The organism is Bacillus cereus group sp. MYBKT111-2 (genome assembly GCF_051915205.1).
Lineage (GTDB): Bacteria > Bacillota > Bacilli > Bacillales > Bacillaceae_G > Bacillus_A > Bacillus_A paranthracis.
The window spans coordinates 57,672-173,014 of the sequence record NZ_JBQAEG010000006.1 but is presented as its reverse complement, the minus strand read 5'-3'; the positions used below and the strand labels follow the sequence as shown (position 1 = coordinate 173,014).

Below are 115,343 nucleotides of genomic sequence, written 5' to 3'. Positions count from 1 at the left end.
TAAACACGTGTCTAAACCGATAAAATCAGCGAGCGTTAAAGGACCCATCGGGTGATTCATACCAAGTTTCATTACTTCATCAATCGCTTCTTTTGTCGCTACACCTTCATATAACGTATAAATTGCTTCGTTAATCATCGGTAATAAAATACGATTCGATACAAATCCTGGGAAATCATTTACTTCAACTGGTACTTTGCCAATTTTCTTCGTAATATCTTCAATTGTTTTGTATACCGCATCATCTGTAGCCAAACCACGAATAATTTCAACAAGTTTCATAACCGGAACCGGATTCATAAAGTGCATACCGATTACTTTTTCCGGACGTTTCGTTACCGCGGCAATTTCTGTAATTGGCAAAGATGACGTATTTGTCGCTAAAATTGCGTGTTCTGGAGCAATTTCATCTAAATTCGCAAAGATTTTCTTTTTAATATCCATTTTCTCGACAGCTGCTTCGATAATAAGATCCGCTTCCTTCACACAATCTAAATCAAGCGTTACTGCAAGACGGTTTAATGTCGCTTCCTTTTCTTCTTCCTTCATGCGCCCCTTTTCTACTTGGCGTGCTAAGTTTTTCGTAATAATAGCCAATCCTCTATCTAATTGCTCCTGTTTTAAATCTTGTACCTTCACATCGTATCCTGCCATTGCACATACTTGCGCAATTCCTGATCCCATTTGTCCTGCACCAATTACAACAATTTTTTGTACACCCATTTCTTCTTCCCCCTTAATTTTTAATAAACTATATATCTTCTAATCTTAATTAGTGAACTTCAATCATCACTGCATCGCCTTGACCGCCACCACTACAAATCGAAGCAATTCCAATTCCACCGCCGCGTTGCTTAAGTGCATGGATTAGTGTAACGATAATGCGCGCTCCGCTTGCTCCAATCGGATGTCCCATCGCTACTGCGCCGCCATTTACATTCAATTTTTCCGGGTCAATTCCCGCGATTTCTGTACTTGCAATTGCTACTGCTGCAAATGCTTCATTAATCTCGAATAAATCGATGTCTTCAATTGTCTTGCCTGTTTTTTCAAGCAATGCGTTAATTGCATAACCTGGCGTTCTCGGGAAATCTTTAGACTCCACTGCAATTGCTGTATGTGCCAAAATTGTCGCTAACGGCTTTCTTCCTTCTTGCTTCGCTCTGTCTTCGCTCATTAATACAAGTGCAGCACCACCATCGTTTAAGCCTGGTGCATTACCAGCTGTCACTGTCGCTGTTTTATCAAATACAGGTTTTAATTTTGCTAACTTTTCAATTGTTGTATCCGCGCGTGGCGCCTCATCCTTTGCAACGACAATAGGGTCGCCTTTTCTTTGCGGAATCGTTACTGGCACGATTTCCTCTTCAAAACGTCCTTCATTATGTGCTGAAACCGCACGCTGGTGGCTACGATATGCCCATTCATCTTGCGCTTCGCGAGAAATTCCATCTTCCTTCGCAACTTCTCCGCCATAAACACCCATGTGTATACCTGAAAATGCGCATGTTAAACCGTCAGCAACGTTTAAATCAACGACTTCGTTGTTGCCCATTCTATATCCCCATCTTGCTCCTCGTAAAATGTAAGGACTGTTACTCATCGACTCCATACCACCAGCTACAATCAATGATTGATCGCCAGTACGAATAATTTGATCCGCTAACGTAACCGCACGAAGCCCCGATGCACAAACTTTATTCACTGTTTCCGTCTGCACTTCCCAAGGGATTCCAGCAGCCCTCGCCGCTTGGCGCGATGGAATTTGCCCCTGCCCACCTTGAATAACCGTTCCGAATATAACTTCCTCAACATCACTAGCAGAAACATTTGCTCTTTCAAGCGCCGCTTTAATTGCAATCCCTCCAAGTTCTGTTGCTTTTACATCTTTTAAAGATCCTCCAAATTTCCCAACCGGTGTTCTTGCTGCACTTAAAATAACTGTTTTACTCATTCCTCTTTCCCCCATTTCCTTTTATCACTGAGCGGACGCTCAGTGTTCCTACGTTGAGAAGAGGTGCAATAATTGCACCTCTTTCTAAAGTTGTATACATTCCTACAAACTAGATTGCTTCTTTCTTCTGTCCAATCACTGAGCGTTCTAAAATCTCTGTTACATCGAGAGTTTGAACTTTCTCTTCAACTTCTTTCGCTTTCGTCCCATCACTAATCATCGTTAAGCAATACGGACATCCTGTACCGATAATGGATGGCTGTACAGCTAATGCTTGTTCTGTACGAGCAACGTTAATGCGTGAACCTGTTGTTTCCTCCATCCACATTAAGCCACCACCTGCTCCACAGCACATTCCCGTTTCACGGTTACGTGCCATTTCTACAAGATTCACACCAGGAATCGCTTTCAAAATGTCACGCGGGGCTTCGTATACTTCGTTGTATCTTCCTAAGTAGCAGGAATCATGGTACGTAACTGTTTCCTCAATAGCGTGAACCGGTTTTAAGCGTCCTTCTTTCACCCACTGAGCTAACAGTTCTGTATGATGATAGACTTCTGCTTGCAAGCCAAAGTCCGGATACTCATTTTTAAATGTGTTATAAGCATGAGGGTCAATCGTAACGATTTTCTTCACTCCTGCTTTTTCAAATTCCTCGATATTTTTTGTCGCCATCTCTTGGAAGACAAATTCATTTCCAAGGCGGCGCGGTGTATCTCCAGAGTTCTTTTCCTTATTACCGAGTATCGCAAATGAAATACCTGCTTCGTTCATCAACTTCGCAAACGATATCGCAATCTTCTGACTACGATTATCATATGATCCCATTGAACCAACCCAGAATAAATATTCGAACTCCTCGCCAGCTTTCGATTTTTCTTTTACAGTTGGAACCGTTACTTCATCATCACCTTGGCGCCAAGTTTCACGCTCTTTACGGTTTAGACCCCACGGATTCCCTTGACGCTCGATGTTTGTCATCGCACGCTGTGCTTCCGCATCCATCTTTCCTTCTGTTAAAACGAGATAGCGGCGTAAATCAATAATTTTATCAACGTGCTCATTCATAACCGGACACTGATCCTCACAGTTACGACACGTTGTACAAGCCCAAATCTCTTCTTCTGTAATAACATCTCCGATTAAACTCGGATCGTAAGCGAGTGTTGTAGCTGCAGATTCTTGTTGTCCTTTCCCAGCTGCCATCATCGCTAACTGATTTCCTTGTGTATTATTAAAAGCAACTACTGGAACCCACGGTGCTTTTGATGTCACTGCAGCTCCTTTATCAGTTAAATGATCGCGAAGTTTTAAAATTAAATCCATCGGCGATAACATTTTACCTGTTCCTGTTGCCGGACACATATTTGTACAACGACCACACTCTACGCAAGCGTATAAGTCAATAAGCTGATTTTGTCTAAAATCTTCGATTTTACCAACACCAAATGTTTCTTGTGTTTCATCTTCAAAGTCAATCTTTTCAAGTTTCCCTGGATTTGAAAGACGGCCGAAGAAAACGTTAGCTGGTCCCGCAATTAAATGCGCGTGTTTCGATTGTGGAACATAAACTAAAAATGTTAACAAAATTAGTAAATGCACCCACCAAGAGAAATAGAACACAGAAATGGCTGCGGTTTCATTTATCCCTGAGAAAACGTAAGCGATTGCAGAAGCGATTGGCTCACTCCATGAAAGCTCCTCGCCATGCCATATAATTCCCATCCCATTACCGAGTAGCACAGAAATCATTAAGCCACCGATAAAGATAAGAACAAGGCCTGATTTGAAATTACGTTTTAAACGAACTAGCTTCTCAACATAACGTCGATGAAAAGCCCAAAAGACTGCAATTAAAATAACAAGTGTGACAATTTCCTGGAAGAATGTAAATGCAGGGTATAGTGGTCCAAGTGGAAGATGTGATCCTGGTGCGAGTCCTTTCCAAACGAAGTCAATTGCTCCAAATTGGACAAGAATAAATCCGTAAAAGAACATAACGTGAATAATGCCGCTCTTTTTATCTTTCAGCAGCTTTTTCTGACCGAAAACATTGACCTTAAGGAGATCCCAACGCTCTTTAAAACGACGGTCAAATTCAATCTTTTTTCCTAACTGTATGTAGGCCATCCTCGTTCGTATAAGATACACAAACAAATATCCCGCATAAGCAATAACAGCAATGGCAGCCAGCCAATTCATGATCAGTAAGCTATTCATTTTTATGCTACCCCTCTCTTTGTAAGCCCTCTTTCTTTTTTAGAATCTTCAAAAACATATAATTTTCTGAATTTTATCCCCTACCTTCATTATATAATGAGTGAGCATTCAGTCAACAGTTTTTTGTTATACAACAACATATTTTTTAATAAAGCTGTTTATTTCGGTGAAACTATAAAGTGAAACTTTAATCATTAGAAGTTATTTACTCCCTACTAATTATTAGCCCACAAATAACCGAATAAAATGAATGTTTGATTTATAAAAAACAAATGGTGAAAAGACCGTGAAGGAGGGAATTTACTCATGTTCTTCTTATCTCTCTTATTAATAGGTATTGCTCTCTGGATTGTAATTGATCTTTCTTATGGGAGAATTGTTCATTTAAGGCGTGTACGTTCTCGTTCTTTCCCTTTACGTCAAAGTGATTTTCACCTTTATACATACGGAAAAGATTTGTATGACACTCTATTTACTGATATAAAACAGGCGAAACACCATGTGCATGTTTTGTTTTTCATTGTAAAAAACGATAAAATCAGCCGAGAATTTTTAAAGTTACTTATTGATAAGGCAAAGGAAGGAATTGAAGTAAGACTTTTACTCGATAGATTGGGAAGCCATCATTTATCAAACGAGGCCGTTCGCTCCCTGCAAAAACATGGTGTCTCTTTTTCATTTTGTCACAAAGTAAAGTTTCCTTTTCCTTTCTTTTCTGCAAATCAAAGAAACCATAGAAAAATTACAGTTATCGACGGGAAAATTGGTTACATTGGGGGATTTAATATTGGTGAAGAGTATTTGGGACATAATGAGCGGTTAGGATTATGGAGGGACTATCATTTACGTCTTACAGGCGAAGGAGTACAAGATTTACAAAAGCAATTTTTACATGACTGGTTTGATGATACAAACCAAAATTTATTGGACGCTTCTCTTTATTTTCCGAAACAGCAACCCGGTACTATCGAACATCAATTTATTCCAACTGATGGTGCCTATTTACAACATACTTTTTTACATTTAATTGAAGGTGCAAAAAAGGAACTCTTTATCGGTACACCCTATTTCATTCCTGGAAGAAAAATTATGAACGCATTATTAGAAGCACGAAAACGCGGGGTTCAAATCACGATTCTCGTTCCAGAAAAAGCGGATCACCCCCTTGTTCGAGAAGCAAAATTCCCATATTGCCGAAAGTTAATACAAGCTGGCTGTAATATTTACGCATTTCAACAAGGTTTTTTTCACGCTAAAGTTATTATAGTTGATGACTATATCTGTGATATCGGAACTGCAAACTTTGATATGAGAAGTTTATATATTAACCATGAAATCAACTGCCTTTTATATGATGAACATTTTATACAAACAGTAAAAAATAAATTCCACGAAGATCTAGAAAATGCGTCATTACTTTCCTTGAAAGATGTTAGTCCGAATTCTCTCATTAATAGAGGCAAAGAATGGATAGGAACAATACTTGCTTTCTTCCTATAGGAAAGATAATGCATAAAGGAGATGTATTCATTATGATTATGCGTTTCGGATATGTCTCACATGCAATGGCACTCTGGGACTGTTCTCCGGCTAAAACGATGACATTTACAAGCTTTCAAAAGCTTAGTAAACAAGAACGAGAAGATAAATTATACGATGTTACGCGGCAGAATCTTGAGCATACAATACGTATTCTTCATTACAATATAGCGCATGAAATTCCATTATATCGCTTATCTTCTTCCATCGTCCCACTTGCAACACATCCCGAAGTCGAGTTTGATTACATCGGATTGTTCACACCGCTTTGGTGTACAATTGGGGCATTAATTAAAGAACATAATTTACGAGTAAGTTTTCATCCGAATCAATTTACACTATTTACAAGCGACAAACCACACATTACGACTAACGCTATTACAGATATGACCTATCATTATAAAGTATTAGATGCAATAGGCATTGCAGATTCTTCTTATATTAACATCCATGTAGGTGGTGCCTACGGAAATAAAGAAAAAGCGGTTGAGCGTTTCCATGAAAACATAAAAAAACTTCCTGCACATATAAAGAGGCAAATGACACTTGAAAATGATGATAAAACATATACAACTGCTGAAACTTTATCTATTTGCCAAAAAGAAAAGATCCCATTCGTATTTGATTATCACCATCACATGGCAAATCTTTGCGAGGAACCGTTAGAAGAGTTACTTCCTGCAATTTTTGAAACTTGGTCACATACAAATATTGTTCCTAAAGTTCACATTTCCTCTCCTAAATCAAAAAAAGAATTTAGGGCTCACGCGGAATATATTGATTTAGAGTTTATTAAACCTTTCTTACACGTTGCAAAAAAAATCAATCATAATTTCGATATTATGATTGAAAGTAAACAGAAAGATTTAGCGATGCTGCAATTCATACATGAATTATCCTCTATAAGAGGGGTAAAAAGAATAAGTAGCTCAACATTACAATGGTAAATTGTAATGTTGAGCTATTTTTTTCAAAAAAAGTAATTTTTTTAGTAAAAAACACCCTATTTTATATGCTATGATTGGAATTAGCATTTTCCACCTGTGATTCAACTTTATTGAAACGGAGTCATAATATGATTAATCAAAAAAAATACGTACACTTTGTCACGATGTACATAATTATATTTTCTCTTTGGATATTTCTTATCCCTAAGGACTTAAATATAAAAGAAATTGGAATTCTCTTCTTATTTTTTTTCGCTACACTCTTTTCTTGCTATTGCCTATATAAAGCAATTAAGAAAATGAAGCGCGGTGACAAATTATTTTGGGTTTTAGTACTATGCACTTGCCTATGTGGATTGACAATGGAGATAACTCTATTTCTTCATTCACTTTCTATATATGACCAAGTCATATTCTCATATAAGGCATTGCCCTTTTTTATCGTACAATATATTTTGCTCTTTTCTGGCTTTGCTATAAAGTTCATAAAACATTACTCTATTAGAGGACTAGCTCAATTTTCATTCGATAGCATCTTTATCGTTATTATGAATATTTATTTTACCTTAACTTTTATTTTGGACATTTCAAGCTTTCGTATGTTAACAACAGATACCTGGGTTTTAATTGGATACTTTATTGCACAATCATTAGTCATTTACGCCGTTATTAGTCTATATAGACGAGAACAATATTCTGCTAGTAGAATCTCATTAATTATCGGCTTTACTATCATACTTGTATACGGATATATACATCTCTTTCAATTAAACGCAGGGATGGAAACTTCTTCTGAAGTCTCTTACTTAATACATACTGCTTCGATTTTATTAATTGGTTTGTCATCCATACTATATATTTTAGATAAACCAATACAGCATGAAACGAAAACAAAATATTATCGGTTTGATTATGTGCGCTTTATATTACCCTATTTTAGTATAATCATTACTTTTTCTTTTATTATCTTTCAACCTTGGGATGATAAGTTCATGTTGATCGGTCTAGTATTATCTCTCATCTTATTATTCTTACGACAACTTTATATGTGGAAAGATAATCAGGCACTAATCGATACATACGAGCAGTTGACTACACAACTAGAAGATAAAGTAGAAGAAGGTGCATCTGCGTTATCAAAAAGTGAACAACGTTATAAATCTTTATTCGAAGATCACCCGGATGCTGTTTTCTCTTTAAACATGTATGGTATTTTCCAACAATCTAATAAAGCTTGTGAAAGCTTATTTACAGCCTACTATTGTGAAGTAGAAAGCTATTCTCTTTTACACTTTATTGACCCAAAAGACCATGATTTACTGCAGAAAGCTTTACAACTAACGAAAGAAGGTAGACCACAAACTTTAGAAGTTCGTACAAAAGAAAAAGAAGGTTATTACTATTACCTTCACATTACACTCATCCCTACTTTCATAAACAAGGAAGTTGTTGGGATGTTCGGTATAGCACGTGATATTACAACTTTATATGAAAAACAAAAACAAGTAGAACATTTAGCCTTTCATGATGCACTTACCGGATTACCAAATCGCCGTAAGTTTGAAAAAGATTTAAAAAACATTTTAAATACCGCTCAGGCTAGCGCAAATGATGTTGCCGTCATATTTCTTGATTTAGATCGATTCAAAAAAATTAACGATAGACTCGGTCATGACGTCGGAGACTTGTTATTAATTGAAGTGGCAAAACGATTACGCAGTTGCCTACGTTCAAAAGATGTCGTTGCTCGCCAAGGCGGAGATGAGTTTACAATTCTATTACCAGATATGTACTCAGAAAAAAGTGCGGCCTTTATAGCTGAACAGATTTTAAATATTTTAAACAAACCATTCTTCATTAAAGATGAAGAACTGTCTATTACACCAAGTATCGGAATTGCAATGTACCCTGATTGTGGAACTGATGTAACAGCATTAATGAAAAATGCTGATATGGCTATGTATCGCGCGAAAGCAAATGGAAAAAACCGATTTGTTTTCTTCTCAAAAGAAATGAGTATCGCTCAAAATGAGAGTAACTTCTTAGAAGGAGAACTTTCAAAAGCATTACAACAAAATGAATTTTTCCTTGAATATCAGCCACAAGTAAGCACAAAAACAAAACAAGTTATTGGTTTTGAAGCATTAATTCGTTGGAAACATCCAAAGCTCGGTATCGTATCCCCAGCCCAATTTATCCCTCTAGCAGAGGAAACTGGATTCATTATTGAACTTGGAAATTGGATTTTACGTACTGCTTGCTTAGAAGCGAAAAGATGGCATAATCAAGGTTTCTCTCACTTAAAAGTCGGTGTAAATTTATCTGTAGTTCAATTTAATCATGCAGATTTAATCCCAACTATTTCAAAAGTTTTAGAAGAAACAGAGTTACAACCAGAAGCACTAGATATCGAAATTACAGAAAGTATCGCCATTAACCAAAATCAATCTGTAGTTGCAAAACTAGAACAACTTCAAAATCTCGGTATTCAAATTTCAATTGATGACTTTGGAACTGGTTATAGTTCTTTAGCTTATTTAACAAAATATCCAATTAATACATTAAAAATTGCTCGAGAATTTATTTGCGGAATTACAACTAGTCCTTTAGAGGAAGCGATTATTTCTTCCATTATTACACTATCAAAAGAACTAAATTTAGAAGTTATCGCAGAAGGTGTAGAAACCGAAGAACAATGGAAGTTTTTATATGAGCAAAACTGTGACCACATTCAAGGATTCTTTATTAGCAAGCCCGTTTCTAGTAAAGACGTTTGGAGGTTACTCCACAAAAAAACAACCGTCTAAGTAAGACGGTTGTTTTTTTAATATTCAAAAGGTAGGTCCGAAGCTAATTGTACCTCTTGATCATTATGAGAAATTACTTGGCTTTTCTCTAAAGCTGTATCTGTTAATGAAATACCCCATGCCATTGCTAACGTTAATAAACTACCAATAAGTAATTTTTTCATATTCCATCACCCACATTTTTTCTTTTAATATATCATGAAAGTTTATCCATGCCGTATGCAATTATGCATATCCATTTTTTAGGGTTATTCATTCATTGATTTTATTTACGATTGCCTCTTTATATGCATGCATTTCTAATATATCAAAAAAGAAACTTGCTTTCTTATATGTATCTTCAATCTCTGCCTCATCATACTCCAACCTTTCTAGACATTCACCTCTTTGATAGTACAGCTGCCCAATTAATGCCATACTATTAATTCGGCAAGATATTTCAATCGCCTTATTCACTTGATATAAGGCTTGTTCATATTGATTATCTAAGTATAGTGCTTTTGCATGATTATATCTTACCTTCACGTCGAATTCTTCATTATCATGCAATGACTCTAATTGTTTCAATATACCTTCAAATAACTCAATACTCTTCTTAAAATAGCCATTTTCAGCATAAATATTTGCGATTGCATTTTCTATATAGAGGTTTTGGTATACATCTATTCCAGCTAGTTGTTGGTTTAACAATTTTTTCAATTCTAAAATACAATATTCGTAATCAATTTTCTTCAACATGTAAGCTGCTACATGATATTGCCATTGAAGAAACTGCTGGAATTCGGGATGATATTCTTCCTTTTTCAGCTCATTCCATACTCTATTATAAATCTCTTTATATTTTTTTTGCTTACATAGCGTAATGACTTGATCTTTAAACTGCTTTTTTCTCTCAATATCTGAATAAATGAGTACCTCATAAAAATGAATAATGGGAACTTGTAACTTTGCTGCAATACCTTGCAATATATCCATACTTGGGTATACTGCGCCTGATTCAATTCGGCTCACTTCCGATTGATGACATATGTTCTCGGATAACTGTTTTTGTGTTAATCCCCGCATTACCCTAATTTTCTTAATTTCACTTCCTAATTTTTCTGCGTGCATACTTACTCACCATCCCATTATAACAATATAATTTGTTAAGTTGTCATACCACTACAATAATGTGAGTTCGACAATTTTTGACATGAAATAATGCATAATATATATAAAATTCGGCAAATTCTTCATACAATTCGTCTCACATATAATAATAGATTAGTAGTTTTATAAATAAATTATAGAAGATTCGTCCGTGCCTTCGTTACATTCGGTCCTCTTTTTCCTTTATTAGCAGTAGCAGAAGTTATTCACACCCAAGAATTAGACAGAAATGAAGTAAAATTTGAAATTACTTAGCCTAATTTAACGCTTAAAAAATTACACAACCTCAAAATGATACGAAAAAAACATACTGAAAAGGTATTTAAAAGGTGAGATAAATGAGGCGGAAGCTCCACAAAAGTGAATGACAACTGAAATGAATATAGATTCCCAACCTACAAATAAAGCAACAAAAGAAAATCAAACCGAAGCTCGCCTTGCACAAACATATAAAAACTATAAAGTATATGGCCAAGATCTCATTGTAAAAGTAGATAAAAATGGAGTAATCACAACTGTTAGTGGTAAAGTTGTCCAAAACTTAGATCAACAACCTAATCTTACTATAACAAATTTTTTGTCGAAAAATGAAGTAAAATCTACATGACACCATACACCCCTAATTAAGGGCCATGTAACTAAGACGGAATTACAAGAAAAAGAAGTTTACCATTCATAGGTAAACTTCTTTTTATATCCATCCCTTTTCTTCCGCAATTGTAATTGCCTCAATTCTATTTTTCGCATCAAGCTTCGTTAATACTTCAGAAATATAATTACGTACTGTACCTGGCGAAAGATAAAGTGCCTTGGCGATTTCATTTGCCGTCTTTCCCTCTTTCGCAAGTAGCAATACTTCTTTTTCACGATCCGATAACGGATTTTGCTCCTGCCATAAGCCGAACATTAAATCTTGAGAAATCTCTCGTTTTCCTTTCATTACATTACGAATCGATGCAGCTAAATCCTCGCTTGGGCTATCTTTTAATAAATATCCGTGCACACCAGCTTTCATTGCTCGTTCAAAATATCCCGGGCGCGCAAATGTTGTTAAAATCATTACTTTACATGCCGATTTTTCTTTCTTCAACGTTTCCGCAACATCTAATCCACTTTGAATTGGCATTTCAATATCCATAATGCTTACATCAGGCTTTAACGATTCAATTAGTTTTAGCGCCTCTTCCCCGTTTGCAGCCTGCCCAATTACTTCAATATCATCTTCTAGATCAAGCAGGGCCCCTAATGCACCACGAAGCATCCGCTGATCTTCTGCAATAATAATTCGAATCATGCCTTCACCTCATCTTTTCCTGTTCGAATAACAACTGGAACTTTTACTGTTAATAGTGTTCCTGGATTAATCGTACCTAGTTCAACAAATCCATCAATAAGAGCGATTCGCTCCTTCATACCACGAATACCATTCCCATCGTGATTTTGATCCGCTAAACCGATTCCGTTATCTTTTACTGTCAAAATCAATTCACCTTGTGATTCTAGTAAAGAAACTGTGCAATGCGTTGCCTTACTATGCTTTACAACATTCGTAACAGCTTCACGTAAACACATTCCTAAAATATTTTGTTCAATGGGTGATAGCAAACTTGCACTTGTTTCTTGTTTGATCTCTAATTCAATATTAGCAGCTTGTAAGATCGCTTTTATTTGCTCAAGCTCTTCTTCTACCGTAATCATGCGCATATCAGAAATTAATTCCCTTAGCTGCTTTAAAGCAGTGCGAGATGTTTGTGTAATTTCCTTCGCTTCCGTACTTGCACGCTCCGGATTTTTTACAATTAACTTCTCCACGAGCTGACTTTTTAAAGTAATGAGTGATAATGTATGCCCTAACGTATCATGAAGATCTCTTGCAATACGCTGCCTCTCTTCACGTTTTACTAAGTCCTTAATTTGCTCATTCGCTTCGTTTAATTGATTTCTTAACATCTTTTTCTGGTTAAAATTGCGCATACCAAATGGTGTAAGAAGCATTAAAATAAACATCGGAACGATATTTACTAAACTTGTCGGTGTTAGTTGATTCATATTTACAAATACAAATACTCCAAGCATTACAACTAACAAAAATAGTAATATCCGAAATACTTTCTTACTTGGTGCAAACCCCATTGCACTTGCTGTGAAAAAGCCAAAGAATATCATGAAGGGATTATAAAATAAAGCAAATAAAAGCGTAAGTATCATTTGAATACAAGCCCACAAAATGAACGTCTTCTGAACAAAATAAAGTTGACGGTATGTGATCATGAAAACTATCAACATACCGCTTCCTATTACAAGCTTCCATCCCGATACTTGTGTTAAATTATAAATTGGAAATAACAAATAAACGAGCCACATATACGGAAAGAATCCCATATGTTTCGGAAAAATCTCAATCCTCTTCTTCTCTGTCATTTATACCGCTTCCTGTCTTTTTCTTATATATATTGATATTACAACAAATATAAGGAAATAACCTCCTAGTACCGCGATATTTTCCCATCCAATTGATTTTCCAGCTACAATGTCCCACGCACCACTTCCGAAATGATATGTCGGTGTCCATTCACCAATCGTTCTCAATATTTTTGGAAATACTTCAATCGGCATCCATAGCCCACCAATTACAGCTAAGCTCATATTTAAAATATTTGCTAAGCCAGCAGCTGCATCCGCCTTCTTAATAGAACCAATTACTGTTCCAAGTGCTAAAAATGGTGTTACCCCTAACAATAACCATAATCCAGCACCAATCCACTGCCCTACCGTTAACTCCACATGATTAATTAATATCCCTGCAATAAAGATAACTAATATTGAAAAAGCATTTACTACTGTTTGAGCGATGATCTTTGCTGTTAAATATGCACCTTCTGGAAGCGGTGTAATTTTTAAAAGGTGTGTCCATCCCTGCCCTTTTTCTTGAGAAATTCTTACACCGAAACTAAACAACGCAGTCCCTACAATACTGAAAGTAGCCATTGAAATTAAATAATGCGCCTTCCATGCATCACCGTTTTGCGGTACTTGAATAACGTTTGTGAAAATGTAATAAAACATAACGGGCATTAATAATGAGAAAAAGATAAATAATTTATTGCGGAATGTACGTAAAATTTCTATTTTGCATTGCATCCATAGTGCTTTCATGCTATTTCCCCCTTCTGATTTGCGACAAACTGTTCAAATGCTTCATCAAGACTCCCACGTTCAACAGAAACGTCTGTGACAGGTAAATTCCTTTTATAAATTGCTTGTAAAGTTGCATCGGTATCCTCAGTTGTTAAGATGAAACGTCCTTCATTTGACTGTACTTCTGTTACATTCGGCAATTCCTTTAGTACACTCTTAGGAATTTTTTCTTTCGAATAAAATGAAATCGTTTTTCGAGAAATCGTTGCTTTCATCTCATCTGGTGTACCATCTGCGATAATCTTTCCATTCGCAAACAGTAAAATACGATCTGCCAATGCATCTGCTTCTTCTAAATAGTGCGTTGTTAAAATAATTGTTTTCCCTTCACTTGCTAATTTTCGAATTGTTTCCCAAAACGTTCTTCGAGACGTAATATCCATTCCAACTGTCGGCTCATCTAAAAATAACAAGTCTGGATTTCCTGCAAGTGCGAGTGCAAAGTTTAATCTTCTTTTTTGCCCACCTGATAATTTCTCACATCTTTGCTTTCGCTCCGATTCTAAATTTGATAACTGTAGTAACGTTTCTTTCGCTACCGGATTCGTATAATAGCTACGGAATAACTCAATTGCCTCTTCCACTGTAATGCTATCAATGACACTTACTTCTTGTAGCATCGCACCGAGGCTATTACGAACATCTCTATGCTTTGGACTCTTTCCGAATATAGAAACCGTTCCTTCCGTTGGATCCTTTAATCCAAGCATCATCGACATCGTCGTCGTTTTCCCTGCACCATTCGGTCCAAGCAATGCTACGATTTCTCCTTTATTCACATGAAATGAAACGTTATTTACTGCTTTTTTATGTTTAAATGTTTTAGAAACACTATTTACTTCAATAATCTTTTCCATCTCTCCACCCCCGCTGTTTCTTATATTTACATTGTATTCCTTGGAAAACTTAGGAAACAGTATGATGCGTCATGACATCGATATGACAATTGTCATGTATTCTTTATGAGAGGAATCAATCCACCATACTGCAAGCGAGTAGCAGGACGAAAATAAACATGATACAATCGGGTAAGATATATATTCGAGGAAGGACAGTGGTTTTCATGATTATTCGTAATGAACAAGATTTAGAAGGCTTACGAAAAATCGGCCGCATCGTTGCGCTTGCACGTGAAGAAATGAAAAAAGAAGCGAAGCCAGGTATGACAACGAAAGAGCTTGATTTGATTGGCAAAAAAGTATTAGATGAGCATGGTGCTATTTCTGCGCCTGAAAAAGAATATGATTTCCCTGGCGTAACTTGCATCAGTGTAAATGAAGAAGTTGCTCACGGTATTCCAGGTGATCGTGTATTAAAAGAAGGCGACCTTGTAAATGTCGACGTATCTGCAGCACTTGATGGTTATTATGCAGATACAGGTATTTCATTTGTACTTGGAGAAGATGAAGCAAAAGAAAAGCTTTGCCAAGCAGCTGTTGATGCCTTTTGGGCAGCAATGAAAAAGGTGAAAGCTGGTTCAAAACAAAACCAAATTGGTCGTGCCGTTTCAAACTTTGCACATACAAATGGATACAATGTTATTCAAAATTTAACTGGTCACGGTATTGGTCTTAGCTTACATGAAGCACCAAACCACATTTTAAGCTATTTTGATCCAATGGATAATGCGCTTCTAAAAGACGGTCTTGTTATCGCTGTAGAGCCATTCATTTCTATGAAAGCTGATCACATTATCGAACGTGGCGATGATGGTTGGACATTCGTTACACCTGATAAAAGCCTTGTTGCACAATGTGAACATACAGTTGTCGTAACACGTGGCGAACCGATTATTTTAACAGAAGTATAAAAAAGAACCGCTTCTTACTAAGAAGCGGTTCTTTTTACATACTTTTTTGAAAAGAAGCAATACGGTTGAACTCTTTTTCATTTACGTATATAATTTTTAACGAAGGTTTGATGATTATCTCTTATAGAAGATAATCAAGGGAGTACCTTCTTTTTTTATTTAACAGCATCGATTAAAGTAATGCGTTCTATTTATTATAAGACGCTGTCTTCACTTTAATCTACGAATTGTATACTCTTTTAGATAGTACATATTTTCTTCATTCTGACCAAATTCAAGCTACATTTTATCACTACCTCAATACGAAAGAACTTTTTACAATGAGATACATTATTTTGGTTAGTATGTATCGTAAAACTCACCTTTATAACGATTCTTTACACATTGCAAGAATACAAATCCTTATAAAATAGTTTAAGCATTTCACTGCATATTTTTTGTATGTACCTATTTTATAAAGAACCACATAACAACTCGCATTCTATAAAGGTCTGATATCATTCCTTATCAGCACTTCATTCGGCATTTTTTGTCGAAATTTGTATATTCATTCCCTATATTATTAAAATATACATTTGTTTTACGTTACAAGACATCAATATGAACACTTTTTCTATAAGAGTATACGTAGTAAAGGAGGCATCACGTAAAGCACATTGATCTATGACAAATAATCTCTTCATAAAGCATTGTTATGCAATAGAAGGATTCATAAAGGAGGCACAATGAAAAAACTTTTCAATATATGTTTAATTGTATTCGTACTATTTTCGCAACTTGCTAGTTTTCCATACAATCAAGTAAAAGCGGAAACCTTAGCAGGGAATTCATTATTTGACACTGTTGAAATGAAAGATGCAACAAATCATATTATTGACGAAGCATTAAATCCTAAAAACTTAATAAAAGTAGGATCAACCATTCACCTAGAATATGCTTGGTCAATAAAAGATCAACAAACAGACTCAGCAGTGCTCCAAATACCTAACGCATTAAAAGTAAAAAGTGACCAACAGGGAAATCTGATGGCAGAGCAACAAATTATTGGTCAATATTTTGTTAAAGCAAACGATAACAAAATGAAACTAGTATTTAACGACCAAGTAAAAGATTCCAAAGGTGCTAACGGAAAAATCAGTATTGATGTAGTATTCAATCCAGATTTAAAATCTGGTGCAAAATCTGTTCAACTCTCTTTCCCTTTAGGTGCAACAGCTAAGCCTATTTCAGTTCCTGTTCAAGTAGATAACTCGGCTTCACCTACTACGGATAAGGATACTGCTCAACAACCTGCAGAAGAGCAAAAAGATGGTGATGCTCAACAACCTGCAAAAGAGCAAAAGAATGGCGATACTCAACAACCTGCGGAAGAGCAAAAGAATGGCGATACTCAACAACCTGCGGAAGAGCAAAAGAACGGTGATGCTCAGCAACCTGCAGAAGAGCAAAAGAACAGTGATGCTCAACAACCTACGGAAGAGCAAAAAAACGGTGATGCTCAGCAACCTACGGAAGAGCAAAAAAACAGTGATGCTCAACAACCTACGGAAGAGCAAAAAAACGATGATGCTCAGCAACCTACAGAAGAGCAAAAAAATGGTGATAATACAACAGAACAGCCTGTTGATAATCCCGCCCCATCACCTAAGCAAATTACAGAAAATATTTTAACAGGTGTCACACTAACGGATAAAGACGGTAAGCCATTTAATGATACTGATAATCGTCCAAATCCAGATTCTATTACCCAAATCAATTTCACATGGGAAGTTTTTAAATCGTTGAACGTCAAAAAAGGTGATTACTTCACTTTCCAACTCCCAGAATATTTTATTGTCCACAATACTATTACAGAAGATTTAATAGATGGAGAAGGTCATACGATTGGATCGTTCGTTGTTACACCTGATGGCAAAGTAACAATGACTTTTAACGAATACGTTGAAGATCATCCCGATATATCTGGACATTTAAACATTCGTACGGAGTTTAATGAAGTAAAAATTACAGGGACTACAGAAAAACAAATTCCATTCCCTATTAAAGAAAAAGACGTTATTATTGAGCTTGATTTCAAACCTAAAGTAACAAAATCTATAGATAAAAAAGGTGTACCTGATAGACCAATTAATACGAATCAAATTAATTGGAAAGTAGAAATGAACAAGACAAAAGATAAGCTTACAAATGCCGTCTTTCAAGATGACATTCCAAATGGAGCTAGTCTCAAAGAAGATTCTATTAAGGTTTACTATTTAGAAGTAGATATTAACGGAAACACAACTCGTGGTGCAGAAGTTCCTAAAGAAGAATATGAACTTACTTCATCCTCTAATAAATTAAATATCGCTTTCAAAAAAGAAACGAATAAAGCATATGAAATTGAATATGCAACAAAGATTACAGATGAAAGTGTTACTAGTTTCAAAAACAACGCAAAAGTATCCAGTGATAACCAAGGTAGTGTAGCTGCGAATGCCACTGTAACTGTTTCACGCGGTACACATCTTAAAAAAACTAGTAAGTACAATCCAAAAACACAAACAATCGAATGGACAATTACTTATAACGGTGATCAGAGAGATATTAAAAAAGCTGATGCGCTTTTAAAAGATGTTTTGGATAAATCTCATAAAGTTGATAAAAATTCTATCGTGGTAAAAAATGCTTCTTATGATGATGCAGGAAAACTTGTTACAGGTGACAACGCCACAAACTTTACTGTAAAGGAAAACGATGATGGATTTGATTTGCAATTTACTGAAGATATCAATAGCGCCTATGTCATTACTTATACATCAAAAGCTACGAATGATGTCATAAGAGATGGCGCAATCAAAAATGAAATTATCGCAGATGGTGGCTCAAGCAAAACAAACAAAGTTACGTTAAAACAACAAAATATCATAAAGAAACACAATAAAAATGCAGGCGATACAGATTACAATGCGAAAACAACAAAATGGACCATTATTGTAAATGATAATAACTACGTGTTAAACGACGCTGTTATTACTGATACATTTGACTTTGGTGGCCTAACGTTACAGGAGAATAGTTTCAAGATTACTGACGGATCAAATGAACTTAAATTAGGACATGACTACATACTTCATGTAACCGATAAGGGATTTGAAGTAAAACTAACTGGTGATTATAAGTCCAATATGGATAAAACTTTAACTATCACATACACAACAGACTTCAATTATGAAAATTTATCCAAAGAGAAGGATAATAAATCATTCAAAAATACAGCAAATTTATCATGGATAGACATAAATGATAAAAAGAACAATAGTTCATCTGATGATACATTTGATCCTGATTACTACACAAAAGGAAACGGATTTAAATACGGTTCTTACAATGCCCAAAAGAAAGAAATTAAATGGGACATAGGGTTTAACTATAATAATAGACCGATTAAGGATCCTTCTATCGTTGATGTATTAAGAGATAACCAAAAATTAATACCAGAATCTATTGAAGTTCGACATATGAAATTAACTGGTGGTGCACATGGATTTGAAGTAGGCGATCCTGTTCCTCCTAGCGAATATACGATAGAACATCCAGCAAAAGAGAACAACAATACATTAACGGTGCATTTTAAAAACGAAATTAATTCTGCATATTATATTAGCTTTAAAACTTCACTTGTAGGTGAACAAATTAATAAACGCTACGATAATTATGCCGATTTAAAAGATGGATCGAAAACTGTTACTACTATCCATGGTGCATTTGAGATCAAAAACGGTGGTAGCGGTGTTACGAAAACAGCAAAACAAAATGACAAGTATATTGATTGGAGTGTTTCCATTAATCCGAGTCAATCAACTATCGAAAATGCTGTCGTAACAGACGAACCAACAAACAATCAAATTCTTGATGAAAAGTCCTTCCACCTATACCCAACAACAGTAGCTGTGGATGGCACTTTAACAAAAGACACAACAAATGAATTAAAAGAAGGAACAGACTATAAACTCAAAATAACAACAGACAACGATACAGGAAAACAACAATTTAAAATTGAATTCCTTCATACCATTGATCAAGCTTATATTTTAGAATACCGCTCACTCATTAATGCAGACCATAATGAACGAGTAAGTAATAAAGCGACGATTACTGGTCATCGCTTAACATTAGAGAAAGTGGAAGATGTTAATTTTGTTGAAGTTAAAGTATCTTCTGGATCTGGGGGTGGTTCTGCTAATAAAGGACGCGGAAGCCTTCAAATTATAAAGGTTGATGACAAAGATCAAACAGTAAGATTAGCTGGAGCAGAATTTACTTTATATGATCAAACAGGTACAACCGCTATTCGACCAATTACAACAGGTGATGACGGTGTCGCTAAGTTTAACAACTTACGACGTGATAAATATTTAATTAAAGAAACGAAAGCACCTAAAGGTTATGTAATTAGTAACGAATTACGAAAAGGTATACTTGTCGAGCTAGGTTCTGAAGAAATTACAAAATATACCCTTACAAATAAAAAGTTTGTTGGGAAAGTAGTACTTACAAAAACTGATGCTACGAGTAGAGAGAGACTTGAACATGCTGTTTTCTCTTTACTGGATCAAAACAAACAGGTTATTCCTGAACATAAAGAATTAATAACAAATGATAAAGGACAAATTACTGTAGATCATTTAAAACCAGGAACTTACTACTTACAAGAAACAAAGGCTCCTGAGCATTATAAATTAGATGATCGACTGATTGAGGTTAAAATCGCGGAAGATCAAACAACAGTAATAAACCGCACTGCAACAAACAGCTTGATTCCAGGTTCGGCCATTTTAACAAAAGTCGATAAAGATGGAAAAACTTTAGCAGGTGCGGAGTTCAGTGTACGGGACCGAAAAAACAAAATAATCCCCGGCTATGGAAAATTAACGACAAATGATCAGGGACAAATCGAAGCAACAAATTTACGTCCTGGAGACTATCAATTTGTTGAAGAAAAGGCTCCTAAAGATTACGACATAGATAAAACACCAATTGAGTTTACAATTGTAAAAAGTCAACAGAAGGCAGTTACTGTTACTGCGACAAATCACCTCATTAAAGGTGGCGTCACTTTAACAAAAACTGATGATATCGATGGTACAGCTCTTGCAGGTGCTATATTTAAAATTGTCGATGCTAACGATGAAAAGAAAGTCATTCGCGAAAATGTAAAAACTGGTGCCGATGGTAAAGTAACTGTTAAAGACTTAGAGCCTGGTACGTATAAATTTACTGAAACAGAAGCTCCTAAGGATTATGTGTTAAATACAAAGCCGATCGAGTTTACAATCGATAAAAGCCAACAGTCTTTTGCTACTGTTACGGCAACAAACAGTTTAAAAACAGGAGAAGTTGAATTATTAAAAGTTGATGAATTCGGTGATAAAAAACCTCTTGCAGGTGCCGTATTTAAAATTGTCGATGTAAATAATAATGATGTTCGTACTGACTTAACTACAGATGCTGATGGAAAAACAAAAGCTGATAAGCTACGTCCTGGTACGTATAAATTTATTGAAACAGCTGCTCCTGAACATTACGTTTTACGAGCAGAACCTATTGAATTTACAATCGATAGAAGTCAGAAAGAAACTCTACTTGTGAAAGCTGAAAATGCTTTAAAACCAGGAGATGTTGAATTAACGAAAGTTGATGATATCGATGGTACAGCTCTTGAAGGTGCTGTATTTAAAATTGTCGATGCTAATGATGAAAAGAAAGTCATTCGCGAAAATATAAAAACTGGTGCGGATGGTAAAGCCATCGTTACTGGCTTACGCCCTGGCGATTATAAATTTATCGAAGTAACAGCACCGAAGTATTACGATAAAAATACAAATCCAATCAAGTTCACAATTACAGAAAGTCAAACAACGTCGGCTACTGTTACTGCTAAAAACAGCTTAACAAAAGGCGGTATTGAATTAACAAAAGTGAATGCTGCAGATGAAAAGGAAACACTTGAAGGTGCGGTATTTAAAATTGTTAATAGAGATACAAATGAAGATGTTCGTGCGGAACTTGTTACGAATAGTGAAGGAAAGTTAGTTGTAGGCGACTTACGTCCTGGTAACTATAAACTTATCGAAACAAAGGCCCCAACTTATTACGATGTAAATGTAGAACCAATTGAATTTACAATCGAAAAAGGACAACAAAAACTTCTTCCACTTACATTTAAAAATAGTTTAACGAAAGGAAAAGTTAAACTTATTAAAGAAGATGATGTGGAGAGTAGTATCGCTCTTGCCGGCGCAGTGTTCACATTACAAGACGCAACAGGCAAAGAAATTGCGAAAGATTTAAAAACAGATGATTACGGAGTAATAGTTATTCCTGATTTAGCACCAGGAGATTATCAATTTATTGAAACCTCAGCTCCTGAACATTATAAATTAGATCAAACGCCTATTAAGTTCACGATTAAAAAAGGTAGCAAGGATGACCTTCCAGTCCCTGTCACTGTAACAAATAGTTTACTTACAGGTGGCGTTACTTTAACAAAGGTTGATGACATTGATGGCGTTACTCTTGAAGGCGCAGAATTTATCATTGTTGATGCTCATGATACGAAAAAGGTAGTTCGTAAAGGATTAACTACCGATGAACATGGTAAAGTTTCTGCTTCTGATTTACGTCCAGGTGACTATCAATTTATTGAAGTAAAAGCTCCAAAAGACTATGACTTAAGACAAGATCCTATCCCGTTCACTATCGGAAAAAGTCAAAAAGAAAATATTAGCGTTACCGCTACTAACAGCTTAACGAAGGGTGGCGTCATTTTAACCAAAATCGACGACATAGATCGTACAATGCTGAAAGGTGCAATCTTTAAAGTTGTTGATATGAAGGGTACTGAAGTTCGTACAAATCTTGTTACAGATAAAAATGGAAAAATTTACGTTCCTGATTTACGTCCTGGAGACTATCAGTTCATTGAAACAAAGGCTCCTGAGCACTATGTATTAGACGAAACACCGATTCCATTTACAATTGAAAGAAGTCAAACGAAAGAGATCAATGTTACAGGGAAAAATACTTTGAAAAAAGGTAGCGTTGAATTAATAAAAATTGACGATATTGATACTGATACGAAGCTCGCTAATGCTGTATTTGATTTATTAGATGCAGACGGACAGCTAGTTGAAAAAGGTTTAAAAACAAATAATGAAGGGAAAATTGTTGTTGAAAACCTACGTCCTGGCACGTATCAATTCATTGAGACAATAGCTCCTGAACATTACGATTTAAATAAAAAACCGATCAAATTTACAATTAAGAAAAGCCAAACTGAAACGCTTCATGTTACGGCTAAAAACGCTCTAACAAAAGGTGGCGTTGAACTTTCTAAAGTAGATGACATCGATGATACTAAACTTGAAGGTGCTGTATTTAACATTGTTGATATGAACGGTACTGTAATTCATAAAGGTCTTGTTACAAATAATAAAGGAAAAATCGAAATCGATGACCTACGTCCGGGTGATTATCAATTCATCGAAACGAAAGCTCCTAAGCATTACGTTTTAGATGAAACGCCAATCCATTTCACTATTGAAAAAGGACAGAAGAAAGCTATTTCTTTAACTGCTAAAAATAGCTTACAACAAGGTAGTATTGAACTACTTAAAGTAGATGATCTAAACGATCAAATGAAACTTTCTGATGCGGTATTTAATTTACTAGACCAAAACGGAAAAGTGCTTAAAACAGATTTAAAAACAAATAATGAAGGAAAGATCGTTGTTGAAAATTTACGTCCTGGTACGTATCAATTTGTCGAAACAACCGCTCCGAAACATTATGATTTAGACAAAAAACCAATTGTAGTTACAGTTGAAAAAAGCCAAAAAGATATTGCTACTGTTACTATGAAAAATAGTTTAACAAAAGGCGGAGTTGAACTTTCTAAAGTAGATGACGTCGATGGTACTACTCTTGAAGGCGCAGTATTTAACATTGTTGATATGAATGGTACGGTAATTCATAAAGACCTTGTTACAAATAGTAAAGGAAAAATTGAAATTAATGACCTACGTCCAGGTGATTATCAATTCATCGAGACAAAGGCTCCAAAACATTACGATTTAAATAAAGAACCAATTCCTTTCACTATCGAAAAAGGACAAGCTGAACCGATTTCTGTTACTGCTAAAAATAGTTTAACAAAAGGTGCTGTAGAACTTTCTAAAATGGATGATATCGACGGTACAGCTCTTGAAGGTGCGGTATTTAAAATTGTTAATAAGGATGGACACGACGTCCGTACTGATTTAACTACTGATAAAAACGGCCGTTTAGTTGTGGATGAATTACCGCCAGGAGACTATGAGTTTATCGAAACAAAAGCTCCTAACCATTATGACTTAAACGAAACACCTATTAAGTTCACAGTTAAAAAAGGACAAGAAAAAATAGCTTCTGTTACTGCTAAGAATAGCTTAACGAAGGGCGCTGTGGAATTAACGAAAGTCGATGACATCGACGGCTCTACTCTTGAAGGAGCTATCTTTAAAATCGTTGATATGAACGGCAATGACGTTCGCGCTGATTTAACTACTGATAAAGACGGAAAAATTTCTGTTTCTGATTTACGTCCGGGTGACTATCAGTTTATTGAAACGAAAGCTCCTACTGGGTACGATTTAAATGCTAAGCCAATTCCTTTCACAATTACGAAAGGACAATCTCAAGTTACTTCTGTTACAGCGTTAAATAGTTTAACAACAGGTTCAATAGAATTAACTAAAGTTGATATGGATCACAATGGAACACTTGAGGGTGCCATTTTCAATATTTTAGATCAAGATGGAAAAGTAGTACGAGAAGGCTTAAAAACAGATGGGCATGGTAAATTAATCATAAATGATTTGAAACCTGGCAATTATCAACTAGTGGAAACAAAAGCTCCTGAAGGCTATCAATTAGATGCATCACCAATAAGCTTTACAATTGAAAAAGCCCAAGCTGCACCACTACAAATTACAGTTTCAAATAAAAAGATTGAATCTTCATCAGGTGGAGATAATGAATCAATTACTCCTCCGAATAAAGAAGAGAAACCAGGTAAGGAAACTTCTGAAGAACTAGAAAAAGGAAATCCTGAAACACATGGTAAGGAAACTTCTGAAGAACGAAAAAACGGAAATCCTAAAACACAGACAAACAAACAGCAAGATGACCGAAATACAGGTAAAGAACTTCCAAATACAGGTCACAAAAAAGATCCTACTCAAACAGTAGGCATCGTACTTCTACTAGCTGGATTGTTAAGTATTTTAGCTACAAAACGAAAAAAATATTATTAATAGTTTTTCACACCCAATCAAGTGAACATTTGATTGGGTGTTTTTTTATACAAAAAAGGACGATACATAGCGTATCGTCCTTTTAACGGGGTGAGGCTGTCCAAAAGTACGGAAAACCTTTGAACAGCCTCGTATTTTCATATGGATGCCTTACATATATCACTGATGATAATTATGAAATGCGGAAACATATTTATCATCACATGATTCAAACACGAGAAAAGAAACCCTACAGTGGATTCTTTTCTCTACATAATCTAAAGTTTGGGTACACTAGATTCATGCAATGTAGGAGCTTTCCAAATAGAAAGCGAACCTTCGTTTAAAATGATAGCATACATATCTCCGTCAAAAATATGCAAATGTGCATATAGCGTTTTTTATTTCTCAATGTCAGAATATTGAAAAACAATAAAGATAAGGGTAAAATGAAGTCGTTATCCGTCTTCTTTTGTCAGTCAGAGAGAATAGAAGAATAGGAGAGGGAAAAATGAAAAAATCTTTGAAACAAAAAATAGTAAGCTCTTTGCTTGCTGTATCACTCGCTGTTAGTTTAGCTCCAATTGGACAAGCTAAAGCTGATTCCACGTCAGAAATCAAGCAGACTTCATCTATCACAAAACAAGTTGATGCAAACCGCGCTATCGAACACATCCGTTTCTTATCCGAAACAATTGGTCCTCGACCTGGTGGGACAAAATCAGAAGAATGGGCTTCTCGCTACGTCGGTATGCAGCTTAAATCAATGGGCTATGAAGTAGAATATCAACCATTCCAAGTGCCGGATCAATACGTTGGATTTATTGAATCACCATTATCCACAAAACGTAATTGGCAAGCTGGTGCTGCTCCTAACGCACTAATTTCTACAGAGGCTGTTACAGCTCCTCTTATCTTTGTTCAAGATGGGACAAAATTAGAGGATATCCCAAATGAAGTAAACGGAAAAATTGTTTTATTCGAAAGAGGAACAACAGTAGCAGACTACAATAAACAAGTTGAAAATGCTGTTAGCAAAGGTGCAAAAGGTGTTCTTTTATACAGTTTAATTGGCGGTCGTGGGAACTACGGACAAACTTTCAATCCTCGTCTAACGAAAAAGCAATCTATCCCTGTCTTCGGTCTTGCTTATGCGCAAGGAAATGCATTTAAAGAAGAAATCGCTAAAAAAGGAGCGACAATTCTTTCCCTAAAAGCAAGACATGAATCTAATTTAACATCCTTAAACGTCATCGCTAAAAAGAAACCAAAAAATAGTACAGGTAATGAAAAAGCTGTCGTTGTAAGTTCACACTACGATAGTGTCGTTGGGGCACCTGGAGCAAACGATAATGCTTCTGGTACAGGATTAGTATTAGAGTTAGCTCGTGCTTTTCAAAATGTAGAAACTGATAAAGAAATTCGCTTTATTGCTTTTGGTTCTGAGGAAACTGGCTTACTTGGCTCCGATTATTATGTTAGTAGTCTGTCTCAAAAAGAACGCGATCGGATTTTAGGTGTCTTTAATGCAGACATGGTTGCAACAAATTACGATAAAGCAAAGAATCTATATGCTATGACGCCTAACGGTTCTCCAAACCTTGTAACAGATGCGGCCTTGCAAGCAGGTAAACAGTTAAATAATGACCTTGTACTGCAAGGAAAATTCGGCTCTAGTGATCACGTACCATTTGCTGAAGTTGGCATTCCTGCCGCTCTATTTATTTGGATGGGTGTCGATAGCTGGAATCCATTAATCTATCATATCGAGAAGGTATATCACACACCTCAAGATAACGTATTTGAGAACATTTCACCTGAACGTATGAAAATGGCACTAGAAGTAATCGGAACTGGTGTTTATAACACTCTTCAAAAACCTGTTACGCAAACCGAACAGAAAGCTGCTTAATCATTTGTAAAAGACCACTGATAAAAATCAGTGGTCTTTTATTGAGAAAAAATATATATGCATAAAAGCATATTTTCTCCTACTCATTATCGTATACAATATTAACTGTAACAAAAATGATTACAACTAATAAGGAGGTTTTTTCTACTATGAAAAAAATGATTTTAGCAGGTGCGTTAACTTTAGCAGGAATTACTGGTGCTACCGCGTTTATTCCTGAAACAAAGGCCGCTGCCGCTACTCAAGAACAAAGCTTTACAAAATTTTATTCTTTGCAAACTGGAAGTAGTTCTGAACAAGAACCTGTTTTCCTTCAAAAGGGACAAGAGTTAACAATTCAACCTAACAGCAAAACCCCTAGTTACAGTGTTTATGACTCAAATCATAACCTTATTGGACGTTATTCTGATGGCTACGGCCGAATTTTCACTGCAAAAGCAGATGGGAATATGTACGTTCAATTTCATGCACCTTATGTTTACTATAGTCCTGTTAGCTTTTCGGTTACGTATACAATCCGATAAAATAAAGGGCCCTTCCCAAGGGCCTTTATTTTGTTTCCCAATTCACTTTTACAAAACCATCTTTCACCATTAAACCACTTATACTAAATACATACTTTTCATTCGCTTTCAATGTAGCTTTAAAAGTACCTTTTTTTGATTCACAGATTTCTTTTAACTCCCTTATACCTTCTCCTTCTCCTTTCCTTTCATACAAGCTAAAGCATAAATTCCCACGTTTTGCATCCGTCTCATAAGAAAATGTTACTTCTGTGTCTTTGGCATACTCAAGTTCAATACCTTTCCCAGCAATATCCCATGATGAGAATTTTGCCTCATAGCTTGTCTCTCCTTGTTGCTCACTCTCTAAATATATATCACCAGCTCTCCACATATCATCTAACGTTTGAAGAAAAGCAAAGCCGCTCAGTAATACAAACATCGCACTTGCAAATATGACAACTAATGTTATCTTTTGTTTTTTCATAGCATTCATCGTATGCTCTCCTTCTATTTTCTTGTTACTTCTTCGTATCATATATAACAAAACTCCAATAAAAAACGGCAATATAATTGCTACAACACTCCACCACTTACTTATTCCACGCGTTTTCGCATCTGTATACACCCATGATGCTACACATACTAAAAGTGCTATAAAAGCTAAAAACATTGTAATCCCAGCTATCTCAAATACTACAAATGGATTAGCGAACTCTATCATGTAATTTATACTCCTTCTTTAAAAACGACTGTATGACAACATATATAGGAATGTATAGGTGCATCATAATAACTATCGTTATAATGACAGATATTTTATGCTCCAAATGACTAACAAACTGCTCTAGGGTGACTGTTAATACAATCATCCAAATAGCATGAATGAAAACAACCCATCTCTTCTCTAATTTCCGAGCATTTCGCATGCCCTGCTTCGTATTATTTATTAGCTCTTCGCTAGGAATCATCTCTTCCGCTAAACTACTTTTTATCTTTTGATCAAATTTATCTTCCTTCATAAACGAACCCCTCCAAATGTTCTCGCATTTGCTTCTTCGCATAATTAAGGCGGTATTTCACTGTACCAATTGGTATATTTAATATTTCACTCATTTCTTTGTAAGAATATTGTTCATAGTAGTAGAGTACGAGCACTGTTTTATATTTTTCATTTAATAACTGTATAACTTCTCGTATCATTTCTGCTTCGATTTTTTGAATAAATTCTTCTGATATATTCACATCATCTGCATGCTCAATTTCTCCGCCATCTTCTTTATGAAATAAATCCAATACACGATCTTTCCATCTTTTCTTTTTACGATAAAAATCATAAAACGTACGAATACAAATCGTAGTAATCCACTTTTTATAATTTTCCACGTAAGAAAGTTGGTGCCGCGATGAAAAAACTTTTATCCATGTCTCTTGAAAAATATCTTCCGCATCTTCTTTCGTTTTCGCTAACTTATAGCATAAGGAATATATTTGCTGCTTATATATATCAATTAATTCTTCTACCTTTTCTTCCATCATAAACCTCCTGTCATTTCTATAAGACGACGCAAATTCTCCTTTTGTTTGATAAAATTTTATTTTTTTATTATTTTCATACAAAAAGGCAATCACAACATCGTGTGATTGCCTTTTACTGAAAGCGAAAAATCGGCTCCGCTTTTCTTAATTACATTTTTTCTGGTGCAGATACTCCTACGATTGCTAATGCGTTTTGAAGTGTAGTGCGTACTGCTTTCATTAACTCGTAGCGAGCTTTACTTAATTCTAAGTTATCTTGGTTTAATACTTTTTCTGCATTGTAGAAGCTGTGTAATGTTGCTGCTAATTCAAATGCATAGTTTGTAATACGGTGTGGTAAACGTTTTTGTGCCGCATCCGCAACTACTGCTGGGAATTCACCAAGTTTTTTCAGTAACTCTACTTCTTTCTCAGAAGTAACAAGTTTGTAGTTAACGTCTCCGCCTGTAGCTAATCCTAATTCTTCACCTTGACGAAGGATACTGCATACGCGAGCGTGAGCGTATTGTGCATAGTATACTGGGTTTTCATTAGATTTTGATACAGCTAAGTCCATATCGAAGTCTAAATGAGAGTCACCGCTACGCATTGCGAAGAAGTAACGCATTGCGTCCACGCCTACTTCTTCCATAAGCTCACGAAGTGTAACTGCTTTACCTGTACGTTTACTCATTTTCATTTTTTCACCATTTTGATACAGTTGTACCATTTGGATGATTTCTACTTCAAGTGTTTCTTTATCGTAACCTAACGCTTGAATAGCAGCTTTCATACGTGGAATGTAACCGTGGTGGTCAGCACCCCAAATGTTGATTAACTTATCGAAACCACGCTCTAATTTATCACGGTGATACGCGATATCTGGCGTTAAGTACGTGTAAGAACCATCGTTTTTAATTAATACACGGTTTTTATCATCGCCGTAAGTCATTGAACGGAACCAAGTTGCTCCATCTTCTTCAAAGATCTCGTCACGCTCTTTTAATACCGCAAGAGCTTGATCGATTTTTCCGTTTTTGTATAATGATGTTTCTGAGAACCATACATCGAATTTAACACGGAAGCTTTCTAAGTCTTTTTGAAGTTTTGCTAACTCATATTTTAAACCGTACTCACGGTAGAATTCATAGCTTTCTTTTTCATCAGCTTTCGCATAACGATCGCCAAACTCTTCTGCTAAACGTTTACCGATTCCAATAATGTCCGCACCATGGTATCCGTCTTCTGGCATTTCTTTCTCTAAGCCTAAAGCTTGCATGTAACGAGCTTCAACAGAAAGAGCTAAGTTATGGATTTGGTTACCAGCATCATTAATATAGTACTCACGAGATACATCATATCCTGCTTTTGCTAATAGATTACATAAAGTGTCACCTACTGCAGCACCACGTGCATGTCCTAAGTGAAGGTCACCTGTTGGATTCGCAGATACGAACTCAACTTGTACTTTTTCACCTTTACCAGTATTCGTTTCACCGTAAGCTTCACCAGCATTAACGATCGTTGGGATTAAGTCTGTTAAGTAGCTATTATCCATGTAGAAGTTAATGAAACCAGGACCTGCGATTTCAATTTTTTCAATAGAAGCTTTTGCTTTATCGAAGTTTGCAACTAATTCTTCTGCAATCATACGAGGTGCTTTTTTCGCAACACGTGCAAGTTGCATTGCCATATTTGTAGAGAAGTCACCATTTGTTTTATCTTTTGGAGATTCTAATACTACATTTGGAATCTGTTCTTCTGTCGCTAATTCTGCCTTTAATACAGCAGCTTGAATTTCTTCTTTAATTAATCCTTTTACTTGTTCTAAAGAATTCATTATTTTGCCTCCTTCAAATTAATCGTAATTGTATATCTGCCAGCTTCTTGTTCACTTAGAAGCAATGCGTACGTTAAGAAGAGTTGTCCTTTTTTCTTTTCATCCGACCATTTAAAAAGAACGTTATCAGTCTTTGTTTGCAATGCAAACGTACCAAGTTCACTCGTGTACGTACCAGTTGTCCATTCACCTTTCACATGCGTTTGACGCATAGAAACAGCACCTGAACGCATAATGAGAACTTGTTCATCTTGAATTTTAATAATTGTTTTCACTTCGCCTTGTTCGTTCGGCTCTTGGAATGTTACGTATGTACCTTGACCTTTTACATAGTATTGACCATTTGCTTCAAAAGCAACGGTTTCCTTCCTCGCCCCTTCACGGATTTCTGTTACGAAATGAACGTGTACCGGCAAGCCTGCAAGTTGTTTCTCCACGTCTTGCACACCTTTCAAATGTTATAGATATTAAATACTACTTATAATAAATCACTTTTCCTATCATATCAAAAAAAACCTCTGTCTGTCTGCTGAAAAATCAGGAAAACTCCATTTCAAAAAATAATTCACTTTCACTTTATTTCATATGATAAAATATTTTTTAAATCTAAATATTCTTTCTTTTAAAGAGGTGAATGAAGTGCTACCAACAAAATTAAAAACAGGTGATGAAATTAGAGTTATTTCACCATCTTGTAGTTTAAGTATTGTCTCAACTGAAAACAGGGAGCTTGCTGTAAAAAGGTTAACCGAAATGGGTTTTCACGTTACATTTTCAACATATGCTGATGAGATAGACAGATTTGCTTCCTCTTCTATTTCTTCACGCATTCAAGACCTTCACGAAGCATTTAGAGATCCGAATGTAAAAGCTATTTTGACGACACTTGGCGGATACAATTCTAACGGCTTATTAAAACATCTCGATTACGATTTAATTCGAGAAAACCCGAAATTTTTCTGTGGCTATTCGGATATCACTGCACTAAATAATGCAATTTACACTAAAACAGGACTTGTTACATATTCAGGACCCCATTTCTCTTCATTTGGAATGGAGAAAGGGCTCGAGTATACAACCGATTACTTTTTAAAATGCTTAACCTCTAATGAGACTATTGAAGTCCTGCCATCTGAAACATGGAGCGATGATTCTTGGTATATAGATCAAGAAAATCGAGAATTTATTAAAAATGAAGGATACATTTCGATTCACGAAGGAGAAGCTACGGGAAATATTATCGGTGGTAATATGAGCACATTGAACTTACTGCAAGGTACACCATATATGCCAAACTTAAAGGATAAAATTTTATTTCTTGAAGAGGATAGTTTAACTGGAAGAGCTACTCTTAAAACTTTTGATCGATATTTACATTCTCTTATGCAGCAGCAAGATTTTGAACATGTAAAAGGCATCGTTATAGGAAAGATGCAAAAAGGCGCAGAATGTACGATAGAAGACGTGCAAGAAATGATTGCTTCAAAGCCTGAGCTTGCACATATCCCTATCATTGCAAACGCAAGTTTCGGTCATACAACCCCGATTTTCACTTTCCCAATTGGCGGACGTGCAACAATCATTTCTAACAAAGAAAAAACATCTATCACGATTTTAACGCACTAAAAAAGGAGCGAATGAGTCGCTCCTTTTATCGTTTTTCTATTTTTTCCAACGCTTTTTGCGGAATTGATTCTTTCGGGATTTCAGCCCATCCTTTTCCTTGCATACCTTTTGCATAAATTTTTATAAAAGCACCCGTATGCAATTCACGGTTCATCATTCTTTTAATAACCTGTAACTTTCCGTCTTCTGTATACCCTTTAAAAGTATACAAGTATTCTCCGTCTTTTTTCTCACCTTTATCTATAACCGCATAATAATCTTGTATTTCTTTATTTGAAAAGAAGTTGTCTACAAAAGCATGTACACCTTCTGTTTTTGTGTTCAAATAATACGCTGTTCCACCTAGAATAATGGCGAATACAACTAAAACTTTAATTACCAATTTCATACATGAACCTCCTGTTTGCACTTCTTTTTCCCTAGTCATATATCTATACTTGTATTATACGAAAAATGGAATACTATACTCTATCTAAAAGTCTTACACTTTCCTTACATTATTGTAAGGCATTTTCACCTTATAGCAATTTCCCAAGAAAAAATTTTTCCGTTTCATACACTTTTATATTATTATTGAATGATACAAATTTTTATTACAAAAATCAAAGGAGACAGTTTTCAAATGGCTATCTTGCAAGGTTTAGCACTATTACTTGTTGTACTTTGTCTATTTACACTTTTTAGTTACCGTGCTCCTTACGGCATGAAAGCAATGGGTGCTTTAGCTAATGCAGCAATCGCAAGTTTTCTTATTGAAGCATTTCATCGTTATATAGGTGGAGAAATGTTTCATAATGACTTTTTACAATCAGTAGGAAAAGCTTCCGGTAGTATGAGCGGTGTCGCAGCAGCAATTTTAGTCGCATTAGCAATCGGTGTTTCCCCCGTATATGCTGTTTTAATCGGTATCGCTACTAGTGGATTTGGTATTTTACCAGGATTTTTCGCTGGATACGTTTGTGCCTTCGTCGTGAAATTTCTCGAAAAGAAATTACCGGCTGGTGTAGAGTTTTTAGCAATTTTATTTATCGCTGCACCAATCTCACGCGGAATGGCAATGCTTATGGATCCGCTCGTTAACGCAACACTTGGTAAAATCGGTTCTATGATTTCAGTTGCAACTACAGAAAGCCCTATTATCATGGGTATTATGCTTGGTGGATTAATAACAGTTATTTCTACCTCTCCACTGAGTTCTATGGCACTCACTGCAATGCTTGGATTAACAGGTTTACCAATGGCAATTGGTAGTCTTGCCGTAGCAGCCTCAGCCCCAATGAACTTTATTTTCTTTAAACGACTAAAGATTTGTTCAAAGAAAGACACAATTGCTGTAGCAATCGAGCCTTTAACACAAGCCGATGTTGTTTCAGCAAATCCAATTCCAATTTATGCGACAAACTTCGTTGGCGGTGCACTTGCTGGTATTATTACATCTCTGTTCCAGCTCGTTAATAATGCACCAGGAACAGCATCACCAATCCCAGGACTTCTTGTTTTATTCGGATTTAATGACGTTGTAAAAGTAACAATTGCTGCTATATTATGTGGAATCGTTACCACGATTGTTGGATACATCGGATCAATTGTGTTCCGTAAATATCCAATTCGCTCTGCTGATGACATTCGCGGCATTAATTCGGAAGAGAAGGTTGCATAAGAAAAAGAGCTATTCCCGTTGTTTTGGAATAGCTCTTTTTTGTGTGTTGCGTGACAGTAAATACAATTATATCAGCGGTTTTTCAATTATATCGGCGCAACTCGAATTATATCGGCGATTTTTTAAATATATCAGCGTAACTCGAATTATATCAGCGGTTTTTTAAATATATCGACTTACCGACACATAACGACAAAATAAGAGCCCCCTAATCATAGGAGACTCTTATTTTATCTAGCTGCAGCGGCTAGAATGATCGGTGGCTTCGCTTCTTCCTTCGAGGCAAAAAACGCCTCTATGTCTGAAGCTCCATCCCCCTCACATTCTGGGCGAGCCGATTCCGCTTTTATTTCACCCAACCGAGCAGCATTTCCCGCACGAATTTGCTTGCTGCGACTGGTGTTTGATCACTATGGTCGTAGACAGGAGCTACTTCTACTAAGTCTGCTCCAACTACATTTATATTTGAATTTGCAATTGCTACGATGGAATCTAATAATTCTTTAGATGTGATACCACCAGCTTCTAACGTTCCTGTTCCTGGAGCGTGAGCTGGGTCTAGTACATCAATGTCGATTGTGACATAGACTGGGCGTCCTGCAAGTTTCGGTAATACTTCTTTTAACGGTTCTAATACGTCAAATTTATATAAGTTCATACCTACTTCTTTCGCCCATTCAAATTCTTCCTTCATTCCAGAACGAATTCCGAAAGAATATACGTTTTCCGGACCAATTAAATCACACACTTTACGAATTGGTGTAGAGTGGGATAAAGGCTCCCCTTCATACGATTCACGTAAATCAGTATGAGCATCCATATGGATGATTGCTAAATCCGGATATTTTTTTGCCATTGCCTTAAAAATTGGCCAAGACACTAAGTGCTCACCGCCGAGACCTAGTGGAAACTTATCGGCATCTAAAAGTTTTGATACATATTCTTCAATCATGTCTAAGCTGCGCTGTGCGTTTCCGAATGGTAATGGGATATCACCCGCATCAAAATATTTTACCTCTTCTAGTTCACGATCTAAATACGGACTATATTCTTCAAGACCGATTGATACTTCACGAATACGTGCAGGGCCAAAACGAGATCCCGGACGGTAACTTACTGTCCAATCCATAGGCATCCCATAAATAACTACCTTCGACTCTTCAAAACTTGGATGACTTTTAATAAATACTTTACCTGAATAAGCTTCATCAAAACGCATATTCTTTTCCTCCTTATGTGGAACTTAAGGTATCCCAACCTTTCATTATTTCTCAAATTTGGAGCGAGTTGCTCCTCTTTCTCGATTTACCGGGTCTTCTATTTCATACAAAGAAGACAATTTTCTTTACAGAAGTGTAAATAGCTAGCATGTTCAAGTCTTCTGGACAAACACCTTAAATGAGCTATTTACACTTTATTTGTTCCGTGCGATTCTCTTACTTAATTAAATCGCCAACAAATTTCGGTAATGCGAATGCTGCATTGTGTAATTCTTTTGTGTAGTATTTCGTTTCGATTTCGTGGAAACGCTCTTCACTTACTTCTAATGGATCATGTTTTTTAGATCCGATTGTGAACGTCCAAAGACCGCTTGGGTAAGTTGGAATGTTCGCTGTGTATAAACGAGTAATTGGGAAAATCTCTTTTACATCTTTAAACACAGTTGTAATTAGTTCTGGCGTAAACCAAGGGTTGTCCGTTTGTGCAACGAAGATACCATCTTCTTTTAACGCTTTTGAAATTCCAGCGTAGAAGCCTTTTGTAAATAGGTTTACTGCTGGTCCTACTGGCTCAGTAGAATCTACCATAATTACGTCATATTCATTTTCGCTTTCTGCGATATGTAGGAAACCGTCTCCTACTTTTACTTCTACACGCTCATTATCTAATGCACCTGCAATTGATGGTAAGTACTGTTTAGAGTACTCAATTACTTTTCCATCGATTTCAACAAGAGTTGCTTTCTTTACGCTTGGGTGTTTTAACACTTCACGAATAACACCGCCATCGCCGCCACCTACAACTAATACGTTTTCAGGGTTTGGATGTGTAAATAAAGGTACGTGCGCTACCATTTCATGATAAACGAACTCATCTTTTTCTGTTGTCATAACCATGCCATCTAAAATAAGCATGTTTCCGAACTCTTCCGTTTCGACCATATCAAGTTTTTGGAATTCTGTTTGCTCCGTATGTAATGTGCGGTTAATACGCGCCGTAATCCCAAAATGTTTTGTTTGTTTTTCAGTGAACCATAGTTCCATCGTACAATCACGCCTTTCAATGCAAATTTATAATAGGGACATCATTAATGTCCCCTAACAAAAATAAAACAAAACATCCAAAATGTATAGTTAAAAGTACAAAAATACCGAAAATATATTTTAGTCAGAGGGTTCTAACATATACATATAAAGAAAACCCTTTCTTAAGAAAGGGCTTTTGTCTCTACTTCTACCTGCTTTCGAATCGGAATTAAAATCATTACACAACCAACTAATACAACAATCCCACCTACTAAAAATGGACTTTGTGGTGAAACAGTGTGGCCGATAATCCCTGATAAAATGGGAGCAATTGCGCCACCTAACCAACGAACGAAGTTATAAACACCAGATGTAACAGATCTTTCATAAGGTGAAATATCCATTACATAACTTGTAAATAATGCATTATTTAATCCTGATGCTAATCCTGATAGAACAATTAATACAATTTGTAACCACATAATTTTCACGAAGAATAGTGCAATTAAGAACAGCGCAAATACGAGTAAACTGCCTTTCAACAATGTTTTCGGCTCATATTTCCCTTCTAGCTTATGTGCTAAAATTGCAGAACCGTAAGCTAACGCGAGTCCCCATCCACAAAATACAAAACCTAATTGAATAGCAGATAAATGCATAATAAGTGGTGAATATGCTAACACAACGAAAAATCCGTAGTAGTATAACATTCCTGAAATGGCGCCTTGCATAAACGGCTTATACTTCACCAGGTTAAGTAATTCTCCTACGCCTGCCGCTTTACGCTTCACTTTTCGCTCTGGTTCTTTCACAAAGAAGAAAACTAAAATAAATGCTAAGAAAATTAAAATACTCGTCGCAAAAAATGGGTAACGCCAAGAATGTCCACCTAATATCCCACCTAATAATGGTCCACCTGCCATTCCTAAACCGATAGCTGCTTCATATAACCCTACTGCTTCATGAACTTCTTTACTTAATGCAATCAATAAAGTCATCGCCGTTGCGAAGAACATCGCATTCCCTAATCCCCATCCAGCGCGGAAAAGAGATAGCTGAGCAATCGTTTGCGATATACCGCATATAAACGCAAATACAGTCACGATCGCAAGACCGATTGTCATCATTCGTTTATCACCAAATCTCGATGCAAATATTCCAGCTGGTAACATCATAATTGCCATCGTCAAAATATACGCTGTAAATAACATCTCTACTTGCCAATGCGATGCACCAATCTTTTCAGCAATAATTGGCAAAATTGGATCGACTACCCCTATACCTGAAAAGGCAAGGAAAGTAGCCAACACTGTAATCAATCTCCCTAGTTTTTGTTTGCTCTCCATTTTGATTACTCTCCTTTTGTATTCTCTAAAAATGTCACTGCACGATGTAAGCTGTCTTCAAGTTCTCCCTTTACACGCTGCATTTGCTCCATTTTCTCGTCTAGCGTTTGCACTTGTTTTTGAAGCATCTCTTTAATTTCTTGAATCACTTCACGATCACGGGGATTCTCACTATTTCTTCTTTGCTCCATTCTTTCTTTTAACGATAAAAAATGTTGCATTTCTTGAAGCGTAATCCCTAACACTTCTTTCGCTTCCACAATTCTTTTAATTCTAGCGATATCTTCGTCTGTATACAGGCGAATGTTCCCCTCACTACGTTCTGGGGGATGAATTAAACCAATTTCCTCATAATAACGAAGTGTACGTTTTGTTAAACCAACTTGCTTTGTAACTTCATCAATCTTATACATGTTTATTCCTCCCTTCACTCGATTATTACATTTTACGTTAACGTTAACTTTTGTGCAACTGTTAGACTTTTGTAAATGTTTGTCATATTAAATTGTATTTTTTCAAAAGCAGTTTCATAATGAAAGAAAAGAAATGATAAGGAGAATTTCACATGAGTAAACCACTTATTTTCGCCCATCGCGGTGTAAAAGGAACACATCCAGAAAATACGATGATTGCCTTCCAAGAAGCTGAACGCATCGGCGCCCATGGCATTGAACTTGATGTCCACCTATCAAAAGATGGTGAACTTGTCGTAATTCACGATGAAACAGTCGATCGTACAACGAATGATGTAGGACTTGTTTCTGAAAAAACGGTAGAGGAGTTACAAGCTTTAGATGCTGGTAGTCATAAAGACGCTTCTTTCCATGAAGCAAAAATTCCGACGTTACGAGAAGTATTTATTTGGCTATCTACAACAAGCTTACAACTCAATATTGAATTAAAGACAGACGTGATTCATTATCCAAATATTGAAGAAAAGGCTGTTGCTCTCGTTCGAGAATACCATCTTTCTAATCAAATTGTATTCTCTTCATTTAATCACGACTCTGTTTCATTATTAGCAGAAATTGCTCCTGAAATCCCAAGAGCCATTTTATATGACCAGCCACTTGCTGATCCTATCGCTGAAGCAAAAACTAGAGAAGCAACTGGTTTACATCCAAACTTTCAACTACTAACAAAGGAATTTGTTCAACTCGCGCAAAAGCAAGGGTATGTTTTCCGCCCTTATACAATTAACGAATACAAAGATTTGCAAACTATGATTGATTATGGCGTAGATGTCATTATTACCGATTGGCCAGCACGTGCATTTGAGCTCCTTTCTTAATTGAAGGAGCTCTTTATTTTCGAAATTTCATTGTTTAAAATAATCGAAAACCCTCAATACTAATACAATAATGTTTGTATGAATGAGGGGCTGAAAAAGATGGATCAAACTATGAATCCAAAAATTAGAAAATATAAACGTCTTTTCTTCACCGTAATGTTTTCTTCTGTTCTTTTTTTCGTTTTTTCCTTTTTTGTTATTATTATAGTTGCAAAAATTATGGGACCTCCTCCTGTCGCTGTCCCGCAAACAAGTGTCTTTTATGCTAATGATGACACTGTTATAGGACAAAGTAATGAGGTACAAAAACGATACAATGTATCTCTCAAGGAAATTTCTCCTTACGTAAAAGAGGCAACACTTTCTATCGAAGATCAAAGATTCTACAAACATCATGGCTTTGATATGAAGCGTATCGCTGGTGCCATTGTTGCTGATTTAAAAGCGATGGCAAAAGTCCAAGGCGCTAGTACAATTACACAACAGTATGCCCGTAACCTATACTTAGATCATGATAAAACGTGGAAACGTAAACTATTAGAAGCAATGTACACAATCCGTCTTGAAGTGAATTATAATAAAAATCATATTTTAGAAGGATATTTAAATACAATTTATTACGGGCATGGTGCTTATGGAATCGAAGCTGCGTCCCGTCTATATTTTGATAAAACAGCAAAAGAATTAACATTAGCGGAAGCTAGTATGCTCGCGGGTATACCAAAAGGACCTAGTGTCTACTCTCCCTTTTTAAAAAAAGATCGTGCGAAAGAACGACAATCTCTTATATTAGATGAAATGGTAGAACAAGGCTATATTACGAAGAAACAAGCAGCTTCAGCAAAGAAAGAATCACTAACTTTCGCTTCATTAGATACGAAAAAAGTCGCAGAGGTTGCGCCTTATTTCCAAGATGCTGTACAAGCTTCTCTTCTTCGCGATGTCGGATTAGATGAGCAAGCGTTACAAAAAGGCGGCTTGCGTATTTATACAACGCTAGACCCAAAATTACAATCAGTTGCAGAACAAGCTGTAAAAAACCACATACCTGACACGACAAACATACAAACTGCGCTCGTCTCTATGAATCCAAAAACAGGTGAAGTAGCTGCCCTTGTTGGTGGAACTGATTATAATACAAGTCAATTTAACAGGGCTACACAGGCCGCTCGCCAGCCTGGATCTACATTTAAGCCATTTCTATATTATGCGGCATTAGAACGAGGATTCACCCCTGCTACGCGCTTAAAAAGCGAATACACCGTGTTCACTTTAGGTGACGGTGTTTCAAAGTATAAACCGAAAAACTATAAAGACTATTATGCAGACGATTTTGTAACAATGGCGCAAGCTCTTGCGGTCTCTGATAACGTATATGCCGTGAAGACTAATTTATTTTTAGGCGAAGACATTCTTACAAAGACAGCGAAGCAATTCGGCATTAAAAGTGCATTAAAAGATGTCCCTTCCCTCGCGCTCGGTACATCTCCTGTAAAACCAATTGAAATGGTTAACGCTTATAGCATGTTCGCAAACGGGGGAAAAGAAGTAAAACCTATTTTCATTCGCCGCATTATGGATCATGAAGGAAATATTTTATACGATGCTCATTTGGAGAGTAAACAAGTTCTTGATAAGAGCAAAGCATTTGTGATGGAAGAAATGATGACAGGCATGTTTAATAAAAAACTAAGCAGTTATGCTGCTGTAACTGGTCAATCAATGTTATCTAAACTATCAAGAACCTATGCCGGAAAATCTGGTTCTACCGAAACAGATAGTTGGATGATTGGGTTTACCCCGCAACTCGTAACTGGCGTATGGGTTGGATATGATCAACCTAAATCAATTTCAAACGTAGCAGAACAAGGCTATGCGAAAAGAATATGGACTGATACGATGGAGAAAGGCTTAGATGGACAGCCTAAAAAAGAGTTTAAACAACCAAGTGACGTCGTTGCAGTCGATATTAACCCTGAAAACGGGAAAATCGCTACAAAAAATTGTCCAATTTCAGTGAAAATGTATTTTGCAAAAGGTACAGAACCAACTGAATATTGTATGGATCACGTTGATGATAAAGAGGAATTTGAAAAGACAACTGAAGAAAAGAAAAAAACAAGTTGGTGGAAAAAATATCTTCCTTGGTAAAAAAAAATAGCTGACGGACATCCGTCAGCTATTTTTTATTCACTTAATAAAGCACGGCGCAATTCTTCGCTAGACTCGTTCCAAATCGCTTCATTATGTTCTTTTAAGAATGTACCAAGTACTTTTTTAGATGATTCGTCCATATGTTCAACCATAATGTGACGCTTCAATGATTTATCCATTTTGTTTACGTGCTCTGGAAGTGACTTATATCCGCGGCGAATTTCACGGTCAACTGTCATTTCACAAGCTGTTACACCTGCGTAATACGCACCTGTTGCTGTTCTTTCAATCGTTACCCATACAAGCCAGTATGGTTTTCCGTTTGGAACTTCATCTTTATTTGTTAAAAACTTAATACCTTTTTCTACTGTACTACGTGCATGCATCGCACCGATATCAACAAATGCTGTTTTCTCTAGTACATCGACAAATACAGGTGAAATGTTTTCTAGACTTAATGCCCCAACGCCAAAACCACCATGTCCATCTGTTGAATCATTTTTCACGATATTAAAACCGATTTTTTTCTTTTTCTCTGTCATATGTAAATTCCTCCTCACTTAATGATTATAAAAGGCCAAAGATAGGCGCAATAATACTGTTTAAAAATGCAAATACGTATGGAATGACAACATTAAAAATAGGTTGGATTGTGTAATTGCTAAGCGGTGTAATAACTAGAATTAATAAAGCAATTGCCCCGTATTTTTCATACTGTGTCATTTTCGCACGAATATTTGTTGGTGCTAAATCCTCCACTACGCGATATCCATCAAGTGGCGGGATTGGTAATAAGTTAAAGACAAGTAAAACGATATTCAACATAATAAAAATCTGGAAAAATTGAGCTAGCGTATCTGCTACTGCAAATGGAATTGAGTCTAATACACCAAATGTTAATAAGCTATACCAAATAATTAAACCGATTGCGCTTAAAATTAAGTTACTAATCGGTCCTGCAATTGAAACTAATATACCTGCAAGACGAGGTCTTTTAAAGTTATATGGGTTAACTGGTACCGGCCTTGCCCAACCGAAACCAAGAATTAATACAGCAATCATACCGATAGGATCTAAGTGTGCCATCGGTGATAATGTTAAACGTCCTTGCTTCTTTGCTGTATCGTCTCCAAATTTATATGCAACATATGCATGCGCAAATTCATGCACTGATAATGCGATAATAATGGCCATTGCTACCAAAGGAATTTGGTGCAACGGGTATCTAAATAACTGATCCATGCTTCATCTCCTCTTCAATATGTCAAAAAAAGAAATTATTTGTTTTTTGATTGTTCTTCCACATAATCCGCTATAATAAGAGTGTAACTTACATAAAAGGAGCGATTATATATGCCATACGTAACAGTGAAAATGCTAGAAGGACGCACAGAGGAACAAAAGAAAGCTCTTGCTGAGAAAGTAACAGCAGCAGTAAGCGAAACAACTGGTGCTCCTGAAGAAAACATCGTTGTTTTCATCGAAGAAATGTCTAAAAACCATTATGCAGTTGGCGGAAAACGCTTAAGCGACAAATAATTTCAAGTTCTTTCATAAGAAGCAGCTCTTAGCTGCTTCTTATTTTTTTCCTTCTAACAACTCAATAATTCTCTCTTTATATTTTCCTTTTCTTCCATCTTCATAGATTAAATCATGCGGATAGAATAATTTTTGATCCCTTCTCTTCTTACCAGTAATTGCCTCAACAATATCCGATTCACGTGAAAGCTCTCTAAGCTCTCCATTTGGCATAAGAAGTAAGATTGGCAGACGTTCTTCTTCTTCACCAGCACGGTAAAAGTCGTACGGTAAGTCTGATGTTGAATCAACTACTAAATAGTATTCTGGATCGAGTCCAATCTTTTTGAATAAGCTACTTAATTCCATCCAATTATCTAAACCGTGCTTATCTGTAAACTCTACATATTTAAATAAGTTTCGATTCATAAAACGGCGACATAAATCACTTAAAATTGGATCCTCTTCGTCTTGCCATACTTGGAAGTAATAATACATAACGTTCTCGTCTAACTTTAAATAATCCTCTACTGTTACTTCTTCTTCAAATAAAGAATAGAAATGAACCGGATGATTTTTAAATGTATAGTACTTCTCGTGCAATGATTTTGCACGGTGTAAAATCTTCGTTAAAATAACTTCAGCACTGCGTGTTACTGGATGGAAATATACTTGCCAATACATTTGATAACGACTCATAATATAATGCTCAACAGCATGCATACCACTATTTTTAATAACTACTTGATTTCCGTACGGACGCATAACGCGCAGTATACGTTCCATATCAAAGTTTCCATACTTTACGCCAGTAAAGTACGCATCCCTTAATAAATAGTCCATGCGATCTGCATCAATTTGACTGGAAATCATGCTAATCGCTAATTTATTAGTAGATGTTTTCGCAATTACATCGGCTACCTTTTGTGGGAAATCTTTATCCACACGACTTAATACACGATTAATTTCCGTATCTCCAACGATAATCTTTTGCGTGAATTTCTCATGGTCTAATGAAAATACTTTTTCAAACGAATGAGAAAACGGACCGTGACCGACATCATGAAGTAATGCCGCACATAAGCATAACAATCTATCTTCAGCATTCCAATTCGGTCTGCCATCAAACACATCATCAATCATACGACGAATAATTTCATATACACCTAACGAATGAGTAAAGCGACTATGCTCTGCACCGTGAAATGTAAAAAATGTCGTTCCAAGCTGCTTAATACGGCGCAAGCGTTGAAATTCTTTCGTTCCGATTAAATCCCAAATAACACGATCGCGCACGTGCACATATTTATGTACCGGGTCTTTAAACACTTTTGTTTCGCTGAGTTTGTCGTTTAAATATACCACTTTCCGACATCCCCCTTTCTTTACTGCATTCTTACTATATATTATAAACGAAATAGGAAACAGAAAGAAATGAAAGACTATATTAATTACCCTTATATAAAGAAAAAATCACTTTTACCGGAGTAAAAGTGATCTCTTTTTATATATTATTTCCCTAAAACGAACTCAGCAACTTCATCTAAGATCATTTCTTTACCTAGTGGGAAGTAACCTTTGTTTAATTCTTCGTTTTTAATTGTAAATACGTGGTTGTTTTTAACAGCGTTCATATTTTTCCAAATTGATTCTTCTTGGAATTCTTTTAGGCGCTGAGAACCGTCACCAGTCGTAAATACGAATAAGTAATCTGGGTTGTAATCGATTAAAGCTTCTTTTTGTACTTGTACTAACGGTTTATCAGTTGGTGTACCTTTAACTGCTGGTAATTTTAAATCATTAAAGATTACACTACCGTAACCGTAGTCACCGTATACACGGAAAGCATTTGGATATGCAGCCATTTTCATGAATTTAGCATCGCCAGTTTTCGCAACGATTTTGTCATGTAATTTGCTTGCTTTTTCGTCATACTGTTTGAACCATTCTTTTGTTTCTTTCTCTTTACCGAAGATTTGACCTACTTCTTCGAATTTTGGACGCCATTGGTCTAATGGAGTTTTTAACATAACTGTTGGTGCAATTTTAGATAATTGATCATAAATCTTTTCTTGACGATTATTTACAAGAATTAAGTCTGGTTTTGCAGCAGCTACTGCTTCGATGTTAATTTTATCTCCCCAAGCAGAACCAACTGGTTTTACGTCTTTTAATTTCTTTTCAATATGTGCATCAATTTTTTCTTGAGATGTATTAGCAGTAATAATTGGTTTCATACCAAAGATTAATAATTCTTCTGTTGAACCACTAAGGTCAGCAATTTTCTTGGGATTTGCAGGGATTTTAATTTCCCCTTTTGCATGTTGTACAGTGCGCTCTTCAGTCTTCGCATCCTTCGCATCTGCTTTCTTCTCTTCTTTGTTAGAACAAGCTGCAAATAGTACAGAAGTAAAGACTAGTACCATTGCTAATAACGCCATTTTAAAATTCTTCATGTTCCCACTCCTTCTAGCTGTATTTCTCTTATAAGTTACAGTGAACTATAAGAAACAAGGTTAACAATTAATAAATATATATTGATTAATTGTTGCTTATGCCCCCGTTCTAACGGGTGTTCAACTTCCTATTTACTAATAAGAAGCTCAACGTCCATTAGAAGCCCCCCCTCTTTACGAGGGGGATTCTACTTATGCTTTTTTACGCAATTGATTACTAATCATCGCTAAATCATACGTTAAACAAATTGGCTTACAGTTTACTGGACATGGAACAATTTGAGCTTCAATCTCAAATACATTACGAAGTGTTTCACTCGTCATCACTTCATCTGGTGTTCCTTGTTTCATTAACTTACCAGCTTTTAATGCAATCATATGATCTGAGAAACGAGAAGCATGGTTTAAGTCATGGATAACCATAACAATCGTTCTACCTTCTTCTTCATTTAACTTTTTCAATAAGTTTAATACTTCTAATTGATGAGCCATATCTAAGTACGTTGTCGGTTCATCTAATACGAGTAATTCTGTCCCTTGTGCAAGAGCCATCGCAATCCATACGCGTTGACGTTGCCCACCTGATAATGCCTCTGCTGGACGATTTGCGAATTCTGTCATTCCCGTCACTTCAAGTGCCCAATGAATGTAGCGATAATCCTCTTCTTTCAACGTTCCAAATCCTTTTTGATGAGGAAAGCGTCCATATGAAACGAGTTCAAATACAGTAAGGCCAGTTGGTACTTCTGCAGTCTGTGGTAAAATTGCCATTTTCTTTGCGATTTCTTTCGTTGGTTGTTTCTCGATTGCTTTTCCGTCAAGATAAACAGTACCTTTTTTTGCTTTCAAAATACGAGAAGCCGTTTTTAATAATGTGGACTTTCCACAACCATTTGGTCCAATAATTGTTGTAATTTTCCCTTCCGGAATTTCAACTGTTAATCCATCAATAATTAACCCTTCATTATAGCCAACAGATACCGCATCAACTGCTAAAGTTGCCATACAAAAAGCCTCCCTTTACTTTGTCCTCATAAGTAAGTATATAAAATACGGTGCACCAATTACAGAAATAACAAGACCGACCGGTATTTCTGAAGTTGGTAACACACTTCTTGAAATTACGTCTGCGAATAAAAGTAAAAACGTTCCTATTAGTGCAGCTGTAGGCAACATAATTTGATGCTTACCACCAACAAGGCGCCTTGCTAAATGCGGAGCCATTAAACCGATAAAGCCAATTCCTCCGGCAACAGCGACAGATGCACCTGCTAAACAAACTGCAATAAATAATAATTTACGTCTTTCCTTTTCTACGTTTACACCAAGACCAACTGCTGTAGAGTCGCCTAGGTTCATTACATTTAATATGTGTGCTTTACTAATAGCTAGTGGCAAGAAAATAACCATCCATGGAAGGACACTTAGCACGAACTTCCAATCTGTGCCCCAAAGACTTCCTGCTAACCAAATCGTAGCAAAACGGAAATCGTTAGATGTCATCTTCATAGAAAAAATTAAACTAACAGCACCAAACCCGGCTGCAACAGCGATACCAACTAGTATCAATCGAGTAGATGAAACGCCGTCTTTCCATGCTAGTAAATAAATAATAACCGCTGCTAATATCGCTCCAACTAACGCGAAGAATGGAAGGATAAATACAGATAAAAATGTACCAGTTCCAACTTTCCCGAAGAAAAAGTAGACAAATATAACAACCGTTAATCCCGCTCCAGCGTTAATACCGATAATACCTGGATCAGCAAGTGGATTTCGTGATAAACCTTGCAAAATTGCACCTGACATAGCTAAAGCAGATCCAACTAATATAGCAATGACCATACGCGGCATACGGAATTCAAATAAAATAACAGACTGATCCTCAGCCCCGAGTCCAACCAATGACTTTAATACGTCCATTGGCGGTATTTTAAATGTCCCTGTATTTAAACTCACTAAAAATACAGTAACGATTAATCCTACTAAAATTGTTAAAACCGAAACGTTCTTTTTTGTTAAGACACTTGTCCTCACATTTTTCCTCTCCCTTCGTTACGTGCTAAGTAGAGGAAGAATGGAACCCCAATTAGCGCTGTAATTGCTCCAATTGGCGTTTCAAACGGCGGATTAATAACGCGAGATAACATATCTGCACATTCAATTAACAGCCCGCCTAAGACCGCAGAACATGGAATAACCCATCTATAGTCTGAGCCTACAAGGAAACGAGTCATATGTGGGATGACAAGACCAACAAATCCAACCGATCCTGCCATAGAAACTGCCGAACCTGTTAACACAAGAACAAGTACTGTCCCGATAAATTTAATTAATGTCGTATTTTGACCAAGTCCAATCGCAATTTCTTCACCGAAGCTTAAAATTGTAATATACCTCGACATCATAATTGCAATGAAGAGACAAACTAGACCAATCGGTACTAACATATTAATACTTTCCCATTTCACTCCAGCAACTCCGCCTGCATTCCACATACTTACCTCTTGGGCAAGATTGAAATATAGCGCAATTCCAGATGATATGGCCCCTAATAAAGCACTAATCGCGGCACCCGCTAAAGCTAATTTCACAGGCGTTAATCCACCTGGTGAAGAAGATCCAATTCCATATACAATGCTCGCTCCAAACGCAGCACCAATAAAAGATGCGATAACGAACATTAAATAAGGTGAATTAGGGAAGAATGCATACATAATTGCAATTCCAAATACAGCCCCATCTGTAATCCCCATTAACGATGGTGATGCAAGTGGATTTCGCGTCATACCTTGCATAATTGCTCCTGATACCGCTAAAAAGGCACCTGCTACTACGCCCCCTATTGCTCTAGGCATGCGAAGTTCTTGAATTACATTATGATGCGTAATAGAACCGTCAAACTGAAATACAGCTTGCCATACAGTCTTTAAACTAATATCTGCAGCACCAAACGAAATAGACAGTGCCATGCTTAAAGCTAACAAAATTGTACCTGCTACTAAAATAATAGAAGCAATGAGCGGCCTGCTCTTAATCTCTTTAACATTCACATCTTGCTGTTCTATACTCCTTGCGCTCGCTTCCATCCCTCAACCATCCTAACCAACAACATATGTTTAATTTAATGAAATGAAATTTATTCTCAAATAGCAATAAAAAAATTAAATGAATCGGCCCTTTTCTGATAATGATTCTCAGAATCAGACACCTTCTATTCTACCTATCGCTTCAAAAGACTGTCAACCATTATTTTGAAATACAAATTCATATAGGCCGAGACCTTAATAAATAGATAATGCCTATCTGTCATGAACTATTATCATCACCAGTTAAGCTTTCTCAGAATAGACTCTTCCTCTTATGGGCATAAAAAAAGAAGAGTAATCTGTTCACTCTTCTTTTCCTTACTTATTTAACTTTGCCTCAATTTTTACAATTAATTCGTCTTCTGTTGGCGCTGCAACTGGACGATTATTTACAAATGCGAATGATTTTTTACGGCCAGGGCCACAGTAAGACTGACATCCAACTTCAATCGTTGCACATGAATCTACTTTTTTTAGCTTTGGAATCAGCGTTTTAACGTTCGTTGCCTGACAATCATCACACACACGAAATTCGTTTCCCATTATATAACACTTCCTCTATTTTAAACTTTTCTCAAGTACATTTAAAAATAAACACTAAATGGTATTTTACCGCTCTTTGAAGCTCGTTGCAAGTTTCCTTTCGACGCTCTTTCCTCATATAATGCTACATATTTATATGTTTTCCTACAGCACCTTCCATCATTCTTGGCAAAATTTATCCCGCTTTAATGGGCAGTAAGATCCCCACCTTAAAATTCAGCGAAAGCAAAGAAGTTAGGTAGGGGATGAAGAACCTCCTCACTGATGAAAGTTTCACTTTATACCTCTCATCGAAATCTACCATATTTTTAAAAGCTTTGTATAAAAGCTCATTTTTTTGCCCATTATAAAAATAGGAAGTTCATAAAAAGAAAGGGAGTTGAATCTATGAAAGTAAGACAAGATGCTTGGACGGATGAGGATGATTTATTACTTGCTGAAACTGTACTTCGTCACGTTCGAGAAGGAAGTACTCAATTAAATGCATTTGAAGAAGTAGGAGACAGATTAAATCGTACATCGGCTGCCTGTGGTTTCCGTTGGAATGCTGTTGTTCGCTATAGCTATGAACAAGCTCTTCAACTAGCAAAAAAACATCGTAAAGATAAAATGCGTGCTGCAAGTGGTGAACAAGCGAAAAAACGTTTACTTTATACACCACCAGCTTCAGATTCGATAACTAATTATGAAGAGTTCGTACAAGAGGAATCAATTGTACAATATAAAGAAGCTACTCCATATCAAGAAACTACCGTTCCTACTGCAAAAGGCTCTATGACAATGCAAGATGTTATTTATTTTTTACAAACAGTCGGATCTTCAAATATAAAAGTGACAGCTCTTGAAAACGAGAATACGAGATTGAAACAAGAAATTAAATCACAAATCCTTCGAAATGAAGAACTAGAAAAGAAACTGGAAAAATTAGAAAAACAATCTCATACTGTACAAGAAGATTACGAAACACTTATGAACATTATGAACCGCGCTCGTAAGCTGGCAGTCATGGATGAAGAAGAACGTTCTCAAACATCTTTCCGAATGGATCGAAACGGTAATTTAGAAAAAATTGCAGAGTAAAAAGGATGCATTACATGCATCCTTTTTGTTATTTCACTTCAACCATATGTGCTTCTTCTACTTTAGAATCCCTCTTTATATCTGGAAAAATCTTTTCCTTTGGATTCTCTTTAAAGGATGCTAAACCAATTGTTTTTACCGGTTCACTTATTTTTGCATATTCTGCATCACTAACAACTGCATACATATCTGTATATTTACGCGCATCACCAATTACTACATTGCCTTCGTACTTCATTTTCTTTCCATCAATTACTACATCTTTTTGTTCCTCTTTAGCAAATACAATTCCAGCTTCATCAGAAATAGCCGGCAATGCTTTAATAGGTTCTACATCTTCTTTCACTACTTTTTTCAGCATGTTTTCCTTTACCATCTTCTCAGCCGTTGTTTTATTCATGATTAAAACCTTTTTCTCATTAACAGTACCTAGTTTAGCTTCAAATTTATTTTGAGATTCAATTTTATCTTTATATTGATCCATTGTTTGTTGAACGCCTGTTTCATCTCCATACATAACAACACCCGTTGCTTGTGGTGCAATCATATCCATAATAGAACAGCCACTAAATACAGCAGCTGACATAATCGCTACGATTCCTAATTTAACATTTTTCATTTGTATGCCTCCTAAAATCAATAATTACATCTCTTAGTTTAGCCATCTTAGATCATTTAACCAATTCACTTTCCTTACAACAACCTTACAATTCAGTAAGGTTTTCTCTTAAAAACTACTTTCATTATTTTTTGCTATAATAGAGATTGTCATTTTAAAGATAAGGGGTTAGTTATATGAGCAATTCCCGTTCCATTTTATCTCAGCCAGAGTGGCGTATTGTAGATCAGTCTAGTTTAGGACCAACATTCCATGCACTTCAATCATTCGCAATGGATGATACATTATGCACAAGCATTGGAAAGGGCGAATCAGCTGCAACAATGCGCTCTTGGGTTCATCACAATACAATTGTTCTTGGCATTCAAGATTCACGCCTACCACACTTAGAAGAAGGTATTTCCTTTTTAAAAGAAAACGACTTCAATGTTATCGTTCGTAATTCTGGCGGGCTTGCAGTCGTACTTGATGAAGGTGTGTTAAACGTATCACTTTTATTCCAAGAGACGGAAAAAGGTATCGATATTGATCTTGGATACGATACAATGTGGCATTTAATTCAGGAAATGTTAAAGGATTACGATGTTACAATTGAGGCAAAAGAAATCGTTGGTTCTTACTGCCCTGGTAGCTACGATTTAAGTATTCGCGACCAAAAATTTGCTGGTATTTCACAGCGCCGTATTCGCGGTGGTGTCGCTGTCCAAATTTATCTCTGTGCTACAGGAAGTGGCTCTGAACGTGCCGCACTCGTTCGTGATTTCTACAACCTAGCCATTCAAGGAGAAGAAACACGCTTTACTTATCCTGAAATTGTACCGAGTACGATGGCTTCACTTTCAGAATTACTTGGCGAAACCATTACAGTACAAGATTTAATGATGCGCCTTTTAAAAACATTGCAGCAATTCGCTCCAAAGTTAACACCATCTCAATTAACAATAGATGAAATACCTTTATATGAGACGAATTTACAACGTATTATTGATCGTAACAATAAAGCACTTGGCTTAGAAAAATAAAGACCGTCGCTATTTTAGCGACGGTCTTTATTTCAATTCGTTATAGAATTAAAGTGCTTGAGCTGCTGTAATTAAAGCTAACTTGTACACTTCTTCTTCGTTACATCCACGAGATAGGTCGTTTACAGGCATGTTTAAACCTTGTAAGATTGGTCCTACTGCTTCGAAGTTACCTAAACGTTGAGCGATTTTGTAGCCGATATTACCAGCTTCTAAGCTTGGGAATACGAATACGTTAGCATCACCTTTAATTGTAGAACCTGGAGCTTTTTTCTCAGCTACAGATGGTACGAATGCAGCATCGAATTGGAATTCTCCATCTAGAGCTAATTCTGGAGCCATTTCTTTTGCAATGCGAGTTGCTTCTACAACTTTTTCTGTTTCTGGAGATTTCGCAGAACCTTTTGTAGAGAAGCTTAACATAGCAACGCGTGGATCAATGCCGAATAGTTCAGCAGTTTTCGCACTTTCGATACCAATCTCAGCTAAATCTTGGCTATTCGGTGCAATGTTAATTGCACAATCAGCGAATACATATTTCTCTTCTTCACGTACCATGATGAATACGCCAGAAGTTTTTGTAACGCCTGGTTTTGTTTTAATGATTTGAAGTGCTGGACGAACTGTATCAGCTGTAGAGTGAGCTGCACCACTTACTAAACCGTGTGCTTTGCCCATGTATACAAGCATTGTACCGAAGTAGTTTTCGTCTTTAAGGATTTTGCGAGCGTCTTCTTCAGTTGCTTTACCTTTACGGCGTTCAACGAAAGATGCTACCATTGCATCCATTTCTTCGTATGTAGCTGGATCGTAAATATCAACGCCTGCTAATGTTAAATTCATGCTAGCAGCTTTTGCGCTAATTTCTTCTTTATTACCAACTAAGATTGGTTTTACTAACTCTTCTTTTGCTAAACGCTCTGCAGCGCCTAAAATTCTTTCATCAGTTCCTTCAGGAAGTACGATAGAAACGCCTTTTCCTTGAACTTTTTCTTTTACTGTTGTAAATAAGTTGCTCACGAATAAACCCTCCTACATATGTTAAAAAAACTCTATCTTTAAGAATACTTCTTTTCCTCTATATTTTAAACTTATAGCTCCCAAAAAATAGATAAAATAAAAATGATTATATTTTCATAAAATTCAGCATAGAAATAAAGCCCCTTTAAGCCTTGTCTCTTCCTATTTTCAAATAAATATAAATGTGACAATTTTATGCGCCAAGGTTTTATATAGATGATTTTAAAACTATATATGCTATAGTTAACGTGTAAAACTATCATTAACTGAGGTGAATAGAATGAGTGAAGCAACAACAACGTTAGATGGCTGGTATTGTTTACATGATTTACGTTCTATTGATTGGGCTGCATGGAAAACATTATCTAGCGACGAACGCGGACAAGCTGTGTCTGAATTTTTAAATGTCGTTGAAAAATGGAACGACGTAGCTGCTGCAAAAAAGGGCAGTCACGCAATGTATACAGTTGTTGGCCAAAAAGCTGATATTATGCTTATGATTTTACGTCCAACAATGGAAGAGTTAAATGAAATTGAGACAGAATTGAATAAAACAACTTTAGCTGAATATATGGTTCCTGCATACTCTTACGTATCTGTTGTTGAACTAAGCAACTACCTTCCAGCTGATGAAGATCCATACCAAAATCCACAAATCTTAGCTCGCTTATATCCTGAGTTACCGAAAGCAAATCATATTTGCTTCTATCCAATGGACAAGCGTCGCCAAGGTGATGACAACTGGTACATGCTTCCGATGGAGGAACGTAAGAAAATGATGTACAGTCATAGTAAAATTGGTCGCCAGTATGCAGGTAAAGTACGCCAAGTTATTTCAGGATCTGTTGGATTCGACGATTTTGAGTGGGGCGTAACATTATTCGCTGACGATGTTCTTCAATTTAAAAAGCTTATATATGAAATGCGCTTCGATGAAGTAAGTGCTCGTTATGGTGAATTCGGAACATTTTTCGTCGGAAACATTTTACCAGACGAAAAGGTAGAGAAATTTTTACACATATAAATCGTGAAAAAGGAACGAAATTCGTTCCTTTTTTTATTCCCCTCTATATTTCTCCTCAAAAAACTTCTTTTTTCCGCAAATTTGAACAAAAATCGACAAATCCTTTTAAATACCTTACAAAATTGTAACCTTTCTATATCCAAATTTATGCTAAAATGGTACGAGCTATATGCTAATAACGATGCGAAGGTGATAATGTATATGAAGAAAATCTTTTCTATTTTACTAGTGTTTCTATTGTCAATTTCTTCCTTAGGAGTAACAACATCCCATGCGGAAGAAAAAATACACATTGAGGCAGCTGCTGCACTTCTATTTGATGCAGATACAGGAAAAATACTGCATGAACAAAATCCAGATGAATTACTAGCTATCGCTAGTATGTCAAAATTAATTGTTGTTTATGCCGTGTTAGAAGCAATTAAAGAAGGAAAAATCACTTGGGATACAAAGGTAAATATTTCCGATTACGCTTATGAAGTTTCACGTAATAATGAATTCTCTAACGTGCCGTTCGAAAAAGGACGTCAATATACTGTAAGAGAACTATATCATTCTATCGTTATCTTCTCTGCAAACGGATCTAGTATTGCCTTAGCAGAACTTCTTGCAGGAAGTGAGAAAAACTTCTTAAATCTTGCAAATGAACATGCAAAAAAACTAGGGTTAAAGAAATATAAATTTGTAAACGCTACTGGTTTAAATAACGCTGACTTAAAAGGAAAACATCCTGAGGGTACTGATCCAAATGCAGAAAACTCTATGTCAGCTCGCGATATGGGTATACTTTCAAAAGCAATGATTACAAAGTATCCAGAAATGCTAGAGGATACAAAACAAAGATTTAGAAACTTCCCAGATAATCATCCGAAACCAATTCGTATGGAAAACTGGAACTGGATGTTACCAGGAGCTGCTTTCGCTTATGAAGGTACTGATGGTTTAAAAACCGGAAGTTCTGATACAGCTGGATACGGATTTACTATTACTGCTAAACGTGGTGATGTACGTCTTATTTCGGTTATTATTAAAACAAAATCAATGGACGAGCGCTTCACAGAATCTCGTGAGTTAATCGAATACGGGTTTAATAACTTCGAAAAACAAAAACTAAAGGTCGATAAAAACAATACACTCTCTGTAGTACAAGGGAAAGAAAATCAAGTAACTGTTGCACCGGAAAAAGAAATAACCGTAATTGCAAAAAAAGGTAGCAAAGACCCTTATAAAATTGGAACTGAAGTAGATAAATCTCTTGCTGAAGATGGTCATTTAATTGCTCCTATTAAGAAAGATGCAAAAGTAGGATCGATTACTTTAGAATCAACCGATAAATATGGTTTCTTAGACGGTAGTAAAGGTATGAAAGTTACTGCAAAAACGACAGAAGAAGTTGAAAAAGCAAATTGGTTTGTATTAACAATGCGCTCTATCGGTGATTTCTTCTCAAACTTATGGTCTAAAGTTTTTTAATAAAAAAGCTGGCTCACGCTAGCTTTTTTTATTTTCCACTCTCCATGTAAAACTTTGTTTGGTTGTCATATCTGAGTCCTTTTTCTCATACGTATGAACTAGTAATTGTTACACACTTCATCTAGACATAAACCTCTTTCCACAAGGTATTCCAAAAAGAGAGGTGACACATAATGGGCGTTATCGCGTATAACGAAGAAGATGTAAAGTTATTAGCTAGACTGATGCGTGCTGAAGCTGAAGGTGAAGGACAACAGGGGATGTTAATGGTCGGAAACGTTGGAGTAAATCGTGTCCGCGGGAATTGTTTAGACTTTAAAAATATTCGTAATTTACGTCAAATGGTGTATCAAAATCCTGGTGGTTTTGAGGCAACTCAAAAAGGTTATTTTTATCAACGTGCAAGGGAACAAGATATCGCATTAGCAAGGCGAACGATTCAAGGACAACGTTTTTGGCCTGCAAATTTTGCCTTATGGTTTTTTAGGCCTGAAGGTGCATGTCCACCAACTTGGTATAATCAGCAAAACTCTGGTCGCTTCAAAAAGCACTGCTTCTTCCAGCCAAATGCTGGGGATTGCCCTAGCATATATTAAGGAATGAAAACAAGGAGGGATTTTTGAATGGCACAGCAACAAAATCCGTATTACGGAACAGGTTTCTATCAACCATCTGGAACTTACGTACAACCGCAACAAATGACCCCACAGCAACAGCAACAGCAGCAAGCAATGCAACAACAAGCTGCGCAAGCTCAATATGCTGTTTCTCAAGGCATGTTACCTCTAGAACAGTCATATATTGAAAATATTCTTCGCTTGAACAAGGGCAAGCAAGCCACAGTTGTAATGACTTATGAGCGTGGTAGTTCACTCGGTACACAATCCTATACGGGTATTATCGAAGCGGCTGGTCGTGATCATATCGTAATTAGTGAGCCACAATCAGGGAAACGTTATTTATTATTAATGATTTACTTAGATTATGTAGAATTCCCAGAAGAAATTACGTATTTGCCTAGTCAACAAGCAACTTATGCTCCAAGACCATAAAAAAAGCTGGCGTATGCCAGCTTTTGTTTTTTATAATCCTTTTACAACTGCAGTTCCAACTAAGATCCATGCCACAATAAACGCTACACCACCAAGAGGTGTAATTGGACCAAAGAACTTAATACCTGTTGTACTTAATGCATACAGACTACCCGAGAACATAATGATCCCAGCTACCATAAGCCAACCAGCAGTAGTTAAGAGTGATGATTGAATTTTATCCATCAATAAAGCAACTACAAATAGTCCACCCGCATGAAACATTTGATATGTAACACCTGTTTTCCAAACCTCTAACATTTTTGCAGAAACTTTATTTTCTAAACCGTGTGCTCCGAAGGCCCCTAACGCAACAGATAGCCCCGCTGCAATACAACCTAGTAAAAAGAAAATTTTCATCTTAATTCCCCTTTTTTACTTTTATCATAAGCAATTTTTTCATATAAGCCAAACGATTTATCCTCTAAAAATCAAATAAAGAATTACCGTTTGCATCACTTTCTTTTATATATACTGGCTCATTAGAAACCGGTGCAATTGGTTGCATCGTGATTGGTTGTGATCCAATTATTTGTGATTGAACTTGTGGCTCTCTATACGTAGAAGATTCAACTTGCTCATCTAATAATAAATCACATAAAGCACGCACAACTAATACATGTTCTTTTGATTTTTGTCCTTCACTACTTTTTGCCTTTGCAATTTCATTCGCCATTTTATTTAAAATCTTATCGCTTGATATTTGCATCCCTTATCACCTCGTACTTTGTAGTTCTTTCTCAAATTGTCCCAGCTTCTCTACTGAACCAAATACTATTATCATATCATGTTCTTGCAACTTTTCCTGCCCCGTTGGATTATGTATAACATTTCCATTTCTCAAAATCGCTAAAATTGTTACATCAAATTGATTTCTAACATCACTCTCTAATAACGATTTATTAGTTAAAATAGAGCCCTTACCTACTGCAATTTCTTCAATTACAAATGACTGCTCCACGCCATACAGTACTGTATCAATATAATGAACTGTTAACGGATTCGCAATACCTTTTGCAATATGAATCCCTGCCATACTAGATGGATTAATCACCTTATTTGCCCCAGCCCTCTTTAACTTGTCTTCGGTTTCAGGTTTTTCTGCTCTTGCCACAATTTTAATTGCATCGTTTAATCCTCTTGCAGTTAACGTAATAAATACATTTTCAGCGTCATTTGCTACGATAGCAACTAAACCAGCTGCCTTTGAAATTCCAGCATGTTGTAACACTTTGTCTTCTGTTGCATCTCCATGTACATATAAAAGTTTTTCCTTCTCTAATATGCTTTCATCTTTATCCACGACGACAAATGGGATCTTCTTTTCTTGCAATTCATGTACAACTTGTAGCCCTACTCTACCGCAACCACATACGATAATATGATTTTGTAACTGTGCTATTTGTTTATCCATCTTCTTCCTCCGTACTGCATGAAATAAATTCCCTTCAATAATCATAGCTGCCACTACACCAATTGCATACGTAACAATACCGACTCCAACCGGTATGATAAGGAGCGCAAAAACTTTTCCTGCATGTGTTACAGGAATGGCGTCTCCGTATCCAACCGTTAATACAGTAATCATCGTCATCCAAAATGCTTGAAATAAGCTAATCTCTTCAATTGTCATAAATCCTAATGTTCCTAGAATTACAACAAAAGTCATACATATAACTGCTATCCATAATTGCTTACGTGCATTCATATCATGTTTCAACTCTTTTCTCTATCTACAATCTTTGCCAGTGGAAATGAAATACATATATACTAGATACGGAATCTATGAAAGAGGTTGATATAATGAAAACATTTCTTTCCGCCTTACAATGGGCACTATTTATTTTAGCTGGGAGTCTTATTGTACCAATTAGCGTCGCAACTAGTTATGGTCTTGATGGCGCTGAAGCTATCGCATTCGTACAAAGAACATTATTTGTTCTAGGCTTTGCTGGTCTCTTACAAGCTATATTTGGGCATAAACTTCCTATTCAAGAAGGTCCTGCTGGCCTTTGGTGGGGAATTTTCTCCCTATATGCAAGTTTAGGTGTCGTATTATTTGGATCAAACAATGAGACACTTAAAGTTCTTCAATACGCTTTCTTATTAAGCGGTATCATTTGTATTATTCTTAGCGTTTTTGGACTTATTGATAAACTCGTTCGCTATTTTACACCGACAGTCATTGGAACGTACTTATTTCTTCTTGTTGCACAACTTAGTGGTTCCTTCTTAAAAGGAATGTTCGGCCTGGATGGAAAACATACAGAAGTACAACCTAACGTATTTATTCTTTCACTCATTGTTATTTTACTATCCTTTTTCATCATGAAGCTACCTATTATCGGACAATATTCTGTTCTTTTCAGTATCGTTTGCGGCTGGATATTATTCGCATGCTTTGGATTATCCAATCCAATAACACCAGTGACAGACATAATCCGTTTTCCATCCTTATTTGTTTTCGGAATGCCTCGTGTTGAATGGAACATGGTAATTACGGTCATTTTCGTTACACTCTTACTTCTAACAAATATGTTAGCAAGTATTCGCGTTGTACAAAAGGTTGTCTCTAAATATGAAGAAAATGCTGCATCAGATCGTTTTAAACAGGCCGGTATTATAACAGGAATCAATCAATTACTAGGCGGCCTGTTTTCGGCTATCGGACCTGTCGCTATTTCTGGATCAGCAGGTTTTATTGCAACGACTAATATTTATAAACGCCTCCCATTTATATTAGGGTCAAGCTTTATTATTGTCGTTAGTATATTCCCAAAGATCACTTCATTCTTTGCGGCAATCCCAGTTGCAGTTGGTTATGCTGCCATTTACCCTGTATTTGCAAGCATGATCGGTCTCGCCTTTCGAGAATACGAAACAGTACAGGATAAAGAACGATTATTTAAAGTAGCGGGTCTGTCAATCTTCACAGGAATTGGGGTTATGTTCGTTCCAGCAGGAGCATATTCCACGCTTCCACCATTTCTAGCTTCATTCCTAAGTAATGGTCTCGTTCTTGGGGCTGTAATGGCAATCTTACTAGAAATACTATTTTCTCGTTCGACAACAAAACAAGTATCGTAAATTGGAAAACTTCCATTATTGCACTCTACCTTTAGAGTTGTTACGATAAAGTGAAACTTTAATCAGTGGGGATTTTCTTCATCCCCCCACTGATTATTAGTTAATATGATGAGAAAAACACTCATAAAAATGAATCTACTTCTTTTTAAAGAGGTTCGATGTCTTACTATTATTTCTTACATCTCCATGAACATATATTTGATTTAAATAAAGAAGGGAATTTTCAATATGACTTATAAAATGATTGTTTTAGATTTAGATGATACTTTATTACGTGACGACCATACTATTTCACCTCGTACGAAAGAAGCTCTAATGACTGCACAAGAACAAGGTGTAAAAGTTGTACTTGCTTCTGGTCGTCCAACATTTGGTATGCGCAATGTGGCGAAAGAACTTCGTTTGGAGGAATACGGTAGTTTCATTCTATCTTTTAATGGCGCAAAAATTATTAACTGTAAAACAAACGAAGAAATCTTTAGTAGTACGCTATCTCCTGAAATCGTTCACAACCTATTTGAAATTAGTAAAACTGAAGATGTATGGATTCATACTTATATAGGCGATGATATCGTAACGGAAGAAAATAATCCTTATACTGAAATTGAGGGCGATATTACTGGTATGCCTATCGTTGTAGTAGATGACTTTAAAGCTGCTGTTAAAGAGCCTGTAGTAAAAGTATTAATGAATAAAGAAGCTGAACGCCTTGTTGAAGTAGAAAAGAAATTACAAAAACAACTAGAAGGACAATTAAGCGTTATGCGTTCTAAACCATTCTTCTTAGAATTTACTGAAGCCGGTGTTACAAAAGGAACGAGCTTAAACCAATTAATCCAAAAACTTGGCATTAAGCGCGAAGAAGTTATCGCAATGGGCGATAGCTATAACGATCAGGCGATGATTGAATTCGCCGGTCTTGGTGTCGCAATGGGCAATGCACCTGATGATATTAAGGAAATTGCAAACTATGTAACAGATACAAATATGAACGATGGTGTAGCAAAGGTTGTAGAGAAGTTCGTACTAAAAAAAGAAGCACTTGTTTAATATTTCCACTCATAAAACCTATTTGAAGTCAAACACTTCAAATAGGTTTTTATTTAAATTACCATGCTTTTGTGACTATATTTTGAACTTTGCACTATTCTCGTAGTGTAAACTTTCTTTTTGTATATAATGAAACAAAATAGACTATTTTATTTTAAAAAAGAATACAAATTTACTATAAACAAGCATACGTTAAGGGAGGCTATTTTACATGTTATCTACACCAATCGGACGATTAAGAGCAATTGGACTTATTGAGGGGATTTCTTTCCTACTACTATTATTTGTAGCAATGCCATTAAAATATTTCGCAGGATTTGCAACAGCTGTTAAAATTACAGGCATGGCTCACGGTGTTTTATTTATTTTATTTATCTTCGCAGTAATTCAAGTAACAATCGTACACCGTAAATCAATTTTATGGGCACTTGGGGCATTCGTTTCATCAGTTATCCCATTTGGCACGTTTGTACTGGATGCAAAATTAAAGAATGAGCAACAATAATGAAAAGGTAGTTAACGACTGTTAACTACCTTTTTTATTTACAAATTTGGAATTTCCCAATCAATTTCCCTCTCGCCCATATTAGCTAAAATCGTATTTACTTTAGAGTATGGCTTACTTCCGAAGAAACCACGTCTTGCTGATAGTGGGCTTGGATGTACAGATTCGATAATGTGGTGCTTCGTATTTGTAATTAATTTTTTCTTCGCCTGTGCATGGCGTCCCCACAATATGAAAATAACTGGCTTTTCACGTTCATTTAATAGCTCAATTACGCGATCTGTGAAATGCTCCCATCCTTTTCCCTTATGAGAATTTGCTTCACCTTGTCGAACTGTTAATACAGTATTTAATAATAAAACGCCTTGCTCTGCCCACTTTACTAAATAACCGTTATTTGGAATATCATACCCATATTCATTTCGAAGTTCTTTATACATATTTAACAACGACGGTGGCGTTTTAATACCGGGTTGCACAGAAAAGCTTAAACCATGCGCTTGATTCGGTCCATGATATGGATCTTGTCCTAAAATAACGACCTTTGTATTTTCATAACTTGTATACTCTAGAGCGTTAAAAATATCTTCTTTCTTTGGGTAAACAACATGTGTACTATACTCTTCTTTCAAAAAATCAGCTAGCTTACGATAATATTCTTTCTCAAATTCTGGTGCCAATAATGGCCCCCAATCATTCTTTAAAACATTTTCCATACTGTCACTTCCTGTCTAATTAATTCACCATATCCTGTTTTGTAAATACTACGAACGAAATAATAAGGGAAACAACTGCCCAAACCGTTAAATTCATTAAAGAAAACCCCATCGATAAACCTTGTAATGCAGGTAGTTTCCCTGATAGATAATCTGTTAATGATAAATTCACACTAAAAATATATTTCGCACCTTCCCAAGATGTTGCAAATGAGCTTAAAATGCCACCTGCAATTAATGCCGCTAACATAACACCCATCCCAGCTGGTGTATTTCGAATTAAAACCGAAACCATAAATGATATAGTCCCGACGACGATAGCAACAAACCAAGCTAATCCATACGCCATCAAGATATATTGCCATTGCGGAATAAGATGTACAAAATTCGTATTTAACGTTTCCTTATCAATAATAAACCCAGTTAAAACAGGTAAATTCCATCCCGAGTATCCAAATACAAGCCCTGATAATATGTATGCAAACACACCTACAAGAAGCAGTATAAGTGAAATGAAGAATAACATCGTCACGTACTTACTAAGGAGTATTTTCCAGCGCCGAATCGGCCGAGTAAGTAACATCTTCATCGTTCCATCACTTCGTTCTCCTGAAACAATATCAATGGCGACAATCATGACGAGAAGTGGAATAAATAATGTAATTCCTTGCTCAATAAATGCCCTTACAAAAGTTGGTGCGCCTGGTGCCATTGGATTAATATCATGATCTAAATAATATTGTTGCTGCTCTACTCTTACCTTTAACCAATCACGCCATTCTTCTGGCAATCTAGAATTGTTCAAACGGTTTTGAGAATCAACAATTTGTTGCTGCAGCGAAACCTTCCAATCCGTTGTACCTAGCCTTTTTTGTGTCGTTTCTATTTCACGATACTGCGCATATACGAAGAGCGGGATTAAGATTGCTAAAATAAGCATAACAACAAAAATACGCTTCTTACGATAAATTTTCTCCGATTCGTTTAAAACTAGATTCGCAAATTCACGCATGCTGCTCACCCCTTGTGAGTTCAATAAATAAATCTTCTAGTGTAAACACAAGCTCTTTAACACTATGTACATCTATCCCGTTTTCTACAAAGGTTTTATTCCAATTACTTATAGATGAAATATGCATCCGGCATAGTAATCGATTACCTTCTATACTCACTTCTCTTACTTCCTCAGCATCTACTAGCATATCCTTTGCCTTAGAAATTGGTGTAACAATCCATTCTACGCGATCACTTGCTGTTTTAATTAACTCTTCAACCTTGGCAACTGTTATCATTTTTCCTTTATGAATAATAGCAACGCGATCGCATATCATTTGTACTTCGCTTAGCAAATGACTTGAAATAAACACGCTCATATTTTCTTCTTTCACAAGCTTATGTATAAATTCCCTAAGCTCTCTAATTCCAGCTGGGTCTAAACCATTTGTTGGTTCATCTAATATGAGTAGTTTCGGATTTCCAAGAAGCGCTTGCGCAATGCCAAGGCGCTGTTTCATACCGAGTGAGTATGTTTTTACCTTATCATGAATTCTCTCATCCAAATGAACCATGTGAGCAATTTCAATAATACGTTCATCTGATATACCACCTAACATACGGGCAAATTGTTTTAAATTTTCCCATCCTGTTAAATATGTATACAGTTCTGGGTTTTCAACGATACTCCCAATTTGACGCATCGCTTCCCTGAAATTTTCCTTAATAGAATAATCGCCGATAGAAATCGTACCTTCTGTTTCTTTAATCAATCCGACTAACATTCGAATGGTAGTCGTTTTTCCGGCGCCATTCGGTCCTAGGAAGCCGAACACTTCTCCTTGTTTTACATCGAAGGAAATATTCTCTACAATTGTCTTCTTTCCAATTACCTTCTTCACGTCTCGTACGGAAAGTATCGTTGTCATTTTACCCCTCCTTGTTCTAGTTTTAATTTACTTACAACATTTTGAACTAATCGGCCCGCCATATATGTATACCCTACTTCATTCGGATGGAAATGATCGGAGTATAATAAATCTTTCCCACGATTTTGGAATAAATCAAATGTCGGTGTAATATACACATTTTTATTATTTATCGCTAACTTTTCTAAAGATGCATTCCAGTCTACAACAATGTTTGAAGACCCCTTTAAATCTTCTACATCTTCAAAGGGATTATATAAACCTAGCCAAAAAATAGGGCTATCTGTATTTAATTTACGAATTTCTTCTATAATTTTCTTCGCTTCATTCTGGAATGTTTCCGTATCCGGACGATATGTTTCTAAATCTATCTTTCCAAGCGATTCCCAGCCCGGAAATAAATCATTTCCTCCAATCGTTAAAACGATTACATCTGCTTGTTTAATTGAATATTGAGCGCCATTACTCTCAATTTGTTTTAATAAGTCAGGCATTTTCGCACCACTAACAGCTAAGTTCGTTAAAGCAACCTTTTGCTTATAATCTTTTTGTAAATCTTCTTTCATTCGTCCAATATAGCCAATTCCTTCTTTATCACCAACACCGCGTGTTAATGAATCACCTAAACTAACGATTTGTAACGTTCCTGTTTTCTTTTTCTCTTTTGCTACTACATCGGTTTTTTTAATTAAATTTGAAGCTCTCGGATTTAATACATCATTTACACCTGAAACAAAGCCATATGCAAATAAACAGAAAGATGCAATTGTAATGAGTAGAATTACTTTTACCACTTTTGATCTCATATCAAAACCCCTTTTAGCCCTCATAGATTGTCCATAATTATACCAAACGCAATTTTGAAAAGCGATTTTCACACCTTATCTATTATGTCGTTTCCCTTTTTACGAATTCTGGTAATAACTCCACGTGCTTTACATCTATTTGCTCATCATTAATCTTTTCATATAATAATTCAAATGCCTTCACGCCAACATTTTTACTACAATATGAAATCGTCGTAATACCTAAAATGTCTGCTACATCTTGATCATCACAACCGATAATCGTAACATCTTCTGGAATACGAATTCTTTGTTTTTTCGCCTCCGTTACCATTCCCGCTGCAATATGGTTACAAGATACAAGAAACGCAGTTGGCTTTACTGACATAGAGGCCCACTCCCTAATTACATTACGCCCATCTTCCACCGTAAAACAGCCTTCAAACTTCCAAGTTCCTATCGGTTTTTCAGCAATCTGTTGAAGTGAATCCGCATATGCTTGTTTTCTTCTCTGGCTATTAATGCTATTACTTCTTCCAATGCAATACCCAATACGTGTATGACCAGCATCTATTAAGTTTTTCATCCCTTGTGAAAACACTTTATAGTAATCAACATGTACACTTGAAATGCATTTTGAATCTATTTCTTCACACATAACAATCGGGCCGAATTTCGTATATTCTTCGAGCTTCTCCTTACTATTTGCCCGAGAACATATAATAACCCCATCAAGCTTTTTCATTTTTAACATATTCAAAATTTCTAATTCTCTTTCCTCGCTATAATTCGTCTGACAAAGCATCATATTATAATTATTCTTTGCTGTTTCCTTTGATATTCCCTCAATAATGGCACTATAATATTGATCATTAACGTGCGGTAATAAAACGCCAATTACATTCGTTTTTCCTTTCACTAAATGAATTGCATTCACATTTTGCGTATAGTTTAATTCTTCTATAATTGCTAAAATTTCTTTTCGCTTCTGTTCATTCACATATGGATGATTATTTAGTACACGTGAAACAGTTGAAACAGATACCCCAGCAAGTTCAGCAATCTTTCTTATATTCGTCATCTCATTTTCCCCTTCCCTGCAAAAATTCTCCCTTGACCTGGTAAGCTTTCCACAATATATCCTTTCCTAGCAAATACATTTTGAAAGGATATACAACTATGCTTCGATTCAAATTAGAATATATATTTTTCATTGGTGGTCTACTCATTCTCGCCATCGGTATTAATATGATGACGACCATTACTTCCTTTGGACTTAGCCCTTATGATTCCTTCTTTATTGCACTATATCAAAATTTCGGGATAAGTATCGGTTTTTGGATTTTCATGATTAATTTTGCCTTTACCCTTATCGTCCTCTTTTGGAATAAAAGACAAATTACAATCGGTACAATCGTAACAATGGTTCTTATCTCTCTTTTTGTTGATTGGATTGGTTCCATTACAACTATTATGGACACTGTCCGTTCTCTTCCAAAATATATAACACTTATTTGCGGAAATCTATTCGTTGGAGCCGGAATTGGTCTTTATGTCTCTACAAACCTTTGTGCAGCACCGCAAGAAGCTTTCGTTTTAACAGTTGCTGAGAAGAAAAAATGGACATTTAGGAGAACTGAAATTTCATTGGCATTTTTATTTTTAACATTAAGCTTTTTATTAGATGGACCTATCTATTTTGGAACCATCATCTTATCCTTTACAACAGGCTGGATTATCCAAGCATTTATCCAAGTTGGCACGCAAATTTTGAATAGAAAAAAACCTATTAAGCAAGCTGCTTAATAGGTTTTTTTCTTAGAGGGTATACTACTTTGCATCCCCTTCAATTCGGTAATTTGCTTTCAAACAATCTATTTCTTCATACCCTTGCAACGTATATAGAATATAATCATAATCAGCAAGAGAAGCACGATGCGTTACAATTACAATTTCAGCTTTTCCTTTCTCTTCAAGTGGCATTTGAATAATTTTTTCAAAGCTAACGCCACGCTCAGAGAATAACGAAGTAATTTTTGCAAATACACCAATTTCATCTTTCACATGAAGTCTTAAAAATTTCTTCACAACAATTTCGTCTGGCTCTTTTAATACTTTTTGATATTGCGGGACTACAGCACTATTTCCTGTTACCCCTAATCTAATATTTTGCATTACAGCTACTAGATCGGAAACAACAGCTGTTGCTGTCGGTAAACTTCCTGCACCTGGTCCATAAAACATCGTTTCTCCAACTGCTTCACCATACACATATACAGCGTTATATTCATTTTGCACGGCCGCAAGAGGATGTGTATTTGGAAGTAAAGTCGGTTCAACTGTAACCTCTAATTTTTCACCATCTCGCTTCGCAAGACCGATTAGTTTAATCGTGTAACCTAAACTCTTACTGTATTCGATATCTTCCTCTGTAATAGAAGTAATCCCTTTTACCTTCACATCTCCAAGCTCTACATTTGTAGAGAAACCAAGGGTAGCCAAAATTGTCATTTTTCTTGCTGCATCTAAACCTTCTACATCTGATGTTGGATCCGCTTCTGCAAATCCAAGTTGCTGGGCTTCTTTTAACACGTCGTTATATGCTCTCCCTTCATCTGACATTTTCGTCAAAATAAAATTTGTCGTTCCATTTACAATTCCCATTACTTTCGTAATAAGATCTGAAGAAAGTCCCTCTACAATACTTCGTAAAATCGGAATCCCTCCGGCTACACTTGCTTCATAAAACAAATCTGCTTTATTATCTTTTGCTACCGCTAAGAGTTCCGCCCCATGTAACGCCATTAAATCTTTATTGGCAGTCACAACATGCTTCCCGCTTTGTAAAGCTTGCAAAATATATGCTTTTGCATCGTCAATGCCACCCATTACTTCGATGACAACGTCGATGTTTGGATTGTCTAAAATTTCATTTGCATTTTGCGTTAATAGAGTAGAAGGTACCTCTACTTCTCTCTCTTTTTCAATATTTTGTACTAGCACTTTCGTTACTTTTACAGGACAACCTACTTGGTGTATAAGTCGCTCTTGGTGATCTGTAATGATACGAACTACACCGCTACCAACTGTCCCAAGACCTAATAAGCCAACTTGAATTTCTTTCATAATACTGTCCACCCCTCAAAAATTGTGTTTAGATGAAATTATATGAGTAAAAAATCTAAAAAACAATATTTTTAGAACATTCGGAAAAATATAAGTTAACCATTGCAGAGAAAACGTTGCCACGTGTTACACAATCTTTTTTTATAATACATAAGGGGTTTCTTGATACACGTAATAATTTAGCCAATTAGAGAATAATAGATTTCCATGGCTTCTCCACCTTACAAGCGGCTTCTCATTTGGATTATTATGCTTAAAATAGTTTTTCGGCACATCAATATTTAACCCTTTTTGGCGGTCCCGTTCGTATTCTTGCTTTAACGTATCACAACTATATTCACTATGACCGAGCGCAAACACTTGTCTTCCTTCTTGCCCAATAACAAGATGAACGCCCGCTTCCTCAGAGTTGGCTAATAACGTTAACTCCTTCACTTCTCTAATGTCACTCTCTCGTACTTCCGTATGACGAGAATGCGGGGCAAAAAATAACTCATCAAACCCTTGTAACAATTTCACATGTTGCTCACGAACTTCATGTTCAAATACACCGAACATTTTTTCCTTAAGAGGATACTTTTGAACGCCATAATGATGATACAAACCAGCCTGTGCCCCCCAGCAAATATGAAGCGTAGATGTTACATTCGTTTTTGAATACTCCATAATACGTTTAAGCTCTTCCCAATAATCTACCTCTTCAAATGAAAGGGTTTCAACTGGTGCTCCTGTAATAATGAGTCCATCAAATTTCTCATTCTCAATATCACGGAATGTTTTATAGAAACTCGTTAAATGTTCCTGTGCAACATTACGAGACAAATGCGATTCCATATGAAGTAAATGAACATCTAATTGCAACGGTGTATTTCCAATTAAACGAAGTAATTGCGCTTCTGTTTCTTGCTTTGTAGGCATTAAATTTAATATAGCAATTTTCAATGCCCGAATATCTTGTGTTTCTGCTCGCTCTTTTGTCATTACAAAAATATTTTCCTCCTGCAACACTTTGCGAGCTGGCAAATCTTTATCAATTATGATCGGCATGTTGTTTGCCTCCGACTAGCGCTGCTTCTAAATCTGCAATAATATCCGAAACATCTTCTATACCAACTGATAAACGAATTAAATCTGATGTGACGCCAGCTAAGCGCTGATCTTCGGCACTTAATTGTCTATGCGTTGTACTAGCAGGATGTATAACGCAAGTTCGTGCATCAGCTACATGCGTTACGAGAGTTGCTAGTTTTACATTTGCGATAAATTCTTTTGCTGCTTCTAATCCTCCCTTAATGCCGAATGTTAAAACACCACTCGCACCTTTTTTCAAATACTTTTGTGCTAACGAATAATTTTCATTACTATTTAATCCCGGATAATTCACCCATTCAATACGTTCATGATCAGCAAGCCATTTAGCAACTGCAAGAGCATTTTCACTATGACGCTCCATTCGTAAATGCAATGTTTCTAAGCCAATATTGCTAATATACGCATTAAATGGGCTCATACAGTTTCCGTAGTCTCTTAATAATTGAACACGTGCCTTCACAATATAAGCTGCTGCACCAAAATTTTGAACGTAACTTACGCCGTGATAACTTGGATCCGGTTCAACTAGTTCAGGATATTGCCCGTTTGTCCAATCGAAGTTCCCTCCGTCAATTACAATGCCACCTAACGAACTTGCATGACCATCAATATATTTCGTCGTAGAATGAACGATAATATTTGCTCCATGTTCAAATGCTTGGCATAAATAAGGAGTTGCTAATGTATTATCCACGATAAAAGGTACTTCCAACTCTTTCGCTGCATCTGAAAGTTCTTTGAAATTTAAAACGTTCATCGCTGGATTTCCTAGCGATTCTGCATAAACAAGTTTTGTCTTATCATTAGCAAGGGCCACAATTTCATCAGCTGTTAAATTTGGATTAAAGAACGTAACATCAATGCCAAGCTTACGCAAACTCACCCCAAATAAATTAAACGTCCCGCCATAAACTGTGGAAGAACAAAGCAAGTGGTCTCCGCTACTACAAATATTTAAAACAGCAAGCATAATAGCAGCTTGCCCAGAAGCCGTTGCAACAGCACCTACACCACCCTCTAAATCCGCTAACTTTTGCTCAAATGCAGCTAAAGTAGGATTTCCAATACGCGTGTATATATATCCTTCTGCCTCTAAATTAAATAGTGCCGCTAAATCATCCGAAGTGTCGTATTTATACGTTGTACTTTGATAAAGCGGCAAAACACGCGGTTCACCATTCTTTGGCGTATAGCCACCTTGCACACAAATCGTTCCTTTTCCCCATGATTCTCCCATTTCTCATTCTCCTTTCTTTTATACAAAATAAAAAACTGCTCCTTTCCTGAAAACAAGAAAGGAGCAGTTTGAAAACACGCTCTAAAGGCTCTTTCTTATCTTTCAGGATTATTACCTGCAGGATTTGGCACAATTCCGTTATACGGCTGTTGCCAAGGTTTCATCGGGCCTGTCCCTCCACCTTTTCTTGATAAGACTATGCAATTACCGTTGATTTTATAGCAATAATTTCCTAATGTCAATTAGTTTTTCTGAATGTTCTAAATTAAACACAAAGAACTTAATGTGCATAACAAAAGAAATATATTCTATATCCATTTGAAAAAGACCTTTTAAAACCTCCGCTTAATTTACTATTACCAATGCTTGGGGCAGCTACTATCGGAAATGCATTTCCACTTCCAAAACATAACGAAACTACAAATTAAAAAATAGGCAGTGTGGACAAAAGTTCCACTGCCTATTCTCATTACACATGTTGCTTCAATAATGCATATAACTCCTCAAAATTATGCACTTCATATGTCGGTATAATCCCACTATCATTTAATTTCCTTTCTGGATTAAACCAACAAGTATCAATTCCCGCTACATATCCACCTTTCATATCAGCGCTTAACGAATCCCCAATAATGAGCCCTTCTTCAGGAACAAAGTTAGGAATCCTTTCAAAAACATAATCAAAATACTCTTTCATCGGCTTTTGATAACCTGTATCTTCAGAAACGAAAATATCTTGAAACAAGGCATGTAACCCTGCATTACGTAATCGTTTATCTTGCGTCTTAGAAATACCGTTTGTCACTATATATAAATCGTACTCACTTTGAATTTGATTTATAAATTGTAAAGCACCTTCCATGAGCTGATTTCCTTCTTCTAAGTAACTGCGATAATTATTTTCGAATAATATCCCATCTACTTCTTCCCCGTATTCTTTAAACAAAATTGAAAATCGTGTATTTACAACTTCATCACGATTTATTTCACCTTCTTCAAAAGCAGTCCAAAGACTTTTATTAATTTTTTTATATTGCGCTTCAATCTCGCTAGTGAGAGACATCCCTTTCTCTTCAAAAAGCATACGTAATGCCGATTTTTCTGCCTTTTGAAAATCCAACAATGTATCATCTACATCGAATAATAATGTTTTATATTTTTTCATAAGCCCTTCACACTCTCTTTTCTACAAAAACAAATTTACGTAAATCGTATCATTCTTTCTTGTAAAAATAATAGGAGATATCTCATACTAAACATGAGGTGAAAACATGAAAGTCAGCAGAAATAGCGAAGAAATCTCTCATTACATACAAACTTACAATTTCCATACTCTTTTTTCTTTTGATATCTTACCGTATGCTGAACTACATTCCTTTCAGAAGAGAGAAAAGATATGTAATGAAGGGGTCGATGTTCCTTATCTTTATTACTTAATTTCTGGGAAAGCAAAAATATATATGAGTCACAAAAACGGAAAGGTCTCCTTGATTAACTTTATTCAGGCACCTTCGTTCATTGGGGAATTAGGATTAATTGGCGTAGAATCTGTTACGAAAACGGTGGAAGTAATGGAAGATTGTATATGCTTAGCGCTTCCTCTTAAAGATTGTCAGCATCTTTTGTTACAAGATGCTACCTTTCTACAGAAACTATGCAAATTTATCGGTGAGAAAACCATTACCCGAACAGAAAGTTATGCTAAAAATAATAGTTATCCGTTCGAAAATCGATTAGCGGCGTTTATTCTATTAACAGAACAAAATAACAGTTATATAGAAAAACATACTGAGGTTTCGGAATACTTAAATGTTAGTTACCGTCACCTTTTATATGTATTAAACCAATTTTGCCAACAAAATTACTTAAAGAAAGATGGAAGAACCTATTACATACAAGATCGAATTCAGTTAGAAAAACTAGCTGACGAACTTAAAATATAAAAAAGCAGCATTAACGTTTATCTGTTAATGCTACTTTTTTGAGTGACGATTCTATTTTCAATTAAAATTTACTTGCTACTTTAGCTGCTTCTTCAAGACCAGCTGTAATGATTTCTTCTGCTTTATCTGGGAATTGGTTATGTCCTTCAATAACTACTGTTTCCATGTTTGTTGCGCCGAAGAAGCCCATCATGCTTGCTACATATTTAACAGCCATTTCTACTTCTGCTGCTGGACCTTCAGAGTATACACCGCCGCGCGCGTTTAATAATGCAATCTTCTTATCTCCAATTAGACCAACTGGACCTTCTGGCGTATATTTAAACGTTTTACCAGCACGGTTTAAATAATCAATATATGTGTGTAACACTGCTGGAATCGTTAAGTTCCATAATGGGAAACCGAAAACGACTTTATCAGCTTCTAAAAATTGATTTAAATACTTATCAGCAACTGCTACTGCTTTTGCTTCTTCTTCTGTTAAATCAAATCCTTTACCTGCTTTGAATGTACCATTAATCATGTCTACGCCTACGTATGGTAATTCTTCTTTATATAAATCAAGTTCTACTACTGTATCATTTGGATGCGCTTCTTTGTAACTTGCTAAAAACGCTTCATATAATTTCACACTAACTGCTTGTTCCGCTGGACGGTTGTTTGCTTTTACGAATAAAACTTTTGTCATTATGTTTTCCTCCTATTACTAGCTCTTCTGTTGTTATATGCTTTTAAAAAAGGTATCCCTTGTAATTGTTGTTTGTTGCTTACAAAACATATTTTATCTTCATATCGAGACAATTTCGTCCTCACATAGACGTATTTTTCCATAAAAAAAGTCCACCTTCTAAAGGCGAACTAGGTCTTACGACTTTCGTCTTATACAATTCCATTTTTTACTGCATATAATGCTGCTTGCGTACGATCAGATAAATTCAACTTACTCAAAATACTACTTACATGAGCTTTTACCGTTTTTTCCGTAATAACTAAAACAGAAGCGATTTCTTTATTACTCATCCCTTTCGCTAATAGCTGCAATACTTCATTTTCTCTCGCTGTTAACACATCCACTTGAATAGAAGGCTCTTCTTCCTTTTCTTCTACAGGTAATGTTTGAGAGAGAAGAGCATTTGCTATATCAGGATGTAATTGAATATTACCTTTATATGCACTTCGAATAGCCTCAACAAGCTGATCCGGTTCTACATCTTTTAAAATATACCCGCTTGCTCCAGCCCTTAATGCTGGTAACACATGCGCCTGATCAGAAAAGCTAGTTAATACAATTACTTTCACATCCGGATATTCTTTTTTAATACACGCTGTCGCCTCAACGCCATCCATTTCGGGCATATATAAATCCATTAGTACAACATCAGGATTCGTCTCCCCTACTTTCATTAGTGCCTCTTTCCCATTACTTGCTTCTCCAACTAACTCTATATCTTCCTGTGTACTTAAGAAAAATGCTAATCCTTTTAAAACGACTGTATGATCATCAACTAACAATACTTTTATTTTCACAAACTTCCCTCATTTTCACATCATAATGGTACGTTTACTTTTACACTTGTCCTTTTCTTATCACTTACAATTTTAATTGTTCCACCGACTAATTCTACTCTTTCTCGCATCGTAGTCATGCCAAGTGATTTCTTCTCTTTTATATCCTTTTCTACGAAGCCGGTTCCTTGATCGACTATTTCTAACGATACATTCTTCTCCGTCACTTTGAAATAAATCGTCGCTTCTCTAACATTTGCATGCTTACTTACATTATTTAAAGCTTCTTGTCCAATTCTCCATAGCGCTTCCTCTACTACGCGTGGCAAATCACGGACACCTGTAACTTGTTCTCGAATTTTCAATCCCAAACTTTCACCATATTGCTTTAAAGCTGGTAATAATCCTTTCTCCAAACCCGCTGGACGTAATTGCCAAATTAACGTCCTCATTTCTTTTAAAGCTCCTTGCGCTAGTTCACGCATGTCATGCAAAGATCGATCCACTTTTTCGTTTTGACCTTTTAAAACCGCCTCAGCGCCTTTTGTCATAAAGGTTAACGAAAATAGCTTTTGTGAAACAGAGTCATGTAAGTCCCTTGCTAATCGATTTCTTTCTTCCATTCGTACGAGTTCACGTCGTTGCTCATTTAACCTTAAATTTTCTATCACGAAAGAAATATGATTTGTTATTGCTTGAAGTACATCTAACGTATTTACATCAAATTCACCATTATTTGAACTAACACATAAAACACCAAATATGTGAGTTTGAATCTGTATTGGGGTGGCGATAACCGTCCTATTAGAGGCAATCTTATGACTGATTTGATCGTTTAATAAAATAGGTTCACCTTTTTCTAACGCTTCTTTCGCTGCTTCTTTTATATCCTCCTGCCATTCTTCCTGGCAATAAGATGCCCGCAAGGATAATTCTTTCTCTTCCCTAATAAAGAACGCGACTTGATTCCACTGAAACACTTCACCTAATTGATCTACAACTTTTTCAGGTAATATATTAAATTGATGAATCGTTCTTAAAACTTGAATAAATCGTTCTAATTTCACATAATAATGCGCTCTTCGCTTTTCATTTTCATATAACTTTGCTCGTTTTAAAGCTGTCCCAATTTGAAAAGCAACTGCTTGAAGCAATACTAATTCCTCTTCTGAAAAATGTGTTTTACCTGGGCTTGCCACATTTAACAAACCAAATTTCTCCCCTCCAGCCTTTAAAGGAACAGTAGCATGATGAAGAATTCCTTCTGTATCTCCCCAATTATATTCAATTGCATTATTAATTCTTTTACATTCAATAATATTAACAGCTCGCTCTAGTTTTCCTTCCACAAAGCCACGTAAACACCAACATTCCCCTTCACACATCGGGCGTTTGTTTTCATATGTAAGTGCCTCTGGTAATTGATAATCAATTAATTTTGTATATCTACCATTTTCATCCGCAAGAAATATCCATCCTGTCGTTAAACCTGTTACACTAAGTAATTTTTCTAGCACTGCTTGCAATACATGATATGTATCATTTGATGTGTTTAGTGTTTCTGCAATCTCTTTTAATATAACTAATTCATTTGTACGATTCTCTTGAAACATAATTCGTCTCCTACATACAAGATTTTACATAGTTCCTAACATAAATCATCTACTTTTCACTTTGTACTTATTCGTAACATTGATATAATGGTGAAAACATAGTTTTCATTATATCACCTGAGGGGGCTTTTCATAATGACATTAAATAAAGCACTTACTATCGCTGGTTCTGACACAAGTGGCGGTGCTGGTATACAAGCAGATTTAAAAACATTCCAAGAACTTGGTGTGTACGGAATGACATCTCTTACGACAATCGTAACGATGGATCCACATAACGGTTGGGCACATAACGTATTCCCAATCCCAGCTTCTACATTAAAACCACAATTAGAAACGACAATTGAGGGCGTTGGCGTAGATGCTTTAAAAACAGGTATGCTTGGATCGGTAGAAATTATTGAAATGGTTGCAGAAACAATCGAAAAACATAATTTCAAAAATGTAGTAGTTGACCCTGTTATGGTATGTAAAGGTGCTGATGAAGCATTACATCCTGAAACGAATGATTGCTTACGTGACGTTCTTGTTCCAAAGGCATTAGTTGTCACACCAAACTTATTTGAAGCTTACCAATTAAGTGGCGTAAAGATTAATTCTCTTGAAGACATGAAAGAAGCAGCGAAAAAAATCCATGCTTTAGGTGCGAAATATGTCCTAATTAAAGGCGGTAGCAAGCTTGGTACCGAAACTGCAATCGACGTCCTATATGATGGAGAGACATTCGACATTCTAGAATCAGAAAAAATTGATACGACAAATACACACGGCGCAGGTTGCACATATTCTGCTGCAATTACAGCAGAACTTGCAAAAGGAAAACCTGTGAAAGAAGCAGTAAAAACTGCTAAAGAATTTATCACAGCTGCTATCCGTTATTCATTCAAGATCAACGAATACGTAGGCCCAACACATCACGGTGCATATCGTAAATTCGTTGTATCAAAAGAGCTTGTCTAACCTATAAATAAAAACACCCACAGAGTGTGTATTTTCCCTCTCTGTGGGTGTTTTTATTTATAAGCTCTTCTGGTCATCTTATCTTTAAGATGCAGAACTAACCTGATTTCTACCATTTCTTTTGGAGTAATATAATGCATCATCAGCAGCTTGAATAAATTGCTCTGGTGATTGTTCATATACTGAAATTCCTACTGAAACTGTAATTTTTATTTTTGTTCCATCTAACAATTGGAATGAATGTTTTTCAACAGCTGCGCGAACTTGTTCCCCCATACGCATTCCGTAAGCTAATCCCTTCTTTGGTATAAGAAGCGCGAACTCCTCTCCACCCTTTCGAAAAGCCAAATCTGGAAACGTTGAAACTTCTCGTAAAATACGCCCTATTTGTTTTAATACTTCATCTCCTGCAGGATGCCCGTACGTATCGTTTACAGACTTAAAATGATCAATATCTATAAGTAGTAAACAAAGTGAATCATTTTTCATGCGCTTATTACCAATATGATGATTCATTTCTAAATCAAACTGCCTTACGTTTCCTAACCCTGTCAATGCATCTATCGTTGCATATTGCTTCATCTTTTGAAATAACTCATTGGATTGCAATACATAATTCGCGCTTATAAATGTGATATATGCTGCAACACTACTACAAGCTAAATATAATGCTACTATAGACATATCTTTAAATAGCATGGAAAGTGGCACTATTAAAATAGATAAACTATATACATTAAACCAGATCCACCTTATAAATATAGAAGCTTTCATCCGCCAAATGAAAGTAACCCCAATACCTATCAATACAATAGTATAACAAGCCAATTCAGAGGCTAAAGAGTACTCGGTTAAAAATAATCGGGTAATTAAAATAATCGTAACTGTTATACTACTAGCTATCGGACCTCCAATTATAATTGCCAAAATAACAGCTAAATAGCGTAGATCTAACATAATATCCCCAATATGTACGCCAAAGTACATCAACAGTACACTTAATATTCCAGTAAAAATACCTACTACACATTTCTGCCAAAAAGAGAACTCTTCTTTTAACGGTTTATCTCTTAAAAGCTGACCTCCAATAAAAATAAAGGAAAGAATAATTGTTGTGTTTACAAATAAGTCCCTTAACATAAAATAATCTCCCTACTTTTCTATCTATCCCTTTCCTTATTTTATTGTATACGAAATCCCTATAATTCCCAAAGATTTTTATTTATTTTTTGCTGTTCCACGTGAAACAGCAAAAAATAAAAAGGACGAAAATTCGTCCTTTTCACTAACAACAGCGCGATATCTTTCCACCCTTTGCATTAAATCTAGCTTCTTGCGCTTCTGCAAAAAATTGTTTTTGACATACAACTTCTTTTTCTGGATGATGCTTTTTCATATGCTCTACATATGTTTCATAGCTTGGTACCCCAACAAGTAAGCTAATAAAGTGTTTCCTTTGTCCCCATACTTTCCGTAGTCTTTTAAGCATAGTTCCTCGACTCACTTTCATCTTTAGGGATATATGGTGCCTCTTTTAGCGGCATCGGCTTATTTCTTAATACTTGAATCCAAATTCGAATTGCAGAAATTAATACAGCGATTACAACGATCATAAAAATTCCACAAAGTGCCGCATCAATATAATCATTGAAAATAATTTGCTTCATTTGAGCCACATTTTTAGCTGGCGCTAACACTTTCCCCTCATCTAATGCTCCTTGAAACACCTTTGCGTGGGATAGAAATCCTATTTTAGGGTTTTCATGAAATAGCTTTTGATAACCCGCCGTCATCGTTACAATAAGCAATCCGACAGTTGGAATAAGCGTCACCCAAACATATGCCTTTTTTCCCATTTTGAACAAAATTGTCGTTCCAAGTAATAACGCAATACCTGCTAACATTTGATTTGCAATACCGAAAAGTGGCCATAATGTATTAATTCCACCAAGCGGATCAACTACCCCTTGATATAAGAAATAACCCCATCCTAACACACATAACGTTGTAGCTATTACATTCGCTAATGTAGAATCCGTTTTCCCAAATGGCTTATATACATGCCCTAAAATATCTTGAATCATAAATCGACCTACGCGCGTTCCAGCATCAATCGTTGTTAAAATGAATAACGCTTCAAAGAGAATCGCAAAATGATACCAAAATGCCATCATGGCCGTTCCACCTATTACTTTTGAGAAAATATATGCCATACCTATCGCTAACGTTGGTGCACCACCTGTACGTGATAAAATCGTTTGCTCTCCAACGTTTACAGCGAGATCTTTTAGTTCATTTGGTGTAATAGCAAATCCCCATGAGGAAATAACTTGAGCTGCCTGCGAGACATCTGTACCGATAAGTGCTGCGGGACTATTAATTGCAAAATACGTTCCCGGTGTTAATACACAAGCTGCAATCATCGCCATCGCCGCTACAAACGACTCCATTAACATTGCTCCATAACCGATTGGCTGTGCGTGTCCCTCTTGCTCAATCATCTTCGGCGTCGTACCTGATGAAACAAGAGCATGGAATCCAGACACTGCACCACAAGCAATAGTAATAAATAAGAACGGGAATAAGTTTCCAGAGAACACAGGACCAGTTCCATCAATAAATTTCGAAACTGCTGGCATTTGTAAATCTGGTGCTACAATTAAAATACCGATTGCTAATCCTACAATTGTTCCGACTTTTAAAAATGTACTTAAATAATCACGTGGTGCTAAAAGCATCCAAACTGGTAATGCCGATGCGATAAATCCATATACAATAAGCATTATAGCAATTGTTTCTCCGCTAAACGTGAACATGCTTGCAAGCGCTGGATTTTCCGCTACATACTGCCCTCCAATAAGAGACAGTATAAGTAGGATAATTCCAATTACTGACCCTTCACCAACCCGTCCAGGCCTAATGTAGCGCATATATACTCCCATTAAAATAGCAATAGGAATCGTTGCTGCTATCGTAAACATTCCCCAAGGGCTTCCGACAAGCGCCTTTACTACTACTAATGCTAATACTGCTAATAAAATAATCATAATGCCTAAAATACCAATCATTGCAATAAGTCCTGTAACAGGACCAATCTCATCTTTAATCATTTCACCGAGAGATTTACCATTACGTCTCATCGAAGCAAATAAAATGACAAAATCTTGCACAGCTCCAGCGACAACTACCCCTACAATAATCCATATTGTCCCTGGCAAATATCCCATTTGTGCCGCCAAAATCGGTCCTACTAAAGGACCAGCCCCAGCGATTGCTGCAAAATGATGCCCAAATAATACCCATTTATTTGTCGGAACATAATCTTTTCCATCATTTAATGTATGAGCTGGCGTTTGTCGATTATTATCTAAACCGAATACCTTTCTCGCTATAAATCTACTATAAAAGCGATAAGCAACTGCATACACACATACCGCAGCTACTAAGAGCCATACAGCATTAATAGTTTCACCTTGTGATAAAGCTATTACACCAAAAGCCCCGGCTCCTACTGCTGCAGTAACTCCCCAAAGTAAAATCGACTTCAATGTTCTCACATACAATCCCCCCAATACTATTTCTTAGTGGGATTGTACTAAATTTTCTGAATATTTAACTTGAATCCTCCCTATCATGAAGGATTTTTAGTTTATCATGTTAAAAAATTCGCATTATCTACTATAATTCAATTTTATTTCGAAGTCGTTTCACATAATTACGACTTACTGGAATCGGTTGCTCATCATATTTATCTAAATACAGATTATATGTGCCATTATAGTAAGGCTTTAACTCTTGTACATATGACATATTAATTAAATAACTTTTATGCACACGTAAAAAATCATATGCATTTAGCTTATTTTCTAGCTCCTGGAGTGTATATGTTGAAATATACTGATTATTTGTTGTATAAATTGAAACTGTTTTGTTTTCCTTATTTTTGCTTACATATACAATATCTTCAGGGAAAATATACCGAATCCCCTCTTGACCTTCTATCGGTAGTTTACGCAAATAGCTCTTTGCTTTCTCACCTTGCTCTTTAGCCATTCTATATAAAAGGAATTGCAAATCTTCCTCGCGAAATGGGCGTAGTAAATAATAAACTGCTTGAAAACGAAATGCTGTAATGGACTCTTCTATATCTTCACCCATAAAAATAAATTTCGTATAACAATTTACTTCCCGTAATAAACTCGCATATTCAAAACCCGTTCCATCTAGTAATTTTGAATTTAAAAAAACAAAATCTGGTGTATGCTTCTTCATCATAAATAATGATTCTGTTCCTGTATTTGCTTCAAAACATTCTACATTCCTTATATTTTCAGTAAATTTTTCAACTAAACTTCTTCGCTCTTCTGCATCTTCCATGATCAGTAAAATTTTCATTTCTTCAACCACCTAATTCTTTTGTCCGTATGTCTTGTTGTATACATTCGCTTTTATAAGGAACATTCCCTTTTTCTTACTATACCATTATTTATCTAAAAAAACAGAAAAAAGGGAACCATCATGGTTCCCCCTGCCCTTTTTTCCGTTATTTGTAGGCAGTAAAACCCACTGAATGAGAAAACATGGGCTCTTAGTTTTACTACTCTAAAACATAATTGGTACGGACCAATAATTGAGATCACTTACCGATTAAAGTTTTACCTTATACTAATTCTCGTTGTTTCGTTTCTTGCCCAAGTATAATTACGGCAAATACGCCTATTAAAATTGATCCACAGAAAATCGTAAATATTAGTGATAGTGAAGCCTGTAAAGCAACTAAATATCCTACTAATAGCGGTCCAAGAATACCACCAATACGACCGAATGCTGCCGCCATCCCTGCACCTGTACCACGAATAACTGTTGGGTATTGTTCAGGTGTATAAGCATATAATGCACCCCAAGCACCTAAATTAAAGAATGATAGTAACATGCCTGCTACGATTAATACCGTTAATGACTCTGCCACTCCAAATAAGTAAGCACTGCAAGCTGTACCAATTAAATACGTAACTAAAACAAACTTACGACCAAGACGTTCAATAAACCAAGCAGCTGTGAAATAACCTGGTAATTGAGCTAACGTCATAATAAGTACGTATTGGAAACTTTTTATTAAACTAAATCCTTTTAATACCATTACACTAGGTAACCAAAGAAACATGCCATAATAGGAGAATACAACAGAAAACCATAAAATCCATAACATAATTGTTGCCTTACGATATTCCCCAGACCAAACTGACTTTATATTTTCGATAACGGATGGCCTTTTTTCAACCTTTTGGAATCTTGGAGAATCCGGTAAATTCCATCTTAAATATAAAGCATATAGCGCCGGAACCGCACTCAATATCATCGCAACTTCCCAACCATATTTCGGTATAACAAAATACGAGATCAGAGCTGCGATTAGCCATCCACCTGCCCAAAAACTTTCTAATAGCACAACTATTTTGCCACGTTCATGTGCTTCAACACTCTCCGATACTAATGTAGAAGCAACTGGAAGTTCTCCACCAAGCCCCATACCAATTAAAAATCGTAAAACAAGGAACATAGCCAGTGTCGTCGTTAAAGCCGTTAAACCACTACCGATAGAAAATAATAATAATGTAATAATAAAGACTGATTTCCGCCCTATTTTATCTGATAGTATTCCAAAAACGAGCGCCCCGACCGCCATACCAATTGAATTAATACTGCCTATCCAGCCCATTTCTTGGGTACTTAATCCCCAATCTTTTTGCAGCGCTACCATTACAAATGAAAGCATTCCAACATCCATTGCATCAAATAACCATCCAAGCCCCGCTATACCAAGTAGCTTTCGCTTCGAAATTTCTTTCACCTTGCCCACAAGAAGTCCTCCTTACACAGCTGTCTTTACACATCATTTTACATGTGTGAATTGTATAAGTAAAATACTTTCGTGTAAAAATTCTCCTTCATCATTCCCAAAAAGTAAAATACTTATCCGACTATTTGAGGGCAGTAAGACCCCTCACCTCAAAATTCAGCTGAAGCAAAGAGAGATAGATAAAAAAAACATGGCCATTAAACACCCGATTAGTGAGTGTCCGCAATCGGTAGTAGATGAATAAAAACGCACTTTATTAAAAATGGACAAATAAAAAAGTAGCGATAGAACGCTACTTTTTTGAACGCATGACTTCTTTTAAAAATTCCGCTAATACTAACTGACGACGCCAACGCGTTGGATTGCTACACAATCTATAAAACCACTCTAAATGGATCGCTTGAATCCATTTTGGTGCACGTTTTACCTCTCCAGCCCATACATCTAAACTTCCGCCTACTCCAACGGCCATTTTCGTTTCTAAACGATGCTTATTCGTTTGGATAAAGTTCTCTTGTCTCGGGAAACCAAGTGCAACAAGCAATAGGTCTGGTTTTGCCTTTTGAATACGAGAAACAATATTCTCTTCTTCTTCTTGTTTAAAATACCCATCTTGTATACCCACAATAGATACAGCTGAATACGTCTTCGTTAAATGATCTGCTGCAGCTTGTACAACATGCGGTTTTGCACCTAATAAGAAAACTGATACTGGTTTATTGTCTTCTGATAACGCCGCAAGTAAATTACACATTAAATCAAAACCTGCTACACGTTCCTTTACAGGTGTACCTAACATACCACTTGCTTTTACGACTCCAATACCATCAGGTGTAATTAAATCTGCATTTAATAATGTTTGATGGAATGCTTCATCCTTTTTTGCACACATAACAATTTCAGGATTTGCTGTTACTACCTGAAAAGTATGTGTTCGCTCCACTTCTAGTTGTTCTTTTAAATATTGGACCGTTTCATCCATTGTCATTGTAGAAAAAGGAACGCCTAGAATATCAACTGTTTGTACTGCCATAGTTAACTATCCTCTCTATCATTACAAGTTTTTCGCTATTAATTGCTTATATGTTTCCTTTGTATCTTCATATAGTTTTTGAAGTGAGAAATTCATAATAGCATGCTCATAAATATGTTTCCCCATTGCTGCTAATTCTCCAGTTTTCCACTTATCATACGCTTCTTCTAATGCTAATGCTAATGCCTTTCCATCATCTGTTGGCACAATCCATCCATACGTTTCATCTACAATTAATGGTTCAATCTCTCCAGCCCTAGTCACAATTGATGGTACGCGTTGATTTGCCGCTTCTAATAAAACTAGTGGGAACCCTTCACTATGGGAGGTTAATAAATTCACATGTGACGACGCAAATAATTGTTTTACATCTTGACGATGCCCTAAAAACTCGACTTTATTATTAATCCCTTTTTCAGTAGCCAATGACTTTAGATTTTCTTCTAACGGGCCATCGCCAACTAACAATACTTTAATTTTCTCTAATTTTGTTCGTTGTAACGCATCAAATAGAACTTCATGTCCTTTCACAGGATGCAATCGTGCTACTTGGATTGCCGTAAATACATCTTCATCAATATTGAACATTTCTTTTTTATTATAACCTTCTGCTTTTTCCTTATCGTATTCAATTCCATTATAAATAACATGCATCTTTTCATTAGAAATACCTAAAGCAGCTAAACTTTTCTTTAATCTATTTGTTACAACAAAAAATAAATCTATATTTTTTAAGGCTTTCAAATTCAATTTCGTAAAAATCCAACCTTTTAAGCCTTGTTTAGTAAAGTCTTCAAATGGATCACTATGAATAGTCGTTACCCATTTTGCCGTTATTCTCTTTTTCATTAAAGAAACATAGAAATTAGCCCTAGGACCATGCGTATGAACTATATCAAATTTTTCATTATTAATGAATTCGCTTATATTCTTTAAAATAGATAAATCATAGCGGGATTTTTGTGAAAACACATGGACTTTTATCCCTAACTCTCTTGCTTCTTTCGCAACAATTCCATCTTCAAATACCGCTAATTCTACTTCACCAGTTGGAAACTGATCGAGAAGTGAAATAATATGTGTTTTCCCTCCCCCATCTTCTGCTCCTGCATTCATATGCAATATCCTCATATTTTTTCCTCCTTTAAATCCTCGCCACATTTCCATCTATCTTTATTTTACTGTACTAAAAAATAAAAGCTAACAAAAGTTAGCTTTTATTTTAATCATTCAATTTCTAAGTCTACAATTAGATAAGCTAACACCACTACAAAGTAGATCCCAACTCCTGGTGCTGTTAAAATATGTCCTGCAATATAGGCAATACCTAATGCTAACAATAAGCTTGCTGCAATCATTCCATATTTTATATTAAATATCTCTTTAAACCTTGTAATAAATACTAGTAGGATTCTTAAGCCGTAATAAATAAATGGAATCATTAGTAATGCAAAACCAATAATCCCAAAGTCATAAAACCAATCATGGAAGTCCATTTCAATTAGCTTTGGATCTGGCTGCTTTTGTTCATTATATTTAAAATTACCTGCATAACCCATTCCTAATAACTTTTGTGACATTGGCGCTTCTTTAAAGAACTGCTTATGTCTTTCTTCATATACTTGACGTCCGCTGAAAATAAGATTTTCTTGATTTTCTTTCTTTTGCTCTTTCTCAAGCTCTTTCTTAACTTCCTCTTCTATCTTCGCCTTTTCTTCTGGCTTTTCAACTTTATGATGCTTTTCTTCTTTTGCTTTAAGTTCTTGCTCTTTTTTCAGCTTTTCTTTAATTTCTTTTTCCTTTTGACCTTGCTGTGCCACATTTTGCTCTGATAAATAGTTATTGTGAATACCCATATTTTGTGCTAATGGCGTTTGTTTAAACGTTCCAACTACACCAGCTAATAGGACAATAGCAATTACTGCATTAAACGCAAGGGATTTTTTGTTCGGATTTTTTCTATCAAATAATAATTGTAGTACAATGATTCCGATTGCTGCCGCTAACGTAGCACCAATTGAGCCCATTCCTACTTTCGTACCGACCTGAATTAATGAGTAAATCATTAAAAGCGATGGAATCCAATATAAAACGTGTTTCCAGCTCTTTGTTTTTTGAATAGAATATAGTACCACAATAGGGAAAATAATAGCTAAGATTGAACCTAGTTCATTCCCTGCATAGAACCAACCTCGAGAACCTACCTTCATCCATTCATAACTACCAAAATCAGTAGATGTTGAAATAGAAATAACCATAATTGCATTAATGATTAATGTAGCATATACAATACTATTTCGAACCTTATCACTAATATTAACTTTCTTTTTCAATGATTTTAAAGCTAAAATGTATGATCCCAGCATGATATATATATATAATGCTTTCGCAACGAATTTAACTTCTTCACTAAGTACAATAGGATCCTTAACTAGTTTATTATTAATAAATCCTACCCCTAAAACTCCGGCTAATAATATAAGATAAATTAAAAACTTTCTATTTTCCTTCTCTTTTGCCTGAATTAAAATGTAAATACCACCAACAGCCATAATAAGGAATCTTACTAAAATTCCAACGGTAGCACTTGACTTTAATAAAGTGATGCTAAGAGACGTTAATAAATCTAAAACAGGCTGTAAAATAATAAAAAAGAGCAAAAAACGCTCAAATCTAACCCTAGCTTGATTTGCTAACATTCCAAGACCTCCATACAAAATCTTAACATTATCTTTTAATCATAATTTTTTATCATTCAAACACACCTAGCAATTATAACATAACTCATATTCAAATCGAGAACTATTTTTCCGGCTAAAACTAGCCAGGACAAGTATTAATCAGTAATAGAAATTGCTGTCCTTTAGCTATACTCCCTATTTTTACAAAAGCTATCTAACAACCATCCCCTTATTTTTGTCAGTATATACATATTTTTTTATCATTTTATACAGATGTAAACAACATATCTAACATTGTAACATTTTACCAACTAGGTAACATCAAAAAAATGTAAAATTAATCTTTTCATATCTTTTTCAAATTACTTTATAGCTATTTTCCAAACATTTTCAAACGCTTTCTTTATGTATTTTATCCGTTTTTCTACATGTAGCGAAAAGTAATTGTTATTTCCAATACTTTAGTGTATATTTTTTCTCTGGAACATCTTTAGGAGGAAGGGATTACAGCAATGTTATTAATCGACATATTTACGTTTCTTGGCATTATCGCCGCTGCTATTTCCGGTACATTAGTTGGTTTAAAAAAAGATTTAGATTTATTCGGTGTCCTTTGTTTAGCTGTAGCTACTGCGCTCGGCGGCGGTATTATTCGTGATATTATGATCGGTAACCTGCCTCCCGTCGCATTTGTTAAACCCATTTACTTTTTCGTAAGCGTATTATCAGCATTATTTACTTGTATGTTTTTTGAGCGTATCAATAAACTTCAAGTTGTTATTATGCTTTCTGATGCTGTTGGCTTAGGCGTTTTTACAGCTATTGGTGCAAATGCGGCAATGTCACATCATGTTGACGCCTCATTTTTAGTTGTTTCAATGGGAGTCATTACAGGTATTGGAGGCGGTATTTTGCGTGACATTTGCGCTCAAGATATCCCCTACGTATTCCGAAAAGAAATTTACGCCATCGCTTCTATTTTAGGGGCAATTAGTTTCCTAATCACATATGCAATGGGGGCACACGTATTGGCTTTCTATGTTTGTTTACTAGTAACATTCATTATTCGTGTTGTCACTGTCATATATAATGTACATTTCCCAGTTTTCTTTAAAACACATGCTAAAATTAATAAAGGTCATTAAGAGAATTCTATATGGAATTCTCTTAATTTATATACTATTCTACACACTAATATAGAGTAATTGTATATAAAAATATATAATTATATTAGAACTAAAAAATGAAAACGCTTTACAAACAGGGGGAAGAACGATGCTTGGGGTTTTTAAAAAACATAACAATAAAACAAACGTCAGTATACTTGAATTAAGTAAGAATCAACAAATCACTTTTAACGTTCCTACTAATTCTGAACTGAAAATTCAAATGGATATGCTACATATTTCAAAAGAAGATTTACAAATCGTAAAGGTACTACAGCCCTTTATTTATGAAGAAATTGATTGGATTACTGAAAAATTCTATTCCAATATTACAAAACAGCCTAATTTAATTACGATTATCGAACGTTATAGCTCTATTCCAAAACTAAAGCAAACTTTAAAAACACATATAAAAGAATTATTTAGCGGAGATATGCATGAAGACTTTATTGAACAACGTGTTAGAATTGCCAAAAGACATGTACAAATCGGGTTACATAGAAAATGGTATACTGCCGCTTATCAAGAATTATTCCGCTCTATCATGAAGATTTTAAAAACGAAAATTACAACAATTGACGATTTTTCTTATTCCATAAACGTAATAAACAAATTATTTACTCTTGAACAAGAACTCGTTATTGCGGCTTATGAATCTGAATATGAAAGAATGCAAAAAGAACTTGAAAAAGAAAAAGAAATAACAGCTATGACCATTACGCATATTGCAACAGAACTAGCATCTGTATCTGAAAAAACAAGCGCTTCTATTCAGCAGTTAACCGCTAGATCTGAAACGATTGTAGAAATTGCTAAAACAGGTACGTCATTAGCTACAACATCAGAAGAAAAAGCAAATAAAGGTAAAGAACAATTAAATGAGCAAAATAAACGAATGGAATACATTCAAACGAACATGGAAACGATTATTACAGATACGCATGAACTTCTCGATATTTCTAACAAAATTAACGAAATTATAGATATTGTAAAATCAATTGCCGAGCAAACAAATTTACTCGCACTAAATGCTGCAATTGAATCTGCGCGTGCTGGGGAATTTGGCAAAGGCTTTTCTGTTGTAGCTGGAGAAATTAGAAAGTTATCAGAGCAAACGAAAGAATCTATATTTAACGTTACAAAGCTCGTTGAAAAAACAAATGAACAGATTGTTCGTGTCTCTTCTTCCGTGAAACAAATTAGCTCTCTCGTATCTGAAGGAACTGATAGTATGTCTGCAACGGATCAATACTTCCAAGAAATCGTAAAAGACATGTCTAACTCGAAAGAACAGAATAAAAAAATTGAGAATGAGTTAGAAACCATTTCACAAGTAATGAAAGGAATTCAAGACGATTCCTCAAAAATGGCTCTAACAGCCGATAGTTTACAACTGGAATTAAATCGATAGAGTGAAGTTTATGTCAGTAGAGATATTTTATCCCTGCTGACTCTTAGCTTTCATCTTCTATCCATAAAAAAAGAATCCAAACTGGATTCTTTTTATTTTCTAAAAAATATTTTTTGACAATACACATAACTCATATAAACACCAAAGCTCTGCAAAATAAACAATGCTGGCATAATTACATTGTAATATGCCATATCTACTTGGAAGAGCTTTAACAATACGTAGCCACTAGTTAAAAATAAGAACAACATATATCCCTCATTTTGTTGTTGCTTAATAAGGAAGTGTAATAGAGCTATAGTCATAAACAATGTTACGGCTATATACATCAGTTTTTCACATTTAAAAAGAATAGAATTTATTCCCTCATCTGAAAACTGATTTATCATCGGTTCTAAAAGTTTAAATCTTTCTCCCTCAATCTCTTTTAACTTTTGATCAATATGCTCTGTTACACTTTGATTTTTCGATACTCTTTCCTCATGTTGCGTTTTTCCAATTAAGACAGATTGAACATACGTCTCATTCGTAATCGTATATTGTGACAGTCCCATTGTCTTAATTCCATAATTCACACTAAAATGAGCACTATAAAATAGAATAAGTATCCCTATCGTCTTTAGTAACACTTTTTGTTTCGTTGCTGATTGAAACACTTCAATTAATAATACATATATCGTGATAAAAATAGGAAGAAATAATCCCATTGGGAAAATCATATTACTACATGCAAATAAAATCGCTGAAAACACCCACATATAAGGATGATCTAATCCTTTATATAAAAGTATGTAGCAAGCAAAATAAAATAAAAATATTGCAAGTGACTCAGGAGTTAATACGGAACTCATGAATATATTTGGAATGTACAGAGCATAAAATGTGGAAGCAATACGACCGCATTCTTCTCCAAAAACTATTGCCGCAATACGATAAATAAAAAATGCAGTTCCTGCGCAAAATAACACATTAAATAGTTGTAAAGCGAATAATGTATCACCAAATATGCGAATAATTACTGACTCATATATAATAAACGGCAAATGAGTTACAGTCCCTATATTATTACCAATTGCAATCTCCTTTGCAGACTCATACATCATTTTCATATCACCAATTATTGGAGCATCTACAAATAACAGCATACTAAGCCTCACAACTATAGATATACTTATAAGAAAAATAAGAAATTGTTTGTCTGTAAAACGATATTGTAAAATTGATGCCACTAACAAAATGAGTATGACGAAAATTGCCAATATGATTGTTACACTTGTTGTACTTCCCCCCAAAAATTGCTTACTTGTCTCAAATGCTGTCCAACAACTATAAACAAAAAATGCGAGCATCGCACCAATCGTAATTTTATTGAAGAAAGATGAAAAATTTGTTTGTATATGATTCATATGTCCATTGCACCTCTATTTCCATTCATAACAAAACGATTCTATCATGAATGGGTACACGGCTGATAGGGAATTTCTATGACAAATACATAGTCATTACTTTTTGCTTGCAATGTAAGCGAATCCTCTTTTACACTACATTTTAGATAAAATAAATTTTCTTTCAGTTACATGAATACAAATACAGAAGTTTAAATAATCCTCTTTTGGAATACGCTTTACTTTATTAAATATCTAATATGAGTAATCCACTTACACATATTATTCTGATTGAAAACAGACTATAGGGGCTGAATATATGGAAAAGAAATTCATGCGAGAATCTAAAGCAATTAAAACAACACGTGTTTTTCCTAACGATTTAAATAATCACCAAACACTTTTTGGGGGGAAATTATTAGCAGAAATTGATAGTATTGCTTCAATTGCGGCTGCAAGACATAGTCGTAAACATTGCGTAACAGCATCTATTGATTCAGTTGATTTTTTAACTCCAATTCACCAAGCTGATTCTGTTTGTTATGAAGCATTTGTATGTTATACAGGGAAATCTTCAATGGAAGTTTTCGTAAAAGTAATCGCAGAAAATTTATTAGAAGGCGAGCGTAGAATTGCCGCCACTTGCTTCATTACATTTGTGGCAATAAAAGACGGAAAACCTTCGTCCGTACCACAAGTACTTCCTGAAACTCAGGAAGAACATTGGTTACACACAACCGGTTTAGAACGCGCGGAAAATAGAAAAAAAGGACGTTTAAAAAGTAAAGAAATGGCTGAGGTTTTAACTTTAAATAAACCTTGGAATATTTAATACGATACTCTTCCATATACATGCATAGGTTCTTTCTTCCTTGCATGTATTTTTTATGTAAAATATTCCCCTTATCCTTTTATTCTCAATCTGTCCTCTTAAATCATGCACCAGCTTTTCCTTTATTTTGTTATACTGTTAATGGTATATTAAAGAAAGTTCGTTTAAAAATAACCATAATATGATTAAGTATATAAGGGATGGTGCGGTAATGACTATTGAAGTACCAATTTCAATACCAAAAACGTTAATTATTATTCCAGCGTATAACGAGGAAGAGGCAATTGCAGATACATTAACAAGATTATTAAAACTAAAACAGCATTTTACTGGATTAAGCATTTGCGTTATTAATGATGGATCACACGATAAAACAGCTCAAATCGTAAAAGAATTTCCTGTTCACCTTGTGAATTTACCGTATAATCTAGGTATTGGCTCAGCTGTACAAACTGGATATAAATACGCATATGAGAATGGATATGATATTGCGATTCAGTTCGATGCTGATGGACAACATAACCCAGATGATTTATATAAAATTATAAAGCCTATCGCTGAAGATGAATGCGATATGGTACTAGGGTCACGTTTTACAGAAAAAACAGCATATAAAGGTAGTATTTCCAGAAGAATCGGTATTTTTTATTTTACTGCCCTATTGAAAGTACTAACAAAACAAACATTTATGGATCCAACTTCTGGATATCGTGCTATCAATCGAGAAGTAATTACAATTTTTGCACACAATTATCCAAAAGATTATCCAGAACCAGAAGTTCTTATTCATTTAAAAAAGAAAAAACTTCGCATTAATGAAATATCTGTAAATATGCAAGAGCGACAAGGTGGACAATCTTCTATCACACCTTTTAAATCTGCATATTACATGATTAAGGTAAGTCTTGCTATATTGATGCAAAAAATCGTGAAAGGTTGATAATAAATGCCTATAATTACCTTTTCATTCATCTTTATTTTATTATTATTATTATTAATTATTAATTCTATTCGTCGCGGAACTTTAGAAACGAAATATGCTGTTTTATGGATTTTTGTTTGTATTGCAATGGCTATTCTAAGTTCTACCGATAAAATTATAAACTGGATTGGAAAACTATTAAAAGTAGAATATCCCCCTTCCATTTTATTTTTATTTGGATTATTATTCTGTTTCATCTTAATTTTTGATCTAACAAGAAAAATTTCTAAACAACATCATCAACTTGTAACATTAACGCAAGATTATGCGTTACTAAAGCAAAAATTACATGCAACTGAGCCAGACAAAGATTAACCTAATAGTTCAAAACCAATATAAAAAAACCTCTTAATTTATTTCAAAAATTAAGAGGTTTTTTATTCTCAATAATAATTTATTCCCCTTCACAATCGTTACGATAAATATATCCTACTTACTAACTAATTGACACTCCCACGGCTAAAGCCGCAAGCTGACTAACGTCAGTGGGATTCTTGCTACCAAAGGCGAAGTCTATTTCTAGTATCGCTGACGTGCAAGATTGCGGTGTGCCATCACCACTCCATATCCAGTGCATCTAGCAGATACGGCACTCGTTCTATTACCAAACGAGTCAGATTTTGAGTTCTCAAATGTGTTTTAGCGTCTTGTACTTGACGACTCAATACATTTTACAGAGCAGAAGAATTTGTTACTCCAACCTCATATGTATTCTGTTTTCAGAGAACAAGATTGTTTTAGAGACTTTTACTTGTCTGTTATGAAAATTATACCATTTCAAACACTTGATGCACAGAACATACTTTCGGTATTTTATCTGTACATCGCATTTGACCTCACTATCATCCCACCCCTAAAGGGGGTACTATCGCACCGTAGTGGGCTTTCCTATTCGGAAAATCTGTAAAAATAGTATAAATAAGAATTTATATGCAATAAACATATTAAAGCCGTTTGAAATACGAGACTTAACCATAAGTCACCACCTTTTTAATAGAAAGTTGATTTACAAAGTTTATATGCGTTAAAATTATACAGATGTTCTTGTAATCTTCTTCCTTTCAAAAGGCTTGTATATATGGTGCAAGACATAAAAAACTTGAGGAGATAAAAATTCTATGATGGAACAAAAACAACTTGTTTCTGTTGTCATACCTCTGTATAACACGGAAAAATATATTGAAGAGACGATGCAGTCAATACTAGATCAAACATATAAAAATATCGAAATTGTAATTGTAGATGATGGAAGTAAAGATCAATCACCTTCTATCGTGAAAAACCTTGCTGAAAAATACCCAAGGCAAGTAAAATATGTTCATCAAAAAAACCAAGGTGTTTCGGTAGCTCGTAATACAGGAATTGAAAATGCTAGTGGAGAATATATTGCTTTCCTTGATAGTGATGACTTATGGCATCCAACTAAAATTGAGAAGCAAGTCGAAAGTATGCATAAAAACAACATGGACGCGTGCTATTGTGGTTATATGAATTTCTACGAAGAAACAGGCGAGAAGGTTGAACATACAACAAACTTTATTAAAGGTGATATGACAAAAGCATTCCTAACACATCAAGTTGTTGCTCAAACAAGTACTTGGATTTTCAAAAAATCTATCGTAATAGATCATAACATTCGTTTTACACCAGGATGTAGTTGGGGCGAAGACTTGGAGTTTTTATTTAAACTTATGAGTGTGACAAATGTATGTTATGTCGATGAATATTTAACATATTACAGAATCTTATCAGAAGGAAATCTTTCTTCTAAATATAAAGATTATGAATTAAAAACGGCAAAAGAGCTGGAAGTATTCAATCGTATGAAAGACTGGGTACATAATAAATCTCAAGATTTCATTACAAAAGACCCTCAGTCACTTATTGAGATTCTTGAGACTTATTTATTTCCTTATACAGTCATCAATAACTCTTGTATATATATTAAAGAAAACTCTCAATTAGATAAATCACAAGTTCAATTAATCAAAAAAGATATAAAGAAATATTGCCGTAAAATCTATTCAAAGAATGGAAAGCGTAGTAAAAAACTATATGCAATGCTTTGGTTTGTACGAATTAAATTTCTGTTTTCTTAAACTGAAAATATAACGATACTCTCTTTCTGTGAACAAATCAAAATTATAAATAGGACAAGCTAACCGGGTCCTAAAGAATAGAAAGGTCTTTTCTCATGAAAACAAATAAAATTCTAAAAAATGCATCCTACCTCTTTGTAGGAAACATTACTGTTCGTTTTGTACTGGCTATTGCAACAATTCTCTTTGCAAGATATGTTTCACCAGATGAGTACGGGATGTTTACAGTTGCATTAGCAGTTTCCGCTGTCATTTGCTATTTTACGGATGCAGGTTTGACACATACGTTTATGCGTGAAGGAACAAGAAGCAACGCTAACATTAGCGTATTAATAAGCAGTTATTTACGAATTCGTTTAGTATTAGCTATCGTAATTTCTGTGCTCTTCGCCATTTTCGCTCAGTTCTTCTACACTGATGCTTACTTACGTGCCATGGTATATTGGGTCGTACTACCAACCATGTTTGGAGCTACTTTACAAGGGGTTGGGATGGCCTATTTCCAAGTAACAGAGCGTATGCAATTCACAGCGATTATTTCTGTACTACAAGGTGTGACGGCCGCAGCCGCTCTTCTGCTAGGGATGTCATTTAAATGGTCACTTATGATGGTTGCTGCTATGTATGGAATATCTAGCCTTATAACAGGAGTCATTGCCTTTATAATGACAATCCGCTATACAACAATTCATAAGGGTTGGAATAAAGGCATTTTAGATCAATTACTTATTTTCACAGTCAATGGCGTTATCATTATGCTTTTACCGCAGTTAGGTCCTATTATCTTAGAAAAAGTTTCAACGAAAGCACAAGTTGGATTCTTTGGGGCCGCCTATAAAATACCTGCTGTACTTTACCAAATACCTGGTGTAATTGCAGCAGCCTTTTATCCAAAATTGTTTGCTTTTGGAAACGAAAATAATATTGATGAACATAGAAAGCTATCTCAATTCGAATTAAAGCTTATGTCTTTCTTAGGGATGGGAATTTCTATCCCGTTTATTGCCGATCCAAGTTTTTGGATTGTAACTCTATTAGGTGAAAAATATGCGCCAGCTGGTAATGCACTTGCAATTTTAGCCTTTATGGTCATTTTACAATCTATCAACTATCCGCTTGCTGATAATTTAACAACAGCTGGTCAACAATGGAAACGTGCGACAACTATGGCAATTGGATTAGCTGTTGCTATCATAAGTTACATCATATTAGGTAGCCAATTTGGAATGATGGGAGCTGCTGTAGCTGCTATCCTTACTGAGATTACATTATTAATCGGATTTTCATTATTCGTTCGTAAAGGATTTTCATTGCTATTCAAAGGAATAATATTCAATACACTAGCATTTATAATTAGTTATGCAATATATCGCACAGTATTAATTAGCTTACCACCACTAGTAGCTTTAGTACTTACTGGTATATTGTATGGCATTATTGGCCTTGCAATTGATCCACAAATACGTGGATTAATTTTAGGGTTTGTAAATAAAAAGCTAGGTAGATAAACAATAACAAGGCAAGCTTCTAAATTGTAAATAGAAGCTTGTTTTTTTACTTATATACAATTCCCCTTCATAATAAAAGGTTCTAGGTACAACCCCAATATATTTCTCGTACTTCTCTCCACTTAATACAACTGGTTTTTCCGTCAAATATAGTATTTCCACAAATTCATTGATCTGCTTATCAAACAGACCAAAGAACTGGATTATTCCTCTCTTTACAGTTATTACTCATTTGGTATATCCCGTTAATTCTCGTATGTGTTAAATCAATTCCTCACCTGTAATGGCACCATAACCTGATATGTTCCAATTTTGTCCATAGGCTTCGCCATGTGAAGCTAATTCAACTATTGCTTTTGCACCATCTGGTGTAAAACTATATTCACGGACAATCTTTTTACCTCCCATAAAGCTAGACATTTTATTTGCAAGTATTCCTTTTAATGTATGATGGACAAGTGTGTTTTCTGCATTTGGGCCATAAAAGTTTGGGAAATGAGCAATAAACATTCGTACATTAGCTTATTTTGAAAATATATACATTTTGAAATGATGGCATTATATGAAAGAATTTAGTATCATGATTCAAGGTACTATTTCAAGTTGGACGGAGGATACTATGAGCTTATTAACAGTTGAAAAATTAGGACATACATTTGGCGATCGTACATTATTTAAAGATGTATCTATGCGATTACTAGCAGGTGAACACGTTGGATTAGTTGGTGCAAACGGCGTTGGTAAATCAACATTTATGAATATCATTACTGGTCAACTTATTCATGACCAAGGTCGTGTAGAATGGACACCGGGCACACATTACGGCTACTTAGATCAGCATACTGTTTTAACGCCTGGACGTACAATTCGTGACGTACTAGCGGATGCATTTTTACCGTTATTCGAAAAGGAAAAAGCTTTAAATGAAGTTACAGAAAAAATGGGAACTGCTACACCAGAAGAGCTAGAAGAACTTCTTGAGCAAATGGCAGAAATACAAGATGCACTTGAAGCAGGTGGTTTCTATTTACTAGATATGAAAATTGAAGAGGCTGCACGTGGTCTTGGAATTGATGCAATTGGTTTAGATCGTGATGTTTCAGCACTAAGTGGTGGACAACGTACAAAGGTATTGCTTGCAAAGCTATTACTTGAACAACCAGAAGTATTATTACTTGATGAACCTACCAACTATTTAGACGTTGAACATATTCATTGGTTAACGAATTATTTAAAAGAATACCCACATGCGTTCCTGTTGATTTCCCATGATACGGAATTTATGAATAAATGTGTTGATGTTATTTTCCATCTAGAATTCACAAAAATGACGCGTTATACAGCAACATATGAAAAATTCCTAGAGCTAGCAGAAATCAATAAAAATCAACATATAAACGCTTATGAAAAACAACGTGAGTTTATCAAAAAGCAAGAGGACTTCATTGCAAAGAATAAAGCTCGTTATTCAACGACAGGTCGTGCAAAGAGTCGTCAAAAACAACTTGATCGTATGGAGCTTATTGATCGCCCAGAAACAGCAATTAAACCGGAATTCTCATTTAAAGAAAGTCGTGCAAGTAGTCGCTTCGTCTTTGAAGGTGAAAATGTAGAAATCGGATATACACATCCGCTACTACCAAAGTTATCAATGACAATCGAACGTGGTGAAAAAATTGCCATTGTTGGATGTAACGGTGTTGGTAAATCCACGTTACTAAAAACAATCTTAGGTAAAATTAAACCTTTAAGCGGTAAAACAAGCCTTGGTGACTTCTTAGAGCCTGCATACTTTGAGCAAGAAGTTAAAGCTGACAATATAACACCAATTGATGATGTATGGAATACATTCCCTGGCCTAGACCAACATCAAATTCGTGCGATGTTAGCAAAATGCGGATTAAAAAATGAACATATTTCTCGCCCATTAAGTCAATTAAGTGGTGGAGAACAAGCAAAAGTTCGTTTATGTAAACTAATGGGTGAAGAAAGTAACTGGCTACTATTTGATGAGCCGACAAACCATCTTGATGTTACAGCAAAAGCGGAACTTAAGAAGGCTATGAAAGCATATAAAGGAACAATCCTCCTTGTATGTCACGAACCAGACTTCTATGAAGATTGGATTACAAAAGTTTGGAATGTAGAAGAATGGTCTCAAAATAAAAGTTAATAGATATAAGATTTTCATCCATATTTTATGCTATACTATACTTTGCGTGACAACATCTTGCTCTGTTGTCACGTTTTTTATAGAGTAAGATTTTATTAATGCTGGGGGCTATATTATGCTTTTTAATTCTTTTGAATTTATGCTTTTATTCTTGCCTATAGCAGTAATTGGATATTTCCTATTGCAAAAATTCAACAAAAATTTCGCAAAAATTTTTTTAGTAGGTATGTCCCTTTACTTTTATGCATATTTTGAGGTGAAATACCTATTGCTAATAGGAGTTTCATTATTTACAAACGCATTTATAGGCCAACAAATTATACAAAAAATTAATCAAAAAACCCGAAAAGTATTTTTAATAGTTGGTTTAGTATTTAACATCTCATTACTGGGATACTTTAAATACTCTGATTTCTTCTTAGATAATATAAATACCCTATTTGGAACTGATGTACCTTTATTAAAGTTATTACTGCCTTTAGGCATTAGTTTTATTACCTTCCAAAAGATAGGTTTTTTAGTAGATTGTTATAAGAGGGAATTAACAAAGTTTAATTTTATTGATTTTTGCCTGTTCGTAACGTTTTTCCCGCAACTTATTGCAGGACCCATTGTCCATCATAGTAAGGTCCTCCCTCAATTTCAAGATGAATCTAAAAGAAGGCCGAATATTGAAAACATTACAAAAGGACTTTACATATTCGGAATTGGTCTTACTAAAAAAGTAATAATTGCTGATTCACTAGCACAATGGGCTGATTTTGGCTTTAGCAATGTAAATCAACTATCTACGACCGATGCATGGGTTTCATCACTTGCGTATACATTACAACTGTATTTTGATTTTAGTGGATATTGTGATATGGCAATAGGTGCAGCGTTGTTATTCAACATTATACTACCAATTAACTTCTTCTCTCCTTATAAATCTTTAAGTATTCAAGATTTTTGGAGACGTTGGCATATGACATTAGGACGATTTTTCACCCAATATGTATATATTCCATTGGGTGGGAGTCGAAAAGGGCAAATTCGTACTTATTTAAATTTATTTACAATTTTTCTTATAAGTGGAATTTGGCATGGCGCTGGATGGACGTTTGTCATTTGGGGCGTTTTACACGGATTAGCTATTGTAATACATCGATTATTTAAAAACTTAGGTGGAAAAATGCCTAAATTTATTGCTTGGATTTTAACAATGGGATTTGTACATGTAACATGGGTGTTCTTCAGAGCTACTTCTGTAGAAGATGCATTAACTATGTTAAATCGCATGTTCAACGTAAATTACTTACACATCCAAACAGCACTTATTCAATTCCGTCCAGAAACATTAACTGGTGTGTCTATAATGGATAATTTAATTTATTCAATTTGTAATTTATTCCCGTTCCAAGTGACTGGTGATCATTTTAACTTCCAAACTATTTTATACCTAGCAATTGGAATCGCTATTGTATTATTTACAAAAAATTCTATAGAAAAATTAGAATCTTTCCGTCCAAAACCGATTTATGCTCTTGCATTAGCTAGCATGTTTATACTTTCTTTGATGTATTTAAATCGTGTAAGTTCATTCTTATACTTTAATTTCTAATAACCGTAGGTGAAAAATATGTATAAACGTTTTATATGTTGGTTTATTATATTCCTTTTCATTTTATCTGGAATAGTTTGCTCTATTGTTTATAAGCTTGACCCATTATATGTATATAAATTTAAGAAGAACGATTATTTTTATGCTACTGAACGCTATCAAATGCCTGGACTTATTAAACATATGGATTATGATACCTTATTTGTAGGAACTTCTATGGGAAGAAACTTCCTTGAACCTGACGCTAATAAATTACTTCATACTACCAGCTTTAATGGTTCCCTTCCAGGTTCAACAGCTAGGGAACAAAATATGACAGCCCAGTTAGCTACGCATTCAAAAACTGTTAAAAATATTATTTGGGAGCTTAATTTATATTCATTCTCTGGAAAACCTGAATGGGTATCAGAAGGTGCTTCACCATTTCCAACTTACATGTATGATACAAATAAGTTGAATGATATCCAATATTTAATTAGCCCGTATTCTCGAAAAATAGCATTGCAAAATATGAAGTTAAAACTAGATCCAACAAAATCTCCACAGGATCCCCACTGGCTATACAAATTTGGAGATGACGAGCCAAATTTCTCAGTAGATATAGCTAAAAGGGTTATTGACGGAACACCTCATCAATCAATCAGCGATGGTTGGTATCATGAACAAATGCTTAAATCTTTTGATTCTAATATTATTGAATTTGTAAAACAAAACCCGGAAGTACAGTTTACATTTTTCTATGCGCCATATCCAGTAACATATCACATAGTTATGGATAAAAACGACTCAAAGCATACAAAGGAAAATATGTTATTTAAAAAAGAAGTATACGCTAAATTAGCACAACTAAAAAATGTAAAGCTCTATGATTTCCAAGATCAAAAAGAAGTTACGTATAATCTTTCTAATTATATGTCTGACCAAACGCATTATTACAGATATATAAATGATTGGATTGTAAAACAATTAGCTACAACTGAACCGATTACTACTAAACGAGATTACGAACAAAGATTAACTAACTTCTCTAATGAAATACGGAGTTTCGATACTTCTAAGCTAGTGAATTCAGATGAAAGACCTAAATAATAAAAAAGGTAACAATGAAAACTATCATTGTTACCTTTTTATATTGTAATAGCCCATAAGCCTCAAACAAAATTCTTTTAAAGTTGGATATGCCTCTAAATTAAACAACATCCCTTGGATAACTGGAATTCTTGGATTTTGCATCCTCATTTCTGCCTCCAAAACATCTAATGTAACAAGCAATTCCTCATCTTCTAATTGATCCGCTAAAGTACGTTTAAACACAATAATTTCTTTTAAAAAATGTTCCTTAACCTGTTCCTTAATAAGCTCTGATTTACAAAGAAATTCTCCAAGCTTTTCTTCATGTAATACAGGTTCTTCTGAAGATTCTACCAATCCATCTACTAAATGATCCACTCTTTTCAAAATAAAAGCAGAGACGTAAGATAAGTCTATTTCTGGTGCTTGTAAAATAATTAGTTCTAAATATCCACGGCATATGCCTTCTACCATAATGACTAAATCTAATAAATATGGCATAACCTTATCACCATAAATAGACAGTAAACTATTCCGATAAAATGCGTGAGACTCTAACTTCATCCGCATCATAAATTCTTCTACTTCTTTATTAAAAGGAATCGCATTTTCCCTTGCATGCATAATAATAAATTCTTTATGCTTTTGTATATCATTAAACTGGCAATGCAATTGTTTTGCAAATTTTTCACGTGGCAATAACGACTCTTTTTCAATATCCATCATTTTGTTTTGAATCTTGTCATAGTAATATCGAAGTGTCGCTAATAAAAGTTCCTCTTTTGATTTAAAGTATAAATAAAAGGCCCCCTTAGATATGCCACAAGCTGTCACAATTTCCTGCACCGATGTCGCATTTACACCCTTAGTCGCAAATAACTTCATAGCCATCTCTATAATTAAGCGCTCTTTTTCTTTCATATCATGTCTCTCCTAAATTTAATCTCGCATCTTATTATGAATGTATTATACCATCCCTTTTCATTGACGGCTGACCAATCAGTCAGTTATATTATGTATTAGACTGACCAGTTGGTCAATATAATACAAAGGGAGCGCAAACATGAACAAAATTATTAATTTTTCGTTAAAAAATAAGTTCGCAGTTTGGCTACTAACCATTATCGTTACCATTGCAGGTATTTATTCTGGGCTGAATATGAAGCTGGAAACAATTCCTGATATTACAACACCTGTTGTAACAGTAACCACGGTTTATCCTGGTGCTACACCAGAAGAAGTAGCTGATAAAGTTTCAAAACCGATGGAAGAGCAACTGCAAAATTTAAGTGGTGTAAACGTTGTTAGTTCATCATCTTTTCAAAATGCATCTTCTATTCAGGTAGAATATGATTTTGATAAAAATATGGAAAAGGCTGAAACAGAAATAAAAGAAGCTCTCGCAAATGTGAAACTGCCAGAAGGCGTAAAGGACCCGAAAGTTTCACGTGTAAACTTCAATGCCTTTCCTGTTATTTCATTAAGCGTAGCAAGTAAAAATGAATCTTTAGCTACCTTAACTGAAAATGTGGAAAAAAATGTTGTGCCAGGATTAAAAGGACTTGATGGAGTCGCATCTGTTCAAATTTCAGGTCAACAAGTAGATGAAGTACAACTTGTCTTTAAAAAAGATAAGATGAAAGAATTAGGTTTAAGTGAAGATACTGTAAAAAATGTAATTAAAGGATCGGACGTATCTTTGCCACTTGGCCTATATACATTTAAAGACACAGAAAAATCAGTTGTTGTAGATGGAAATATTACAACAATGAAAGCATTAAAAGAATTAAAAATCCCTGCTGTTCCTTCATCAGCAAGCAGTCAAAGTAGTCAAACTGCTGGAGCTGGTGCACAAATGCCACAAATGAATCCAGCTGCTATGAACGGGATTCCGACAGTTACATTAGACGAAATTGCTGACATTAAGGAAGTCGGAAAAGCAGAATCTATTTCTCGAACAAATGGAAAAGAAGCAATTGGAATTCAAATTGTCAAAGCTGCTGACGCCAACACAGTTGATGTTGTAAATGCAGTGAAAGATAAAGTAAAAGAACTTGAGAAAAAATATAAAGACTTAGAGATTATTTCAACATTCGACCAAGGTGCACCTATTGAGAAATCAGTAGAAACAATGCTGAGCAAAGCCATTTTTGGTGCTATTTTTGCGATTGTTATTATTATGCTGTTCCTACGAAATATCCGAACAACATTAATCTCTGTCGTTTCCATACCACTTTCTTTATTAATTGCTGTATTAGTCATAAAGCAAATGGATATTACACTTAACATTATGACGCTTGGAGCAATGACAGTCGCTATCGGGCGTGTTGTGGATGACTCCATTGTTGTTATTGAAAATATTTACCGACGTATGTCGTTATCAGGAGAGAAACTACGCGGGAAAGATTTAATTCGTGAAGCTACGAAAGAAATGTTTATTCCGATTATGTCTTCTACCATTGTAACAATTGCTGTATTTTTACCGCTTGGACTAGTAAAAGGTATGATTGGTGAAATGTTCTTACCATTCGCCTTAACTATCGTCTTCGCTTTATTAGCATCGTTACTAGTAGCAGTTACAATCGTACCGATGCTAGCTCATTCTTTATTTAAAAAAGAGAGCATGAGAGAAAAAGAAGTACATCATGAAGAAAAACCAAGTAAATTAGCAAACGGTTATAAACGTATACTTGCATGGGCTTTAAATCATAAAATCATCACATCAAGTATTGCTGTCCTTCTATTAGTTGGTAGTCTTGCACTTGTTCCAATTATCGGTGTAAGTTTCTTACCATCTGAAGAAGAAAAAATGATTATTGCAACGTACAACCCTGAACCAGGTCAAACGTTAGAAGACGTTGAAAAAATTGCAACGAAAGCTGAGAAGCACTTCCAAGATAATAAAGACGTCAAAACAATTCAATTCTCATTAGGTGGCGAAAACCCAATGAGTCCTGGTCAATCAAATCAGGCAATGTTCTTCGTACAATATGATAACGACACGAAAAACTTCGAAAAAGAGAAAGAACAAGTCGTTAAAGACTTACAGAAAATGTCTGGAAAAGGCGAATGGAAAAACCAAGACTTCGGAGCAAGTGGCGGTAGTAACGAAATCAAGTTATACGTTTACGGAGATAGCTCAGAAGACATTAAGCCTGTCGTAAAAGATATTCAAAACATAATGAAGAAAAACAAAGACTTAAAAGATATAGACTCTAGTATTGCAAAAACATACGCAGAATACACTTTAGTCGCAGATCAGGAAAAGCTAAGTAAAATGGGTCTAACGGCTGCACAAATTGGAATGGGACTTTCTAATCAACATGATCGCCCTGTTCTGACAACAATTAAAAAAGACGGTAAAGATATCAATGTATATGTAGAAGCTGAAAAACAAAATTATGAAACAATCGATGACTTAACAAATCGTAAAATTACAACGCCGCTTGGTAGTGAAGTGGCTGTAAAAGATGTGATGACTGTAAAAGAAGGAGAAACTTCGAATACAGTGAAACACCGCGATGGCCGTGTTTATGCGGAAGTAAGTGCAAAACTAACATCTGATGACGTTTCAAAAGCATCCGCCGCGGTTCAAAAAGAAGTAGATAAAATGGATCTTCCTTCTGGCGTAGATGTTTCTATGGGAGGCGTTACAAAAGATATTGAAGAATCATTCAAGCAACTTGGCTTAGCGATGTTAGCTGCGATTGCTATTGTATACTTCGTTCTTGTCGTTACATTTGGCGGTGCTCTTGCACCATTCGCAATTTTATTCTCGCTACCATTTACAATCATTGGAGCCCTTGTTGCCTTATTAATCTCTGGTGAAACGTTAAGTGTCTCTGCAATGATCGGTGCCCTTATGTTAATCGGTATCGTTGTAACAAACGCAATCGTGCTTATCGACCGCGTTATTCATAAAGAAAATGAAGGTCTATCAACACGTGAAGCTTTATTAGAAGCTGGTGCAACACGCCTTCGCCCGATTTTAATGACTGCAATTGCAACAATCGGTGCTCTTATCCCGCTCGCATTAGGATTTGAAGGTAGCGGCTTAATTTCTAAAGGACTTGGTGTAACAGTAATTGGTGGATTAACAAGTTCAACATTATTAACACTTCTTATTGTTCCAATCGTTTATGAAGTATTAAGCAAGTTTAAAAAGAAAAAAGTAAAGTAACAAAAAAATAACCTCGCTAACTGCGAGGTTATTTTTTATTTCCAAACAAGATTAGGAAATCACCATAGCCTTCTTTTTCTAATTCCTCTATTGGAATAAATCGAAGAGCTGCTGAATTTATACAATAGCGAAGTCCATTTGGCCCCGGACCATCTGGAAATACGTGGCCGAGATGTGAATCTCCTTCCTTACTTCTCACTTCTGTACGCGTCATATTATGACTCACATCCATTTTTTCCTTCACACTAGCTGACATAACTGGCTTCGTAAAACTAGGCCATCCACATCCACTATCAAATTTATCTAGAGAAGTAAACAAAGGTTCACCTGAAACGATATCTACATAAAGACCTTCTTCTTTATGATTCCAATACTCATTTCGAAATGGTGGTTCTGTACCATTTTCCTGTGTTACATAAAATTGCATCTCACTCAGTTTTCCCTTTAAATGAGCATTATCCTTTGGCCAATGTTGCTTAATAAACGCATCTCGCCCTGAGCCCTTACGGTATAACTCGTAGCGGAATTCATTTTTCTTATGATATCCTTGGTGATATTCCTCTGCGGGATAAAACGTAGCAGCTGGCAATATTTTTGTCGCAATCGGCTTTGAAAAGCGCCCACTCCTTGCAAGCTCTTCTTTTGAAGCCTCTGCTTTTTTATGTTGTTCTTCATTATGATAAAAAATCACTGTTTCGTAAGACTGTCCACGGTCATGGAATTGCCCACCTACATCAGTCGGATCAATTTGTCTCCAATATATATTTAATAACTCCTCATACGGCATTTTATTTGCATCAAATGTAATTTGTACTGCCTCATAATGTCCCGTCGTTTCTGAACATACTTCTTTATATGTTGGATTCTCTTTATGACCACCTGTATAGCCAGAAACAACCTTTATAATTCCTTCCATCTCTTCAAATGGCGAAACCATACACCAGAAGCACCCTCCAGCAAATGTAGCTAATTCTACTTTTTCATTTACAGCCATTACTTCACCCCTATTCTATCTTCTCCTTACAGTATGGCATAAGAAACATCATGTTATAAAAGAAAAAGCATCGAACATCGATGCTTTTTTAATCTGTCTCCTTTGTAACGGACAGTAAAACCTCCAATGATTAAAGTTTGACTTTATTTACGAGGTTTTAAGGAATCTTGAAAATGAAAAGTATTATTTATTAGTAGCAAAATAAATATTTATATATTTGCCTTAAAATCTAATTCTAGTAATATGGAATTGCAAATACATTTGTTGAAAATAAAATCATAAAGTGTATTAATTTACTTTAAAAGGAGAATTTGTGAAATGAAAAAGTTACTAGTATTACCAGCAATCGCTTTATCTTTAATTGGAACAGGGACAGCTGCAGCATCAGTACCAGAAACGAACATAAATAAAACTCCTGAAGTAACAGAAATTCAGCTAGGAAATAGCGATGATTCAATCATCATGTATTCATCATCAATATTACTAGGGAGTCAAACAGTCTCCTTTGATCATGGCTCTGGGTCCGGTTATTTTTGGAATAAATCTGGCGATGACCTTAAATTTTGGATTCAAAACACAGGGCCAAGTACTTTACGCTATAAACTTATAAATTCAGCAGGCCATACGCTTTATCAAGAAAGTATAAGTCCAGGGGCGCAAAAAACTCTTTACTTTAGTACTAGTTGGTCAGATTGGGTATCAAGTGGAAAATATACCATCTCTGCATACACTGATGATGGCGGTGTTGGTTCATTTAAATTTGCAGCAAGGGCATTTCCAGAAGGGTTTTAAGATCACAAAATATATTTATTTAATTATATATAAATATATATAATTATTAATTAAATTGTCTTTACGTTAATAATAAATAAAACCCCAAATCATGGACACTAAAAAAGTCTATGATTTGGGGTTTTGGTGCATTTTCACGCTCATTCCTCATTAATAATGGAAACGATGATAAAAGTGAGATACAGGAAATGAGCAAAATTATTTTTAATGAAATACAAAGGAGAATTCTTTTGTTAAATTATCCACTTTATAGGGTACAGTTCATTTCTTACTTCACTTTATTTTTTCCCAGCGTCCTTCTCCATTTCATCACTTGTCACATCTAAGACATCTAATAAGAAAATGAAGATTGGAATACCGATAATTAATCCCCATACACCTAAGAAGTGTTCCGAGAAGATTAATACCATAAACGTATAGAAAATTGGTAAGTTTGTTTTTTGCGACATAAACTTCGGATTTAACACGTAACTTTCAAGCGCATGAATGACTGTTACGATAACTAAAATATAAACAACGTACATAATACCGCCGATATTGTAAGCAATCATACAAAGCGGGAATAACGAAATGATAACCCCAGCTACTGGAATTAAACCAAGTAAGAAGATCATTAACGCTAAACCTAATAATTGTGGGAATCCTAATATCCATAATGCAATAACGGATAAAACGCAGTTAACAACTGCAATTAAAAATTGTGCCTCAATTACTTTTCCGAATGAACGTGCAAATTTCTTACCGAAGTACTCAATTTCAGTATAGAAAATTGCAAGTCTGCTCTCTTTAAATTTTGCAGTAAAAGCAACGATACGAGCTTTCTCCAATAAGAAAAATAAACTTAAAATTAAAGAAAGTAACACTTGAAGGCCAAATTTTCCAACATTCGTAATCGATTTATACAAAATGTCAACGCCTTGTCCTACATACTTCGAAAGTTCCATATGATTAACAGCATTAACTGCATACTTAATTAATTCACTGTCCGGTGGGTTTCTTAAAAATACGTTAAATTGATAAATCAATTGTGAAATTTGTATCGTTAATACTGGTAAATATTTAAATAGCGTAATAGCAATTCCACCAATTAACATGACATATAGAAATGCTATAATGAGTTTTCGATTAATGGGCATGAAATGATCTAATTTGCGGGAAATAAACTTTTGGAATCGATCCATTAAATACGTAAGAATAAACGTAATTAAAATTAAATTCAACATACTTTGCAGCCCGTATAACACGAGAGCAAGTATTACTAATACGAGTAACCTCTGAAATCCTTTGCTTTGAAACAGGTTTTTTATTTGCATAATCGACGAGTACTCTCTCCTGTCCTATAAAGTAAAACGTTAATAAGTAGATTTTTCTCTCTTTTCTACTTTTAATTATTCATTCATATTAAGATTTTTATAAGCTTATTATACGCCTACCTTAGCAGATCTATAGTAGCTTACTTCTTATTTTACAATACAATGACCTAATTCAAAACGTATTCTACACAGTATTAATGAAGATTTAAGGAAACTTACATTTTGTCACAATAGGTCTTACCACTACTGTAACATAAAAAGCAAGCTATCAGTAGGAATCTGTCCTACAAATAGCTTGCTTTTCTCATTTTTTAAGTAAGTTTTACTATCCAATGAATGGCATGAACATCGGTATGACAACTACCGTTACAACTCCAACTACTGTTACAGCAATACTTGCCATAGCTGCCTCTACTTCACCCATTTCAATTCCTACTGCCACTCCTAATGCATGACCTGCTGTTCCAAGTGCTAAACCTTTTGCAATTGGATGTTTCACTCTAAATGTTTTTAAGAATAACGCTCCTAATGCGTATACGATGACTGCGTTAAAGATTACTGCAAATGATGTAATTGCTGGTATACCACCAATACTTTCAGAGATTGGTAATGCAATTGCTGTTGTTGCCGCTTGTGGTAACATTGAATTCATTACTGCTGTATCTAGGCCAATTGCTTTTGCAACAATGAACACGACAATTACTGAACAAATAGATCCAACCACGATAGCTGATAAAATTTGCCACCAATATTTTTTCAACTTATCCACTTGTTTATATAATGGAATTGCAAACGCGATTGTTGCTGGCTCTAAGAAAAAGCTAATCATTTTTCCACCAGTATTATATTCTTCGAAAGTAAAGTTACCTACTTTTAAAAAGACAATCCCTAATACCATCGCTACGAATAATGGTGTGAATAAGAAGAACCCTTTTGAATGCTTGAATAATAATGTTCCGATTCCGTATGCGATTAATGAAACGACGATTCCGAAATATGGAGTCATTGTGCTTGCCATGTTCATTCCCTCCTAACAATATATACTAAAATGGTTACGCAACTTTTCCGTGCTTGCGTCCTTTATTTACTACTTTCAATTCTTTTGTATCTTCTGTTTCTTTTTTATCTTTTCCTAAAATAAATTGTGCAAATAATCCTGTTACAGCGAGTAAAATAACTGTTGCGACAACAATTACAGTTAAAATTTGTACAAAATATTGTCCCATTACACCAAGAGAATTAATAACCGAAATACCTGATGGGACGAAAAGGAATCCGATAATACCTGTTAAAGCTGTTCCAAGTGATTCAACTTGTTCCAATTTAATAACCTTTAAACATAATAGACTAAATAAAATGACTAACCCGATTACCGATGAAGGCATCGGAATTGGTAAATGTGTTGCAATAATATTAGAAATTAACATAATAGCTGAGAATATGAATGCTTGTGATAAGAAACTATATACTTTTTTCGTACTCATTTTTGCCACCTCTTTCGATTTGGTACCTTTATTGTATAGGATATAATCGCCTTAGTAAGCGTTTACATAACAGAACGTCAAATATACAGAATCAGTTACAAATATAAAAGGATGAAATACAAAAGCTGCTTCTTAAATACGAAGCAGCTTCTTGAGTTCTTTTGCATATGTACGACTAACAGGTACTTTTGATCCTTCTTTCATAATTAAATTATAGGTAGAATTGAACCACGGCTGGATTTCAGTAATATGATTAATATTTGCAATGAAGCTACGATGTACACGCATAAAACTTGCTTGCGGCAACTTCTTTTCCAAAATCACAAGTGTATCGTGTGTTATATATGTGTCCCTCATTGTTTTTACTGTTACTTTTCCATCCACAAGTCCTACATATATAATATCTTCAATATTCACAAGTACGATTGATTCTTCAATTGGTAATGCTAATTTATGCATATCTGCCGTTACATCTGCCCCTTTTATTTCTTGCTTCGTTTCTATTTGCGACTGCTTTTGTTTTTTATACTTCTTTAATGTTTGTACAATACGTTCTTCATCAAATGGCTTTAAAATATAGTCTAACGCATCTACTTCAAATGCTTGCAACGCGTATTGATCATAGGCAGTCGCAAATACAATGGCAGGTGGATTTTTCATCTTCTTTAATATATTCGCGATTTCAAATCCGTTATCATCAGATAACTGAATATCTAGGAAAACAATATCTGGTTTGTTTTTCATTAGCTCTTCTAATGCGTCCTCTACACAATCAGCCTCACCAATTATCTCAACCTCCTTCGTTCTTTCTAATAAATACTTTAGTTCATCGCGTGCTAACATTTCATCATCAACTACTAGTACTTTTAACAATCTGCTCTTCCTCCCCTACTTTTTTGGGAATAACAAAAGTAATCTCTGTCCCCTCGTTTAATTTACTTTCGATATGAAGCATCGTTTCTTTTCCAAATAGCCCAATAAGACGTTCATTAATATTATATAAAGCTGTTCCAGTCCCTTTCTTGGACGAAACTACCATCTTTCCTAATTGCTCTAAACGTTCTTCCTCAATTCCTTGTCCATTATCTTTTACTTCAAAATGAACCATACCCTCTTTTTCAAAAACATGCACTTCCACTTGGCATACTGGTTGCTTCTTCGGGAAAGCGTGTCGCAACGCATTTTCAACCAATAGTTGAAGAACAAATGGTGGTACTAAAGTTGTCTTTAGCTCATCCTCAATATACACTTTTACTTCATACTTATTTGGAAACCTTGCTTGTTCTAGCGATAAGTATGCCTGTACATGGTTTAATTCTTGTTCTAGTGGAATCAATAACTGACGTGCCCCTTGTAAATTACAACGGAAATACACACTAAGCTGTAATAATAACTTCCTTGCTTTTTCTACATCTGTTCGGCATAAAGCTGATACTGTATTAATCGCATTAAATAAAAAGTGTGGGTTAATTTGTGCTTGTAATGCCTTTATTTCCGCATCTTGCAATAATTTACTTTGTAACTCAGCTTCACCTAATTCAAGTTGTGTAGAGAATATTTTTGCTAATCCTTCTGCTAATTCCTCTTCCACACGACTTAACTGGTTAGGGTTTTTGAAATACAGTTTTAATGTCCCTATCGTATTTCCATGTGAAGTTAGTGGAATAACAATCGCCGCTTGCAAAGGGCATCCTTCATGTTGACAATTAATGACCTCACGTGATTTTGCTTTCATTATTTTTCCTGTGTGTAACACTTCTTTCGACAAACCAGTTATTAAACTATGTGAAGGAATATGGTGATCTGATGCTAATCCAACATGAGCTAATATTTTCTCTGTATCTGTTAAGGATACCGCATCAGTTCCTGTAAAGCGGTGAATAATTTGTGCCACATGCTTACACGATTCTTCTGTTAAGCCTTGGCGAAAATACGGTAACGTTTTATCTGCAATACGTAATACCTTATGAGTCTGAAGTGCCTTTGCATTCTCTTCCTGGCGCAAAATAGCTTGTATCATAGAAAGTAAAATAAAACTTCCAAAGCTATTTACAAGGATCATTGGTATCGCAATTGTTTTCACAATACTCATTCCATCCTCTACAATTAATAAGATCATAATCATTTCTAAAGAAACGATAAACACACTTAAAACCGCTGAAAATTTAGGCGTAATTGTACGATTATACTTTTTGAAAATGTATCCAATATAACCTGTTATAACCCCCGCTAAAATTGAAGAGATTGCACAACTTAGTGCAGTCGTCCCACCAAGCATATAACGGTGAATACCAGCAATCGATCCTACTCCAATTCCAACGATAGGTCCGCCAAGCAATCCACTAATTCCAACACCCATAATACGTGTATTCGCGATTGTGCTCGATGAAGAAACACCCTGTAGCCAATTTTCATTCATAATCGTATTACCCGCTATTTCAATCCCAGTGTAATTGCTTACAATTGTAAACACCGAAAAAATACAAATAAGCTTAAGCTTATCTACATAACCATCTTGCTTATGAAGAAGGCGCCTAAATGTTTTAATATGCGAAAGTAAAAATCCTAAAATAACAATAAGTCCGACGCGTTCAATCATCATAAGTACTAAATTTAGCATCTGTGATTCATTCCTTTTTATAGTAGTTAGTTTTATTATCGGAAAATAGTGAAGTGGGCGTCAAGAAGAATGAAATACCTTTTGTAATATTTTACACATCACAATTCCCTCTTTATTTGACAATCTAATAGAAGAGTGCTAAAAATAAAGTAATATAATACAGTCCTTTAACCCAACCCCGTGAGGTTGAGAAGGAAGTCGGAATACAATATACGTATGTTCTTTTCTAGGAATACGTATGCTTTTTTGGCCTTCTCATCATATCAGGTGAGAAGGCCTTTTGTTATTCTTCCATAGCGACTGTAGAAGAAAATAAGGAGGAATAATGATGAACGTCACTACTGATGTACAATCAACAACAGAGGAGACGAAAGAGAAAAGATATAAAACACTATTTGGGTCTGCGCTAGGATATGCAGCAGAAGGCTTAGATATGTTGCTCTTATCTTTCGTACTCGTCTACATTTTAAAAGAATTTCATTTAAGCCCTGTTGAAGGTGGGAACTTAACTTTAGCTACTACAATAGGAATGCTAATTGGGTCTTATTTATTTGGATTTATTGCTGATTTATTTGGGCGTATCCGTACGATGGCCTTCACAATCTTACTATTTTCACTCGCGACAGCACTTATTTATTTCGCAACAGATTATTGGCAATTATTAATTCTTCGCTTTTTAGTAGGAATGGGAGTTGGTGGTGAATTCGGAATTGGGATGGCCATCGTAACTGAAACATGGTCGAAAGAAATGCGCGCAAAGGCAACATCCGTTGTGGCACTTGGATGGCAATTCGGCGTACTAGTCGCTTCACTCCTACCAGCATTTATCGTTCCACACTTTGGATGGAGAGCCGTTTTCTTATTTGGACTCATTCCCGCACTACTAGCTGTCTATGTCCGAAAAAGTTTAAGTGAACCGAAAATATGGGAACAAAAACAACGATACAAAAAAGAATTGTTACAAAAAGAAGCTTCAGGTAATTTAACAACTACTGAGGCAGAGCAATTAAAGCAAATGAAAAAGTTCCCACTTCGAAAGCTATTTGCAAATAAAAAAGTAACGCTAACAACAATTGGTCTTATTATTATGTCATTCATACAGAACTTCGGATACTATGGAATCTTTACATGGATGCCAACTATTTTGGCGAATAAATATAACTACACATTAGCAAAAGCGAGCGGTTGGATGTTCATCTCTACGATTGGCATGCTCATTGGAATTGCAACTTTTGGTATTCTAGCCGATAAAATTGGTCGCCGTAAAACTTTTACAATCTATTATGTTGGTGGTACTATATACTGTCTCATTTACTTCTTCTTATTCACAGATTCAACATTATTGCTATGGGGAAGTGCATTGCTTGGATTCTTTGCAAATGGCATGATGGGAGGATTCGGAGCAATTTTAGCTGAAAACTATCCCGCTGAAGCTCGTTCTACAGCAGAAAACTTTATTTTCGGTACTGGACGTGGTTTAGCTGGCTTTGGACCTGTTATTATCGGATTACTTGCTGCAGGTGGTAATGTAATGGGAGCATTATCTCTTATCTTCATTATCTATCCAATCGGTTTAGTTACAATGCTATTATTTGTCCCAGAGACGAAGGATAAAGTATTAGAATAGATTGAAACTACACAGTGTACGATCTTCCTTCAAGAAAGATAGTTATATAAATAGCAAAGAGGAAGCATCTCTAATGAAATGCTTCCTCTTTTGATATAAAATATACAATTATTTATTTTGATTTACTAGCTTTTTGGAACAAGAAAGAAGTTTTCTCTTCTTCTTTTACAATACCTTGTTTTAATGCTAGTTCCCCTGCCACTTTAGGCGCTAGCCATAGCATTGGGAACAACAGAACAGATACTGGGACAGCTGTTACTACGATGAATGATTGTAATGCATTAATACTTCCCTCACCCATGTATAAAAGAATTGCCGCAACTGCTCCCATAATAAGCGACCAAAAAATTCGTAAGCTAATTCTAGGATCTCCGTCTCCAGTCACTGCCATCGAAATCGAATAAGCCATTGAATCTCCTGTTGTCACTACAAATAAAATTGTTAATAAAAGAAATGCCGGTCCAATAATATGAGAGAGTGGCAGTTGCTCTGTAATTGCAATCATAGCAGCTGGCATACCAGATGCACTTAATGCGGTCGATATAGAACCAGGATTCATTAACTCATAAAACACACCTGATCCCCCTAGTATAGTAAACCAAAACGTTGTAATAATAGGTGCAATAATTCCAATTGCAACGATGATTTCTCGAATTGTTCTTCCTCTTGAAATACGGCTCACTAAAATTGCCATCATCGGTCCATATCCAATAAACCATCCCCAGAAAAAGATTGTCCACGATCCTAACCAACCTGTATCACCGCGGTATGTGCTCATTGGAATAAATTCATTTATATAAAATCCAAACGAAGATACAAACGAATCAATAATAAATCCACCTGGTCCACATAATAATACAAATACCATTAATAAAATCGCTAATTTAACATTTAAATCGCTTATAATTTGAATCCCTTTATTAATTCCTGTTACTGCAGATATAGTAGAAACCGCAACTACACAAATAATAATTGCTAATTGAGTAGTAAAAACATCAGGAATATTAAACAATGCTTGTAGGCCATAACTTGCTTGTAAGCCTAAAAATCCGATTGGTCCAATCGTCCCTGCAGCTACCGCAATAATGGCAAATGCATCAATCATTGTTCCAAGCAAACTCTTTCGCAATTTCTCACCAAAAATAGGATATAAAAGCGTTCGAGGTTTTAACGGCATACCTTTATGATAATGCCCATACATCATAACTACCGCACTGATTGTACCTAAAATCGTCCACGCCAGGAAACCCCAGTGCATATAACTTTGTGCTAAAGCAGGCATTACTGCTTCTTTCGTTCCAGCAGATATACCTTCATGTATCGGCGGCACCGTCATCAAGTGGTACATTGGCTCTGCAGCTGCCCAAAAAACGCCACCTCCGGCAAGTAATGTCGACATAATAATAGCAAGCCACTTTGCCGTACTAATCTCAGGTTTTTCTAATCCCCCAAGTTTAACTCTTCCATATTTCGAGAACGCCATACACATTGCAACAATAAATGTACCAATTAATAAAACTTGCCAAAAGGCACCAAAATATTTAATTGAAGCTGCAAAACTGCTATTAATGACTCCCTCTACATAATTTTTATTTAAAAAAACCGCAATTACAAATAATAAAAGCGAACCACCACTAATAAGAAATACAGGCCAATCCGTTTTTCGACTCTTCATCCTCATTTACACTTCCTCCTTCCTCAGCAATCTAAAAAAACAACTTTATTATGTTTTATTGTTTACACCCAAAACACAATGATTATATAAGTATAATAATTTATCTATTTCCTACACACTTATGTTGTCCCTAAAAATATGCTAAATCCCTTATTTAAAAGAAAATTTCTATTCCTCTTACATAAAAAAGCAAAATAAAAGACCTTATATTTCTATAAGGTCTTCGAAACAGAAATTTGATTATAACATAAGGAACTCCTTGGTTCAAAAAGCTCCTTCCAAAAATAACCGAGGGTAAAGGCTTCCATTTGCTACGTAACAGTAGTTAAAAAAAATTATATTTTTACAGAAAATGCCCTATACTACAAACTATTTATGAAAAAAATTCGGCTTCAAAATTTCATTCGGATACGGTTTATGATAAATATGAGTGGTAGCTGGAGATAACGGCGGAATGAGCCACACCCAATTGCCCGTTACAACACGACCGGAAGCAGCTTCTTGCTTCTCAAATTGCTGAAATTGTTGCGCCGCAGTATGATGGTCAACAATACTGACTCCTTGTTTTTTAAAGGAATGTAAAACAGCCACGTTTAATTCAACTAATGCCTTATCTTTCCATAACGTACCGTTTCTTGATGTATCCAAATCCATCATTTCCGCAACTGCTGGAAGTAAATTATAGCGATCATGATCCGCTAAGTTACGTGCCCCAATCTCTGTTCCCATATACCATCCATTAAACGGAGCAGCTGTATAGGAAATACCGCCAATTTCTAAGCGCATATCTGAAATCATTGGAACCCCGTACCACTTTACTCCAAGTGACGAAATTGGGTATTCTGGGTGTTCAATTGGCACCTCTTTTACTTCTTCTTTCGGAATTTCTTTATATATCGGCGCTTTTCCATCTATAGAAAACACAAGTGGCAATACATCGAAATTCGTACCTTCTCCTTGCCAGCCAAGTTCTTGACAAAAATCTGTAAACACAGCGGAATGAGAGTCACCAATCACTCCCATTTCTGTTTTATATCCTGCATACCGAATCAATTGGTGATTATAAATTCGTATATTATTTTCTTCACCTTGATATTGCTTAAAAATTGTAATGGTCGGTTTCACTTTTCCGTCGTTCGTTGCATATTGAATATGATGAATTAATGCATTATATACACCTTCCTCATCATTTACTTCACGTGCATCTAATATGTGCATCTTACTCCAAAATAGTCTTCCGATACATCGATTACTATTGCGCCATGCCATTCGCGATCCGTGAACAAGTTCTTCAAATGTATGTTCATACGTCCCCGTCTTCTCTATTTCAAATCGAATTTCTTTC

98 protein-coding genes, 4 pseudogenes and 1 riboswitch (2 of these 103 cut by a window edge) are annotated in these 115,343 nt (G+C 35.5%); of the genes and pseudogenes, 39 read left to right on the top strand and 63 right to left on the bottom strand.

The features are described 5' to 3' along the window. From ACTFNE_RS18270 to ACTFNE_RS18260, 3 genes and pseudogenes are all read right to left on the bottom strand, one after another. Window positions 1-723: the 5' portion of a 3-hydroxybutyryl-CoA dehydrogenase gene (locus tag ACTFNE_RS18270; RefSeq protein ID WP_000538858.1), read on the bottom strand. 129 nt of this gene lie to the left of the window's left edge; the window shows 723 of its 852 coding nt (coding positions 1-723); it begins with the start codon at window positions 721-723; its stop codon lies off the left edge, out of view. Between the two features lie 49 nt (window positions 724-772). Beyond that, window positions 773-2,054, bottom strand: a pseudogene (locus ACTFNE_RS18265) (acetyl-CoA C-acetyltransferase). 9 nt (window positions 2,055-2,063) lie between these two features. Next, complete coding sequence (locus ACTFNE_RS18260; protein WP_001086788.1) at window positions 2,064-4,175, bottom strand: heterodisulfide reductase-related iron-sulfur binding cluster; 2,112 nt, start codon at window positions 4,173-4,175, stop codon at window positions 2,064-2,066. Window positions 4,176-4,481: 306 nt separating this feature from the next. Here ACTFNE_RS18260 and cls point away from each other — a divergent pair, with 306 nt between their 5' ends. The 3 genes from cls to ACTFNE_RS18245 all read left to right on the top strand — a co-directional run bounded on the left by cls (window position 4,482) and on the right by ACTFNE_RS18245 (window position 9,468). Further along, a complete protein-coding gene (cls, locus tag ACTFNE_RS18255) occupies window positions 4,482-5,675 on the top strand; it encodes a cardiolipin synthase (protein ID WP_270705213.1) in 1,194 nt (397 codons plus the stop codon). A gap of 32 nt (window positions 5,676-5,707) precedes the next feature. Further along, the gene (gene uvsE, locus ACTFNE_RS18250) at window positions 5,708-6,661 is read left to right on the top strand and encodes a UV DNA damage repair endonuclease UvsE (RefSeq protein WP_270705222.1); all 954 of its coding nucleotides are present in this window, start codon (window positions 5,708-5,710) and stop codon (window positions 6,659-6,661) included. A 128-nt stretch (window positions 6,662-6,789) separates the two neighbouring features. Next, window positions 6,790-9,468, top strand: coding sequence for a DUF4084 domain-containing protein (locus ACTFNE_RS18245; RefSeq protein ID WP_046197993.1), 2,679 nt, complete (start codon window positions 6,790-6,792; stop codon window positions 9,466-9,468). Between the two features lie 17 nt (window positions 9,469-9,485). Here the strand turns inward: ACTFNE_RS18245 and papR are convergent, their stop codons facing one another. Both papR and plcR read right to left on the bottom strand, forming a co-directional pair. After that, entirely contained in the window at window positions 9,486-9,632 is a 147-nt protein-coding gene (papR, locus tag ACTFNE_RS18240) for a quorum-sensing peptide PapR (protein WP_000734741.1), read from the bottom strand. 88 nt (window positions 9,633-9,720) lie between these two features. After that, the gene (gene plcR, locus ACTFNE_RS18235; protein WP_000542921.1) at window positions 9,721-10,578 is read right to left on the bottom strand and encodes a transcriptional regulator PlcR; all 858 of its coding nucleotides are present in this window, start codon (window positions 10,576-10,578) and stop codon (window positions 9,721-9,723) included. Between the two features lie 168 nt (window positions 10,579-10,746). Between plcR and ACTFNE_RS18230 the strand changes: the two are divergent. Further along, window positions 10,747-11,218, top strand: a pseudogene (locus ACTFNE_RS18230) (M4 family metallopeptidase); the annotation flags it as partial. 90 nt (window positions 11,219-11,308) lie between these two features. On the opposite strand, the gene ACTFNE_RS18225 reads toward ACTFNE_RS18230, so the two are convergent. From ACTFNE_RS18225 to ACTFNE_RS18210, 4 genes are read right to left on the bottom strand one after another with little or no spacing between them, the layout of a single operon-like run. Continuing rightward, window positions 11,309-11,911, bottom strand: a complete 603-nt coding sequence (locus ACTFNE_RS18225; protein ID WP_000619254.1) for a response regulator transcription factor — start codon at window positions 11,909-11,911, stop codon at window positions 11,309-11,311. Further along, window positions 11,908-13,038 carry a sensor histidine kinase gene (locus tag ACTFNE_RS18220; RefSeq protein ID WP_270705212.1) on the bottom strand — a complete coding sequence of 377 codons (1,131 nt, stop codon included), beginning with the start codon at window positions 13,036-13,038 and terminating at the stop codon, window positions 11,908-11,910. The genes ACTFNE_RS18225 and ACTFNE_RS18220 overlap by 4 nt, the downstream gene beginning before the upstream one ends. Next, window positions 13,039-13,773 carry an ABC transporter permease gene (locus ACTFNE_RS18215; RefSeq protein ID WP_000646283.1) on the bottom strand — a complete coding sequence of 245 codons (735 nt, stop codon included), beginning with the start codon at window positions 13,771-13,773 and terminating at the stop codon, window positions 13,039-13,041. Then, complete coding sequence (locus ACTFNE_RS18210; RefSeq protein ID WP_046197990.1) at window positions 13,770-14,672, bottom strand: ABC transporter ATP-binding protein; 903 nt, start codon at window positions 14,670-14,672, stop codon at window positions 13,770-13,772. Before ACTFNE_RS18210 ends, ACTFNE_RS18215 begins: the two co-directional genes overlap by 4 nt. A gap of 158 nt (window positions 14,673-14,830) precedes the next feature. Between ACTFNE_RS18210 and map the strand changes: the two genes are divergently transcribed. The 4 genes from map to ACTFNE_RS18190 all read left to right on the top strand — a co-directional run bounded on the left by map (window position 14,831) and on the right by ACTFNE_RS18190 (window position 27,375). Then, entirely contained in the window at window positions 14,831-15,625 is a 795-nt protein-coding gene (gene map, locus ACTFNE_RS18205) for a type I methionyl aminopeptidase (RefSeq protein ID WP_139887615.1), read from the top strand. Window positions 15,626-16,350: 725 nt separating this feature from the next. Continuing rightward, complete coding sequence (locus tag ACTFNE_RS18200) at window positions 16,351-24,960, top strand: SpaA isopeptide-forming pilin-related protein (RefSeq protein ID WP_270705211.1); 8,610 nt, start codon at window positions 16,351-16,353, stop codon at window positions 24,958-24,960. Window positions 24,961-25,450: 490 nt separating this feature from the next. Next, window positions 25,451-26,851, top strand: a complete 1,401-nt coding sequence (locus ACTFNE_RS18195; RefSeq protein WP_046197988.1) for a M28 family metallopeptidase — start codon at window positions 25,451-25,453, stop codon at window positions 26,849-26,851. Between the two features lie 149 nt (window positions 26,852-27,000). Continuing rightward, window positions 27,001-27,375: a hypothetical protein gene (locus ACTFNE_RS18190; protein ID WP_042876132.1), complete on the top strand. Its 375-nt coding sequence runs from the start codon at window positions 27,001-27,003 to the stop codon at window positions 27,373-27,375. A 25-nt stretch (window positions 27,376-27,400) separates the two neighbouring features. On the opposite strand, the gene ACTFNE_RS18185 is transcribed toward ACTFNE_RS18190, so the two are convergent. From ACTFNE_RS18185 to ACTFNE_RS18165, 5 genes are all read right to left on the bottom strand, one after another. Next, a complete protein-coding gene (locus ACTFNE_RS18185) occupies window positions 27,401-28,078 on the bottom strand; it encodes an ECF-type sigma factor negative effector (RefSeq protein ID WP_046197987.1) in 678 nt (225 codons plus the stop codon). Beyond that, window positions 28,062-28,376 carry a hypothetical protein gene (locus ACTFNE_RS18180; protein WP_000656673.1) on the bottom strand — a complete coding sequence of 105 codons (315 nt, stop codon included), beginning with the start codon at window positions 28,374-28,376 and terminating at the stop codon, window positions 28,062-28,064. Before ACTFNE_RS18180 ends, ACTFNE_RS18185 begins: the two co-directional genes overlap by 17 nt. After that, on the bottom strand, window positions 28,363-28,890 hold the full coding sequence (locus ACTFNE_RS18175; protein ID WP_046197986.1) for an RNA polymerase sigma factor: 528 nt from the start codon (window positions 28,888-28,890) through the stop codon (window positions 28,363-28,365). Before ACTFNE_RS18175 ends, ACTFNE_RS18180 begins: the two co-directional genes overlap by 14 nt. A gap of 151 nt (window positions 28,891-29,041) precedes the next feature. Then, entirely contained in the window at window positions 29,042-30,712 is a 1,671-nt protein-coding gene (gene argS / locus ACTFNE_RS18170) for an arginine--tRNA ligase (RefSeq protein ID WP_001086456.1), read from the bottom strand. After that, the gene (locus tag ACTFNE_RS18165) at window positions 30,712-31,149 is read right to left on the bottom strand and encodes a DUF1934 domain-containing protein (RefSeq protein WP_000414867.1); all 438 of its coding nucleotides are present in this window, start codon (window positions 31,147-31,149) and stop codon (window positions 30,712-30,714) included. Before ACTFNE_RS18165 ends, argS begins: the two co-directional genes overlap by 1 nt. A 202-nt stretch (window positions 31,150-31,351) precedes the next feature. Between ACTFNE_RS18165 and ACTFNE_RS18160 the strand changes: the two genes are divergently transcribed. Beyond that, window positions 31,352-32,338 (top strand): S66 family peptidase, encoded by a 987-nt coding sequence (locus ACTFNE_RS18160; RefSeq protein ID WP_046197985.1) that lies wholly within the window; start codon window positions 31,352-31,354, stop codon window positions 32,336-32,338. Window positions 32,339-32,363: 25 nt separating this feature from the next. Here ACTFNE_RS18160 and ACTFNE_RS18155 read toward each other — a convergent pair whose 3' ends face one another. After that, on the bottom strand, window positions 32,364-32,726 hold the full coding sequence (locus tag ACTFNE_RS18155; RefSeq protein WP_000779936.1) for a YxeA family protein: 363 nt from the start codon (window positions 32,724-32,726) through the stop codon (window positions 32,364-32,366). 234 nt (window positions 32,727-32,960) lie between these two features. On the opposite strand from ACTFNE_RS18155, the gene ACTFNE_RS18150 reads away from it, so the two are divergent. Continuing rightward, entirely contained in the window at window positions 32,961-33,998 is a 1,038-nt protein-coding gene (locus ACTFNE_RS18150; protein ID WP_046197984.1) for a PTS sugar transporter subunit IIC, read from the top strand. Window positions 33,999-34,344: 346 nt separating this feature from the next. On the opposite strand, the gene speB is transcribed toward ACTFNE_RS18150, so the two are convergent. The 4 genes from speB to ACTFNE_RS18130 form a co-directional block, all read right to left on the bottom strand. Then, window positions 34,345-35,217 (bottom strand): agmatinase, encoded by an 873-nt coding sequence (speB, locus tag ACTFNE_RS18145; protein WP_001209831.1) that lies wholly within the window; start codon window positions 35,215-35,217, stop codon window positions 34,345-34,347. 217 nt (window positions 35,218-35,434) lie between these two features. Next, a complete protein-coding gene (gene speE / locus ACTFNE_RS18140) occupies window positions 35,435-36,262 on the bottom strand; it encodes a polyamine aminopropyltransferase (protein ID WP_000424696.1) in 828 nt (275 codons plus the stop codon). Between the two features lie 164 nt (window positions 36,263-36,426). Further along, on the bottom strand, window positions 36,427-37,590 hold the full coding sequence (locus ACTFNE_RS18135) for an MFS transporter (protein ID WP_046197982.1): 1,164 nt from the start codon (window positions 37,588-37,590) through the stop codon (window positions 36,427-36,429). 5 nt (window positions 37,591-37,595) lie between these two features. Continuing rightward, complete coding sequence (locus ACTFNE_RS18130) at window positions 37,596-38,003, bottom strand: MerR family transcriptional regulator (RefSeq protein ID WP_046197981.1); 408 nt, start codon at window positions 38,001-38,003, stop codon at window positions 37,596-37,598. Window positions 38,004-38,155: 152 nt separating this feature from the next. Between ACTFNE_RS18130 and ACTFNE_RS18125 the strand changes: the two genes are divergently transcribed. Together ACTFNE_RS18125 and ACTFNE_RS18120 are read left to right on the top strand one after the other, a co-directional pair. Further along, on the top strand, window positions 38,156-38,881 hold the full coding sequence (locus ACTFNE_RS18125) for a glycerophosphodiester phosphodiesterase (protein ID WP_046197980.1): 726 nt from the start codon (window positions 38,156-38,158) through the stop codon (window positions 38,879-38,881). 99 nt (window positions 38,882-38,980) lie between these two features. Then, the gene (locus ACTFNE_RS18120; protein ID WP_270705210.1) at window positions 38,981-41,032 is read left to right on the top strand and encodes a transglycosylase domain-containing protein; all 2,052 of its coding nucleotides are present in this window, start codon (window positions 38,981-38,983) and stop codon (window positions 41,030-41,032) included. A gap of 35 nt (window positions 41,033-41,067) precedes the next feature. Here the strand turns inward: ACTFNE_RS18120 and ACTFNE_RS18115 are convergent, their stop codons facing one another. Further along, window positions 41,068-41,577, bottom strand: a complete 510-nt coding sequence (locus ACTFNE_RS18115; protein WP_000136688.1) for a YwhD family protein — start codon at window positions 41,575-41,577, stop codon at window positions 41,068-41,070. 25 nt (window positions 41,578-41,602) lie between these two features. Then, on the bottom strand, window positions 41,603-42,277 hold the full coding sequence (locus ACTFNE_RS18110) for a site-2 protease family protein (RefSeq protein ID WP_270705209.1): 675 nt from the start codon (window positions 42,275-42,277) through the stop codon (window positions 41,603-41,605). Window positions 42,278-42,388: 111 nt separating this feature from the next. On the opposite strand from ACTFNE_RS18110, the gene ACTFNE_RS18105 reads away from it, so the two are divergent. Then, complete coding sequence (locus tag ACTFNE_RS18105) at window positions 42,389-42,574, top strand: 2-hydroxymuconate tautomerase (protein ID WP_001147171.1); 186 nt, start codon at window positions 42,389-42,391, stop codon at window positions 42,572-42,574. A 39-nt stretch (window positions 42,575-42,613) separates the two neighbouring features. Here ACTFNE_RS18105 and ACTFNE_RS18100 read toward each other — a convergent pair whose 3' ends face one another. The 6 genes from ACTFNE_RS18100 to ACTFNE_RS18075 all read right to left on the bottom strand — a co-directional run bounded on the left by ACTFNE_RS18100 (window position 42,614) and on the right by ACTFNE_RS18075 (window position 48,641). Then, a complete protein-coding gene (locus ACTFNE_RS18100) occupies window positions 42,614-43,918 on the bottom strand; it encodes an HD domain-containing protein (protein ID WP_000262739.1) in 1,305 nt (434 codons plus the stop codon). Window positions 43,919-44,064: 146 nt separating this feature from the next. Next, window positions 44,065-45,009 (bottom strand): ABC transporter substrate-binding protein, encoded by a 945-nt coding sequence (locus tag ACTFNE_RS18095; protein WP_270705208.1) that lies wholly within the window; start codon window positions 45,007-45,009, stop codon window positions 44,065-44,067. A gap of 192 nt (window positions 45,010-45,201) precedes the next feature. Further along, window positions 45,202-46,014 carry an ABC transporter ATP-binding protein gene (locus ACTFNE_RS18090; protein WP_000212060.1) on the bottom strand — a complete coding sequence of 271 codons (813 nt, stop codon included), beginning with the start codon at window positions 46,012-46,014 and terminating at the stop codon, window positions 45,202-45,204. Between the two features lie 15 nt (window positions 46,015-46,029). Then, window positions 46,030-47,046, bottom strand: a complete 1,017-nt coding sequence (locus ACTFNE_RS18085; RefSeq protein WP_001260776.1) for a FecCD family ABC transporter permease — start codon at window positions 47,044-47,046, stop codon at window positions 46,030-46,032. Then, window positions 47,043-48,098, bottom strand: coding sequence for a FecCD family ABC transporter permease (locus tag ACTFNE_RS18080; protein WP_000388276.1), 1,056 nt, complete (start codon window positions 48,096-48,098; stop codon window positions 47,043-47,045). Before ACTFNE_RS18080 ends, ACTFNE_RS18085 begins: the two co-directional genes overlap by 4 nt. Window positions 48,099-48,416: 318 nt before the next feature. After that, a complete protein-coding gene (locus tag ACTFNE_RS18075) occupies window positions 48,417-48,641 on the bottom strand; it encodes a DUF1450 domain-containing protein (protein WP_000526077.1) in 225 nt (74 codons plus the stop codon). Window positions 48,642-49,028: 387 nt separating this feature from the next. On the opposite strand from ACTFNE_RS18075, the gene ACTFNE_RS18070 reads away from it, so the two are divergent. After that, window positions 49,029-49,721: an RsfA family transcriptional regulator gene (locus ACTFNE_RS18070; protein WP_000868375.1), complete on the top strand. Its 693-nt coding sequence runs from the start codon at window positions 49,029-49,031 to the stop codon at window positions 49,719-49,721. Window positions 49,722-49,749: 28 nt separating this feature from the next. Here ACTFNE_RS18070 and ACTFNE_RS18065 read toward each other — a convergent pair whose 3' ends face one another. Continuing rightward, on the bottom strand, window positions 49,750-50,340 hold the full coding sequence (locus ACTFNE_RS18065) for a lipoprotein BA_5634 family protein (protein WP_000800129.1): 591 nt from the start codon (window positions 50,338-50,340) through the stop codon (window positions 49,750-49,752). Window positions 50,341-50,516: 176 nt separating this feature from the next. On the opposite strand from ACTFNE_RS18065, the gene ACTFNE_RS18060 reads away from it, so the two are divergent. Continuing rightward, window positions 50,517-51,362, top strand: a complete 846-nt coding sequence (locus tag ACTFNE_RS18060) for a lipoate--protein ligase family protein (RefSeq protein ID WP_000071927.1) — start codon at window positions 50,517-50,519, stop codon at window positions 51,360-51,362. A gap of 48 nt (window positions 51,363-51,410) precedes the next feature. On the opposite strand, the gene pta is transcribed toward ACTFNE_RS18060, so the two are convergent. Then, the gene (gene pta, locus ACTFNE_RS18055) at window positions 51,411-52,382 is read right to left on the bottom strand and encodes a phosphate acetyltransferase (protein ID WP_270705207.1); all 972 of its coding nucleotides are present in this window, start codon (window positions 52,380-52,382) and stop codon (window positions 51,411-51,413) included. A gap of 280 nt (window positions 52,383-52,662) precedes the next feature. On the opposite strand from pta, the gene hemQ reads away from it, so the two are divergent. From hemQ to gerQ, 4 genes are all read left to right on the top strand, one after another. Continuing rightward, entirely contained in the window at window positions 52,663-53,406 is a 744-nt protein-coding gene (hemQ, locus tag ACTFNE_RS18050) for a hydrogen peroxide-dependent heme synthase (protein WP_001287585.1), read from the top strand. A gap of 195 nt (window positions 53,407-53,601) precedes the next feature. Continuing rightward, window positions 53,602-54,879, top strand: coding sequence for a serine hydrolase (locus ACTFNE_RS18045; protein ID WP_270705221.1), 1,278 nt, complete (start codon window positions 53,602-53,604; stop codon window positions 54,877-54,879). A gap of 173 nt (window positions 54,880-55,052) precedes the next feature. Beyond that, on the top strand, window positions 55,053-55,475 hold the full coding sequence (gene cwlJ, locus ACTFNE_RS18040) for a cell wall hydrolase CwlJ (protein ID WP_000538165.1): 423 nt from the start codon (window positions 55,053-55,055) through the stop codon (window positions 55,473-55,475). 27 nt (window positions 55,476-55,502) lie between these two features. Continuing rightward, a complete protein-coding gene (gene gerQ, locus ACTFNE_RS18035) occupies window positions 55,503-55,931 on the top strand; it encodes a spore coat protein GerQ (protein ID WP_000068648.1) in 429 nt (142 codons plus the stop codon). 30 nt (window positions 55,932-55,961) lie between these two features. On the opposite strand, the gene ACTFNE_RS18030 is transcribed toward gerQ, so the two are convergent. The 3 genes from ACTFNE_RS18030 to ACTFNE_RS18020 form a co-directional block, all read right to left on the bottom strand. Then, on the bottom strand, window positions 55,962-56,330 hold the full coding sequence (locus tag ACTFNE_RS18030; RefSeq protein WP_000688322.1) for a DUF423 domain-containing protein: 369 nt from the start codon (window positions 56,328-56,330) through the stop codon (window positions 55,962-55,964). Window positions 56,331-56,394: 64 nt separating this feature from the next. Beyond that, window positions 56,395-56,679: a YwdI family protein gene (locus tag ACTFNE_RS18025; protein WP_001167357.1), complete on the bottom strand. Its 285-nt coding sequence runs from the start codon at window positions 56,677-56,679 to the stop codon at window positions 56,395-56,397. A gap of 6 nt (window positions 56,680-56,685) precedes the next feature. Beyond that, window positions 56,686-57,678, bottom strand: a complete 993-nt coding sequence (locus ACTFNE_RS18020) for a potassium channel family protein (protein ID WP_046197975.1) — start codon at window positions 57,676-57,678, stop codon at window positions 56,686-56,688. A 95-nt stretch (window positions 57,679-57,773) separates the two neighbouring features. Here ACTFNE_RS18020 and ACTFNE_RS18015 point away from each other — a divergent pair, with 95 nt between their 5' ends. The 3 genes from ACTFNE_RS18015 (at window position 57,774) to ACTFNE_RS18005 (ending at window position 60,612) form a co-directional block, all read left to right on the top strand. Next, on the top strand, window positions 57,774-59,057 hold the full coding sequence (locus tag ACTFNE_RS18015) for a purine/pyrimidine permease (RefSeq protein ID WP_000847024.1): 1,284 nt from the start codon (window positions 57,774-57,776) through the stop codon (window positions 59,055-59,057). Between the two features lie 228 nt (window positions 59,058-59,285). Beyond that, window positions 59,286-60,107 (top strand): Cof-type HAD-IIB family hydrolase, encoded by an 822-nt coding sequence (locus tag ACTFNE_RS18010; protein WP_000221376.1) that lies wholly within the window; start codon window positions 59,286-59,288, stop codon window positions 60,105-60,107. A 211-nt stretch (window positions 60,108-60,318) separates the two neighbouring features. Next, window positions 60,319-60,612, top strand: a complete 294-nt coding sequence (locus ACTFNE_RS18005) for a DUF3817 domain-containing protein (protein WP_000953390.1) — start codon at window positions 60,319-60,321, stop codon at window positions 60,610-60,612. 38 nt (window positions 60,613-60,650) lie between these two features. Here ACTFNE_RS18005 and ACTFNE_RS18000 read toward each other — a convergent pair whose 3' ends face one another. The 5 genes from ACTFNE_RS18000 to ACTFNE_RS17980 are packed head-to-tail and all read right to left on the bottom strand — an operon-like array spanning window position 60,651 to window position 65,116. Beyond that, a complete protein-coding gene (locus ACTFNE_RS18000) occupies window positions 60,651-61,328 on the bottom strand; it encodes a uracil-DNA glycosylase (RefSeq protein ID WP_270705205.1) in 678 nt (225 codons plus the stop codon). A gap of 19 nt (window positions 61,329-61,347) precedes the next feature. Beyond that, window positions 61,348-62,340 (bottom strand): ABC transporter permease subunit, encoded by a 993-nt coding sequence (locus tag ACTFNE_RS17995; RefSeq protein WP_270705204.1) that lies wholly within the window; start codon window positions 62,338-62,340, stop codon window positions 61,348-61,350. After that, window positions 62,333-63,250: an ABC transporter ATP-binding protein gene (locus ACTFNE_RS17990; RefSeq protein WP_270705203.1), complete on the bottom strand. Its 918-nt coding sequence runs from the start codon at window positions 63,248-63,250 to the stop codon at window positions 62,333-62,335. The genes ACTFNE_RS17995 and ACTFNE_RS17990 overlap by 8 nt, the downstream gene beginning before the upstream one ends. Then, the gene (locus ACTFNE_RS17985) at window positions 63,247-64,128 is read right to left on the bottom strand and encodes an SGNH/GDSL hydrolase family protein (RefSeq protein WP_270705202.1); all 882 of its coding nucleotides are present in this window, start codon (window positions 64,126-64,128) and stop codon (window positions 63,247-63,249) included. Before ACTFNE_RS17985 ends, ACTFNE_RS17990 begins: the two co-directional genes overlap by 4 nt. 10 nt (window positions 64,129-64,138) lie before the next feature. Further along, entirely contained in the window at window positions 64,139-65,116 is a 978-nt protein-coding gene (locus ACTFNE_RS17980; RefSeq protein ID WP_270705201.1) for a LacI family DNA-binding transcriptional regulator, read from the bottom strand. A 98-nt stretch (window positions 65,117-65,214) separates the two neighbouring features. Between ACTFNE_RS17980 and ACTFNE_RS17975 the strand changes: the two genes are divergently transcribed. Continuing rightward, window positions 65,215-65,841, top strand: coding sequence for a YczE/YyaS/YitT family protein (locus ACTFNE_RS17975; protein WP_270705200.1), 627 nt, complete (start codon window positions 65,215-65,217; stop codon window positions 65,839-65,841). Between the two features lie 24 nt (window positions 65,842-65,865). Here the strand turns inward: ACTFNE_RS17975 and ACTFNE_RS17970 are convergent, their stop codons facing one another. The 4 genes from ACTFNE_RS17970 to ACTFNE_RS17955 form a co-directional block, all read right to left on the bottom strand. Continuing rightward, entirely contained in the window at window positions 65,866-67,161 is a 1,296-nt protein-coding gene (locus ACTFNE_RS17970; RefSeq protein ID WP_270705199.1) for a homoserine dehydrogenase, read from the bottom strand. A gap of 141 nt (window positions 67,162-67,302) precedes the next feature. Then, window positions 67,303-68,208 (bottom strand): homoserine O-acetyltransferase MetA, encoded by a 906-nt coding sequence (gene metA, locus ACTFNE_RS17965; protein WP_270705198.1) that lies wholly within the window; start codon window positions 68,206-68,208, stop codon window positions 67,303-67,305. After that, entirely contained in the window at window positions 68,192-69,490 is a 1,299-nt protein-coding gene (locus tag ACTFNE_RS17960) for a bifunctional O-acetylhomoserine aminocarboxypropyltransferase/cysteine synthase (RefSeq protein WP_270705197.1), read from the bottom strand. Before ACTFNE_RS17960 ends, metA begins: the two co-directional genes overlap by 17 nt. A gap of 92 nt (window positions 69,491-69,582) precedes the next feature. After that, window positions 69,583-69,687, bottom strand: a riboswitch (SAM riboswitch). Between the two features lie 272 nt (window positions 69,688-69,959). Further along, on the bottom strand, window positions 69,960-70,655 hold the full coding sequence (locus tag ACTFNE_RS17955) for a YjjG family noncanonical pyrimidine nucleotidase (RefSeq protein WP_000760172.1): 696 nt from the start codon (window positions 70,653-70,655) through the stop codon (window positions 69,960-69,962). Window positions 70,656-70,761: 106 nt separating this feature from the next. Here ACTFNE_RS17955 and ACTFNE_RS17950 point away from each other — a divergent pair, with 106 nt between their 5' ends. Continuing rightward, window positions 70,762-71,433, top strand: a complete 672-nt coding sequence (locus tag ACTFNE_RS17950) for a transcriptional regulator YeiL (protein ID WP_000868836.1) — start codon at window positions 70,762-70,764, stop codon at window positions 71,431-71,433. 61 nt (window positions 71,434-71,494) lie between these two features. Here ACTFNE_RS17950 and ACTFNE_RS17945 read toward each other — a convergent pair whose 3' ends face one another. From ACTFNE_RS17945 to ACTFNE_RS17935, 3 genes are all read right to left on the bottom strand, one after another. Continuing rightward, window positions 71,495-72,121, bottom strand: coding sequence for an FMN-dependent NADH-azoreductase (locus tag ACTFNE_RS17945; RefSeq protein WP_000170050.1), 627 nt, complete (start codon window positions 72,119-72,121; stop codon window positions 71,495-71,497). 191 nt (window positions 72,122-72,312) lie between these two features. Continuing rightward, entirely contained in the window at window positions 72,313-72,960 is a 648-nt protein-coding gene (locus ACTFNE_RS17940; RefSeq protein WP_000695784.1) for a response regulator, read from the bottom strand. 20 nt (window positions 72,961-72,980) lie between these two features. Then, entirely contained in the window at window positions 72,981-74,552 is a 1,572-nt protein-coding gene (locus ACTFNE_RS17935; RefSeq protein ID WP_046197967.1) for a GAF domain-containing sensor histidine kinase, read from the bottom strand. 135 nt (window positions 74,553-74,687) lie between these two features. On the opposite strand from ACTFNE_RS17935, the gene pdxK reads away from it, so the two are divergent. Then, window positions 74,688-75,512 carry a pyridoxine/pyridoxal/pyridoxamine kinase gene (gene pdxK, locus ACTFNE_RS17930; protein WP_000174249.1) on the top strand — a complete coding sequence of 275 codons (825 nt, stop codon included), beginning with the start codon at window positions 74,688-74,690 and terminating at the stop codon, window positions 75,510-75,512. An 84-nt stretch (window positions 75,513-75,596) separates the two neighbouring features. On the opposite strand, the gene ACTFNE_RS17925 is transcribed toward pdxK, so the two are convergent. The 8 genes from ACTFNE_RS17925 to ACTFNE_RS17890 form a co-directional block, all read right to left on the bottom strand. After that, window positions 75,597-76,652, bottom strand: coding sequence for a GGDEF domain-containing protein (locus tag ACTFNE_RS17925; protein ID WP_270705196.1), 1,056 nt, complete (start codon window positions 76,650-76,652; stop codon window positions 75,597-75,599). A 145-nt stretch (window positions 76,653-76,797) separates the two neighbouring features. Then, a complete protein-coding gene (locus ACTFNE_RS17920) occupies window positions 76,798-77,001 on the bottom strand; it encodes a YbdD/YjiX family protein (RefSeq protein WP_270705195.1) in 204 nt (67 codons plus the stop codon). After that, the gene (gene cstA / locus ACTFNE_RS17915; RefSeq protein ID WP_270705194.1) at window positions 76,994-79,069 is read right to left on the bottom strand and encodes a carbon starvation protein CstA; all 2,076 of its coding nucleotides are present in this window, start codon (window positions 79,067-79,069) and stop codon (window positions 76,994-76,996) included. The genes ACTFNE_RS17920 and cstA overlap by 8 nt, the downstream gene beginning before the upstream one ends. Before the next feature lie 121 nt (window positions 79,070-79,190). Continuing rightward, window positions 79,191-79,907, bottom strand: coding sequence for a LytR/AlgR family response regulator transcription factor (locus ACTFNE_RS17910; protein ID WP_000698252.1), 717 nt, complete (start codon window positions 79,905-79,907; stop codon window positions 79,191-79,193). Between the two features lie 265 nt (window positions 79,908-80,172). After that, window positions 80,173-81,372: an MFS transporter gene (locus ACTFNE_RS17905; protein ID WP_000521096.1), complete on the bottom strand. Its 1,200-nt coding sequence runs from the start codon at window positions 81,370-81,372 to the stop codon at window positions 80,173-80,175. A 292-nt stretch (window positions 81,373-81,664) separates the two neighbouring features. Beyond that, on the bottom strand, window positions 81,665-82,405 hold the full coding sequence (locus ACTFNE_RS17900; RefSeq protein WP_000290759.1) for a WecB/TagA/CpsF family glycosyltransferase: 741 nt from the start codon (window positions 82,403-82,405) through the stop codon (window positions 81,665-81,667). Window positions 82,406-82,426: 21 nt separating this feature from the next. Next, a complete protein-coding gene (locus tag ACTFNE_RS17895; RefSeq protein WP_001221232.1) occupies window positions 82,427-83,536 on the bottom strand; it encodes a glycosyltransferase family 4 protein in 1,110 nt (369 codons plus the stop codon). A gap of 95 nt (window positions 83,537-83,631) precedes the next feature. Continuing rightward, entirely contained in the window at window positions 83,632-85,104 is a 1,473-nt protein-coding gene (locus tag ACTFNE_RS17890; protein ID WP_061131908.1) for an O-antigen ligase family protein, read from the bottom strand. Window positions 85,105-85,598: 494 nt separating this feature from the next. On the opposite strand from ACTFNE_RS17890, the gene ACTFNE_RS17885 reads away from it, so the two are divergent. The 3 genes and pseudogenes from ACTFNE_RS17885 to ACTFNE_RS17875 all read left to right on the top strand — a co-directional run bounded on the left by ACTFNE_RS17885 (window position 85,599) and on the right by ACTFNE_RS17875 (window position 87,663). After that, window positions 85,599-86,231, top strand: a complete 633-nt coding sequence (locus tag ACTFNE_RS17885; RefSeq protein ID WP_000924376.1) for a trimeric intracellular cation channel family protein — start codon at window positions 85,599-85,601, stop codon at window positions 86,229-86,231. 130 nt (window positions 86,232-86,361) lie between these two features. Beyond that, window positions 86,362-86,859, top strand: a pseudogene (locus ACTFNE_RS17880) (protoglobin family protein); the annotation flags it as partial. A gap of 63 nt (window positions 86,860-86,922) precedes the next feature. Further along, a complete protein-coding gene (locus ACTFNE_RS17875; protein ID WP_370529982.1) occupies window positions 86,923-87,663 on the top strand; it encodes a methyl-accepting chemotaxis protein in 741 nt (246 codons plus the stop codon). 92 nt (window positions 87,664-87,755) lie between these two features. Here the strand turns inward: ACTFNE_RS17875 and ACTFNE_RS17870 are convergent, their stop codons facing one another. Then, window positions 87,756-89,069: an ArnT family glycosyltransferase gene (locus ACTFNE_RS17870; RefSeq protein WP_270705193.1), complete on the bottom strand. Its 1,314-nt coding sequence runs from the start codon at window positions 89,067-89,069 to the stop codon at window positions 87,756-87,758. 298 nt (window positions 89,070-89,367) lie between these two features. Between ACTFNE_RS17870 and ACTFNE_RS17865 the strand changes: the two genes are divergently transcribed. The 5 genes from ACTFNE_RS17865 to ACTFNE_RS17845 all read left to right on the top strand — a co-directional run bounded on the left by ACTFNE_RS17865 (window position 89,368) and on the right by ACTFNE_RS17845 (window position 94,469). Next, window positions 89,368-89,880: an acyl-CoA thioesterase gene (locus tag ACTFNE_RS17865; RefSeq protein WP_046197962.1), complete on the top strand. Its 513-nt coding sequence runs from the start codon at window positions 89,368-89,370 to the stop codon at window positions 89,878-89,880. A gap of 211 nt (window positions 89,881-90,091) precedes the next feature. After that, window positions 90,092-90,820, top strand: a complete 729-nt coding sequence (locus ACTFNE_RS17860) for a glycosyltransferase family 2 protein (RefSeq protein ID WP_000151538.1) — start codon at window positions 90,092-90,094, stop codon at window positions 90,818-90,820. 6 nt (window positions 90,821-90,826) lie between these two features. After that, window positions 90,827-91,177: a DUF2304 domain-containing protein gene (locus tag ACTFNE_RS17855; protein WP_001121772.1), complete on the top strand. Its 351-nt coding sequence runs from the start codon at window positions 90,827-90,829 to the stop codon at window positions 91,175-91,177. An 803-nt stretch (window positions 91,178-91,980) separates the two neighbouring features. Next, window positions 91,981-92,961 (top strand): glycosyltransferase family 2 protein, encoded by a 981-nt coding sequence (locus tag ACTFNE_RS17850; protein ID WP_046197961.1) that lies wholly within the window; start codon window positions 91,981-91,983, stop codon window positions 92,959-92,961. A 95-nt stretch (window positions 92,962-93,056) separates the two neighbouring features. Beyond that, window positions 93,057-94,469 carry an oligosaccharide flippase family protein gene (locus tag ACTFNE_RS17845; protein ID WP_000856141.1) on the top strand — a complete coding sequence of 471 codons (1,413 nt, stop codon included), beginning with the start codon at window positions 93,057-93,059 and terminating at the stop codon, window positions 94,467-94,469. On the opposite strand, the pseudogene ACTFNE_RS17840 reads toward ACTFNE_RS17845, so the two are convergent. Further along, window positions 94,458-94,991: pseudogene (locus ACTFNE_RS17840) on the bottom strand (short chain dehydrogenase); the annotation flags it as partial. The gene ACTFNE_RS17845 and the pseudogene ACTFNE_RS17840 sit on opposite strands and share 12 nt — an antisense overlap. Before the next feature lie 97 nt (window positions 94,992-95,088). Here ACTFNE_RS17840 and ACTFNE_RS17835 point away from each other — a divergent pair. The 3 genes from ACTFNE_RS17835 to ACTFNE_RS17825 all read left to right on the top strand — a co-directional run bounded on the left by ACTFNE_RS17835 (window position 95,089) and on the right by ACTFNE_RS17825 (window position 99,331). Then, window positions 95,089-96,642 carry an ABC-F family ATP-binding cassette domain-containing protein gene (locus ACTFNE_RS17835; protein WP_046198082.1) on the top strand — a complete coding sequence of 518 codons (1,554 nt, stop codon included), beginning with the start codon at window positions 95,089-95,091 and terminating at the stop codon, window positions 96,640-96,642. A 115-nt stretch (window positions 96,643-96,757) separates the two neighbouring features. Next, a complete protein-coding gene (locus tag ACTFNE_RS17830) occupies window positions 96,758-98,242 on the top strand; it encodes an MBOAT family O-acyltransferase (protein ID WP_270705192.1) in 1,485 nt (494 codons plus the stop codon). A gap of 18 nt (window positions 98,243-98,260) precedes the next feature. Then, entirely contained in the window at window positions 98,261-99,331 is a 1,071-nt protein-coding gene (locus ACTFNE_RS17825) for a hypothetical protein (RefSeq protein WP_046197958.1), read from the top strand. 30 nt (window positions 99,332-99,361) lie between these two features. On the opposite strand, the gene ACTFNE_RS17820 is transcribed toward ACTFNE_RS17825, so the two are convergent. Continuing rightward, window positions 99,362-100,234, bottom strand: a complete 873-nt coding sequence (locus ACTFNE_RS17820; protein WP_046197957.1) for a TetR/AcrR family transcriptional regulator — start codon at window positions 100,232-100,234, stop codon at window positions 99,362-99,364. Window positions 100,235-100,376: 142 nt separating this feature from the next. Here ACTFNE_RS17820 and ACTFNE_RS17815 point away from each other — a divergent pair, with 142 nt between their 5' ends. Then, on the top strand, window positions 100,377-103,493 hold the full coding sequence (locus ACTFNE_RS17815; protein WP_046197956.1) for an efflux RND transporter permease subunit: 3,117 nt from the start codon (window positions 100,377-100,379) through the stop codon (window positions 103,491-103,493). A 28-nt stretch (window positions 103,494-103,521) separates the two neighbouring features. Here the strand turns inward: ACTFNE_RS17815 and msrB are convergent, their stop codons facing one another. Then, window positions 103,522-104,487, bottom strand: a complete 966-nt coding sequence (gene msrB, locus ACTFNE_RS17810) for a peptide-methionine (R)-S-oxide reductase MsrB (RefSeq protein ID WP_270705191.1) — start codon at window positions 104,485-104,487, stop codon at window positions 103,522-103,524. 318 nt (window positions 104,488-104,805) lie between these two features. Between msrB and ACTFNE_RS17805 the strand changes: the two genes are divergently transcribed. Then, window positions 104,806-105,279, top strand: coding sequence for a hypothetical protein (locus ACTFNE_RS17805; protein WP_046197954.1), 474 nt, complete (start codon window positions 104,806-104,808; stop codon window positions 105,277-105,279). 278 nt (window positions 105,280-105,557) lie between these two features. On the opposite strand, the gene ACTFNE_RS17800 is transcribed toward ACTFNE_RS17805, so the two are convergent. The 5 genes from ACTFNE_RS17800 to lytS form a co-directional block, all read right to left on the bottom strand. Then, window positions 105,558-106,592, bottom strand: a complete 1,035-nt coding sequence (locus tag ACTFNE_RS17800) for an AI-2E family transporter (protein ID WP_001166015.1) — start codon at window positions 106,590-106,592, stop codon at window positions 105,558-105,560. A gap of 325 nt (window positions 106,593-106,917) precedes the next feature. Then, window positions 106,918-107,610 (bottom strand): antiholin-like protein LrgB, encoded by a 693-nt coding sequence (gene lrgB / locus ACTFNE_RS17795; protein WP_000168869.1) that lies wholly within the window; start codon window positions 107,608-107,610, stop codon window positions 106,918-106,920. A 34-nt stretch (window positions 107,611-107,644) separates the two neighbouring features. Next, complete coding sequence (gene lrgA, locus ACTFNE_RS17790) at window positions 107,645-108,076, bottom strand: antiholin-like murein hydrolase modulator LrgA (RefSeq protein WP_000104902.1); 432 nt, start codon at window positions 108,074-108,076, stop codon at window positions 107,645-107,647. 132 nt (window positions 108,077-108,208) lie between these two features. Then, complete coding sequence (locus ACTFNE_RS17785; protein WP_000921833.1) at window positions 108,209-108,949, bottom strand: LytR/AlgR family response regulator transcription factor; 741 nt, start codon at window positions 108,947-108,949, stop codon at window positions 108,209-108,211. Continuing rightward, the gene (gene lytS, locus ACTFNE_RS17780) at window positions 108,927-110,696 is read right to left on the bottom strand and encodes a two-component system sensor histidine kinase LytS (RefSeq protein WP_000933578.1); all 1,770 of its coding nucleotides are present in this window, start codon (window positions 110,694-110,696) and stop codon (window positions 108,927-108,929) included. The genes ACTFNE_RS17785 and lytS overlap by 23 nt, the downstream gene beginning before the upstream one ends. A gap of 328 nt (window positions 110,697-111,024) precedes the next feature. On the opposite strand from lytS, the gene ACTFNE_RS17775 reads away from it, so the two are divergent. Beyond that, window positions 111,025-112,323 carry an MFS transporter gene (locus tag ACTFNE_RS17775; protein WP_046197952.1) on the top strand — a complete coding sequence of 433 codons (1,299 nt, stop codon included), beginning with the start codon at window positions 111,025-111,027 and terminating at the stop codon, window positions 112,321-112,323. Between the two features lie 112 nt (window positions 112,324-112,435). On the opposite strand, the gene ACTFNE_RS17770 is transcribed toward ACTFNE_RS17775, so the two are convergent. Both ACTFNE_RS17770 and ACTFNE_RS17765 read right to left on the bottom strand, forming a co-directional pair. Next, window positions 112,436-114,004: a BCCT family transporter gene (locus ACTFNE_RS17770; RefSeq protein WP_439998225.1), complete on the bottom strand. Its 1,569-nt coding sequence runs from the start codon at window positions 114,002-114,004 to the stop codon at window positions 112,436-112,438. Between the two features lie 363 nt (window positions 114,005-114,367). After that, a protein-coding gene (locus tag ACTFNE_RS17765; protein ID WP_046197950.1) for a nitric oxide synthase oxygenase crosses the window boundary here: on the bottom strand, window positions 114,368-115,343 show its 3' portion. 95 nt of this gene lie beyond the right edge of the window; 976 of the gene's 1,071 nt are visible here — the last part of the coding sequence; its start codon lies beyond the right edge, outside the window; the stop codon is at window positions 114,368-114,370.

What these genes read in the sequence shown, in the direction of transcription:
- ACTFNE_RS18260 (WP_001086788.1), bottom strand. Translation starts at nt 4,175, where the DNA reads ATGAATAGCTTACTGATCATGAATTGGCTGGCTGCCATTGCTGTTATT.
- cls (WP_270705213.1), top strand. Translation starts at nt 4,482, where the DNA reads ATGTTCTTCTTATCTCTCTTATTAATAGGTATTGCTCTCTGGATTGTA.
- uvsE (WP_270705222.1), top strand. Translation starts at nt 5,708, where the DNA reads ATGATTATGCGTTTCGGATATGTCTCACATGCAATGGCACTCTGGGAC.
- ACTFNE_RS18245 (WP_046197993.1), top strand. Translation starts at nt 6,790, where the DNA reads ATGATTAATCAAAAAAAATACGTACACTTTGTCACGATGTACATAATT.
- papR (WP_000734741.1), bottom strand. Translation starts at nt 9,632, where the DNA reads ATGAAAAAATTACTTATTGGTAGTTTATTAACGTTAGCAATGGCATGG.
- plcR (WP_000542921.1), bottom strand. Translation starts at nt 10,578, where the DNA reads ATGCACGCAGAAAAATTAGGAAGTGAAATTAAGAAAATTAGGGTAATG.
- ACTFNE_RS18225 (WP_000619254.1), bottom strand. Translation starts at nt 11,911, where the DNA reads ATGATTCGAATTATTATTGCAGAAGATCAGCGGATGCTTCGTGGTGCA.
- ACTFNE_RS18220 (WP_270705212.1), bottom strand. Translation starts at nt 13,038, where the DNA reads ATGACAGAGAAGAAGAGGATTGAGATTTTTCCGAAACATATGGGATTC.
- ACTFNE_RS18215 (WP_000646283.1), bottom strand. Translation starts at nt 13,773, where the DNA reads ATGAAAGCACTATGGATGCAATGCAAAATAGAAATTTTACGTACATTC.
- ACTFNE_RS18210 (WP_046197990.1), bottom strand. Translation starts at nt 14,672, where the DNA reads ATGGAAAAGATTATTGAAGTAAATAGTGTTTCTAAAACATTTAAACAT.
- map (WP_139887615.1), top strand. Translation starts at nt 14,831, where the DNA reads ATGATACAATCGGGTAAGATATATATTCGAGGAAGGACAGTGGTTTTC.
- ACTFNE_RS18200 (WP_270705211.1), top strand. Translation starts at nt 16,351, where the DNA reads ATGAAAAAACTTTTCAATATATGTTTAATTGTATTCGTACTATTTTCG.
- ACTFNE_RS18195 (WP_046197988.1), top strand. Translation starts at nt 25,451, where the DNA reads ATGAAAAAATCTTTGAAACAAAAAATAGTAAGCTCTTTGCTTGCTGTA.
- ACTFNE_RS18190 (WP_042876132.1), top strand. Translation starts at nt 27,001, where the DNA reads ATGAAAAAAATGATTTTAGCAGGTGCGTTAACTTTAGCAGGAATTACT.
- ACTFNE_RS18185 (WP_046197987.1), bottom strand. Translation starts at nt 28,078, where the DNA reads ATGATAGAGTTCGCTAATCCATTTGTAGTATTTGAGATAGCTGGGATT.
- ACTFNE_RS18180 (WP_000656673.1), bottom strand. Translation starts at nt 28,376, where the DNA reads ATGAAGGAAGATAAATTTGATCAAAAGATAAAAAGTAGTTTAGCGGAA.
- ACTFNE_RS18175 (WP_046197986.1), bottom strand. Translation starts at nt 28,890, where the DNA reads ATGGAAGAAAAGGTAGAAGAATTAATTGATATATATAAGCAGCAAATA.
- argS (WP_001086456.1), bottom strand. Translation starts at nt 30,712, where the DNA reads ATGAATTCTTTAGAACAAGTAAAAGGATTAATTAAAGAAGAAATTCAA.
- ACTFNE_RS18155 (WP_000779936.1), bottom strand. Translation starts at nt 32,726, where the DNA reads ATGAAATTGGTAATTAAAGTTTTAGTTGTATTCGCCATTATTCTAGGT.
- ACTFNE_RS18150 (WP_046197984.1), top strand. Translation starts at nt 32,961, where the DNA reads ATGGCTATCTTGCAAGGTTTAGCACTATTACTTGTTGTACTTTGTCTA.
- speB (WP_001209831.1), bottom strand. Translation starts at nt 35,217, where the DNA reads ATGCGTTTTGATGAAGCTTATTCAGGTAAAGTATTTATTAAAAGTCAT.
- speE (WP_000424696.1), bottom strand. Translation starts at nt 36,262, where the DNA reads ATGGAACTATGGTTCACTGAAAAACAAACAAAACATTTTGGGATTACG.
- ACTFNE_RS18135 (WP_046197982.1), bottom strand. Translation starts at nt 37,590, where the DNA reads ATGGAGAGCAAACAAAAACTAGGGAGATTGATTACAGTGTTGGCTACT.
- ACTFNE_RS18130 (WP_046197981.1), bottom strand. Translation starts at nt 38,003, where the DNA reads ATGTATAAGATTGATGAAGTTACAAAGCAAGTTGGTTTAACAAAACGT.
- ACTFNE_RS18125 (WP_046197980.1), top strand. Translation starts at nt 38,156, where the DNA reads ATGAGTAAACCACTTATTTTCGCCCATCGCGGTGTAAAAGGAACACAT.
- ACTFNE_RS18120 (WP_270705210.1), top strand. Translation starts at nt 38,981, where the DNA reads ATGGATCAAACTATGAATCCAAAAATTAGAAAATATAAACGTCTTTTC.
- ACTFNE_RS18115 (WP_000136688.1), bottom strand. Translation starts at nt 41,577, where the DNA reads ATGACAGAGAAAAAGAAAAAAATCGGTTTTAATATCGTGAAAAATGAT.
- ACTFNE_RS18110 (WP_270705209.1), bottom strand. Translation starts at nt 42,277, where the DNA reads ATGGATCAGTTATTTAGATACCCGTTGCACCAAATTCCTTTGGTAGCA.
- ACTFNE_RS18105 (WP_001147171.1), top strand. Translation starts at nt 42,389, where the DNA reads ATGCCATACGTAACAGTGAAAATGCTAGAAGGACGCACAGAGGAACAA.
- ACTFNE_RS18095 (WP_270705208.1), bottom strand. Translation starts at nt 45,009, where the DNA reads ATGAAGAATTTTAAAATGGCGTTATTAGCAATGGTACTAGTCTTTACT.
- ACTFNE_RS18090 (WP_000212060.1), bottom strand. Translation starts at nt 46,014, where the DNA reads ATGGCAACTTTAGCAGTTGATGCGGTATCTGTTGGCTATAATGAAGGG.
- ACTFNE_RS18080 (WP_000388276.1), bottom strand. Translation starts at nt 48,098, where the DNA reads ATGGAAGCGAGCGCAAGGAGTATAGAACAGCAAGATGTGAATGTTAAA.
- ACTFNE_RS18075 (WP_000526077.1), bottom strand. Translation starts at nt 48,641, where the DNA reads ATGGGAAACGAATTTCGTGTGTGTGATGATTGTCAGGCAACGAACGTT.
- ACTFNE_RS18070 (WP_000868375.1), top strand. Translation starts at nt 49,029, where the DNA reads ATGAAAGTAAGACAAGATGCTTGGACGGATGAGGATGATTTATTACTT.
- ACTFNE_RS18065 (WP_000800129.1), bottom strand. Translation starts at nt 50,340, where the DNA reads ATGAAAAATGTTAAATTAGGAATCGTAGCGATTATGTCAGCTGCTGTA.
- ACTFNE_RS18060 (WP_000071927.1), top strand. Translation starts at nt 50,517, where the DNA reads ATGAGCAATTCCCGTTCCATTTTATCTCAGCCAGAGTGGCGTATTGTA.
- hemQ (WP_001287585.1), top strand. Translation starts at nt 52,663, where the DNA reads ATGAGTGAAGCAACAACAACGTTAGATGGCTGGTATTGTTTACATGAT.
- ACTFNE_RS18045 (WP_270705221.1), top strand. Translation starts at nt 53,602, where the DNA reads ATGTATATGAAGAAAATCTTTTCTATTTTACTAGTGTTTCTATTGTCA.
- cwlJ (WP_000538165.1), top strand. Translation starts at nt 55,053, where the DNA reads ATGGGCGTTATCGCGTATAACGAAGAAGATGTAAAGTTATTAGCTAGA.
- gerQ (WP_000068648.1), top strand. Translation starts at nt 55,503, where the DNA reads ATGGCACAGCAACAAAATCCGTATTACGGAACAGGTTTCTATCAACCA.
- ACTFNE_RS18030 (WP_000688322.1), bottom strand. Translation starts at nt 56,330, where the DNA reads ATGAAAATTTTCTTTTTACTAGGTTGTATTGCAGCGGGGCTATCTGTT.
- ACTFNE_RS18025 (WP_001167357.1), bottom strand. Translation starts at nt 56,679, where the DNA reads ATGCAAATATCAAGCGATAAGATTTTAAATAAAATGGCGAATGAAATT.
- ACTFNE_RS18020 (WP_046197975.1), bottom strand. Translation starts at nt 57,678, where the DNA reads ATGAATGCACGTAAGCAATTATGGATAGCAGTTATATGTATGACTTTT.
- ACTFNE_RS18015 (WP_000847024.1), top strand. Translation starts at nt 57,774, where the DNA reads ATGAAAACATTTCTTTCCGCCTTACAATGGGCACTATTTATTTTAGCT.
- ACTFNE_RS18010 (WP_000221376.1), top strand. Translation starts at nt 59,286, where the DNA reads ATGACTTATAAAATGATTGTTTTAGATTTAGATGATACTTTATTACGT.
- ACTFNE_RS18005 (WP_000953390.1), top strand. Translation starts at nt 60,319, where the DNA reads ATGTTATCTACACCAATCGGACGATTAAGAGCAATTGGACTTATTGAG.
- ACTFNE_RS18000 (WP_270705205.1), bottom strand. Translation starts at nt 61,328, where the DNA reads ATGGAAAATGTTTTAAAGAATGATTGGGGGCCATTATTGGCACCAGAA.
- ACTFNE_RS17995 (WP_270705204.1), bottom strand. Translation starts at nt 62,340, where the DNA reads ATGCGTGAATTTGCGAATCTAGTTTTAAACGAATCGGAGAAAATTTAT.
- ACTFNE_RS17990 (WP_270705203.1), bottom strand. Translation starts at nt 63,250, where the DNA reads ATGACAACGATACTTTCCGTACGAGACGTGAAGAAGGTAATTGGAAAG.
- ACTFNE_RS17980 (WP_270705201.1), bottom strand. Translation starts at nt 65,116, where the DNA reads ATGACGAATATAAGAAAGATTGCTGAACTTGCTGGGGTATCTGTTTCA.
- ACTFNE_RS17975 (WP_270705200.1), top strand. Translation starts at nt 65,215, where the DNA reads ATGCTTCGATTCAAATTAGAATATATATTTTTCATTGGTGGTCTACTC.
- ACTFNE_RS17970 (WP_270705199.1), bottom strand. Translation starts at nt 67,161, where the DNA reads ATGAAAGAAATTCAAGTTGGCTTATTAGGTCTTGGGACAGTTGGTAGC.
- metA (WP_270705198.1), bottom strand. Translation starts at nt 68,208, where the DNA reads ATGCCGATCATAATTGATAAAGATTTGCCAGCTCGCAAAGTGTTGCAG.
- ACTFNE_RS17960 (WP_270705197.1), bottom strand. Translation starts at nt 69,490, where the DNA reads ATGGGAGAATCATGGGGAAAAGGAACGATTTGTGTGCAAGGTGGCTAT.
- ACTFNE_RS17955 (WP_000760172.1), bottom strand. Translation starts at nt 70,655, where the DNA reads ATGAAAAAATATAAAACATTATTATTCGATGTAGATGATACATTGTTG.
- ACTFNE_RS17950 (WP_000868836.1), top strand. Translation starts at nt 70,762, where the DNA reads ATGAAAGTCAGCAGAAATAGCGAAGAAATCTCTCATTACATACAAACT.
- ACTFNE_RS17945 (WP_000170050.1), bottom strand. Translation starts at nt 72,121, where the DNA reads ATGACAAAAGTTTTATTCGTAAAAGCAAACAACCGTCCAGCGGAACAA.
- ACTFNE_RS17935 (WP_046197967.1), bottom strand. Translation starts at nt 74,552, where the DNA reads ATGTTTCAAGAGAATCGTACAAATGAATTAGTTATATTAAAAGAGATT.
- pdxK (WP_000174249.1), top strand. Translation starts at nt 74,688, where the DNA reads ATGACATTAAATAAAGCACTTACTATCGCTGGTTCTGACACAAGTGGC.
- ACTFNE_RS17925 (WP_270705196.1), bottom strand. Translation starts at nt 76,652, where the DNA reads ATGTTAAGGGACTTATTTGTAAACACAACAATTATTCTTTCCTTTATT.
- ACTFNE_RS17920 (WP_270705195.1), bottom strand. Translation starts at nt 77,001, where the DNA reads ATGCTTAAAAGACTACGGAAAGTATGGGGACAAAGGAAACACTTTATT.
- ACTFNE_RS17910 (WP_000698252.1), bottom strand. Translation starts at nt 79,907, where the DNA reads ATGAAAATTTTACTGATCATGGAAGATGCAGAAGAGCGAAGAAGTTTA.
- ACTFNE_RS17900 (WP_000290759.1), bottom strand. Translation starts at nt 82,405, where the DNA reads ATGGCAGTACAAACAGTTGATATTCTAGGCGTTCCTTTTTCTACAATG.
- ACTFNE_RS17895 (WP_001221232.1), bottom strand. Translation starts at nt 83,536, where the DNA reads ATGAGGATATTGCATATGAATGCAGGAGCAGAAGATGGGGGAGGGAAA.
- ACTFNE_RS17890 (WP_061131908.1), bottom strand. Translation starts at nt 85,104, where the DNA reads ATGTTAGCAAATCAAGCTAGGGTTAGATTTGAGCGTTTTTTGCTCTTT.
- ACTFNE_RS17885 (WP_000924376.1), top strand. Translation starts at nt 85,599, where the DNA reads ATGTTATTAATCGACATATTTACGTTTCTTGGCATTATCGCCGCTGCT.
- ACTFNE_RS17875 (WP_370529982.1), top strand. Translation starts at nt 86,923, where the DNA reads ATGCAAAAAGAACTTGAAAAAGAAAAAGAAATAACAGCTATGACCATT.
- ACTFNE_RS17870 (WP_270705193.1), bottom strand. Translation starts at nt 89,069, where the DNA reads ATGAATCATATACAAACAAATTTTTCATCTTTCTTCAATAAAATTACG.
- ACTFNE_RS17865 (WP_046197962.1), top strand. Translation starts at nt 89,368, where the DNA reads ATGGAAAAGAAATTCATGCGAGAATCTAAAGCAATTAAAACAACACGT.
- ACTFNE_RS17860 (WP_000151538.1), top strand. Translation starts at nt 90,092, where the DNA reads ATGACTATTGAAGTACCAATTTCAATACCAAAAACGTTAATTATTATT.
- ACTFNE_RS17855 (WP_001121772.1), top strand. Translation starts at nt 90,827, where the DNA reads ATGCCTATAATTACCTTTTCATTCATCTTTATTTTATTATTATTATTA.
- ACTFNE_RS17850 (WP_046197961.1), top strand. Translation starts at nt 91,981, where the DNA reads ATGATGGAACAAAAACAACTTGTTTCTGTTGTCATACCTCTGTATAAC.
- ACTFNE_RS17845 (WP_000856141.1), top strand. Translation starts at nt 93,057, where the DNA reads ATGAAAACAAATAAAATTCTAAAAAATGCATCCTACCTCTTTGTAGGA.
- ACTFNE_RS17835 (WP_046198082.1), top strand. Translation starts at nt 95,089, where the DNA reads ATGAGCTTATTAACAGTTGAAAAATTAGGACATACATTTGGCGATCGT.
- ACTFNE_RS17830 (WP_270705192.1), top strand. Translation starts at nt 96,758, where the DNA reads ATGCTTTTTAATTCTTTTGAATTTATGCTTTTATTCTTGCCTATAGCA.
- ACTFNE_RS17825 (WP_046197958.1), top strand. Translation starts at nt 98,261, where the DNA reads ATGTATAAACGTTTTATATGTTGGTTTATTATATTCCTTTTCATTTTA.
- ACTFNE_RS17820 (WP_046197957.1), bottom strand. Translation starts at nt 100,234, where the DNA reads ATGAAAGAAAAAGAGCGCTTAATTATAGAGATGGCTATGAAGTTATTT.
- ACTFNE_RS17815 (WP_046197956.1), top strand. Translation starts at nt 100,377, where the DNA reads ATGAACAAAATTATTAATTTTTCGTTAAAAAATAAGTTCGCAGTTTGG.
- msrB (WP_270705191.1), bottom strand. Translation starts at nt 104,487, where the DNA reads ATGGCTGTAAATGAAAAAGTAGAATTAGCTACATTTGCTGGAGGGTGC.
- ACTFNE_RS17805 (WP_046197954.1), top strand. Translation starts at nt 104,806, where the DNA reads ATGAAAAAGTTACTAGTATTACCAGCAATCGCTTTATCTTTAATTGGA.
- ACTFNE_RS17800 (WP_001166015.1), bottom strand. Translation starts at nt 106,592, where the DNA reads ATGCAAATAAAAAACCTGTTTCAAAGCAAAGGATTTCAGAGGTTACTC.
- lrgB (WP_000168869.1), bottom strand. Translation starts at nt 107,610, where the DNA reads ATGGCAAGCACAATGACTCCATATTTCGGAATCGTCGTTTCATTAATC.
- lrgA (WP_000104902.1), bottom strand. Translation starts at nt 108,076, where the DNA reads ATGAGTACGAAAAAAGTATATAGTTTCTTATCACAAGCATTCATATTC.
- lytS (WP_000933578.1), bottom strand. Translation starts at nt 110,696, where the DNA reads ATGCTAAATTTAGTACTTATGATGATTGAACGCGTCGGACTTATTGTT.
- ACTFNE_RS17775 (WP_046197952.1), top strand. Translation starts at nt 111,025, where the DNA reads ATGAACGTCACTACTGATGTACAATCAACAACAGAGGAGACGAAAGAG.
- ACTFNE_RS17770 (WP_439998225.1), bottom strand. Translation starts at nt 114,004, where the DNA reads ATGAGGATGAAGAGTCGAAAAACGGATTGGCCTGTATTTCTTATTAGT.